Raw genomic sequence first — 115,343 nt, 5'->3', positions numbered from 1 at the left:
CTCTGTTTCCAACGGTTTAAGTCCCTTTTCCAGCATCAACCCCAATGATATCGAGAGCATAGAAGTTCTAAAAGATGCCGATGCAACAGCCATATATGGAAGCCGGGGTGCTAATGGCGTGGTTTTGATCAGCACGAAGAAAGGAAAAGCCGGAGCAACAAAGTTAAACATCCGTCATGGACAGGGATATAGTGACATCGCAAAGAAAATAAAAATGCTATCTACTCAGCAGTACATGGAGCTCAGGGAAGAAGCCTTTAGAAATGATAATATAACCCCATCTTCTACACCCGGTAATGATAGCTATGCACCTGACCTTTTATTATGGGACAAAAACAGATATACTGACCTGAGAAAACTGATCGTGGGACAGGCTGCACAAAGCATGAACACCGCTGCAAATTTAAGCGGCGGCAGCGACAAAACCCAGTTTTTAATCGGAGGAAGCTTTAACAGGGAATCTACGGTCTTTACCGGGGATTCAAGATATAAAAAAGGTACCGTTAATCTTAATATTAACCATCGGGCTCTTAAAGACAGACTTGAAGTCGCCTTTTCTGCCAACTACTCCCTTGAATCCAACCGTCTTTTTAATGGCAATGCGCTATACTATAGTAATCTTCCTCCAAATCTTCCTGAACTCTATAATGCGGATGGATCACTCAATTGGAGCCAGAATGGGGCTTCCTTCTATAATCCAATTGCTTTTACCCGGAAGGAATTTAACTCCTATCGTAAAAACCTGATCACAAGAATGCAGTTATCCTATTCAATTCTTAAAGATCTGAACATTAAAACGGCTTTTGGATATAATGACCTACATGCTGATGAAAGGTCTTACGACCCATTGTCTACCCAAGATCCTTCGGGCGATAATTACGAGGGCTTCGCACTATATTCCTCCAATTCATTTTCAAGTTGGATCATAGAGCCACAGATCGATTATAGTTTTAAAAGAGATAAGAGCAATTTTCATTTTACGCTGGGAGGAAGCTTGCAGAGCACTTTGAATGAAGCGCAGTCAATCAAGGCATCGGGTTATGCCAACGATCTGTTATTAAAATCCCTTGCGGCAGCGACCACCCTGAGCAATCCTTTCAACAGCTATGCACCTTATAAATATGCCGCAGCTTTTGCACGGATCAATTACAACCTGGACAATAAATATCTTCTGAATCTCTCAGGCAGAAGGGATGGATCGAGCCGATTCGGCTCAGACAATAAATGGGGAAATTTTTACGCCGTCGGTGCCGGATGGATCTTTTCAAATGAAAATTTCCTTTCCGGTAAAAAAAGTACCCTCTCATTCGGTAAGCTAAGGACAAGCTACGGAATAACAGGAAATGACCAGATCGGGAATTATCAGTACCTCGATACCTGGTCTACATGGCGGGCCTATCAGGGTAGTACAGCACTCTACCCAAGCAGCTTATTTAATCCCAATTATGGATGGGAGGTCAATAAAAAATATGAAGCGGCACTGGAAACAGCATGGTTTAAGGAAAGGATATTCTTTAATCTGGCCTTTTTTCTCAACCGCAGTGATAATCAACTTGTACAGTATATCCTGCCATCCCAGACCGGACATTTCAGTATCAACAGAAATTTCCCGGCCCTGATCGAAAATAAAGGCTGGGAATCTGAACTAACTATTAAGCTTTTTAACAAACAGGATTTTGGATGGGAAACCGCCTTGAATATAACCATCCCTAAAAACAGGCTATTGAGATTTGAAAATCTTGAAACTTCTGCTTACAGCTCGAGATATGTACTCGGAGAATCCCTTAATGTAATTTACCGTTACAAATCAATGGCTGTGAACCCTGAAACCGGGATTTATGATTTTCAGGATACTAATGGCGATGGGAATCTGAATAATTCCGATTATATAGTTTTAGGATCACTGGATCCAAAGTTTTACGGTGGCTGGTCGAATACCCTTCGATATAAGGGATTTTCTTTAAACACCTTTTTCCAGTTTAAAAAACAGACCGGAACAACCATCCTTAATGCCATCTACTCAAATTCGCAGAGCTTTCCGGGCATGATGTTCAATCAGCCGGACATTGTCATTGATAGATGGCAGAAGCCGGGAGATATAAGCACAATTCAAAAAATATCTGCATCAACATCGAGTGAGGCTTACGGCGTCGCGAACAATTATCTTATGCAATCCGATGCAGTTCTGGGTGATGCGTCTTTTATAAGACTAAAAAACCTTGAACTTTCCTATAATCTACCAGCCACGATAATACGGAAAATTGGAGCCCAAAACTGTACGCTGTTCTTTCAGGGACAAAACCTTTGGACGATAACAGGTTATAAGGGCTGGGATCCCGAAACACAGGGAAATATTTTGGCAATACCTCCCTTACGGTCTTTTACATTAGGGTTTACATTAAATTATTAACCGCATTACTTATGAAAAAGATAATACAACATTTTATAGCATATTCCCGTAGAGGTCTTACTAAGAAAGTATGGATCATTTGTATAATCTCAGCTTTGGGCTCTGTAACCTCCTGTAGCAAATTTCTTGATGTAGGGCAGCCGCAAGATCGGATTGTCGCCGAAGATGTTTTCAGCGACAGTGAGAAAGCCACTTCTGCTGTACTGGGGATCTATTCACAGTTTATGGGAACTTCATTATGGTATTCATCAGGTGGTATAACGATATTTACGGGGCTCAGTGCCGATGAGTTTTACAATACCAACACCACCAACTCTTCCTACAATGAGCTCAGGACGAATTCTTTGACCTCCAAAAATTCTGTACTGGATTTTAATATATGGGACAGGGCATATAAGAATATTTACCAGTCCAATATCTGCATCGAAAAATTGCGCGCAGCGCAGCAGCTTCCTGCGGGTGTCAGAAATCAGCTCTTGGGAGAATCACTCTTTACAAGAGCATTCATATATTTCTATCTGGTGAATATTTTCGGGGATGTTCCTTTGATCATCTCCACCGATTATGAGCTCAATACCGTAAAAGCGAGGGACAGCTCTGCCGATATTTACGCGCAGATCATTAAGGACCTTCTGGAGGCTGAAAAGTTGATGGCGGATGCCTATGTGACCGCTAACAGGGTACGTCCTAATCTTAAAACCGTTCAGGCACTTTTATCCAGGGTTTATCTCTATTCCGAGCAGTGGGATTTAGTCATTTCAAAATCCAATGAAGTGATACAGTCGGGTATATATTCGCTTGATCCGCTTAACAGGGTATTTTCAATAGAAGGAAATGAAACTATCTGGCAGCTAATGCCCGTTCAGCCTTCCTGGAATACCACCGAAGCACGCCAGCTATTGCCCCTGAGTACATCTGCTTCTGCGCTCGGACAGCTGGCACTGACCGATCATCTGATCAGCAGTTTTGAAACAGGTGATCTTCGTAAAAGTAATTTTATTCTGAACAAAACAGTGAATTCAACCCTGTACAGCTTTGCCCAAAAATACAAAGCGGTCGCCATAGGTACGGTTTCGGAGTATTATAAAGTTTTCAGGCTCGCAGAACAGTACCTGATCCGGGCAGAAGCATACGCCAGAAAAAATAATGTTGAGGCTGCACTAGCTGATATCAACACCATCCGGGCCAGGGCTGGTCTATCCGATATGACCGGAAATTCACAAGATATCGCTGCTATCATAGAAAAAGAGCGCAGAGCGGAATTATTTGCTGAGTGGGGACACCGCTGGTTTGATTTGAAAAGGACAGGACGTGCATTAGAGGTGTTAAAAGACAAACAGCCGGATATTGCTGGCACAGATCTCCTTTACCCTGTTCCCAATTCAGTAATTCTTTCAAATCCATTTATCACACAAAATCAAGGTTATGAATAATTTAAATTTTTTATATAAAATTTTTATGTTGCTGTATATAGCAGCATTATCTCTTACCGGAGCAAAAGCTCAGGTGTATGGTATCGGTGATACGGTTGAACCTTTTAATGCAAAGTATCTGGTCAACTGGAAACAGGACGAGTTTGCTTATAAAAAAGGGAAAGCCCTTATACTCGATTTCTGGGCTACATGGTGCTCCCCATGTATTGCCCAGTTTCCCAAAACAGATTCCCTAAAAAATAAATTTTCAGAAGATCTGGAAATTATGGCCGTGACAAGTGATAAAAATGCTGTGGTCAGCAAATTTCTAACAACCTATGAAAAGAATTTCGGCATCAAGGTCGCTTCCGTGACAGATGATCAGCTGCTGAAAAGATATTTTCCCCATCGGCAGATTCCCCATTATGTATGGATCAATAAAGAAGGGGTCGTAGCAGCTATAACAACACCGGAACATCTCAATGAAGAAAATGTCCGCAAGCTTATCGCAGGGGATAAATTATCGCTTCCTCTTAAAAATGAACAGGAAGATGTTGCCACCTATAAGGTGCTCAGTCCCCTTATCCAGATTGATGAAAGCCGGGGTTTTCCAGCACTAAAATCATACTACTACCTCGGAAACTTTCAAAAAGGAACGCAGTCGTTTAGTACTACTCCGTTCTTTGACAAAACAACCAACACAAACAGAATCAGAGCCATTAATCTATCTCTTTCAGGGCTCTATAAATTGGCATGCATTGGATTAGAAGATTTTCATACTAGCAGGGTTATTTATGAAGGAATTGCAGAGCATAAAAAAGATCATATCATAAAGAAAAATTATTTTTCCTATGACCAGATTATACCAGGGAATAATATTGAAGAAGCTTATGATAAAATGAAAAAGTTTCTTGATTTGGAATTTGGAATACGCTCAGAACTCCAAAACAGAGATATGGAATGTCTTGTTTTAAAAACTGGAAAGGGAATTAAATTATCACCTTTTAATTTAAAAGAAGAAACTATCGAAACAAAGGACTCCACAATTAGGAATAACTTGCCTCTTGAAAATTTGCTCAGTATATGGACATATGGAGATTCACCATTATTTCCCTTAGCCATCGTGGACGAGACAGGACTTGATAAAAGACAAAAATTGAGTATCGCCTTGCCATTAAAAGAAAAAACCGATTTAGAAGGAATGATCGCTGCATTAAAAAAACAGGGACTTATCCTTACCCGGGAATATAGGGAGATGCAGGTTATTGTACTAAGTAAAAAATAAGAATGGAGCTGCAAATTGCAGCTCCATTCTCCTTGTTATGGCTGCGCTTTTTTAGCCTCATAACGAATCGGTCCTACCGGAGCGCCGTTATTTTCACCATCATATCCTCTAGCACAGAGAAAATTATCCCCTGGACATTCAGCTTCCTGCTCGGCAATGGTCTTTTCTCCCAGATAACTGCCACCGGGGCTAAACCAATGCAATTCGGTTTGAGCAGTAAGTAATTCTGCTTTATCAGATTTTGTAAATGCAAAGGCTGCAATGGTGCCGCCAGCGATCATTATCGCTGCAACGGCTGTTTTTAGTGATTTCATTTTGATTGTTTTTGAGGTTACTATTTGGACAGTTTATCTGTCCGTAAAATGAAAGAAAAAGGCATATCCCGTGAGTATGGGCTATGGATTACTTTTTCTGTTCTGAATGGTTAAAGTTTTTTTAATACACCTTTGTAGGATACTGTATTAAAAGTAGTTACTGACTTTGCAGCTTCTACATTTTAACAATCCTATTTCGGGAATCACCAGACCTGGATTTATAATTTGACCGAAATAGTAAGTAGCTATTATGAAAAATTTTAGTCGTATCAAATATAGATTTAAGAAAAGCAATACTCCAAAAGATTGTTGGTACCATTCTAGAAAAATAACGTACTAATTCTAGAAAAGTTACAAGCTGTATTTCTTTAAATCCTTGAATTAACTGTTAAGTCAAATGTATATCTGATCCTAAAGACTTACAAAACATTGCTGCTCATTTTGAACAATTTGCGCATGCTTTTCTTAGAAAAAGAACAAACATTTTTTATTTCCCTTTAAAAAGTTTCATTGACAATCTGTTACGAATGTAGACGAACAAAAACATATGAAGCAAGATTTTGCTGTCTCAGAAAAGCAATTCACACCCCAGCTAAGTGTATTAGTTTTTTTTCACACTGTATTAGTTTCCTTGGACATCTAATAAATATGATAAATCCTAAGAAAGATTTTTAAAAAAAAATAATTATAACATATTGTATTTCAGATATATTAAATTGTAAATCTTGAATAACTCTACTATTGCTTAGATACTGCACATTTTTTTTTCATTTGAAGGTATTTATAAGCTGTCATCTTAACTATGATTTTTTTAAGTTGTAAAAAAAATCAAAAAAGAGGTGTGAATTTGTGAATTGAGACCGTGTAGTATCAGAAGTGTCTACAAAAAATTCGAATATGTCTACAGCTTTATTGCCCAATTTTACCTTTTTTGACCGCTGCACAAAAAAAATCCTTAACATGTGGATGTTAAGGATAAATTATATCGGTTAAAATGCGATAGAAGATTAATATAGAATATTCCTACTATTTGAGCTTACCAATCAATATTTCTATAAGTTTATTCTGTGTATTAAGCGTTTCTGTAATCTGCTGTTGATTCTTCAGAACCTGCTGCATTAACTCAGGAGAAAGCAGATTGATATTGGAAATAATAGAGTTTGAAGAATTTAATACCGTTGAATCACTGATAGTATTGTTATTAAATGTTGAGGGATCATCCTGTAATAATTCTTCGATCTCAATTTCAAAGAGTTCACATATTTTCATTATATGTTCATCAGTTGGCCTGCTTAACCCGGTTTCCCATTTGTGATAGGCTGGTTGAGAAACATTTAGCCTAGCGGCAACTTCATCCTGTGAAAAGCCCTTCTTCCTGCGTAACCTTGCAAGTTTGGTCCCTATCGTAGACATACTTTTAATTTTATGGCTAAGATATTAAAAAATAAATTATAACTGCGGTTATGAAATTCATAACCAATTTATAACCATTTTTTTTAGTGCATTGGTTTTTAAGAAATATTTTCACAAATAAAACCAAATAATTATTTCAGTAGAATTTATTACGACAGCTTTTGACGTTAGCAGTCCCTAAACTTGCAAAATAGAGACAGTTTATATAAAATAAAAAATCAGATATCCGTAAAAACACGGATGTAAAATATAGTGAAACAACCCATATCATTATATCTTACTATGGGGATATATTCGCTGTTAAAAATCTATAAACCAAACAACTATAAAATTATGAGAAAAACGATCTATGGTATGCTTTTTTTGTATACAACTATTCCAATTTTTGCCCAGGAAGTCCTCTGGCAACAAGACATAAAATCATCTACACAGGATTTCTTAAGTCAGGTCACAACGACCATAGACGGGCAGTATTTAATTACCGGAAGCAGCATTCAATCTCGGTCAGGCTCTGGGATATCAGACATTAAACAGAATAACGGCTATGATTTCCATTTAGTAAAACTAAACCAGCAGGGGGAACAGGTCTGGGAAAAATACTTTTCAGGACAGAATCATGATTACCTTGCAGGTTCCGTAGCCACGCAGGATGGCGGATTTCTCGTTTCTGGAACCACATTTTCCAGGAAGGGACAGGACAAAAAGGAAGATTCCAAAGGCGGCTCAGACATCTGGCTGATACGGCTTAATGAATTCGGTGATGAGCTCTGGCAGAAGACGCTCGGAACTTCCCTGGATGATGAGGCCCGCGCCGTTGTCCAGACTACAGATATGGGATTTTTTGTGGCTGGAAACATTCAGAATTCGCCAAACGGCACATCCAAAGATATTTGGATCGTACGATTGGATAAAAACGGCAAAATAATTTCGGAAAACATTTTGAGTGGTGATGGTTTGGATGAGTCTGAGAAGCTCATCCCTACGATGGACGGCGGAGCATTATTGGGAGTATATTCCCGAAGTAATACTACTTATAAAACTGGTGCTCCCGCCCCATCGTCAGCATCGTCTTATGTCAAGAAAACAGAAAACTATGGTGAAGGTGACTACTGGATCATCAAGCTGGATAAAAACGGCAAAGTAGAATGGGAAAAGAACTTCGGTGGAAAAGGAGATGACCATTTAAGAACCCTCTCCTTAACATCAAACGGATATTTAATCGGTGGTGAATCCAGAAGCGCAATCTCCGGTAATAAAACAGTAGAGATAAAGGAAGGAACGGATTTGTGGCTGATTTCCCTTAATAACAAAGGTGAAGAGCTCTGGCAGAAATCCTACAGTTTTGGGAACCGGGATATCCTGATGGGAGCGAGCGTGCTTCATTCCGCAGACGATAAATCTTCAAAAGGAATTCTGTTAGGCGGTTATACCCAAGCCGAGGGTAATTCGACATCTGATGATGAAAAGTTCTGGATGTTGTATTTGGATCAGGATGGTAATGAACAGTGGAGAAAGCATGTGAAAGGAGAATCTGCCAGAAAACAGGAAAGGCTCTCAGACATCAAGCTGAACAGGGACGGTTCTATTGTTCTTGCCGGAACCAGTGCAGAAGAACTGGGAAAAGAAAACTGGAAGATTGTAAAGCTGGGGGATAAACAGTTGGATCAGCTAATTGAGAAACAAGATATCAAAATTTATCCGAATCCTGTCTCTGAGTATGCTTACGTAGAAATTGGCTCCCAATTCGAAGATGCTGAAATTTTATTGTTCGACATGGGTGGTAGACAAATCCAGAATCTAAAAACCAAAAACAAAGTAACCAAGATTAATACTCAGAATTTAATTCAGGGAGTCTATCTGGTGACCATAAAAACAGATACGAATAAAACGGCGAGTGCCAAACTCATCAAAAAATAAAACATAAATCAAATGAAAAAAATCTTAATTCCGGCTGTGCTGCTACTCATAAGCTTTATGAAGGCACAGTCCTCAACTGGTACGACCCTGCCTAAGATCATCCCACCTTCACCAACGGCTTATGCCTTGGGAAATTACGGGAATGTACCGGTAGGACTTTTTACAGGATCCCCAAATATTTCGGTTCCGCTGTTTACTTATCAAACAGGAAATATCAATCTTCCATTAAGCCTTTCCTACTCATCAAATGGTATCAGGGTTGATGAGCTTTCCACCAATGTTGGTTTAGGCTGGAACCTGAATTTTGGAGGGGTTATTACCAGAATGGTAAGAGACAGGGCGGATGAATCATCCACGCATATAAAAACACCGGAACCCATAAGCGGTGCCTACACCAGTGCTGTAACCAATCAATTCTTATTTGCAGTAGGAGCTGGTTCCGACGCTCTGGATACAGAAGCTGATCTGTATTCCTTTAATTTCAATGGCTATTCCGGGAAGTTTTTTTATGACCAGAATAATCAGCCCCATATCGTAGACCAGCAGGCGATAAAAATTGAAAAAACAGGTCAGGGTTTTACATTGACCGTATCTAATGGTGAAAAATATTATTTTACAGAAGAGGAAAGTACGATGTACAGAAGCGTGGGAGGCGGTCATTCAATTCCTTCCGGAGCTGTTACGGCCTGGTATCTTACCAAAATTCAGCACCCTAATGGTGATGAAATCTATCTTAATTATGAGGCTAGCACGCTTTCCGAATATACCACCTCCCAATCCCAAATGTTAAGGATGTCTGTAGGCTATCCGGCAACACAGGCCGGCTGCCAGGGGTCAGGTTATTCAATGGCCCCCTCAACGGGAGCCATCGCGAGCAATACCATGCAGGTATCCGGAAAACGGATTCTTTCCATCAGCAGTAATAACGCGGCAGACGGAACCGTTACTTTTGAATATGAAACGGGTAATTCTGCTCTTGATGTAGATGGGAATGTAAAAATAAAAACAATCAAGCTTTTGGGCAGAAATGGGGAAACTATCGAGAGTGCTTCCTTAGCTTATCTTAATACTGCTAACAAAAGGAACTTTCTCAGCAGTGTTACCTTTAAAGATCCCCAGAAGAAATACAGCTTTGAGTATGATAAACCGCAGGATCTGCCTGAAAGACTTTCCAAAGGACAGGATCACTGGGGATATTTTAACGGTAAAACTTATAATGATAAACTTGTTCCTGCAAACATTCAGGATTATGGACTTTACAAGTATAATTATGGAGGTGCCGATAAAGAGCCTAACCCCACTTACTCAAAACTGGGAATGCTTAAAAAAATTACCTATCCTACCAAAGGCTATACTGAACTGGAATACGAAGGGAATACCTATTGGGGCGAAAAAACCATTTATCCGCCTCTTTTTACCGAATACCTGGATGTTGATACAGACAATCAAACCGATGATAGAACCCTTGAATATACCATTGTATCGGCAGTGGATCAAACCATTACAGTTAGCGCTTCGTTGCATGCGAATTCAATACAGGAGTGCGAAAGTTTTGCTGGTTCAGGGCACTATGCCGGATCAGTTCAGGTTAACCAGGGTCAGATTTATCAATTGACACGGGACGGAATCACAAAACATATTTCTTTTGGTGCCGTGGCCGGGGGAACATATAAGATTAAGTTTAATGCTACTTTTCTGTGCAGCAGTATTAATGGACGGGTTTCCTATTATAAGACCGCCCCACAGACCTTCATGGCCAATCTGGATACCGGAGGGGTAAGGGTGAAATCTACCAAAGATGTTGATCCGGTTTCAGGCGTTCCGGTTTACAAAAGATACCATTACGCCCATAAAGACGATCTTTCCAAATCTTCAGGAGATAAAGGAAACAGGACTTTCTACACCGATCTGGAAAAATGGGAAATTGCCTGTGGTGGCGGGCCGGGTTCAGGTGATCCCGGAAGCTGTACCGGTATCATACAAAATTCCAATATTGTCCTTTCTTCAAGCAGCCTGATGCCGCTTTATGATACAGGAACTATGAGCTGCCTTTATCCTTTTGTAACGATTAGTGAAGGAGGCGACAATTTTGAGAACGGAGGAGAAATGAAAGAATTTACCATCCGCAGAGATGATCCAGGTTCCAATGTATGGGGACCTAATGGAATCAGTAATAATCCCTGGACCAATAAAGGCTGGGATAATGGTACTGAAATCAAATCATTTATCCTTAGAAAAAACTCAGGCTCGTCTGCGTTGGATATTATTCAGGCGAAAGAAAATATCTATGAAAAAAATGATGCGGCCACCTTTGAGCTTAAGAATTTTTCAGGGAAGAAATTATTTGATCCGGCATGTGGAACCCTTCAGCATCCCTACACCTGCACCGCAGCGGACGTGGCTCTGCCCGGTAACAAATGTACCGGAAAGCCGGCGGGATTCTCTGTCAATCTTGAACATTTGGATAACCTCATTGTTAACGAGTACCGCAGCGTTTCCTACTGGCATTATTTAAAATCCCAGAAGACCACGGACTACTTAGATGGAATCCCGGTAAAAACAGAAACGGAATATTTCTATAATAATCCATCTAACTACCAGCTGAGCCGTCAGAAAACCACTTCTTCAGATGGCAGGATTAATGAAACTGCGTACAGCTATGCCCATGAAAAAGCAAACCAGCTGATGATCGGGAAAAATATGGTGGGAATTCCTCTGGAAACCGTAGCAAGCCAGACCATAGGAAGCACTACCAAAATCATATCCAAAACAGAAACGCTTTATCCTGCTTCATTACCTAGTGCGGAAACAGGAAACCTGATCCTGCCACGTTTAGTGAGACTTTATGATATGCCTAACTCTGCGGTAAGCACTGAAATAAAATATGATAAATATGACACCAGCGGAAATATCCTTCAGTACACTGAAAAAACGGGAGCACCTGTAGCATTTGTGTGGGGATACGGAGGTACCCAGCCTATTGCCCAGATAGAGGGTATAACTTATGACCAGCTTTCCGGTTTAGGAATCACCTCTTCCATTGTATCCGCTTCTGATCAGGACGCCTCCAATCCGGATGCTGAACCGGCCTTTATCACCGCCCTGGATACTTTCAGGAACCATGCTGCACTGAAAGGATATAAGGTAACCACCTTTACCTATGATCTGCTGAAAGGAGTAACCAGCATTACCCCTCCATCAGGAATACGGGAATTCTATACCTATGATGTCTATGGAAGACTGAAAGAAATCAGGGAAAACGATAAAAATGGAAATATTCTGAAAGAATACAAATACAACTTCAAACCATAAAAAACGCAACCTATGAAAAAATACTTAATATCAAAAATAATCCTGCTGCTGGGGTTATGTACCGCATCAGGACTCCTGCATGCGCAGTTAACAGGAACCGAAAACTATGTACAGTCCATTAGCTATCTGGATTCTACGAAAATCTCTGATCCATCCAAAAAAAGGATAGAAACCGTCCAATATTTTGACGGACTCGGAAGACCCCGGCAAACTGTAAATGTGAAAGGATCACCACTGGGAAAAGATGTGGTGACGGCTCTTACTTATGATAATTTAGGAAGACAGGCTAGGGAATATTTCCCGGTTCCGCAGAGCGGAACAACAGGTGGAGCGATCTATCCGCAAACTTCCGGGAGTGTTCCTTATCCGGTGGCTGATCCCGGAAATATCTACGCAGGAGAAAAGATCTTTTCCGAGAAGCAGTTTGAGAGCTCTCCCCTAAATAAAATTAAGCAACTGACCCAGCCGGGAAATGCATGGAGTACAAAACCCGTTCAGTACACAGAATCAGCGAACAAGCAAAGTGATAATGTAAAAAAATACGAAACGGTAACTTCGTGGCATGCTGCCAATAAGATCTATACTTCTACGGTTTCTCAGTCCTCTTTTTATTCTGAGGGACAGTTGTATAAAAATACAACAGCTGATGAAGACGGCAATAAAACCATAGAATTTAAAAATTCTAATGGGCAGACTATACTCCTTCGAAAAGTTTTAAGCACAACTGAAAACGCCGATACTTATTATGTGTATAATGAATATGACCAGCTTGCCTACATTATTCCGGCTGGGGCAGCAGGTTCTCCATTAAATACAACCACGCTTGATAATCTCTGCTATCAGTATAAATATGACAGCAGGTACCGCCTTGTAGAAAAAAAGCTTCCCGGAAAAGGATGGGAATATATGATCTATGATAAGCAGGACAGGCTGATCCTTACCCAGGATGCGGTACTTAGAACCACCACGAATAATTTTAATGCAAAAGGCTGGCTTTTTACCAAATACGACCAGTCAGACAGAATTGTATACACCGGATTTTTCAGTAGTACCGCAACAAGGGTGGAACTACAGAAGGCCGTTAATAATATTACGGTTAACGCAGCTAATAATGAATCCCGTTCTGATACGACTCCATTTACAACCCAGGAATTGACCATCTATTATACAAAGAATGCTTTTCCCACAAGTGGAATGACGGTTCTTACCGTTAATTATTATGATACCTATGCACCGGGGCTGGTTTCTGAAATTCCGGTCTCTATCTTGGGACAGAAAGTGTTGAAGCAGCCGGGACAAGGCACCGTAAAAAATACCAACGGCCTTGCGCTTTCATCCTTTGTAAAAAATATCGAAGATGTGGGCTGGGCAAGAAACTATAACTGGTATGATACCAAAGGAAGAGTGATCGGAACGTATTCCATGAATTATCTGGGCGGGCATACCACTACAGAAACAGAGTACGATTTTGGCGGTGCTATAAAGCAAACCATTACAAAACATAAAAGATCAAGAATAGATACAGAATTCCAGATCAAGGAAAGATTTATATATGATGGGCAAAACAGGGTTCTGAAACATTATCATCAGGTGGACACGAACCCGGAAGAACTGCTGGCAGAAAACACCTACAATGAGATCGGACAGCTGATTAATAAAAAAACAGGGAATACTTCAGGAAGTCCACTTGAGTCTATAGATTATGCTTATAATATCCGCGGATGGCAGACCAAAGTAAATGATCCTTCCAATCTGGGATCAAAGCTTTTTGCCTATGAACTGAAATATAATAATCCTCAATATACCAATAAATCTACCGGAAGATTTAACGGGAATATTTCTGAAGTGGACTGGAAGGCATCCGGTGATAAATTAAGAAGATATAATTATAATCATGATGCTTTAGAAAGGCTTAAAACCGGTATCTATTCTGAGCCTAATTCCACCATTCCGCAAAATGATTATTATAATGAAACACTGGCTTATGATATTAACGGGAATATTCTGAGCTTACAGAGAAACAGGCTTGTAGAAAACATGCCTTCCGCCCAGCTGATGGATAACCTGAGTTATAACTATACAGCTGGTAAGCTTAATTCTATTACTGATAATTCAGGGATTTATGGCGGTTATCCGGAAACATCAGGGAACCCATTTACGTATGATGAAAATGGCAATATGAAAAGCCATGTTGATAAGGGAATCTTGCAGATCGATTACAATCATCTTAACCTGCCATCGTATTTAAAATTTGATAAGGAGTATTATTCTCATGATAGCTGGGATATCGCCTACAATGAAAATACAAAGTATATGTATCGGGCGGACGGGGCTAAGGTACAAAAAATCCATACTTTTGGATCAGGGAGGACAAGCATTGAAACCACGAGAAAGACTGAATATTTCGATGGTTTCCAATATGAAGAAGGTGTACTGCAATTTGTTCCGACCTCAGAAGGTTATTATGATTTCGTTCAAAATAAGTATATTTATCAGTATAAAGATGATGTCGGAAACATCAGACTTGCGTATTACAAAGATGCTTCCGGAAACCTTAAAATAGATAGGACGACCAATTTTTACCCGTTTGGGCTGGAATTTGGAGGTGAGCTTAATATTGGCTACTCCATATCTCCAAATTATACTTATTCCACTCAAGGGCAGGAAAAGCAAAGGGATACAGGATGGAGCTCCTACAAATGGAGAAATTATGATCCTGCAATGGCAAGGTTCTTTAATGTAGATCCTCTGGCAGAAGATTATAATACTTGGTCGCCGTATGTTTTTAGCGGAAACAGAGTCGTCGATTCAAGAGAATTAGAAGGACTGGAGCCATTCAGCACCAAAAGAGAACAGGACCTTCCAGGCAACGAAATGGAGTTTGCCGAGATGATTGGTGGAGCTATTAACAGTGTAAGGGCTGCCGTTTCCAATAGTGTCGTAAGAACTGTGAATACTGTAACCAATGATGCAGTAAGAAATAAATATCAGGTAAATAGCCAGGGGCAGCTTGTTTTAGAAATTGGAGTGCCGAAAGAATCCTTTAAAGAAAAAGTAGTAAACGGCTCTTTTGATCTAGCAACTATTGCTATGGCTGCGGCCGGGGGGCCGGAAGGTGTTTTGATGAGCCAAGGGGGCAAAGCACCTATTATAAAAGGAGTTGAGGAAGTAAAAGCTGCCGCTAAAATACCGAGTATTGCGAGCCAACGTCAAGGTGCTGTAAGAAAAGCTTGGAAGGATGAAAAAAAATTAGTTGAAAGTGGAGAAGATGGTACTAGAAGATGGACTGATGCTGAAACAAAAGAGTTAAAAGAAAAAGGAAAAGTTAAAGGATATGTAGGCCACCACATTAATAATGTTAAGCATCATCCTGATAAAGCTGGAGATCCTGCTAATATCGAATTTGTTACTAGGAAAGAACATCTTCAAAGGCATAATGGCAATTTTAAAAATGAAACGACAGGTGATCTAATAAAACGTAAATAAAATTAAAATATGTATAATAAAGAAATCAATGAGCTTATATATAAGTTCTCAAATTTAGGATTAGATAACTCTAGTGATGGGGCCATGATGATAGGAAAAGCACCTCACAAAGGGCCCAAAGGGTGGTTAAATATCATCTATCCAAAATTAAATACTGAGGAAATTAATTTGTTAGAAAAAGAATTGGATACAGTATTACCTAAAGATTATAAAGAATTTTTAATGAAGTACAGTAATGGTGGTAATTTTATGTCTTCTACATTAAGTCTAGATGGTCTAAGAAGGCATATGACACGAGATCCTAAAGCAAATTCGAGGCAGCCATTTTCTATTATTACACCCAATATTCATGAGAGGCCTGAAAATGCAAAGGATAACTATTTTTTTATTGGGGGATATAGATGGGATGGATCTCACTTATATATAGATAAAGAAACCAATCTAGTGCATTGCTGTGAAAGATGGGATGCAACTTCAAAATTTCAGTGGAAATCTTTTGAAGAAATGTTGTTATCTGAATTGAAGCGTTTGTATCAGCTTTTTGATGACAATGGAAAAGAGATAGATGACGACCAATCAACACTTCCTTACTAAGGAGATAATTTCGACAAGAGAAAACGTCAAGCTCCAAATTTTAAAGATTATGCTTCGAAAATAACGCCTTGCAAATTGCAGGGCGTTATATTTTAAATGTAACACTTTTTACTAGCCAGTCTTCAACGATGCTATTTTCCGCAAATCACTTAACAAAAAGTTCGAATTCTGCACTTGTGGGTCTACAAACCATCCTTTTTAAGGGTGGTTTTTCTTTTTAGAACCAAGCCGTTAAAGACCAAAAAGAGCCATCCCATGAATGACTCTTTTAAATTTTGAAGCATTTATTTGCTCCTTGCATACCTTTTCTTCGTCTTCAGAAAATCAATCAACTCTTTCGGTCTGTCGGTCTGAATGATATTGATATTATGTTTAACAAACCATTCATACATATCAGGATTTTCGAGGACCAGATCATCGTTGTGCCCTGCACTTTGCTGCGGCCATAAGGAGTTTACCCAAACGCGGGCTCCTTTTTCCCGGATTTCTTTAAAATTGATCAGATGGCTTTCATCGGAGCCTAATGTCAGTTCAAAACCATACACTTCATAATGGTTCAGATACTCATTTATTTTGGGCCAGCCTTCATTATTAGCCAGCCGTACAATGGGCATGTAATGAATTTCGTTTTTAATGGCTCCATATTTTTCATTAAATTCCTGATACGTTGCAGTTCCTTTAAAAAGCACCTCATCAAGCAGATTTCTTTTCTTCAGAACGGGGTAAACGAGGTCAAAATAATCAAAAGCTTTATCCAGATTAATGAATATCTTTCCCTGCGTCGTATTCAGGATTTCTTCCAGGGTAGGAATCCGCATTTGGGTAGGTACTCCAAGTCCGTCTCTCAGGTAGAATTTTTTAATTTCTTCCAAAGTATAGTCGGAAGGTTTCCCTTTTCCGGTAGTGGTTCTGTCAATGGTATTGTCATGCATTACGATCAGAATACTGTCTTTTGTCAACGCTAAGTCTATTTCTACCATGTTAACACCTTTCTCAATCGCTTTTTTTACGGCCATAACAGAATTTTCAGGAGCTTCCCTCCAATCCGCTCTGTGCGCTACCACCATTATTTTATCAGAAGGAAATTGGGTCAGGGAAATACTGTTCTGCCCTAAAACCATTCCCGAAACCAGTACCCATGCGTACAGCAACCTCTTAATTTTCATATTTTAAGTTTTTTGATTTCAGGTATTCTATCAATTCTTTCGGCCGGTCAGTTTGTATAATATTCGCTCCTTTCCTGATCATCCATCCCCAGTTTTCATCAGGATGATCAATCGCTTTATCATCATCGTGCCCTGCACACAATTCCGGCCATAAGGCATTAATCCAGATCATGGCATGAGACTCGCGGATGAGTTTTAACAATTCGTCTGTTTTTGGGGTATCATCTTTAATAATCACTTCATAAGCTACAGGGCTGAATATTTTAGAAAAGTCTCTGATATATTCTGCAGGGTTAAGGACCTCATCTCTCTTATAAATGCTGTAGTCTTCCGGCCATACCATCGGCATGTAGATGATATGGTCCAGCTTGTTTCCGACTTCCTTTTTCAGTTCGGAGGCTTTTTTATTTCCTTTGAGGATAATCTGCTCTGTGGTTCCTGTTTTCCCGGTAAGCAGCCTTACGTCTTCAATAAAATCCCATCCTTTGTCCAGATTCAGCATGATTCTTTTCCCTTTTATGAGATTCAAGACCTCTTCCAGCGTAGGGACTTTTTCCCGGGTAGGCATTCCTGCTCCGTTTTTAAGAAATAAAAGCTGTATGGCAGCAAGCGGAGTTTCAGAAATCTCTCCTTGCCCCGTTGTGGTACGGTCCAGTTTTTTATCATGTATGACAATTAACTGACCGTCTTTTGTCTTTTGCAGATCTATCTCTACGATATCGACGCCCATTTTTATGGCACCTTCTATAGCTTTAACGGAGTTTTCAGGGTAATTCCGCCAGTCTCCCCGGTGGGCAACGACTAGGATTTTATTTTCAGGAATTCCTTTTTTGAAATAATTGGTTTGTGCAAAGGCCAGCTGGGTGATCAACAGGACCAAACCCAGACTTATTTTTTTTATATTTTGTAAATGATAATGGTTCATTTTTATAGTATTTAAAATTGAAATTAATATCCCGGATTTTGTTTTATAGCAGGATCTGTATTGATTTGTCCTTGAGGAACAGGCATCAGAAGATTATAGTCTTTGATCACGGCTGTATTGTATCCCGGAGTATTCTGAAAGTGAGCCGTCATGACCGATACTGCTTTTCCGGTCCGGACCAGATCAAACCAGCGGTGTCCTTCTCCTATCAGTTCTTTTCTCCTTTCCAAAGCGATTTCATTCAGGAGCTGTTCCTGGCTGGTAAGGCTTACCGGACTTAATCCTGCTCTGATTCTGGTTTTATTTAAATACAGATTGGAGTTGTCGAAATCATTGGCTTTTGCATAACATTCCGCCATTAAAAGATCAACATCTGCCAGACGGAGAACAACCGTATTGCTTCCGCCATCCGCAATAGCATTGGATGTCTTCACCAGTTTTTTACTGTAAGGCACTCCATTGGGCGTCAATCCTACAAAAGCATTTCTCCTGGAATCTCCCGCGCCAAAAACAGCGTACACTTCTTTGGTCGGCAGATTATGTCCTTTTGCCCCGGATACAAATCCTGAAGGGCTGAACATCTGATATGCCTGACTTCCTTCCGTATTTCCGTTCAAACCGGAAGCAAACTGAACATCAAAGATAATTTCGGCATTGTTCTTATTGGCAGGATCAAATATTTTGTTGACATCAGAAAGAAGACTGTATCCCAACGGCTCTATCCTTTGTAAATAAGGTAAGGCTTCTGCGAATTTGTTTCTTGTCATCAAAACTTTCCCCAATATTCCCAGTGCAGCTCCTTTGGTAACTCTTCCCTTTTGAGAAGTCACTGCCGGAAGCATATCCACAGATGCTTTAAGTTCCGTTTCAATAAAATCATAGACGGTTTGAGCAGAAGTTCTTCCCTGTCCGAAATATTCATTGACATCTGTGGTTTCTTTGGTTACTAATGGAACATCTCCGAAAATCCGGACCAAATTGAAGTACATCAAAGCTCTCAGAAATCTCATTTCTCCGGTCCGGGTATTTTTAAGGGTTTGATCCATACTGATTCCTCCTATTCTGTTCAAAACAATATTGGCCTGCTGTATGCCTACATAATGATCTTTCCAGGTGCTTCCGAGTAAAGAATTATTAGGCTGAATGGTAAAAAAATCGAATTCACCGTAAGTAAAACTATCATTGGCCGGAACCTCATCAAAAGTATTATCAGAAGGAATTTCGCCGATAGTCGGCATCGCCAGCTGATATTGGCCGTTATACTGCAATGATGCATAAACAGCATTCACTCCCTCTTCAAGCTGCGCTTCATCCTGATAAAAATTGGCGGTTACTTTTGTGCTTTCGGGTGAAGTATTCAGAAGGTCCGAAGAGCATGACTGCCATAGAAACAGTCCTAATAATGGAATATATATTTTTTTCATGGGTTTAAATGTATTCATGGAAATAGGGGTTTAAAATTTCATATTCATTCCAAAAGAATAGACTTTTGCAATGGGATAATAGCCGCTGTCGTAGCCCTGGGTAAGTATATTATCTGAATTGGCATCCAGATTCTGCCCGCGGTAAGACGTAAAGGTCAGAAGATTATTTCCTACGAAGTACAGCTGTATAGATTTCACTTTTAAAGCGGAAACCAGCTGTTCCGGAAGGTTATAAGCCAATTTTAATGATCTCAGTCTTACATAATCTCCGTTTTTAAAGAAAATATTGGAAGTTCGGGCTTCTTTTCTGTTGTTGGAAAAATTCATGTTAGGCATGGCGTAATTCCCGTTCGGATTGATTACAGGATTGTATCTGTTATCGAAATAATACTGTGAAGGAACTCCAAATCCTTCTCCCGATTCTGAAATGCTCACCATATCTCCGTTGTAGATCTTCCTTCCTAACTCGCTGTATAAAGTAAAATTCAGTTCAAAGTTTTTATATCTGAAAGAATTGGTGAATCCCAGGATATATTTAGGAATTCCTGACCCGAAACTTTTTTTATCATTGGTATCAATTTTCCCGTCTTTATTGAGATCTTCCATAATATAATCTCCTACCATCGTTCCTGAAATATGAGGAGAATTATCTATTTCCGCCTGAGATTTGTACACGCCTAAAATTTGATACCCATACATTTCTGCAATAGACTCTCCTACTTTGGTGATCGCAAAATTATTGGCTCCTGCCACAATCTGGGTTTGCCCTCCCGCTAATGCCAGCACTTTATTCCTGTTCATAGAAAAGCTGAAGTTATTGGAGTATTCAAAACCTTCTCCTATATGAATCGGTTTTAAAGACAACTGTATTTCAAGGCCATTATTTCTGAGTTTTCCGATATTCTGGAGAGAGGTGCTGTATCCTGACTGCTGGGGAACCGGAACATCCAGTAATAAGCCGTCTCTGTTCAGAATGTAGTAATCTGCGGATACATTCAGGTATTTGTTAAAGAGTCCGAAATCAATTCCAAAGTTTTTGGATTCAGATTTTTCCCAGGAAATATTGGGATTGGGAGCCGTGGAAGAACGGTAACCCGGTGCGAGAATACCGCCAAAGACATAATTTTCCTGCGCCATAAGTGAAAGTGCTCCAAAGTTCGGAATCTGATTGTTCCCGTTACTTCCTACACTGAACCTGAATTTCAGAGGATCCAGAAATTTATTTTCAGGGAAGAAACTTTCCTTGCTTATCGTCCAGCCTAATGAAAGAGCATAGAAATCTCCCCATTTCGTATTGACACCGAAACGCGAAGAACCATCTCTTCTGTAAGAGGCCATCAGGCTGTATTTTCCTTCATAGGAATAATTGAATCTCGTAAAATAAGAAATCAATGTCCATTTGTATTGGTCTACATCTACTTTAAAAGAAGTTCCGCCGCCGATATTGGTGATGCTGTTATCCGGAAATCCGGCAGCCAGCGTATTTACTTTATTGGATTCTTCCTGCTGATAAGACTGTCCTGCAATGGCATTGAAGGAATGGCCGCCTATCTTTTTATCATAAGTCAGTAAATTTTCAATCAGATAATTCTTGGTGATGTATTCTGTTCTGCTTGCTGTGGTGACATCCGGAGCAGCGGTTCGGTAGCTTCCCACGGTGGACGGATCAAAGAAATTGTATTCATAGCTTGTGTAATCTCCGCCTGCGGAAACTTTGTATTTAAAATCCTTCAGAAAATTCCATTCTCCAAAGAGATTTCCGAAAGTCTTAAACAGCGAATATCTTCTTTCCGTCATTTCTGCCATAGCCACGGGATTTTCCACCAAAGCACCGTCAGTAGGCGTATTGGCTTTTATCTGCTGAGAAATAAGAAGGTTTCCGTTGGCATCTCTGGGAGCAAAAAAAGGATACATGGTAGTCGCCATCTGCAAAAGGTTGTAGGTACGTCCGCCATTCACCATATCGAACAGGCTTCCCTGTGCATAAGAAGGCGTCATGGAAACACCGAATTTCAGTTTGTCAGTCATATTGGTGACTAAATTGATATTCCCGGAGTATTTTTCGTAATCCGTTCCGATCAGTATTCCTTTTTGGTTCAGGTAACTTCCGGTAAAGGAGTATTTGGTTTTATCGTTCCCGCCCAAAACATTCAAGGAGATATTGCTCATGGGTGCAGGTTTCAGCACTGTTGAGTACCAATCGGTGTCTGTGAGTCCTTTCTCTTTATTTAAATAGGGAGCAAGATAATCTGGAATCAATTCTCTCAGCGTGGCTCCTTTGGATACTCTTGTGGCATTATCATCGGAAGCACTTCTGTTAGCACCTTTAGACAGATAATTGTTGTCTCTGGCCTCTTTCATAAAAGTGGCCATATCGTAAGCATTTACAAACTTTTCGTTATCGCTTCTGGTCTGAATTCCGTAATAAGAATCCAATGTATATTCCAGTTTTCCTTTTTTCCCTTCTTTGGTCTGAATAAGTACAACTCCATTCGCTCCTCTTGATCCATAGATCGCTGTAGACGCTGCATCTTTTAAAATATCAATGGAAGCAATGGAATTGGGATCAATAGAATTAAGGTTGGTCCCTTCCGTTAGAGGAAATCCATCCACCACAATCAGAGGATTGGCACCGGCCGTTAATGTCCCGATACCGCGGATTCTGATATTGGGTGACGCTCCGGGATTGGCATTGGCCTGAGTAATCTGAATTCCTGTAGCCTTTCCTGCAATCATATCTCCGAAGTTCCCGGAAGCGACTCCTTTCAGATCTTTTTCTCCTATGGAAGCGATGGATCCGGAAATATCTTTCTTATTTTGTTTTCCATAGCCTATCAATACCACCTCATCAATCTTCTTTTCTTTGTCAGAAACCGTGTCTTTTCTAGAAATACGGGTTTTATCCTGACTGTTTTTTACCATCGTTTTATCCGCAGTTCTCCTTACTGTAACAATTTTGTTCTGAATACTGAATTCTACCGGATAGTTCTTCTGTAAATAATCCAGTGTTTTTTGCAAGGAATTGTAATCAATCTTTCTGTCATCCACTATAATATCTTCCAGATCAGAAACGGAATAAAACACCTGTGTTTTGGTTGTTTTACTGAGTTTTTCCAAAACTTTCGTGATGGGCAGTTCCGCAGCAGCATAGAAAGAATGTGAAGAAGGCTGTATTCCGTAAGCATAAGACCATTGTGATGTGCACAAAATCCCCAGCACGGCAATACTAATTGCTGTTTTTTTCATAAATTCGCAAATGTTAATTTTTAAACTTTTACCGGTTTTTAAAATTGATTTAATGAGCATCGATACGCCAATATCGATGCTTTTCTATTTTAATATAATTTCTTTTTCATTGATTTTCTCAGGTTTCAGATTGAAGGGAAAGCTTATCACGGAAAGCACTTCATTTAGATTTCCGGTGAATGCTCCGCTTACTTTTTTATTTTTAAACTGAACCGGATAAGATATACGGATGTTGTAGGTATTTTCCAATTGTGCAATCGCTTCAGAGTAGGCAGAACGGTTAAATGTAAAGCTCTTTTGCTTTTCGGGACGGTAATAATGATAATCCGGATTCTTGGGATCATTGAGCCAGATTTCTTCCGGTAGCAGATAAGTGATTGTACTGCCGTGTTCTATTTTCACTTTTCCTTCAAAAAGTTCTACTTTTTTTTGTGAAGATTTCTGATCCAAAAAGAACTGAGTTCCCAAAACCTGAATTGTAAATTCTCCTGCATTAATTCTGAACGGTCTTTCTTTATCTTTAGCCACACTGAATTTCCCCTGTCCTGTAAAAACCATTTTACGGTCTTTATCGCCAAAACTTTTATCCAGAACAAGCTTACTGTAAGGGTTCAGTTCTACCTGAGTTCCGTCCGGCAGCTCAAATGATTTTTTTTGTCCGGATGTTTCATACACCCACGCATGTTCTGCTTCAGCACCGGATCCTAAAACAGTAGTTTTAAAAACAAGAAAAAGAATAAAGAAGGGAACCAATACGGCTGCTATCCAATAGAATTGTTTCACAGACTTTTTTCTCGCAATCTTTCGGTGGATTCCCGTACGGATCTTTCGGTCTGTGATATCGTCTATTGTATTTCCTTCTTCGGAAACTGATCTCCAGTTTTCTTCAAATTCGTCTTCTAAACCCATAAGCTATCTGTTCTCAATTAAGTTTAAGCTTGTTTATCTGTAAATACGTGGAAACAGAAAATCGTAAACCTCTTCTGTTGAGATTTAACAAATAGTTCATATTGGAAATAATTAATGGAGATTGATTTTCAAAAAGCTGATGGCTTTGTTGATGTGTTTGCCAATGGCAACTTTGGATATTTTATTCTCCTCGGCGAGCTGAGAATAGCTGAGGTTTTTAATTTTATTCTGAATAAACAGTTCTTTGGTTTTCTCGGGCAGTTTATCCAACAGGATTTCTATTTTGGAGATATGCTCCTCTGTGTAAAGTTCTTCCGAAGGCTGGTCTTCCGTATCCTGAATGGCATTCTGGTCTGAAGAAACCAGCACCAGTTTATTTTTACGGTAAAAATTAGCGACTTCCTGCTTGCTTGTTTTGAAAATGATGGCTTCGATTGCCGAAGGGTGATCTGTTTTGTGCACATATTTCCATACGTGTACAAAAATATCCTGCACAACATCTTCCACATCCTCATCTCTCTGAATATATTTCTTGACGAAGAAGTAGACTCTATGCTTGTATTCAGAATATATTTTTTCGAATTGCGACATCGTGCGTCTGGTAAAAACAGCTGCACAAAAATATTTATAATTAATTCTTTCCGGATTAAGGATATATTAATTTTTCCGGGGCGGTTATAAAAACATATACCTTTAATTTCAAGAAAGGTGATTCATGGTTTACTAAGAATCCTTGTCAAGGTTTAAAACCTTGACAAGGACAGTTTCCTCAACAAATAATTCAACAAATAAAATGATTTACTGAAAATATCAGACTTAAACACAAAAAATTAGAAGTCAAAAGCATCTGCAGTAGTCTCATTTTGTAATGAAACCCAGAAACTTCTAACTTCTAATCTCTAGCTTCTAACTTCTCAATCTAACGTCCTGCCGGCTGCTGCTGCGTTACACAATGAACCATTCCTCCGTTTTCATATAAGTTTCTCACATCTATCCCCACCACTTTTCTTCCGGGATACTGATCCTGAATGATTTTATTGGCTACTTGATCATTCGGATCTCCATAGTTGGGAACCAAAACAACTTTGTTGGCCACATAATAATTCACGTAAGAGCCTTTCTCATCCAGCTGTTTTCCGTAAGCTGTTTTTACTTTATTCTTAGTCGCAGGAAGGTATACTTTCTTATATTCTTTTCCGTCTACATTCGATGCTGCGTACAGGGTATTGATGTCTTTATCGGTAAGTCCCATTTCAAAAAGACCGTCTTCATCCATCGTAATCATGGTATTATGGTTGATGAATTTCATAAAACCGTCAATATGCATATCCGTAACGTCCAGTCCTGTCACTCCATCCAGCCAGATTACTTTGGAAACGCCATAATATTTTTCGAACATTTCCTCGGCTTCCTGCTGTGTGATTCCTTTCGTTCTTGTAGATCCTCTTTTCTGGCTGATCACTGAACTTTTGCAGGCCATCAGAACGCCGTTTCCGTCTGTTTCCACCGAACCGCCTTCATTCACCATTTCTTCATTCAGATCAATGACTTTAATGCCCAGATCTTCTCCGATGCGCTGAGGGATTTCATCACAATTTTCAAAATCATATTTTTCACCCCAGCCATTAAATCCCCAGTCTTCAATTAAGACACGCCCGTTATTATCTTTCACGAAGATCGGTCCGTTATCACGTACCCAGACATCGTCTGTAGGATACACTTTAAAATCAACGTTTTTCAGCGGAATACCATTTTTTCCTAAAAGGTCTGTAATCCTTTTCTTTTCTGCATTGTCATAAGCAATGATGTGAACTTTCTCCCCGGACTGAAGCTCCCGCGTCATATCTATCCAGGTCTGCTCGATTCTTTTCCGGTATTCCATTCCGTGTTGATAATGGTGAGGCCATTGCAGCCAGGTTCCTTCGTGAGGTGAAGATTCTTCCGGGAAGTGATAAGTCTGTGCCATACAAAATGTCATATTAAGTAAAAGGGTAAGTGCGAATAATTGTTTCATATCATTAAAATTTTTTTCCAATAAATACACCGAAGTTGATATCGGTTTCAAAAGTATTTCCGGTCTGGGAAATATTGCTCCCTATTCCGAACTGAATTTTTTTGCTGTTTTCAATTCCTAAACGGATCACCTGACTGCTCTCCTGATGTTCCTGAAAACTGAAATCAGACTCTACCATCAGCATGCTGTAGAAATTAAGCTTTTCATTCAGTTTAGGCGTATATTCCAGTAAAGTGTAAAGTCCTAACCCCATCTTTCCGGTATCAAAAGAATAGGTAACTGCCGGAAATAAATTGATCCCAAAGTTTCCGCTTTCTTTCACAAAGGCCAATCCCAGTGAGGGCATTACATCTTCATCCGAAATATGAACTCCCGCAGAAGCTCCCCAGTTGCTGCCTATAAAATAATTAAGGCTCTGATAAACGGCAGGACTTACTTTTCTTGTTTCATAATCATAGGAAACGGTTCCCGAAACGAAGTAATTCCATCTGTTTTTAAAATCTTTATCATAAATTCCTAATATTTCAGATTCCTTATTTCCGCCATACGCCTGAATGGAAACCTGAGATTGTGCATAAGTTGAAATTAATACGATAAAGATTAATCCAATTTTTTTCATTCTGTCTTGTTTTTTTAATGGGTTGCAGTATCAATTCTATGATGTAGAATATTTAACTGGTGCAAAATTAGACCATCAAAAAAACAAAACTTGTCCTAAAAAGACATCTTTCAGGAATGCAGCGGAAAAAAAATATACGTGATATTTTCTCCCTTCTCCGAAAGTGCATATTCTTCTATAACATCTGAATTATCCAGCAAAAGATGCGGCTGTGTAAGCCAAAAACGGTAAAAAGACCGGTACGTTTCTAAAATGTGTTCAAAAGGTCCGTGATGGATAAATCTGATGTATTTTCCTCCGAAAATCTCTGTTTTCCGAAACCCTGCCGCTCCGGAAGCTGTCTGTAGGATAGCAGCTCCATATCTGCAGTGGGAACGGTTGGTAATAAGCGGCTGATCGCGAATAATTCCATAGGCAGGAAAAGTATCTCCGTTTTCTTCTTCAATGGTTTTCCACAAATCATTAATCTCCTGATTATTATAATCTTTCGCTTTGATAAATGTGCAGTACACCGAAACCGTATCCTTGTATTTTATCTCATACTGCAGATCGGCAGCTTCACTCTCCAGAAATTCTTTAAAAATTTCCTGCTTCTGATTTCTTGCTTCTGCCGGTGAAATATGATATTGTTTTTTGAATGCTTTCGAAAAAGACTGGATATTAAAATACCCGACTTCCCATGCTATATCGGAAATCTTATCTGCAGTATAAATCAGTTTTTTATAGGATTTTTCCAACCGGAGCCGCTTCTGAAACCCTGAAATGGTCTCATGAAAGATTTTAAAAAAGATTCGTTGAAAGTTCCGGTAGGAATAGTGAGATAGTTGCTCAATTTCAAGGGCCGTGATTTCCCTGTCAAAGTTTTCTTCGATATGATCAACAATTTTCTGTATTTCGCTGAAACTGATCTGCACGACTTTATATTTTGTAAATAGATGGGCTTATGTACTTTAAAGATAAAGCATTTCCGTGTATTACTCAGCACATCGAATAAACAAAATTCATTGAAATTAAAGGTCGAAATTTCCGGTACACAACGACAAAAATTTTTATTTGTAATTGATTTTGTGATTCAGCTCTATGGGATTATTTTCTTCAAGAATAGATTTCTGTGTGTCTCTGATCATCTCGTTCATGTCTTTTTCGTTTCCCTGAGGATCAAAAAATGTAACTTTTCTCCCGGATTTGGAATTCCAGGGATCATTATAATATGATTTTCCAAGCTGATCATATTTCGGCCAATCAATTTGAATTGTTTTTGTCCTTACATCAAACCAATCGCCACCCTTTTTTATTTGTACTAAATTGAATGAATAATCATGTTCTGTATCTTCAATAGAAATAATTAAACCCGGCAATCCGTTGAAAACATACGGACCATCATTAAAAGGTAATTCCGTCGTAAACCAGGCAATCCAGTTTCTTCCGCCATAATTCACCTCTGCTTTTTGAGATTTATACTTTCCTATTGTCTTCTGTTCTGACAGGATTTTCCAATTTAATTTTTCATCAATAGGAAGAAGATAATTGGCATGCAGATAAGTAATAATCTTTTCTACATTATTATTACTGATATCTTTTTTAATGTAAAATTGATTTTCAACGCCTGTTCTGTAGCCTCCATTTTTATTAATCAACTTGAGAGAATCAGCATTTCTAGCCAGCGATTCCCGAAAAATAGATCTGTTATTCTCAAAATCCAAAACCATACGATCCTTAAAAATATCTTCCGGTTTTTCTTTTGCTGATCTGCATTTTGTTTCATAAATAAAACTAAACTTCTGTGAAAAACAGAATGCTGACAGTGATAAAAAGAATATAATAAATTTCAGTTGGTGTTTTGTTTTCATAAGATCTATGGTTAATAAGGCTAAGGCTGAGATTGAGAGGCGTCAATGGTCAATTTTGCTTCGCAAGTGAATTTGAGTGACTCATAAAGTTCCGGGATGCGGGTTCCGTGGTTCGAACTAGCAACTGTCAACTAACAACTCCCCAACTCGAAAAACTCGTATCCCGTACCTCGTATCAACTCCCAGTTTTCTATTTGTTTTTAGGCTTATACAGTCTAAACATCAGAAACAGAAAAGCCAGCCACACCGGAATTAAAATAACCTGAATTTCCATTCCTGTAATACTCATTAATACCAGAATAGCCAGTAAAAACAAAATACATATATAATTCGATATCGGATAAAATATGGAAGGGAATGTGGTTTTTACCCCTGCTCTGTCTTTCTCTCTTCTGAATTTCAAATGGGTATAGCAGATCATCAGCCAATTGATAATTAACGTAGAAACAACTAATGCCATTAAATATTCAAAAGCTTTTTCCGGAACCAGTTTATTGATGATAATACAGATTCCCGCAAAACAGGAAGAGATTAAAATCGCATTGGTAGGAACGCTGTTTTTATTCAGTTTCTTTAAAAATTTGGGAGCATTCCCCTGCTGAGCCAGCCCGAAAAGCATTCTGCTGTTGCTGTACACACTGCTGTTGTAAACCGACAAAGCTGCCGTAAGAACAATAAGGTTAAGGATATTGGCAATTAACACATTGAAGTGTATTGTACTTCCAAAAATATTCAGTGAGAATCCGTTCAGATTCTGAAAAACCATCACAAACGGGCTTGTCCCTTCTGTAATTTCTCTCCACGGGCTCAATGCAAATAAAATAACCAAAGCACCTACGTAGAAAATTAAAATTCTGTAAATCACCTGATTGGTTGCCTTAGGAATTGTTTTTTCAGGATTTTTAGCTTCCGCCGCTGTGATCCCGATTAATTCCAGCCCTCCAAAAGAGAACATGATCATCGCCATTGCAGCAAAAAGTCCGGAATATCCGCTTTCGGTTTTGTTAAACAATCCTTTCGGGAAAAAACCTCCGTCGTTCCATAAATTCTGGATACTCGCCTTATCTCCTCCGGTTCCACTTAATAATAGGTAAATCCCGAACACAATCATCCCGATGATAGCCACCACTTTGATGATGGAAAACCAGAATTCTGTTTCCCCATACACTTTTACAGAAGCCAGGTTGAGCGCATTAATAACGATAAAAAAGAATAAACTGGAAACCCAGAGCGGAATTTCCGGCCACCAGAAATGAATATAATGACCAATAGCCGTCAATTCGGCCATACTTACAAGGATGTAGAGGATCCAGTAATTCCAGCCTGAAGCAAAACCCGGAAAATTTCCCCAATATTTATAGGCAAAATGGCTGAAACTTCCCGAAACCGGTTCCTGAACCACCATTTCACCAAGCTGGCGCATAATAAAGAATGCTATGATTCCCGCTAAAGCATATCCTAGAATAACAGATGGTCCTGCTAAAACCGCTGCGGGACCTATGCCAAGAAACAGTCCTGTTCCTATGGCTCCTCCGAGGGCAATTAATTGAATATGTCTGTTGGTTAATCCTCTTACTAGAGCCCCATCATTGGACTCCGTTTTCTGTTCGCTGCTCATAAAATCAATTATGCCCTAAATATATAAAACTTTAGAGAAATTCTGCTTCTATAAAGCAGACAGAAGATTCAATATATTCAGTTTTAAAGAATTAAAAGCAAAAAAGCAGGGTTTCTTTATAAATATTCCTCCGGAATTGAAATATTATTCTTTTTCATATACTCCAAAAGCGCCTGGTAGCGGTCATCATTCCCGTCTGTTCCGCATTTGTGTGAAATACTGCAGATGTCGGATGGTTTAATTTCCAGAATACCGGAGATCTTGGTGAGGATATCCAGATTGATTTTCACTTTGGAATTTTCGATATCGGAATAGGCTTTTTGGGAAATCCCCATTTCAAAAGCCATATACTCCTGCGTAAGGTCTTTACTTCTACGGATTTTCCTGATATTTTGGCCACATACTTTCATCGTTTTTGTTTTAGTAGTTTTCGGTATAGTTTAGAAGGGTATCTACTAGACTTACACAAAGTTAATAAATACCTTTGGCAAAACATTATACACGTTACATGATATTTATTTTTTCACACCAATCAAGGTCATTACCATCTGATTTCAGAGGATAAATATCACTTCGGTACAACACTATTGGAATTATGGAGACGCAAAAATTCAATTATGACAATAATATTGTCAGAGCATTCCTGTATGCTACTATCGTATTCGGTTTAGTCGGTTTTCTACTGGGACTTTCGGCCGCGCTGATGCTATTTTACCCTGAACTGCCTGAGTTTTTATTCGGGACAGATGACACTACCATACAGAGTTTGAGAAGCGGAAATATTCAGGGATTGATCAATACTCAGGGAGCTATGGGATTCGGAAGGATCAGAATGCTTCACACGAGTGCCGTTATTTTTGCTTTCGTCTGTAATTCCTTCTTCTGCGGTGCTTATTACAGTATGCAGAGGCTTTTAAAAACAAGAATGTACAGCGATACGCTTTCCTGGATTCATTTCTGGAGCTGGCAGCTAATGATCGTTGCCGTAGTCATCACATTCTTAATGGGAATCAATACTTCCAAAGAATATGCAGAGCATGAATGGCCTATTGATATTCTGATCACCTTCTCCTGGGTTATCTTCGGAATCAATATGTTCGGAACCATTGCGAAGAGAAGGGTAAGACACCTTTATGTAGCCATCTGGTTCTACATCGCCACATGGATTGCCGTGGCTATGCTGCATATCTTTAATAATCTTGAAGTTCCTTTATCATTCACAAGCTGGAAATCCTATTCTGTATATTCCGGAGTAAAAGATGCACTTGTACAATGGTGGTACGGTCATAATGCTGTAGCATTCGTGCTTACTACTCCGGTACTTGGTCTGATGTATTATTTCATGCCGAAAGCGGCTCAGCGTCCTGTATTCTCCTATAAATTATCCATTATTCACTTTTGGTCGCTGATTTTCGTATACCTTTGGGCTGGTCCTCACCACCTTCAGTATACGGCGCTTCCGGCATGGGCTCAGGCCGTAGGAACAGGATTCTCCATTATGCTGATTGCTCCTTCATGGGGAGGAATGCTGAACGGTCTTCTTACCCTGAGAGGAGCCTGGGATAAAGTAAGAGAAAACCCGATCCTTAAATTCTTCGTGGTAGCAATTACCTGTTATGGTATGGCCACTTTCGAAGGTCCTTTATTAGCTACCAAATCTTTAAATAAAATAGGACATTACACAGACTGGGTAATCGGGCACGTGCATTTAGGTGCGCTTGGATGGAACGGTTTTATGGCCTTCGGGGTTGTATATTACCTGATCCCGATTATGTGGAGAACCCCGTTATGGTCTAAAAAACTGGCCAACTGGCACTTCTGGCTGGGAACAATGGGAATTATTTTCTATGCCGTTCCGATGTATATTTCAGGATTCACTCAGGGATTGATGTGGAAACAGTTTAATCCGGACGGAACTTTATTGTGGAAAAACTGGCTGGATACGGTGACTGCTATCATTCCTTACTTTAAAATGAGATTCTTAGGAGGGGTTCTTTACCTATCAGGAGCTATTTTAATGGTGATTAATGTGATTAAAACCGTAAGATCAGGTTCATTCCAGAAAAACGTTCCTGCGGAAGCTCCGGCGCTGGCAGATATCGGCACCGCGAGAAAAGAAGGCGAAGGCGTACACCTTTGGCTGGAAAGAACTCCAAAGCTTTTATCCATCTTAGCCTTTATTACAGTAGCCATAGGCGGATTAATAGAAATTGTTCCCACCTTATCTTTAAAACAAAGTGTTCCTACGATTACCGCCGTAAAACCTTATACACCACTTGAACTGGAAGGAAGAGATCTGTATATCCGTGAAGGATGTAACTCCTGCCACTCCCAGATGATCAGACCTTTCCGTGATGAAATTGTAAGATTTGAAGGTAAAAACGGGCAGTATTCCAAAGCCGGAGAGTTTATTTATGACAGACCCTTCTTATGGGGATCTAAAAGAACGGGACCGGATCTTCACAGAGAAGGCGGAAGAAACCCTGATTCATGGCACTTCAAACATATGTACAACCCAAGAATTACATCTGCAGGTTCCATTATGCCGCGTTTCCCATGGCTGATCACGAATAAGCTGGACCGTACTCAAATGGTGGATAAGATGAAGTTAATGAAAAATTATTTCGATGTTCCTTATTCCAAAGCGGAAATAGATTCTGCGGGAAAATGGGCCGACAATCAGTCTAAAGCTATTGTACAGAGAATTTATTCTGAAGCTACGGATGTGAAAGATCAGATGGAAAAAGAAAAAACGGCCAAAGGAGCATCTTATGTGCCTCTTGAACAAAGAGAAATTGTCGCTATGATTGCTTATCTGCAAAGATTAGGAACCGATATAAAAACCACCCAGATCCAGACCGCAAGTGCTGAGTAACCCTTAAAATTGTACTGCAATGAAAAAGAGAACCCCAATTTCAATATATATCGCAACAACGATAGGCTTAACGATCATGGCGTTTGAAATGTTCGCCGGAGATTCAGGTTATTTTTCCTCTCCTTTTTTCTGGGCGCTTATTGTCATCGCTGTCATCCTTCTTCTGATCATGAACTCTATCGGAGATCTGGTGGAAAACGAAAGCTTCAGCAGATTATCAGAAGAAGAAAAGAAAGCATATTTAGCTGAAAAAAATATTCCCTATTATCAGAAACTGTGGAATTCTGCATTTAAAAAGCAATCCGCCACTGAAGAAAAAGATATTCTGATAGATCATGGTTTTGACGGAATTACAGAGCTTGACAATTCGCTACCGAAATGGTGGATAGGCCTTTTCTGGTTCGGGTGTATATTCTGTGTCGTTTATCTTACCGCATTTGCCTTCACGGAATACGCTCATCCCGAAGCTGAATATGACAAGGAAGTGAAAACCATGCTGGCTTCCATTGCAGAGTATGAAAAAAATGCACCACAGATTGATTTGGAAACGGCAAAATACAGTGCAGATAATATCGCAGAAGGCCAGGAACTTTTCAAAACCAACTGCGTAACCTGTCACGGGGATGCCGGAAAAGGAGGTATCGGACCCAACCTTACCGATACCCACTGGATCAATATCAAGGAAAAAAGTCTGTTTAAAAATGTTTTCTGGATGCTTGAAAACGGTTCACCGAACAATCCTACGATGCGCCCATTCATCAAAGACGGAACCATTACCGGAAGAGATGCTGAGAAAATTGCAGCGTATATCTACCACATCAATCAGGAAACGTCTCCTATCACTCAGGCGCAGGGCGGTGCTGCTCCTCAGGGTGAGGAAGTGAAATGGGAAAACGGAAACAATTAATCAAAGTCCCGAATAAGATATTTAAGTTTTTAATGTGGGGAAGTTTGAAGCTGGAAGAACAAAGTTATTGAGGTCTGAAAGCAAAATGACACCATCATTTTATTGATTTTTTTAAAGACCGGATCATCGAATTTTAAAATAACTTTTTTTAAAATGAATGTCCAAAAATTAACTTCCAGCTTCCCTCTTCCAATCTTAATCTATTAAATGTCATCAGTTAACAAAAAATTATTATCTCCATATATTCCTGGCCCCCTTTGAAATACTAACATTTGAATTTCATTTTTGCTAAACCTTTTCAACATTTAAAAATGATATAAAGGGGGCTTTTTTAAAGACAAAAAAATCCACACCTTGGTTGTCTTTATCAACTGATTCACTTGACTACTACTAAACTAAATTCCATATTTGGACAGCCAAGGCAGGATTTTTGCACTTGCAATAGGATACCACAACAAAGAGCTAATAAAATAGTATTCTTATCTTTGTTACAAACCTGATCGCATTTGAAACTGAAAATCAACAAAAGAAAACTTTTAAGGCGTATTGTAATAACCTTTATTTCAATATTGGTTTTTCTTACCCTTCTGATACTGAGTCTGAGGCTTCCTGCCGTTCAAAATTTCATCAAAGACAAACTGGTTGTATATCTTGAAAAAAAAATCAAGACCAAAGTAAGCCTGCAAAGGGTGTATATAGGATTTCCCAACAGTCTTGTGATGGAGAATCTTTATCTCAAAGGTCAGGATGTAGACACGCTTCTCGCTGTTAAAAAGCTGGATGTGGGTCTCAATATGATGAAGCTCATCAGTTCCACTGCCGATATTACGTCTATAGATCTGGAAGGTGCCCGCGCCAATGTGGTACGGAAACCGAACGGAACTTTCAACTTCGATTATATCATTAATGCTTTTGCGACCAGTGACAAGGAGGAAAGTCCTTCGAAGCCTTTCATTATTTCTCTGGATAAAATCAATTTAAAGGATATTGGGGTAACCTTCAATGATCAACAGTCCAAAAACGATATTCAACTTTATTTCAAATCATTTGATACAAGGGTTAAAACTTTTGATCTCAATAAAAATACGTATGCCGTTAATGATATCAATCTCGACGGACTGAAATTGAAATTAAAACAGGACCTTATTGAAGAGGTTTCTAAAAAAGTAGAGAAAAAGGTAGATTCACTGAACGATAAAAAGCCGATGAATATTGGCCTCAGAGGAATCAAACTGACGAATTTCAATATTGATTACGGCGACGACAATACCAAAACGTTTGCTAAAGTTCTGTTTAAAGAACTAAGTACTAAGGTGAACAAACTGGATCTTGAAAATAATTCCTACAATATTTCCAATGTCATCCTTTCAGGAGCAGATATCAATGCAAACCTTTATCTTCCTGCTCAAAATGCGAATCCGAAAGACCAAAAAGAACCTGAAGTTTCTAAGGTTTCGGACAAAGATAAAGCGATGAAAGTTCTTCTCGGAAAACTGGTTCTGAATGATGTGAAAGCAGTGTACAACAACACGGCGATTGCCCCAACGAAACAAGGCATGGATTTCAACCACATGAATTTTTCTAAAATGAACGTGGAAGTAAGAAGCTTCAAAATGGAGAATAATACGTTTGCCGGAACGGTAAATTCAGCAGAAATTCAGGAAGGAAGAGGTCTGGATATCCAGAAATTCAATACTGATTTTGTCTATACGGAAAAACAGGCTTACCTGAAAGATCTCTATCTTCAGACTCCAAAAACATTGATCCGTGATGAAGTGATTTTAAATTATGACTCTCTTGATCAGCTGACATCCAATCCGGGTGCTGTAAAAATTTCAGCCAACATCAAAGATTCCAAAATTGGATTCGCAGATATCCTGAATATTGTTCCTACTTTGCGAAATACAGCTCCATTCAACAAATATCCGAATGCTATACTGAATGTTAATGCCAATGTTCAGGGAATCGTCAACGATTTGTTGATCAAAGATCTTAAAGTTTCAGGGCTGGACCAGCTTAGAGTAGCTGCATCCGGAAGAGTCAAAAATGCAATGAAACCTGAGAATCTTTATTATGATCTGAGAATAGGAGAATTTTCGGCAGAAGCTAAAACTGTGTACAATCTGGTTCCGAAAAACACCATTCCATCCAATATTTCCCTGCCTTCTCATTTCAGTATCAAAGGAAGTGCAAAGGGAACTACGAAAGTGGTAAAGACGGACCTTAACCTGTACTCTACTCTTGGAAATGCTGCCATTGTAGCCGATGTGGACATGAGCAGAAAAAACCGTGAGCTGTACGATGTAAAAGCCAATCTACAGGCCATCCAGGTAGGAAAGATCATTAAAAATAAAGATATCGGGGCCATTACCGCACAGATTTCTGCAAAAGGCGAAAGTTTTGATTTCAAAAATGCAAAAGCGGATCTGAAAGGTCATGTGGCGTCCGCAGTATATAAAGGATACCGTTACCAGAATATGGATTTGACGGGTACAATTAATAAGGGTGTTTACAACATCGTTCTCAATTCAAAGGATCCGAATGCCAGTCTGAATTTAATCGCTTCGGGAGTTTACAACGAAAAAAATCCAACCATAAAAATCAATGGTGAGGTGATCAAACTTGATGTGAATAAACTTGGATTCTATGAAAAACCAATGATTATCGCAGGAAAGATCGACGGAGATTTTTCAAGCCTTGATCCGGATGCCCTGAACGGTTATTTAAACCTTAAAAATTTCGCGTTCTCGGATACCAAAGAGGTTTATCCGGTACAGGAAGTGAATCTGAAAGCGTCTTCTACACAGGATTCCACACAGATTATTTTCAATTCTCAGATTGCGGATGTCTCTTTAAAAGGAAAATATAAACTGACTCAGATTTTTGGCGCATTAACACAGACAATCAATCAGTATTACCAGTTCCAGAAACCTGCCAAAGGTGAGAAAATTGATCCGGGACAGTTTTTTACGTTTAATGCCAAGATTAAAAATGATGATCTGATCAGAAAATTTGTTCCAGAGCTGAAAACTTTTGAAACCATTAATTTAGCAGGAAATTATGATGCGGATTCTCAAAAAATTGAAATAGACGGGCAGATTCCGCAATTGCTATATGGAGAAAATTCGTTGGAAAATGTAGCTTTAAAAGTGACCAATGAAAACCAGGCGCTGCAATATAGTCTTAATGCAGCAGCTTTAAAAAGTTCCAGCTTCACACTGAAAAAAATCGCTGTGAGCGGAGATGTTGCAGACAATACGATTCATTATAATATTACCACAAAAGACGACAAAGATGCGACGCAGTTCCTTATTGCGGGGAATGCAAAATCGCTGAATGATATTACAGAAATTTCCCTAAATCCGAACGGATTAAAACTGAATTATTCGGATTGGAATGTTGCTGAAAACAATAAAATTCAGATCAGCAATAAAGGAATTTTAGCAGATCAGTTTATCTTAACCAATGGAGGAAGTGAAATTTCGCTTCAGTCGGAGACCGAAAACCCGGCCAGCCCATTGAATGTTTCACTGAAAGATTTTAAAATTGAAACCATTACGGAACTGATCAAGAAAGATACGGTTCTGGCAAGAGGAACCATCAACGGGACTGCCCAGCTTCGGGATGTCACGAAAAACATGACTTTCACTTCGGATCTGAATATCACGGATCTGATTGTATATGGAAGTCCGGCCGGAAATCTTGCCGTTAAAGTCAATAATACATCACCGAATATTTTAAATGCCGATGTCGCCCTTTCCGGCAACAATAATGATGTAAAAATCCTCGGAGATTATAATACTTCGTCAAGCACATTTGATCTGAATATGGCGATCAATAAGCTGCAGATGAAGACGCTTCAGGGCTTTTCGATGAATGCCATCACCAATACGGAGGGTTATCTCTCCGGAAATCTGAAGATTACCGGAAATACAGATAAACCGAATATTTTAGGTAAAGTAAAACTGAATGATGCAGGACTGGAAATAGCAAAAACAGGGAGTGATTTCAGAAAACTGAATGACGAAATTGATTTCACCAGTCGAGGGATCGAGTTCAACCGATTTAAAATCAACGACAAAGACGGAAACGCCCTTGTGATCAATGGTCAGGTTCTTACCCAGACGTACAGGGATTTTGCATTTAATCTTGATGTGAATGCCAAAGATTTCAAAGTGGTGAATTCGGAGAAATCCAATGATGCCATGATGTACGGGGTTCTTGCTATTGATGCAGGACTTCATATCCGCGGAAACCTGGATCTTCCGAAAGTTGACGGCAGATTGGCTGTTTCAGATGATACCGATTTCACCTTTGTTCTTCCTCAATCCAGCCCTTCTCTACAGGAAAGAGACGGAATTGTGGAATTTATTGATCAGGATCAGGTTGTCCTGAATAAAACTATTAAAGCGGATTCCCTGAAAGCACAAAGCCGTATCAAGGGAATGGATGTAAGCGTAAATATTGAGGTAAGCAAGGAAGCAAAAATGTCCATCGTTATTGATAAAGCAAACGGAGATTTTGTAAAACTTCAGGGTGAAGCGGAACTTACCGGAGGCATCGATCCGTCCGGAAAAACAACGCTTGTAGGAGTGTATGAAGTGGAAAAAGGATCTTATGAGCTTTCCGTAAGTGTTCTGAAGCGTAAATTTGATATTCAGAAAGGCAGTACCATTACCTGGACCGGAGAACCTACGGCGGCCATCATGGATATTACGGCCATTTATAAAACGGAAGCTCCACCTATTGATCTCGTTGAACAGCAGGTAAGCAGTGACGGAGCAGGTTCCAGCACGCTCAATCAGTTTAAACAGAGAATTCCTTTCAATACTTTATTAAAAATGAAAGGTGAGCTTCTAAAGCCACAGATCAGTTTTGATATTACTACCGATGAGAAAAACAATTCCGTATCTTCTACGGTAACCGATATTGTGAATCAAAAGCTTTCCCAGCTGAGAACTCAGGAATCGGAAATGAATAAACAGGTTTTTGCTCTTCTGCTGCTGAACCGTTTTATTGGGGAAAACCCGTTTGAATCCGGTGCGGGAATGTCGGCTGAAACTATGGCAAGACAGAGTGTGAGCAAGATTCTTTCCCAACAGCTGAACAACCTGGCTGCCGGTTTAATCAAAGGGGTTGATATAGATTTGGGGCTTGATTCTTCTGAAGATTATTCAACCGGGCAAAAAAATACAAGAACGGATCTGAATGTAGGGGTGAGTAAAAAACTGCTGAATGACCGTCTGAAAGTTTCCGTAGGAAGTAATTTTGCTTTGGAAGGGGAAGCGCGTCAAAATGAAAACACAACCAATATTGCCGGAAATGTCACTGTAGATTACAGCCTGTCAAGAGACGGCAGATATATGGTAAGGGCTTACCGTAAGGATGAATATCAGGTTGCTCTTCAAGGGCAGATCATTGAGACCGGGATTGGATTTATCATTACTCTGGACTATGATAAATTCCGTGAGATTTTTCAAAAATCCAAGAAAGAAAAACGCAAAAAAGAAAACAAAAATAACCAAGTGGTAGAATTTAAATAATGAAAAGCAGACTTAATATATACTGTAAATATGTGTTCGCTTCGGGGCTTACCGCAGCTACTCTTTCCTGCAGCAATACGAAATTTCTGAAAGAAGGCCAGATGCTTTACACCGGAGGGGAAGTAAAGATTGAAAACGACAGTCTTTCGAAAAAGGAAAAAAAGGAACTCCAAACTGCTTTGGAAGAAAACCTGGTTCCTAAACCTAATTCTTCAATCTTAGGTCTGCGTCCGAAATTATATTTTTACAACATCGCCAAAGAGCCTAAAAAAGACAAGGGCTTCAATTACTGGCTAAAATATAAAGTAGGTGAAAAACCTGTGTTATTAGGAGATGTAGACCGTGAGTTCAACAGAAAAATCATTGAAAACTATTCTGAAAACAAAGGATATTTTAATGCCAAAGCCACTTACGATACAGTTTCCAGAAATAAAAAGGCACAGGTCATTTATACTTTAAAACCGGGTGCAAGATATTTAGTCAACAATGTGAAGTTTCAGCAGGATTCTTCGCTTATCAATAAAGAAATTCAAAACTTAACGCCTAAAACTCTTCTTAAATCCGGGAGGCCTTTTGATCTTGATGTGATTAAAAACGAAAGAGAACGTATTGATAATGGGCTGAAAGAAAGAGGTTTTTACTACTTCAGTCCTGATAATATTATTGTTCAGGCAGACAGTACGGTAAGCAAAAATCATCAGGTGGAGCTGAACGTAAAATTAAAAGATGACACTCCAGATCTGGCCACGCAACAGTTCAGTATAGACAAGGTCATTGTATTTCCCAATTACAATATTCAGGATGTAAAAAATGGTAAATACAGTGTTCCCATGAACCCGGATTCACTGTCTAAATATGCCTATGATGATATTTACGTCATTGATCCGCAACATAAATTCAAACCCAAGATTTTTGACAGGGCTTTGTATTTTAAAAAGGGAGATCTTTATAACCGTTCGAATCACAATCTTACGCTTAACCGCCTAATCAGTCTGGGGGTTTTTAAATTTGTAAAAAACGAATTCATCGTTTCGGATTCATTAAAGCATCAGTTTGATACTTATTATTTACTGACACCGAGACAAATTCAGTCGCTGAGACTGGAAGCATTAGGCCGAACCAACTCTGCGAATTATGCGGGAAGTGAATTGAATCTGAACTGGACCCACAGAAATTTCTTCAAGGGTGCTGAACAGTTTAAAGCTTCTGTTTACGGAGCATTTGATTTTCAGATGGGAGGTCAGGAAAATGCTCAGAATCTTTTCCGAGCGGGAACTAATGTACAGCTTTCGATACCGAGAATTGTGGCTCCTTTCCGTTTTAATTCTTCAAGTGCTTTTGTACCGAGAACGAATATCAATGTGGGATTTGAGTTCCAGAACCGTACCCAATATTATACACTTAATACATTCAGTGCATCATTTGGTTATTTATGGAAGGAAAATGTAAGAAAGGAGCATGACCTGAAGGTATTGGATGTGACATTAGTCTCTCCGGCTAAAGTTACCGCTTTGTATGATTCAATATCCGCCAACAGTGATGCTATGCAGAGAGTGGTTCAGAAACAGCTTATTTTCGGACCTACGTATTCTTATACTTATACGAATACTATGCTGTCTAAACCAACCACAATTTATTATAAGGGAACTTTAGATTTAGCGGGAAATATTACAGGTCTGGTAACAGGAGCTAATGTTGAAAAAGGAAAAGAGAAAAAGATTTTCGGAATCCCTTTCAGCCAATATGCTAAAATAGAAAATGATTTCAGGCTTTATCATAAGTTTACAGAAAAAACATCTCTAGCCACACGATTTATAGCGGGAATAGCTTATCCTTACGGTAATTCAGAAAATATTCCTTTCTCCAAGCAGTTCTTTTCGGGAGGAAGTAACAGTATCAGAGCATTCCGTGCCAGAACATTGGGCCCCGGAAGCTTTGATCCGAGAACGATTAAATCCGGATACTATTTTGACCAGTCCGGAGATATTAAACTGGAACTTAATGCCGAATACCGCGCCAATCTCTATAAATTTTTAAATGTTGCCGTCTTTGCAGATGCCGGAAATGTCTGGCTGATTAATGAAGATGCGCAAAGACCGGGAGCCCAATTTTCCAAAGAATTTTTAAGCGAGGTTGCAGTGGGAGCCGGAGTAGGTCTGAGACTTGATTTTTCTATCCTGATTTTAAGACTGGATCTGGCAATGCCTTTAAGGGTTCCTTATTATGAAAAAGGAGACCGATGGACATTTGACCGGATTAATTTTGGGGATTCAAGCTGGAGAAAAGATAATTTAATTTTAAATATAGCCATCGGATATCCTTTCTAATGGGTTAAAATGTTTCTTTTGTTTCAAGACAAAAGAAGATTTAGATAAAAAAGAATTGCTGAATTGATATTATCTCGCGCAGATTTTGGTGATGACGCGGATTTTTTTAACCACAGATTTCACACATGAGCACAGATGATTATGGTTAATGAACTGTACGTATTTCCAGTAGGAATTTCAGTGTAAATTATTGAAATAAATATTCACTTAAATAAAACGCAAACATCCGTTATGATCAACAATATAAAATTTTTCTGGGAAGTTCTTAAAGATACCTTCACTGAATGGAACAATTCTTCCGCATCAAAAGATTCGGCGAGTCTGGCGTATTATGCGATCTTTTCTATTCCGGGATTATTGATTATTATTATCTGGATTGCGGGGAATTTCTTCGGTGAAGAAGCGATCCGGGGTGAAATCAGCAATCAGATCAGTGGTCTGATGGGCCAGGATGTTGCTAAAAGTATTGAGGGAATGATTGCCGGTGCACTCATTGACAAGCAAAATATCTTTATGAAAATAGTAGGAATAGGATCTCTGGTTTTTGGTTCTACTACCCTATTTTTCCAGTTGCAGCATACTTTAAATACTCTTTGGGACGTGGAAGCTTCTCCTAAAAAGGCTTTAGTGAAATTTCTTTTAGACAGGGCCAATTCATTGGGAATGATTCTTATTCTTGGTTTTTTACTGATGATCACGATGGTTTTATCTTCGATGATCAGTTTATTCAACAACTGGATCACGAGTTATTTTGGTCTTGAAACGTATATGTTGGTAGAGTTTGTGAATTTTGCAATCGGCTTTGGATTGGTTATGCTTTTATTTGCCTTGATGTTCAAAGTGCTTCCTGATGTAAAGATCAGTTGGAAACCTGTATGGAAGGGTGCTTTACTGACTACTATTTTATTTACTCTGGGGAAATTTTTACTGAGTCTGTATTTTGGAAATTTCAAGCCTACTTCAGCTTTTGGAACAGCAGGAACTGTAATTTTAATTATGATGTGGATTAATTACTCCTGTATGCTGATCTTTTTCGGAGCTGAATTTACGAAAGTGTACAATTACAAAAAAGGCTACAAAGTTGTTCTTTCCAAGCATGCGAAATGGAGTGCTGCGAAGCTGTACAGGGATAGTAAGTTGGGAGAGGGTTAGAGTTTCGAGGTGCGGGTTACGAGGTGTGAGGTGCGGGTTGTTAGGTCCTGTAATATTGGTGGTTGTTTATCATGAATACATTTCACATTTCACATTATAAAAAAATAGCCTCCCAAGATATCAGGAGGCTTCATTTTTTACATTCTGTTTACGGTTCCTATTCCCAGTAATTTTAATGATTTTTGTATTGTTTTTGCTGTTATATCTGATAGATTCAAACGGAATTGCGTTACATTTTTATCTTCCTGATTCAGGATAGGATTACTCTGGTAGAAAGAATTGTACGTTTTAACCAAGTCATACACGTAATTCGCAACAAGTGCAGGGCTCAATGCTTCCGCAGATCTTGCAACTACTGCTTTGAAATTTGCCAGCTGCATGATCAGGTCTTTTTCAGATTGGCTTAATTCAATCTCTGTAATTTCCTTTTGCTCGAAATTGGCTTTAGCCAGTAAGGATTGAATACGTGCAAATGTATATTGAATGAAAGGACCTGTATTTCCATTAAAATCAATACTTTCTTCAGGATTAAAGAGCATCTTTTTCTTTGGATCCACTTTCAGCATAAAATATTTCAATGCTCCCATTCCTACGCTTTCATAATTGGTATTCTTTTCCTCTTCAGTAAAGTTTTCCAGCTTCCCTAATTCCTCAGATTTAGACTTGGCAATATCGTGCATTTCCTGCATCAGATCATCAGCATCTACAACGGTTCCTTCACGGGATTTCATTTTTCCGTTTGGAAGTTCTACCATTCCATATGAAAGGTGGAACAATTGATCTGCCCAAGAATAGCCTAATTTTTTCAGAATTTTAAATAAAACCTGGAAATGATAATCCTGTTCGTTTCCTACGGTATAAATTAATTTCTGAATATTATTTTGTTTGAAACGCTCCACAGCGGTCCCTAAATCCTGCGTCATATACACCGAAGTTCCGTCTGAACGAAGCAGAAGTTTCTGATCCAGTCCTTCATCTGTAAGGTCGCACCAAACAGAACCGTCTTCTTTCTGGTAAAGAATACCTTTGTCAAGTCCTTCCTGGATCAAATCTTTTCCAAGAATATAGGTATTGCTTTCGTACTGCACCTGATCAAAATCTACTCCCAGTCTTTGGTATGTTTTATTGAAACCTTCGTAAACCCATGAGTTCATTTCGTTCCAAAGATCTCTTACTTTCTTTTCACCGTTTTCCCAGTCTAAAAGCATTTTCTGAGCTTCTTTAATCAATGGAGCCTCTTTTTTAGCCTGTTCCTCTTCTACACCCTGGGCTACAAGTTCTGCAATTTCTTTTTTGTAGTTTTTATCGAATTCCACATAGTAATTCCCTACAAACTTATCTCCTTTTGTATTGGTTGTATCCGGTGTTTCTCCATGTCCGAATTTTTCCCAGGCCAACATAGATTTACAGATATGGATTCCTCTGTCGTTAATTACCTGGGTTTTAATCACATCATAACCTGCTTCCTTCAAGATTTGTGCTACAGAAAATCCTAACAAATTATTTCTAACATGTCCTAAGTGAAGTGGCTTGTTTGTATTGGGTGAAGAATATTCCACCATTACTGTGGCATTCTTCTTTTCAATGTTGTCAAAATCGTTGCTCACGGATATGAAGTTATCCACAAACAGCTGATTTTTTACTTTAACATTCAGGAAGCCTTTTACTACATTGAAGCTTTCAAACATTTCAAACTGTTCTGTTAAAGCTCCCCCTAATTCCACGCCAATAGTTTCCGGATTTTTCTTCAGTTGTTTTACCAATGGAAATGTAACAATGGTAAAATCGCCTTCAAACTCCGTTTTATTTTCCTGAACTTCCAGATTGATGTCTTTTAACTGAAATATGTTTAAAATAACCTCTGAAAGTTTCTTCTCTATACTATCTTTAATATTCATGTCTATATATTGCTTTTTTTAAAGCTTTGTGCAAAAGCTTTATTTCATCTCTGAATTTTGAGTTACAAATATACGGAAATAAAAAAACCGCCCGAAGGCGGTTTTTGATATGAATGCATATTCTTAGTTAATGTCCCAGAATATTTTTGTAGTCAGTTTGTCACCTCCAATTGCGGCACTTGCAGCAGAATTGTTAGTTCCATTCGTTGTAGATTCCGCAGGAGGATATTGAAGTCTCACAGGAACTTTACCTCCGGCGTTCGGAATTGCTGTAGTAGGAGCAATTAATTGTGGGTAATCTAATCTTCTGTAGAAATTCCAAGAAGTTACTGCCTGATTATACATTGCTACCCAAGCCTGCTCGCCGATTGATTTTTTCCAATTTGCAGCATTGTATGGATGAGCTACTAAATAGGCAGCTGCATCAGAAGCCATTCCCCAATCAGTAAAAGAAGAGGTAACTGCATCGTTATATAAAGTAGCAGGAGCTCCCCCAATTCCCCATCTTGCAGCGGCTTCAGCAAGATAAAATTTCACTTCCGTGTAGCTTAAAAGTACTCCCGGAGTAGTAGCATCTCTGGTGAAAACTCCAGGTTTTGAAAAGCTGGCAAAAGCTCCAGGTGAACCAATTACCTGGCCAACATATTGCCCATTGATAGGTCCTCTGTAATACACACTAATTCTTGGATCTGCCGTAGTATTCATATAGTCTACCAATGTTTTTCCTGCAATAAAGTCATTTCTGGAAGTCACTTCCTGATAAATAGGGTTTTCATTAGGTGAAGAATCCAGATACTGAAACTTACAGTCATCACCTGATGAAGCCATTAATCCACCTGCGATTGCTTGATTAACCGTGGTCTGTGCTAAGCCAGGATTTACATCTGCCAAAGCCATTCCTAATTTAAGCAATAATGAATTACCAAATTTTTTCCACTGCCCTACATCTCCTTTGTAGAATATATCTCCGCTTCCAAAAGCATCCGAACCAGCAGATAAATTATTTATATCAACACTTAATCTTGAAATAAGTGATGCATAAATATCTGATGCTTTATCATATTTAGGAAGTGGATAAGCTTCGATATCTAAAGCCTGCGTATAAGGTACATCACCATAGGTATCTACTATGACCTGAAATGTATAAACCTGCATTATATCAATCACTGCCAATTGATTTTTCTTTATACCCGGCCAGGTAGCAGTTTCCTGAAAAGTTGGAACATATGCTTCGATCGTTCTTCTTGCCTGATCTAAATTCTTTAATGTATTCACATAAGTATCCGTCCAGACATTATTAGATACGTTCCTATTTGTAAAGTCATAATTACTTTCGTTTACATAAATAGTTTCCTGCCAATACTGCATGGTCAGCCTAAAGTTATTTTCATTAACATTGGGCGTGGTCATATAATCACTTAATTCTTTCTGTGCATATGTTATCAATGCTTCCGGTGTGGTATTATATGTTGCATGCTGATCGGTGTTTACATCATCACTTGTTGAACATCCTACGAACAACATAGCGACTAACGATGTTAATATATATTTTTTCATATTTTCTTAAAAATTAATTTTCACATTAAACGATATGTTTCTTGTAGTTGGAAGTGGCCCAGACTGGTACCCCTGAATGTTTCCTGCAGATAAACCTGCCTCCGGATCTGAATAAGGAAGATTCTTATGGATGATCCAAAGGTTATTACCAATTAAGCTCATTGACATTCCCTGTATAAATTTAGAATTAAAGAAATCTTTGTTAAATTTATATGTTATTGCTACTTCTCTAAGCTTTACGAAACTTGCATCATAAACATAAGCAGCTCCCGGAAGATCTGTTCCTAAAACCTGGCTGGATCTTGATCTATCTAATCTGATTGTATTCGGAATATAGCTTCCCGGATTATTAGGGTCCTGCATTACTCCCGGCATAATTACACCTCCACCGTTTGGCAAAGTATTTCTTATTGGGTTACCCAAATCATTCATTCCTACTGAGTCAGGATAAAGACCTGTTCCATAACCATAGAATTGGTCAAGAGAATATACTTTTCCACCTTGTCTCCAGTCAATTAAGAAGCTTAATGATAGATTTTTATAATTGATGGTATTATTCAATCCGGCACTCCATCTGGACTGGAAGCTTCCTTGGTTGTAAGTTGCTTTGTCTGTTACCAGATAAGCTCCGTTTGGCCCTACAATCTTTTGTCCATTCGAATCATAAACAAAATCGGAGGTCCAAAGGGTACCATAATCTCCATTTAGAGGAGCATTCACACTGGCTCCTCCCTGAAGTCTACCAATTGAAATATTTTCAATCCCCGGACTTAATGCTGTAACTTTAGTCCATGGATTAGACCAGTTTAGATTAAGATCCCAAGAAAAATTAGTTGTTTTGATAGGAGTTATGTTAACAGCTACTTCAAATCCTTCCGTTGTCAGCTCACCAGCATTCTGAGTTTTTGCACCCGCTCCTGTAGCAAACGAAACTGGTAATGCCAGAATTTGATCATAAGCTTTATTCTGGAACCAAGATACATCAAAACCTAAACGATTGTTGAACATTTTTGCTTCGATACCAAGCTCCACATTTTTAAGTCCCTGAGATCTAAGATCAAAGTTTCTAAGCACAGCATTGTAAGCATATACCGGAATATCTCCGTATGAAGGTTGTGAAAAATAACGATTCATCAATTGATCTGCATTGGTATCAGATCCTACCTGAGAATATCCGGCACGTACTTTTCCAAAATTCAACCAGCTAGCTTTAACCAAATTAGAGAAAACGATACTTCCTGATATTGAAGGATACCAATAAACAGCATTATTACTTGGTAATGCAGTAGATTGATCCCTTCTGATAGTACCTTCTAGATAATAAGTATTTTTATATCCTAATGAAACCTGAGCAAAAGTACCATATAGATATTTTGATACATCGGATATCAATGGTCTTGCAGGATTAGACTTAGAATTGGCAATAGTATATATTCCAGGAGTATACAATCCTCCGGATGTTGACTGTTGATTAGAAAAAGCTTTCTGAACATTCACGTTCCCTCCTAATAGGGCGCTTACGTTAAAATCCTCAGTTATATCCTTTTTATAAGTAGCAATAAGGTCATAGTTCGTTTCGCTAAACTTATAATTACTTAAAGCATATCCTGATGGTTGAACCACAGTATTTAAACCAAAATTATTTCCTACATAAGATCCCACCGCTTTTCTGTCTTCAGTCATCATGGTATATCCATCTGTACCCATTCTGAATAATAGATTGAATTCTTTGCTTACATCATAGTTTAAGCTAAAGTTTCCTGCAAATCTATCTCTTGAGTCATTCTGATAGTTTTCATATCTCTGGAAATAAGGGTTGTCCCAAAATGCAGGTGTTAAATCATCAGATCCATTGATATTCCATGTATAATTTTTCTTGTAAGCATTATACAGATACTGCAAATCTTTAATATCTACGTTGGTTGCCCACCATTGTCTGAAATTAGTCATAATGTTATCATTATAACCGGTACTGTTTCTACCTTTAGTTTTTTGGGTAACGTAGTTAGCATAGAAGTTTGCCGTTAGTTTATCAGTAAGCTTGTAAGAGGCGTTACCACTAAAGTTATTTTTCATTAGTGAACTATTCGGCATGATATCAGAAGCGTTCGTATTGGTATAACTTAAACGGTATGTAGCAACATCATTACCACCACTAAAAGCTAAACTGTTTACATATGTGGACCCTACATCAAAAAACTTAATCGGGCCATTTTTTGCCATTTGCCAAGGAGTTCTTTGTCCTTCAGTTGGTGATCCCGGAGTAAAAGCCCCATATTGCCACACCATTGACCCATCGTAAGGTGAACCATATGATGCGTCATTTCCGAAATCAACGACCTGGCTTCCATCTAAAGTACCCGCAAAACTGGTTCCTCTGTATCCTTGACCATACTGTGTCTGATATTTAGGGAAAGTTGATCTGTCAACACTTGACATTGTAATAGAGCTAGAAAACTCCATTCCTATACCTTCTTTATTCTTTTTTCCTTTCTTAGTTGTAATGATAATAACCCCATTTTGAGCTCTTGATCCATAAAGAGCTGTTGCAGCTGCTCCTTTAAGAACGTTAAGAGTTTCTATATCATTAGGGTTTATATCAGATATGGCACTACCATAGTCATAACCGCCACCTCCGGTATTTTGGGAAGCAGTATTGATATTATTATTTAGAATTGGGATTCCATCAACGACAAAAAGCGCTTGGTTATTACCTAGTAGAGATTTAAATCCTCTCATTACAACATTAACAGATCCGCCAAAGTTGGTACTTTGTTTAATTTCCAACCCCGCTACTTTACCGGATAAGTTATTCAGGAAGTTGGTGGTAGGGTTTTTATTAACAGCATCCCCTTTTACTTCCTGGGTTGCATAACCAAGAGATCTCTTCTCTCTTTTAATTCCGAGTGCAGTTACTACTACTCCCTCAATTTCTTTTGTTTTTACTGTATCATTCTTTTCCTGTGCATTGGCAATGGCAACAGACGAAGATAATACCAAAACAAGCAGACTTGTTGTTAGTTTCTTCATATCAAATTTTAATTTTGTGACTCTACAAATTTGTAAAACTTTCTTAAAATCACAAAACAAAATCATAAAAAAATATCAAATATTCAATAATCATTAAATAAATCAATTCAAAAACTATTAAATTAAGTTAAAACAAAAACTTTTAACAAAATCAAAACATTAATGCAATATTTTTATTCGGAATAAAACAATAGCTTTTTCATTGATAATAACTATATGTAACATTATGAAAACAAACACATAAAACACTGATAAACAATACTATAAATCAATTCTATATGATGAGTAAATATGTATTCCCACAAAACTATATGTTAAGCATATTATTTCACAGATCAATAAAACCTCGTAAAATTCAATAAATTACGCTTTAAACCATAATAGATTAGAAATTCTATATCCATTTCTATTTCCTAACTTTTCATGGTAACAAAGAGCAATTTTAAAATCAAAATACAATAAATAGCTTGCTAACAAAAAAAGCCCGGATCAACCGGACTTTCTAAAATGTGAGATTCTTTTTACTGATCCCACCAAACTTTTGAAGTATTTTTATCTTCTGTTGGAGACAGTCCCTGAACTCCTTTCAGGTAGTTGGAGTTATTGAAATTCACTTCTTCCAAAGGATATCGCATTCTTCGGGGAATCACACCTCCGTTGACAGCACTTGGAGCGGGCAATAATGCAGGATATCCGGTTCTTCGGAACTCCGTCCAGGAATCAAACCCGTTCATGAATAAAGCAACCCACTTTTCTTCTCCAATCACTCTTTCCGCACCGGATGTTGCTATATCTGCCACCCTGGCCGCTGCATATGCCGCTGCATTCGGAGATATCTTGTTTCCTCCAAAAGGGTTTGCTCCTGCATCATAAGCATTGTTATTCAACACATAATGGCTATCCAAAGTATTATAATTCAGGACAATTCCCTGGGTTAGCATAGCGGCAACAGGCTCTGTTGTCCAGCCTTTTGATGCCGCTTCAGCTCTGTTTAAGTAGGTATATCCTGCCGTCATCAGATTCATTGCTGAACTGTTGCTTCTAAACTTCAGATTCACCGTAGATGTTCCGGAAGTACTATATCCTGCAGCAGCCAAGTCTGTAGAGTTATATCCGTAAGGCAATCCTACTGCAGCCATCGTACCACGACTTGCATATAATGTTAACCGTGTATCAGAAGTATGATTGGATGTTTTATTAAAAGTATTAGCAGATCCTTTTAAAGATTCTACCAATTCACGGGAGATTCTGTAGTCCGCTGCTCTAAAAGCGGAAAAAGGATTCGGATACGAGTTTGCCGGCGAAATGGTAAACCATGCTTCATTTTCTAAAGTTTCAATGACCCCTGCAGAATTGGCAAGAGCCGCTTTAAATTCTGTGGCAGCATATCCGGTTGCGGAAGGAAATTTTTTAGAAAGCTGCAATGTTGCCTGAAGAAGTATTGAATTGGCCAGTTTTTTCCACTTATCCAGATTTCCATAATACAGAATATCTCCGGTAGGGGATTTCGATTCTATATTCAGCATATCCCTTCCACTTTTCAGATCAGCTATAATTCCTTCATAAATGGCTTGTTGTTTATCATATTTAGGAAGAAACAAATCATTTGACATGGCTTGTGTAGCCTCAGAAAACGGAGCATCGCCATAAGCGTCTGCCACTCTTTTCATGATAATCGCTCTGAAAATTTTAGAAACCCCGATCATATTTTCTGCGCTACCTTCTTTTAATATTTCAGGTGATGGATTGGCGGAATAGGCAGCAATAATTGCATTTAAATTATTAATCTGATTGGCATAATACCTTCCCCATGCGCCCGGTGTATCTCCATAAGTCTGTTCAGTAGTATAAACCACCTGAGACTGGTATTGTGTATAGAGAATAGGCATCATCTGATAAGCATTACTGGCGTCTCCACCATTCTGTCCAAAATTCATGATCGCTCCCGATAATAAAGCTTTGTAAGTAGCCGTGTAAATACCATATTGATCTTTGTTAAAATCATCAGAATAATTTTCGTTATTACAGGAAGCCAAAGCAGCTATCATCCATGAAGAAAGAAATAATTGACGAAATGTATTTAAATATTGTTTTTTCATTTTTTATATTTTAAAAATTAATCTTTACATTAACCCCAAAACCTCTTGTAGAAGGAAGCTGTCCGTCTTCACCAAAACTCTGGGAAAGTTCTGAAGGATCAAAACGATGTTTATTATCCTTTGAGACAGCAATTAGCCACGGATTTCTGGCGGTCACTCCCACCGAAATATTGGAGATCCCTGTTTTGGTAAAAATAGATTTTGGAAGCTGGTAGTTTAATGCAATTTCTCTCAATTTGATGTAGCTTGCCGAGTGAATAAATGGTTCTGCAATTCTGTTCGCATGGAATTGTGTAAAATAATCGTGGGCTTCTACATATCTGTCCACAGGCTTTCCGGCTGTATCTACGCCTATCACACGAACACCTCCTCCATCTTTTACCGCATCTCTTACATTATGCCCTCTGTCATTCATTGCAGCGGTCTCTTCCAATAGCCCGCTGGAGCTCCCCCATCTTTCCGACAATGAGAAAAATTTGCCTCCTTTCTGAAAATCAATGGTAAAGCTTAAACTTAAACCTTTATATGAAAAAGTATTATAAAAGCCACCTGTAAATTCTGGAAGTATGCTTCCGAAAGCCTGGTTGGGCTCATATTCATACAGTCCTTTGCTGTTAATCACTGCATTCCCCGATGCATCTCTTTTAATAGCAGTACCATAAAGCTGCCCCCATTCCAATCCTTCTTTCTGAAGTATAGAAATATAACCAAATGCATTGGCGTCACCATACTGAATAGATTCCAGATTATCATTTACCTGTAGAACAGTGGATTTATTTTTTGCCCAGTTGACCGAAGTAGTCCAGCTAAAACCACTTTCAGATCTGAAAACCTCTCCGCTAAGGACCAGCTCTATTCCTTTTCTTGCAGAGCTGGCAGAATTAATCAGGATATCAAGAGCGCCACTGGATGAAGGCAGCGTTACAGGGATAGGTTCATCTTTTCTTACTTCGTCATAATAGGTTGCACCTAATGACAGTCTGTTTTTAAAAAATTTAAGATCCACCCCAAACTCTTTGTTTTCATTGATGGCAGGTTTCAAGTTTTTACTAATAATTCTTGTAGGATGCCATGCTGTCTGATATTGATTTGTTCCGACGGAGAGCGCCTGTTTTCCATTTCTGAATTCAGGATTTGTAAAGGTAGCGGACAAGTCGGCAGGGATCTGAGCAATACCGGCTCTCAATTTAAAATAGGTTAAAATATCATTTTTGGTTAACAGATTGTGTAAAAGTAAACTCATTCCCAGAGAGTAGCTCACAAATGAATTATCACTATTCAGATAAGCTGAATTAATATCATTTCTTACGGAACCATCTACAAAATAAGTATCCTTGAACCCCACTGATGCAGATGCGTATAAAGATTTATACTGCTGTTTGTAAGCATAAGGATCCGCTATAATAGGAATATTGGTGTTTCTAAAATCGTAGACGTCAGGCGTCAGTAAATATTGAGTTGTACCTGTTACGTCCATAAGCTGTGAGTTTCCGGTCCAGTTTCTGTTGGTGATATTACCTCCTCCGAAAAGGGAAATATCAAAATCACTTATTTTTTTCTGATAACTCAAACGGCCTTCATACTGGTCTTCAGTATATTGAGAATCCTGAACCCCAAAACCATTAAGCAACGTTAAATATCCTCCAGCCGGATCAGATCCTGTTCCTGATCCATTTTTAGACAATGAATAAGGCATAAAGTATCTGTTGATGGATTTGTTCTGTGTTCTGGAAAATGAAACCCTGGCAGTAAGATCATTAGTTATTTTATAAGAAGGAGCTACTGAAAGCAGGAGCGTATTCCGGTCTGTATAGTTTTTATAGTTTTTCATCCATGTATACGGATTGATCCAGAAAGCGGGTTTGGCAGTAAAAGTAGTTGGTGAATAATCATCAGGCCCCCACCAGTTCCAATTGGCATGATAACCAGCCGGTGTTAAAAGATTTTGTAGTTCTTTCAGTTTTTTAGTGTCTAAATCCCTACCAAACCACTGATTAAATGAACCAGAGGTCTGATTTGAATAACCATCGTCAAAATCACCATTTACACGGCCATCAGAAAAATTAACAACAGCATCTATGTTAAGCTTATCACTGAACTTATAATTCCCATTAAGATTAAAATAGTTGCGTTTTAAAGATGTATAGGGAGTAATTCCATTTTGATTCAGATTGGTAAAGGATAACCTTGCGGTAACGGCATCTGAACCTCCGGCAACCGAGACGGAGTTTTTAAAAGTCATGGCTTTGTCGTAAAAATCACGTACGTTGTTGGGATGTGCTTCATACTTGGCTGTTTTCCCAAAATACGGGCTGTCTTTCCACCAGGCATACCATGGAATGTAATCTTTACCATCAATTTTTGGTCCCCAGGATTCATCAGCGTAATTATTATCATCTCCCAAATATCTTTTCCCATCAAATATGGCCCATTCTGCAGGCATCGTATCCGGTTTAAAGACAAAAGTTTTAAAAGAATCATCACCGCCATACCCTTGCCCATACAAGTTCTGGTATTTCATAGTTCTGGCTACCACGTCTACAGTAGTTGTAGAATTCAGCTCTACACTGAGTTTACTTTTACTTCCTTTTTTGGAAGTCAACACAATCACCCCGTATTGTGCTCTTACTCCATACAGTGAAGTTGCGTTAGGTCCTTTTAGTACGTTCACAGATTCAACAATATCCATGTCTATTGTATTGGGATCCATTATTACTCCATCCAATACATAAATAGGATCTGCGTCACTCAGGAGGCTTACCGCTCCTCTAAGCCTTAATTTACCGGTTTCTCCCAGTTTGGACCCGGCCTGGCCATTCAACTGAACCCCTGCCACTTTCCCTACAATAGAGTTTTTAACATCTACATTCTGAGTAAGGTTCAGATCTTTGGCTTTTACAGTCTGATTGGCATAGGACAGGGATTTCTCATCTCTTTTAATCCCTAATGCAGTCACAACAATTCCTTCAATTTCCTTTGTATCAGCCGTATCAATCTTCTTTTTTTCCTGTGCATTGACAACCGTTATCGCCGATGTCAATACCACAATAAAAACACTTGTTTTGATTTTCTTCATATCAAATAAATTTTTCAAACAAATTTTGAAAAACTTTATCACAAACACAAAGAAATTTAAAAATAATAACTAACCATAAATTAATAAATTAAAAATATATCATAAATTACAATAAAATAGATTTAATTATGAATTTTTAACAAAACAAATTTAGTTATTGCTATTTTTTTTCTGATGGCAATATTATTTAATAATAACAATAAAAATAATACATAATGCACTTATAATCAATAATATAAATACAATTAAGAAATAAGCCATCACTTAACTTTCTTTATTTCCACTAGAATGACTTTTACTTCAAAATGAAAATAAAAGGGTATAAAAACAAAAAAACCGCCCGAAGGCGGTATAATATGAATGTTAATACGATGTGATTAATTTACATCCCAGAATAGTTTTGTTGTTGCTTTATCACCACCAATCTTAGCTGCAGCAGCATTTACGTTGGCACCGTTCAGAACATATTCCTGGTCAGAGTATGGCATTCTGTATGGCACAGATGATAAGTTAGATTTTGGAGGATTCACCAATACAGGGTTATCCAAACGTCTGGTAAAATTCCAGCTGGCAAATCCTTTATTGAACATAGCTATCCAGGCCTGTACTCCGATTGACTGCTTCCAGTTAGCTGGATTATAAGGGTTAGCAAGCAGATAAGCATCAGTAGTTAGATCGCTTACTCCGTTTTCCCTCATTGAAACTTTAACAGCAGCATTATAAAGATTTACTGCAGTATCTCCAACAGAATAGTTTCTTGCAGCAGCCTCAGCTTTAAGGAATGTAACTTCTGCCAAGCTTAATAAATTAGATGCTGTAGTTGCAGATCTGAAATAAGGGCCTAACTGGGAAAATTTGGTATAAGGATCATTCAATTCTCCGAAAACACCTCCTTTATAGCCACCTTCAAATTGTGTAAACCAGATACTCATTCTTGGATCTGATAAATTTTTCATTGTATTAATGACTAATTCACTAGGTAAAAAGTCATTTCTATTGGAAGCCACCAAGTTGTCAAATACAGGGCTTGAGAATGTATTTCCATCGTAACCAAACTTATACGCTTCAGCTTCTGAAGAAATAACCCCTCCCAAAACCGCTGATTCCACCGTAGCTTTTGCTAATGCTGGATCAACGTCGGCTAAATTCATTCCTAATCTTAGTTTAATGGAATTAGCAAATTTGATCCATTTTGTCATATCACCAGAGTAAACAAAATCTCCGGAAGTAAGTCCAGACACAGGTGCATATCCTTTAACCGTAGGTTTTATAGTGGCAATAACATCATTAATTCTTTTGATCAAATCAATATAAATTGTTTTAGCATCATCATACTTTGGAGTCAAAATTTCATCTGGTTTGAAGGTTTCACTGTATGGAATATCCCCATAAGTATCTACCAGGTTTTCCCAAATAAAAATTTCTTCAATTTCTAATGTTGCTAATTTATTAGTTCTGATATCTTCAGCTTCAACTTCATTTTTAAGATTGGTTTTTGCTTGTCTCAGATTATTAATACTGTAGACATACATTCTGTTAAAATGATTTCTAGGCTGATTTCTGGTAATCAGGTTATACTGAGTTTCATCCGGATACTGAGTTTCCGCCCATTGCTGTGTAAAGAATCTGTAATTATTGAAATTCACACTTGGGTTATCCATATAATAAGATGATTGATACATAGCTGTAGCCAACAGATTCTCAGATGGAAGAACTGACGGATGTTTAGGATCATCGTTAAGAGAGGTTAAATCACTTTGACATGAACTTAAAGCTAACCCCATACACGCAGACACCAAACTGATTTTTATAATATTTTTCATTTTTAAAGTAATTTAGAATTTAAATGTTACGTTAACACCAACATCTCTCGTAGTTGGCATGGAACCAATTGACCAACCATAGGAGTTAAGTCCTCCGCCTACCATTGCTTCAGGATCGGCATATGGTAAATTTTTATGAATAATCCACAAATTTCTACCCACAATAGAAATTTTAGCATCATAAATTTTAGTTCCTGCCAATAAAGACTTAGGAAGCATATATCCAATACTTGCCTCTCTCAGCTTAATAAAAGAACCATCATAAACAAATTCTCTTGCAGGCTGCGTTTTATATCCCATAGCACCATTATTATCAGCAAAAGGTGACAATCCGATATTGTTTGGGCTGCCATCAGGGAAAACTCCGGACAGAACAATAGGCTTGTCTCTGTAATCTCCTTCAGCTGTTTCTTTGTACAAACCTGAAGACAGACCATAGTACATATCTGTAGAGAATATATCTCCTCCTTTACGCATATCGATTAGGAAGCTAAAAGAGAACCCTTTATAATTAATACTGTTTCTTATTCCTCCAATCCAGTCTGGTGTAGTATTACCAATTATCTGGTTACCATTCTGTAAGTATTTACCTGTTTTAGGATCAATAACTTTCTCACCATTAAGGTAAGTATAATCAGCTCCAACAAGGGTACCCCAAGCTTCACCAACTCTTGCATTTAATGAAACTCCTCCCTGAAAGCTGTTCAACAATAGGTTGGTGATTCCAGGATAAAGACTTTTTACCTCATTCTGATTCTTAGACCAGTTTACATCAATGTTCCATGAAAAATCTTTTGATTTTATCGGAACCAAACCAAGCTGTACTTCAAAACCTGTATTATCAATTCTACCGGCATTGATCACTTTACCTGTATATCCTACACCGGAAGAAACCGGAAGAGCAATAATCTGATCTATTGTCTTTGTCTTATAGTAAGCAAAATCAACAGTAATTCTGTCTCTTAGGAAGTGAGCTTCAGTTCCTACTTCAAATTCTTTTGATCTTTGTGGTTTTAAATCAGGATTAGACTGGTTTAAAATAGGGTTATATACTCCTATACCTGATAGAATCCCAGCAGATCTGTAATTATTAGCCAGTTGATAAGGATCTGCTGTACCTCCAACCTCTGCATAGTTAGCTCTTAATTTCCAGAAATTCATCCAGTTTTTAGTGTCCAGAATTTCAGACATAATTAAAGCTCCTGTGATGGAAGGATAATTATAGACATTATGTGATGCTGGTAATGTTGAACTCTGGTCTATTCTCCAGGTTCCATCTAAATAAAATTTCTTAAAGAAATCGAATGAAGCTGTGATATATCCGGAATTGGTTTGTGTTATAGATTCGATTTCATCTGATGCTAAAGGTGCCTTTCTAGAGTTTGATAATGCATAAATACCGGCAACTACTAATCCTCCTTCAGTTGAAGCATATACAGAATTAACGTAATTTCTACGGATATTTCCTCCCAATACTCCGGAAACATTAATATCATCCGTAATATCAAATTTATAGTTGGCCATTAAGTCGTAATTGACTTCAGTTCTTAATACATCACGTCTTGCATACCCTGAACCAATTGAGTTATTTGACTGTCCGAAGGCCTGTGGCAAAGATCCAACAGCTAATCTGTTTTCAGCTAAAAGATTGGATCTGTCATAAGAAACCTTACCGGTAACAGATACATTATTCAACAGGTCGTAAGTTAATTGCCCATAAGTAAAACTTCTGTATCTTTTATCTGAAGTATAGTTCTGATACGCCTGGAAGTATGGGTTGTTCCAATAAGCAGGCGCTCCGTTAGCCGCAGTTTTTCTATTCCATGTAACATTCCCATAATTATTGACTGCACTGGCAATAGCAGGATCAACATTAGCAAAATAGGCTCTTTCCAGATCCTTAACATCTACGTTGGTTTGCCACCACTGTCTGAAACCTGTTACGGTATTATTAGAATATCCTGTGATACTTCTACCTGTAGTTTCCTGCAAAGTCATTGTAGAATAGAAAGAAGAATGCAACTTAGGAGTCAGATCATAATTCACCTTTAAAGAGAAATTATTTCTGGTAAGCTCAGAATTAGGCATCAGACCATCAGACATCATATTTTCATAGGTGAAACTGATATTTTTTCCTTTTTGCCCTTTTTCTAAAGTTATACTATTGGTAAATGTAGTAGGATTATTAAAAAATTCAATAGGCCCATTTTTAGCAGCGACCCAAGGGGTTGCTTGTTTGTAGTTTCGTGAAGTCGGATCAAAAGAATCCCACTGATAAACTAACAAATTAGGATCGAATTTTGGTCCCCATGATGCATCAGCTCCGAAGTTGGCATTATTTAAGCCATCACCTGCCTGCGTTCCAAATTTTTGAGCATACCCTGCACCATATCTTGTTTGATATTCCGGGAAAGTAGATTTATCAATAAAACCAACCTGCATGGCAGAAGAGAAAGTAACTCCCCAAGATCCATCATCTTTTCCTTTTCCATTTTTAGTTGTGATCACAATAACCCCATTCAGACCTCTTTCTCCATATAAAGCCGATGCCGCTGCTCCTTTCAGAACGTTGATAGACTCGATATCTTCCTGATTGATGTCTGATAATGCGTTACCATAATCCACATTTTTCTCCTGCGTATACGTATTGTTTACAGGCGATCCATCAATAACGATTAATGGGTTTCCTCCTCCAAGTGTTTTCACCCCTCTGATGAGTAGGTTGGCGGAACCTCCGAAATTGTTATTGGTTGTAACATTAAGACCGGCAACTTTACCGGATAACTGTGATGCGATATTACCTGTATTTGTAGTACCGTCAGAAAGAGCACTTGCTTTAATTTCCTGGGAAGCATATCCAAGAGACTTCTTCTCTCTCTTGATTCCAAGTGCAGTAACTACTACCCCTTCAATTTCCTTTGTTTTCAAGGTGTCTTTCTTTTCCTGCGCATGAGCCACAGCAATGGAAGAAGACAACACTAAGACAAGCAGACCTGCCGTTAATTTCTTCATATCAAATTTTATTTTTTATACCTCTACAAAATTGTAAAACTTTATTAAAAGCACAAAAAAAATCTTAAGATAACGTTAAAATTAAATTAAATTATTAAATTAAGTTAAAAATAATCGTTAAAATAAGTTAAATACAATAAATTAAAAACAAGATAATTTTTTTTAACAATAATTATTTTTCATAAAATATTGTGACTTTTAATGGAAAAATGACACATAAAAAGGGCCTTTAATACATTATTAACAAACTGATAACCAATAATGTAAATCACATTTAAATGAAAAAAAAAACTCACTTTTCACGGAATAAACAATGCGATGCATAATACTTATTTATTCATAAAAATTTCATTTTGAGTTAATAAAATAAAAAAACCGCCCGAAGGCGGTAATAAAATATATTAAAACTTGTTTTGATTATTTCAACCAGAATGGTGCATATTGGCTTGTCTTGCTATACATTTCAGTTAAAGCAGGATTAGGCACATTGGCTCCGTTAGCAATATACTCAGACTGTGGATACATTAATCTCACAGGTCTGTTACTGAAAGAAGCACCAATTGGCATTGGCGTAACAGGGAATCCTGTTTTTGTATAACCAATATAAGTTTCCAGTGGGTTAATGTTAGTTAAAGCAATCCATTTCTGATATTGGATACATTCTAGCTTATTAGCAGTAGCTGTCCACCCGATACCCGGTTTGGTTGCAATACCAGCCATATAAGTAGCTAAAGTTGTAGCTCCCGTAGTAGGCACAGCTAAGAAAGTGAATGAAGCAGCAATTCCTTCATCAAATCTAGCCTGTCCACCTAAACCACTCATTGCAGGGTAAACAACTGCTGCTTCAGCCTGTAAGAATTTAGATTCAGCAGCAGACATGATAATACCATTCTGAGCAGATCCGGCAGCTAAAGCAATATAAAACATAGCTGGACCTAATGTTGTAAAATCACCTTCTGTAAAAGTTCCCTCTTTTGGAGCACCTTGTACAAGTCCTCTAAAAGCTGCAGGAAGTGAAGGAGTTGAAGCTCCAGCAGCTGCAATACCATTATTTCTATACATTCTGCTTCTTCTTCCATCAACCACACCAGTAGTCCTAGAAGAAAGCCCACCTAGATCATCAAGGATATGCTTGGTTGCAAAATATAATCTATAATTCGCACTCAATTCACCTGAATCTACATCTCTAAGCCCAAAATTACGATATAAAGGGTTCTGAGAATTAGCATTTGAAGAAGAATATCCTGGATTAATAGTAACATCTGACGTAAGATAAGTAGCCGTAGTTGTAGGCATTGTAGCTAACTCTTGAGTTACCATAGTTTTAATACCAGCGTCAGTACACATAGATAGCCTTGTCAGAAGTTTAAGTTTTACAGTATAGGCCATTTGTAACCATTTTACCATATCCCCTTGCATGATAGGATCCTGAGAGTTGTTTCCAACAGCCGTTGATGGAAGTGTCGCTCCAGCATTCATAGAAGCAATTGCTAAATTAACTTCTGCTACAAGAGCTTTATAGATATCAGCACCTTTATCATATTTTGGAGTAAGATTTGCCTGTCTTCTGAATGCTTCAGAATAAGGAGCATCATTATACAAATCGACAATTGTCTGCATATAGAATGCTTTCATTACTCTAGCAATAGCTATATATCCTCCATATTTATTTGTTGTGTCCGGATAGTCAATTATAGATTGGTAATTTGAAACCCCTCTATAATAATTATCCCAAATTCCATTATAAAAAGTAGAGGTTGCCTGCATTTTCATTTCCTCATCCAAAGGTGCAGCATAAAAATAATGATTTCCAACCCAGGCATTCATCATCGTATTCCCCAGTCTGTTCGCAAGCCCACCTTGAGTTCTGTAAACTACTGTTTCAGCAGCAGATAAACGTTCAGCCGGCGTAATTTGATTTTCGTAAGCGTTATTTTCATTTTTGTTAACATCAAGATAGTCTGTACTACAAGAAGTTGCAGTAACCATCAGGAAAGATGCCGCTATGATAGTTTTTAAACCTATATTTTTCATTTTGATCTATTAAAAATTAATTGTTGTTGTTACACCAATAGTCTTTATTGCAGGATACTGATTGACTCCTGTAACACCTTGGTTGTTATTAGAACCTATAGAAGTTTCCGGGTCTGCATATCCTTTATTTTCTTTTGCATATTTATAGAAAAGGTTTCTTCCGAATACACCAATGGTGAAATTGGTTACTCCAAGCGCTTCTCTTGCACTCTTACCAAATGAATAGCTAACACCAAGCTCTCTTACTTTGAAAGCAGTAGCATCAAGAACAAAGTTTTCAGCAATATTACCGTATACCTGTCCGTAATAAGTAGGAAGTCCATTATAATCGTCCCCTCCGGATTTAATATCTGTATTCGGTACATATTGTCCGCTGGCAGCATCTAAGTAAACAGAATTTGGAATAATATATCCTCCCTGTGTTCTGTCAAATGATGCAGACTGCTCCAGGTGTCCACTAAATGACATTCCCTGCATAGCCCCTGCATAAAACACTCCTCCTTTTCTGTAGTCCATTGTTGCAAAAGCACTCCAGTTTTTGTAACGTATGTTTGTACTGAAATTGATTGTATAGTCAGGTGTAACTTTACCTAGCTTAATGAAGTTATTAGTAACGAAAGGGTTACCATTTTCAGGGTTTACAATAATTCTACCCTGATCATCTCTCATATAGCCCGTTCCCATCAATTGAGGGAAGTCTTCTCCTTTGATAGCATATACCCCAATATTTCCACCTTCGTAAATAGGTACATTAGCTTGCCCCTCGTTAAGAGCTGTAATCCTCTGCTGAACTTTACCAAAAGCAACTCTAGCATCCCAGCTGAAATCACCTCCTTTAAATGGATCAATTCCTAATGAAATCTCATATCCTCTGTTTCTTAAATCTCCAATGTTACTGATTTTTGAAGAAATCCCGGAAGCACTTGAAGCAATCTGGTTAGAGATCAGATCAGAAACATCACTTTGATAAACGTTCACGTCTAATGTTAAAGCATCTTTGAAGAAACCAAGACCTAAGTTAAGTTCTTTGGAATTTGTAAATTCAGGTAAAACTCCGGAAATATTTGAAGGGTTAGGGTTATTAACAAAACTTAAATTTCCATTGAAAGGATATCCTGTTCCCAGAACTACAGTTTGTTCGATTGCAGAAACTGAAACCGGGTCATTTCCAATTCTTGCCCAAGAGCCTTTAATCACAAATCTGCTGAATGTATCACTCTCTAAACCGTCAAATGCTTTCAATGGTAAGAAAGAGAAACCTGCAGATGGGAAGAAATAAGAATACTTAGCACGTAAAGCCTCATCTGAATTCAACAGTTTAGAAGACCATTCCTGACGACCAGTGATGTTAAAGTGTAAGTAATCTTTATAGGCAATATCTATATCAGCAAATACACCCATTTTTCTATCTAAAAATCTGTCATTATTTAAATTGTAAGGTGTACTTGGATTTGCTAGGTTCCATATTTGATAAATACCTGGTAGCTTAATTCCTGTACCACCGGCAGAAGTAGTTTTGATATAGGTTTCCTGTACGTTATACCCTAAAGTACCATTCAACCCAAAATCTCCCCATTTGTAATCAAAATTCAATTTAACATCATCATAAATATATCTTCTGTTGCTATTATTTTGAGAAATAGATGAAGTTTGTGCAGAAGGGGCAACAGGAGCATAATTATATCCGTTCGTACCATTCACCCAACCGTCATTCCAGTTTAATACATCAGATGTAGTTAACTGTAATGAACCTGTGTTTTGAAGACTGATATGATCGTTAAATTTATAAGAAACAGATAAAGTACCATTAATTAAATTAGTTCTGGTATTGTTTCTTTCATGCTTCATAGTCCAATATGGGCTGGCATAATACATGTTCCATCCCCAAGGCGTATCTGTTCTATTTCTAAAATCTACAATAGGAATTTCAGTTGAAGCTTGTAAAAGATTACGGTAAAGTCCAGGGTTTGTAGTACTTGTAGACTGCGAAGAGTATGAAAGTGATCCATCAACATCCCATCTGTCTTTTCTAAACCCTCCTTTAAACATTGCAAAAGTCTTCTTATAAGTATCGTCTTTTACAATAAATTCTTTATCAACCCTGTTAAGAGATAATGCAGCATAAGCTGTTTCACTACCTGTAGAAATTGTCACAGAGTTATCATATGTTGTACCTGTAGTAAAGAATTCTTTAACGTTATTTTTAGACCTAGGAGCATAAGGACCATAGATAGCAGCAGCTGCATCGTCTGCAGGAATATCTCCATCCGGGTTAATTGCAATTCCACCACCATTTACATCATAACCTGGTAAACCAATTGCTACATTTTGTCCTGCATAAGCAGGGTCAGAATAAGCAGGCCCCCAAGCACCATTCTCAACGTGTACTCTGTCTCCATACCATCCTTGTCCATATTTATCCTGACGGTAAGGAACGAAAGCCACATTATCAAAACTTATGTTACTATTTACAGTAATATTAACTTTTTTACTTCCTAAACCTTTTTTAGTTGTAACAATAAGGGCTCCATTCAAACCTGCAGGTCCATAAACCGCAGCTCCCTGGGTACCTAACATAATTGTTACCCCATCAATCATGTTAGATGGCATTTGCTGATAAACAGAAAGACTGGAAATAACCCCATCAATTACCACCAATGGAGAAGTACTTCCATTAATAGTTCTAGCTCCTCTTAATTTAATATCATAAGTACCATTAACACTAGAGTTCGTATTATTAATCTGCATGTTGGGTGCTTTTGCCGCCAAAGCCTGAATTGCATTTGGGCTACCTGCCTGCATCAATTGCTTACTATCAAGTAACACAACAGGGTTGGTCTGAGCATCAAGAGTTTTTTTCTTGTTTAGAACACCAGTAATTATTACCTCACCGATTTTCTGCGTTTTAGTGGAATCCCCTTCTGTCTGCTGTGCATTTACCACACCAAAAGAAGATGTAAGAACCACTAGCAAAACGCTTGTTGTTAATTTCTTCATGTTTAAATTGATTATTTTTTTATTGATTGCAAATATGTGAAACTTTCTTAAAATCACCAAATAATTCGTTAAAAATATTTAAATCCATGAAAAATACAATATAAAAAATCACAATATTTAAAAATCTAACACCAAAAAACCAATACTACTAAAAATCACGCAAAGCCCCTAAATTAAACATAATTCACTCATTGCCTCTAAATGAAGCAATATATACAATCAATAATCAATACATATGAAAAACATACACAAACAACCAAAATGCAATTTTTACTAATTTTACATCTTATTTATGATAGGATATAAACAAACTCATGGATTTATTAAAAAAATGGACAGACCATTACATTGAAGCCGGATGCGATGAAGTAGGAAGAGGTTGCCTTTGTGGTCCGGTAGTGGCTGCGGCAGTTATTTTGGATGACAATTTTCAGCAAAACCTTGTCAATGATTCCAAAAAGTTAACATTCAAAACAAGAATGGAGCTCGACAGTTATATTAAAGACAATGTAAAGAACTACGCCATTGCAGAGCTTCCTCCTTCATTCATTGATGAACACAATATTCTCAATGCAAGTATTCATGCCATGCATCGTGCATTGGATCAATTAACCATAACCCCAGAGCTTATTTTAGTAGACGGAAACAAATTTCATCCTTACAATTTTATACCTCATCAGTGTATCATTAAAGGAGATTCAAAAGTATTGTCTATTGCTGCAGCTTCCATTCTTGCGAAAAATTACCGGGATAGACTAATGATAGAACTTCACGAAGAACACCCCGAATACTGCTGGAATACCAACTTCGGATATGCTACAAAAGCTCATCAGCAAGCCTTAATAAAGTATGGGCCCACAAAACATCACAGACAGTCGTTTAGACTGAAATATGATTAATCAGGATATCATCATTTTCTGAAAGAATTCAATACAAAAAAAGAGAAGCAGATGACTGCTTCTCTTTTTATATGATAAGTAACTTATTGTTTTACTTCTTTTTGTTTTTCTGGCTTTCCTGATATTTCTGCTGCTCCTGAGCTTTCTCCATCATTTCTCTCATTCTCTTCTGGAACTTACCTTCAGCTTTCGGCTTTTCTTTATTGGCCTGAATCTGTGCATGAATTTTCTTTTCATCCAATATCACATATTTAATAACAAGGATAATTAAAATGTTAATCGCGTTGGATACAAAATAATACCAAGACAGACCTGATGCAGAGGTATTTAGGAAGAACAGGAATGTAATCGGGAAGATATACATCAACACTTTCATATTTGGCATTCCTTCCTGCTGTGGCTGCTGCATATTTCCTGAGGTCATTACTGTATAGATTAAGATAACAATAGTACAAGCTAATGCAAAAACACTTAAATGATCTCCTAAGAAAGGAATCTTAAACGGAAGTTTAATTAAATCATCATAAGCGGTCAAATCTTTTGCAAACCAGAATCCTTTCCCTCTCAGATCAATAAAGTTCGGGAAGAAACGGAATAAGGCATAGAAAATCGGAATCTGAACAAGTGCCGGAAGACATCCCGCCATTTGATTCACTCCTGCTTTTCGGTAGATTTCCATAGTAGCCTGCTGCTTCTTCATAGGATCAGCATCTTTCAGCTTAGCGTTTACTTCGTCAATTTCAGGACGAATTACTTTCATCATCGCACTTAATTTATGCTGTTTGTACATAATCGGCGATAAGATCAGTTTTACAATGATGGTCATTAAGAAAATCACCCAACCTGCGGTAAGTCCCCATTCTGCAATGATATTATACATTGGCATAAAGAATCCACGGTTCATCCATCCGATGAAAGACCATCCCAACGGAAGGATTTCATCAAAGTTTTTATCATAAGATTTCAACAGAGGTAAGTCAAGCGGCATAAAATACCAGGTAAAATCCTGATTCAGCTCACTTCCCGTCATCTGTACAAATCCTTCAAAATTAAGTTTCTTCAGATATTCTCCTTCTTCAATGGCTTCCTGGTTTCCTTTACTCTGTGTAAAACCGTTTTTAGCTTCAATCACGGAAGAGAAAAACTGCTGTTTTACACCAATCCAGTTAAGGGTTTCTTTTTCCTCATTCATTTCTGTTCTTCCGTCATAATCATAATCTTTATAATTATTGAAAGCATATGAGAATTCTGAGTGAGACTGTTCCTGTGCTCTACCTTTCTCCAGATTTCTTACACTGTAATCCCAGATAAAGTCTGCTTTATTGTCGGAAGTAACCGCAGCAAGGCCTTTTGTTCTTACTTTAAAATCAAGGGTGTATTTTGGAAGGAGAGTATAAATAAACTCAATAACAGCACCATTATAGTTAGCCGTCATCGTTAGTGTATTTCCATTAGCAGCAGGTGTAAAAACTAAGTCTTTAGTATTGATTACTTTTCCTGTCTTATCCTTAAACTGAAAACCATAGTTGGAGTTCTTTTTATCAATCAGATAAAGCGGAAGATCTGCATTGTCTGTTTTATGATTGTATGCTTTATATTCTGAAAGCTGTACTTTAGAAACCTGGCCGCCTAAGCTTGAGAATTCCAAATTCAGTTCTTTGCTATTCAAACGGGCTGTCTGAATGGCTCCAGGAGTTACATTTGGATTGATATTGCTTGCCTGAGTCTGTTTTACAGCATTTTTTACCTGCTCGATTTTCTGTTCCTGAGCTTTTAACTGCTCTTCTTTCGACTGTTTGTTCTGGAAATAGAACATAAACCCGAAAAGAACCAAACATAAAACCGCAAAACTGATCATTTGACTTTTATCGATTCCGTTGTTTTGTTGCATTTTATTTTTATATTAAAATTTTAAATTTAACGAAGTACCATCAAGTGCTACTTTTTGAGCTGACAAAAATACTGTTTTTTTATCAAAACTCTATGCATTACCATGTTACTATATAATAAACTCAAGCTGAGAATAATCAGCCTGAGTTTATGATAAGACGTTTATAGTATATTATTACCTTATTTCTTTTCGCAAGCCTTAATAAAAGCTCTGAACAGAGGATGCGGCGTTGCTACTGTACTTTTATATTCAGGGTGGTACTGTACTCCCACATAGAATGGGTGATCAGGCAGTTCCAAAGCTTCTACCAAGCCTGTTTCCGGATTGGTACCTGTTGCCAGGAAACCGTTCTTTTCAAATTCCTGAAGATAATCACTGTTGAATTCATAACGGTGACGGTGTCTTTCGGAAATATTTTTGCTTCCATAGATTTCAGAAAGCTTTGAACCGTTTTTCAAAGAACATTTCCATGCTCCAAGACGCATGGTACCTCCTTTGTCTACAATATTTTTCTGTTCCTCCATTAAAGAGATTACAGGATCAGGGGTTGCGGTATCAAACTCCATTGAATTCGCTTTGGTATGTCCAAGAACATTTCTTGCAAATTCAATCGTCATGATCTGCATTCCTAAACAGATTCCCAACATCGGAATTTTATTCTCTCTTGCATATTGCGCTGTAAGAACTTTTCCCTCAATTCCACGATCTCCGAATCCCGGAGCTACAAGAATTCCGTTCACTCCTTTCAGAGTCTCTTTGATATTCTCTGCTGTGATGTCTCCACTGTAAACCCATCTTACTTTTACTTCTGTTTCAAGATCAGCTCCGGCATGTTTGAATGCTTCTGCAATAGAAATATAAGAATCCTGAAGAGAGATATATTTTCCTACTAAAGCTATTTCTACCGTTCTTTTAGGGTTCTGGAATTTTTTAAGGAAGCTTTTCCATTCTTTAATGTCTGCTTCTTTATCACTTTTAAGATCCAAACCTTTTAAAACAACATCATCAAAATTCTGCTTCTGAAGATAGATTGGAACTTCATAAATGGTTTCAAGATCTTTACATTCAATCACATTATCCAAAGGAACATTACAGAACTGAGCCAGTTTTGCTCTCTGATCCTTAGGAATTTTATGTTCTGTTCTGCATACCAGGACATCTGCCATGATTCCGCTTTCCATCAACTGACGAACAGAATGCTGTGAAGGTTTTGTTTTCAATTCACCACTTGAAGCCAGATAAGGCAGTAAGGTAAGGTGAATCACCATAGAATTTTTCTCACCAAGCTCCCATTTCAGCTGGCGTACCGTTTCAATATAAGGAAGAGATTCGATGTCGCCTACAGTTCCTCCGATCTCAGTAATAATGATATCGTAGTTCTGCTTGGAAAGCATTTTGATTCTTCTTTTAATCTCGTTGGTGATATGAGGAATTACCTGAACTGTTTTTCCTAAGAAGTCTCCTTTTCTTTCTTTTTCAATAACGGTTTGGTAGATTTTCCCTGTGGTAACGTTGTTGTTTTGGGAAGTAGGAGCATCCAAATAACGCTCGTAGTGGCCTAAATCCAGATCCGTTTCTGCGCCATCTTCGGTTACATAACATTCTCCGTGCTCATAAGGATTCAGGGTTCCCGGGTCGATGTTGATATAAGGATCCAGTTTTTGGATCGTTACGTTAAAACCACGTGATTTTAACAAAAGTCCCAGAGAAGCAGACACGATTCCTTTTCCCAAAGATGAAGTTACACCTCCTGTCACAAAGATGTACTTTGTATTCTTTTTACTCATTAGATTAGGTTTGTGCAAAGTTATGGGAAAAAGAGATACAAAGCAATTTTTTACATTTTGAAAATAAGAAAACCCTTCAGAATCAATTCTTAATTCCGCTTATTTTTTTTATCTATATTTGATAAACACAATGACAAAAAGCCATAACCATCATGATTTCTGTATATAAATTAAAACCAAAATTTCAGCAGCTGCTTACTCCTGTCTTATTATTTCTGCACAGAAAAAATATTACAGCCAATCAGATCACGGTAAGTTCTATAGTATTGTCTGTGGTTATTGGTGTATTATTCTGGAATGCAGACTTGTCGAAATGGTTCTTTTTAAGCCTTCCCATCGGACTGCTTGTAAGAATGGCTTTGAATGCCCTGGACGGTATGATGGCAAGAAAGTTTAACCAAACCAGTACATTAGGAGAAGTTTTAAATGAGGTAGGTGATATTGTTTCGGATGTCATCATTTTTTTTCCACTGCTGAAATTTCAGCCGGAAAGTGTATATCTGATCGTGGGTTTTATTATTTTAAGTGTGATTAATGAATTCGCAGGCCTGATTGGAAAAGTCGTAGGAAAAGAGCGTCGATACGATGGGCCAATGGGAAAAAGTGACCGTGCTTTAATTCTCGGCATCTACGGACTCGCTGTATTTTTTGGAGCCAATATTTCCGGAATTTCATCCTATATTTTTATCCTTCTCATTATTCTGTTAACCATCAGTACCTATATCCGATTAAAGAAATCACTGAATGAAGCCTGAAGATAATAAATTTGCGGACGTTCCTTTAAGAGTAAAAACATGGATCTACATCATCATTGTTTTTGCACTCGGAATCTCACATCCTCTTGCTATGAAGCTTTTTGTTTCATGGATAAGTTTTCAGTGTTTTTTTGAGTTTTTAAGAATGTACCAAAACAGTTCAAACCGGGTTATTCCTTCTCTATTGGTTGGAATCATGCAGTTTTTTCTACTGTATTTTCTTCCTATTGAAAGGTATTTCGTGTACAGCTCTGTTGTAGCTGTAATGGTTTTGCTTTCTTTTTTCCTCTTAAAAACATCTTTACAACAGCTTACCGGAATTTTCATAGCGTTATTGGTTTGTCTTTTTGCTTTTCCTCATCTATCTTTTATCAGAGAAACAGCGTCCGGCCTGAACGCTGTTATTTTTCTTGTTGTGATAACCGAACTTAACGATGTTTTTCAATATCTGATGGGCAAGTTTTTCGGAAAACATAAAATCACGCCCAAAATAAGTCCCAACAAAACTTTGGAAGGATTTATCGGCGGAGTTTTCCTGACTGTGCTGCTGAGCAATATTCTCGGATTTTTTCTATTGAACACTTGCATTCTCATCAATACCGTATTGGGATTTATTCTGGGAATTTCAGGATTTTTTGGCGATGTTTTTATGTCTTATTTAAAAAGAAAGGCAGGCATCAAAGACACGGGAAATCTTCTTCCGGGACATGGCGGACTTCTGGACCGGATGGACAGCCTGATCTTCAATGCACCTGTTTTTTTCTGGATGTGTCTTCTGCTTATAAATAATTAGGATATGAACGGGAAATTTGAAAAAGCAGTTCTTTTTTCAGGAGGCGGAACCAGACTAATGATTTATCTGGGCATATTTGCTGCTCTTGAAGAACTGGATATGAAACCCGATGTACTTATTGCTTCATGCGGTGGCGCTTTTGCTGCTACCATAATCAATGCTTTCCCGGATAATTTCTCGAGAAAAGAATACCTGAAATCTGAAGAATATTTCAAGTTTGTTTCGGGAACCACTTTGACAAAACATAAAAAGCTGTCTGAGATCGGGCTGTTTTCATTAAAAAAATTAATGGATAAAAGATATGCACCGTTTATCGAAAATATCTTCGATAGGTATCTTGTCGAAATGCCTCAGGATTTATCTGAAGTTTTTCCTTCATTAAAAAATGCTCAGTTTTCACAGCAAATTCCCACCGTAATCATCGGGTCAGAAATACTATTCCACTCTAAAGAAGCCGGACAGAGAAGGAATAACAGAAAGCTGTATAAAAAAATCATTTTCACAGATCCAGAGACCGCGGAAAAAATACATCCTGAAAACATCATTATTCCATCCGAAAATCTCAGAAACAGTGCTATCAAAGAACTTTCTGCCCTAAAAACTGATATTTCTCTCCTGGAAAGTACCCGGATTTCAGTGTCGGATATGTTTTATGTAGAGCCTGCTTTCTATCAGGGGAAACATTTTGCAGGCGGTGTTGTAGATCTTGTTCCCGTAGAACTGGTCAAGCATCTTGCCGATATTATTATTACGGAAAAAAAACAACCTTATACTCCGGTTGAAGAAGCGCTTATCCGTTCTGTATTTGGCTTCAGTGGCAACAAAAGACTCTCAGAGATCGAAAAAATTCCGGCGGATTTCCAGATTGATACCACCACAATTAAAAATATGCTGAAAGGACATTATCTTAAAAAAAGTATCAACTGGCTGAAGATGGAAATTAATTTTTCCTTCCCGGCAACTTATCAACAGTTTGCAGAAGATATGGAAATGCAGTGGAAATATGGTTTTGATCAGACTCTGAAAGCAATTCGCGGATGATTTTTTTTGCGAAATAGATTTTGGCTAAAGCCGATTGATTTTGTTGTTATTTTCAGTAAACGGGCTGAAGCCCGTTCCTATTGAATATTTTAATTCTTTTTTCACCACAGATTTCTCAGATGTACACGGATGATTGCGTGTAACATTTGTGTTGTTTAAACCACCTCTCCAGTGGAAGGAAATGTTTGTGGGATAAATAGCTATTGGGGTTGTAGCTAGCTATCTTAAACTTAGTTGCATTAAAAATCTTTGATTTTTTTAGAACTTATGTGAACTTTTTATACATGAATTTTTCATCTTAAAAAATAAAGTATTGAAAGCTTTTGTGCCTTTTGTGGTTGATATTTTTTGACCACAGATTTCACGGATGCACACATATGATTGTGGGTATATATTCGGGAAATTGATCCGGGAAAATTGTGTGAGTTGTGTAATTGATAAAAAATTCATCCAATTCATCAACTTTCAGTTTTAAAATCTATTTTTACATCCAACTAAAATCACAACGATCTCATGAATGTTTTTATAGCAGGCGGAACTTCGGGAATGGGTTATGCTCTTGCCCTGCATTATCTTAAAAAAGGATATGATGTAGGCATCTGTGGGAGAAATCCGGAAAAAGTCCCGGAAAACTGTCCGGAAAATTTAAATATATTTCAGGCCGATGTTTCTGAACCGGCTTCTATTGATACGGCGGTACAGTTTTTTCTAAAAGGTGGAAAGTCTCTTGATATTTTCATCAACTGTGCGGGAAGCTATGCTGAAGATGTTGCCGGAAAGATTTCCTACGAAGAAGCTGAAGAAATGCTGCAAACCAATGTTTTGGGAACCGTGAACTGTTTTGAAACGGCCAGAAAAGCCATGAGAAAACAAAATAAAGGCAGCATAGCCGTGATTGCTTCTGTTTCCGGAATTCTGGAATATGAAAAATCGAGTCTTTATACTAAAACAAAACGGTCTGTGATCCAGATGGCAGACGCTTACCGCCGTGCTCTGAAACCGTTTGGGATTTCAGTAACAGCCATTGCTCCGGGCTATGTAGACACGGAGAAATTAAGACAACTCAACAATCATGATCTCGGAAAGAAACCATTTTTGACGGATGTTGAGACTGCCGTCGCTATTATTTCCACAGCGATTGAGAAACAGGAAAAGCTCGTTATTTTCCCGGTAAAAATGAAATGGCTGATGAAATCACTCTCATTGCTTCCTTCTTCTTTATTAAATATGATTATGTTCAGAAAAGCCCGATGGATGAAAGACGACCCCAACTAAAACAGCAGATTTTTGCTTTTGTTTCCAGTGCACTTGTATTCATGATTGTCTACAATTTTGCGGCATGGTATGCTTCGGAGGTGGAAAAGGTTCCGTCTTTTGTATTTGATTTTGAAAAATATATTCCGTTTTTACCCTGGAGCATTATTCCTTATATGACCAGTGGTATTTTTTTCTGCTCCGTTTTTTTTCTGTGTAAAAATCAGGAGCAGCTTAAAGTATTGACCAAAAGAATGCTTTTCGTTACCGTAGCGGCAGGCTTTTTTTTCATTTTATTTCCGTTAAAGTTCTCCTTACCGAAACCTCAGGTCAATGCCTCAATTCTGAACGTCTCTTTTTATTTTCTGAAATTATTTGATTCTCCTTTCAATCAGTCTCCTTCGCTGCATATTGCTTATGCTTTTATCTTCTGGACCCTATTCAGAGAACTGAAAAGATTCAGGACCCTTTTTATGCTGTGGCTGATCATGCTGGGTATTTCTACATTGACGACTTACCAACACCATTTCATTGATATTCTTTCGGGAACCATTCTCGCCCATATCAGTTTTATTATTTTTCCTTACCGAAAAAATGATTTCCGATATAGAAATTTCCAAGTGGCCAATTTTTACTTTTTATCCGGATGGATTCTAGTTTCAGCGGCCTTGCTTCTGGATAAGTTCTCCGGTCATCTGTGGCTGATTGTATTATGGCTGGCTGCAATATCAATGATTATAGGATATCATTATCAGAAAAACAGAATTCACTTTTTAAAAAACAACAACGGCAAAATTTCATTGGGACGAAAAGTATTTTATGCTCCTTATCTGATAATTTATTGGATGTTCTGGAAATTCCTCCGGAAGAATAAAAAACCTCTGGAAATAGCCCCTCGTATTTACATTTCATCAAGACCCGGCCGTGAAGATCTTCATTTTTTTAAAATCAATCCGGATACCCTGGTTTATGATCTTTCAGCCGAAATGGAGGAAATACCAGACTTAAAAAATAAGTCATTGTATCGTTCAGTTCCTTTTCTGGACATCGGTACTTTTGATGTGAATGAAACGCGCCAACTTGTTGCAGAGATCACAGAAAGCTACAGCAATCTTCCAATGGAGGGAAAAATATTCATTCATTGTACCATGGGCTTTACAAGAAGCTCAGTCATAGGTATTCTGGTAATGAAAAATATTCTATCTTTACCTGTAGACGAAGCAGTAACCATGATGACGGGCATTCATAAAAATGCAGTAATTCATCCTTATCTAAAGGATTTTTTGAAAAAAATTTAAACTATGAACAGCGGACATTTTAAAAGTTTTGACGGGAATACCATTTTCTACCGTGAGTGGAACTACCAGCCCCAGCAGAAGAGTATCATTATGATTCATCGCGGGCATGAACATTCGGAGAGGCTGAATGATATTGCACAGTCTTCACTTTTTTCAAACTACACTATTTTTGCATTTGACCTTCGCGGACACGGACATACGGAAACCGGAACTTCTTCCATTTTTATGGACTATGTAAGGGATCTTGATTCTTTTTCTAAATTTCTGGGAACAAAATACGAGGTGAAAATTCAGGACATTTTCGTTTTGGCGAATAGCATCGGAGGAGTTGTAGCTTCAGCTTGGGCCCATGATTTTGCTCCGGATATTGCCGGAATGGCGCTTTTGGCGCCTGCTTTTAAAATCAATCTGATTGTTCCGCTGGCCAATGAAATGATTACGCTTGGAACGAAGCTGAAGAAAGGACTCATCATTAAAAGCTATGTAAAATCTAAAATGCTTACCCACGATCCGGAGCAGCAGAAAGCTTACGATACAGATCCGCTGATTACAAGATCTATTGACGCTGAACTTCTTATCGACCTTGCAAAAGCGGGAAAACGTCTGGTAGAAGATGCTGCAGCTATTGACACTCCGACTCTTATTCTCGCTGCCGAGAAAGATCACGTGGTTTTCAATAAGGACCAGAAAATGTTTTACGACAGGCTTGATACGGATCTTAAAAAATATGAAGTACTGCCCGGCTTTTTTCATGGAATTCTCTTTGATACAGGAAAAGAAGAGGTGTATGCGAAGGTTGCAGATTTTGCCGGAAAATGTTTCAGCAGAACCCATAAGACGGCCAATCTTCATCCTGACCGTTTTTCTGTAAAGGAATACGAAGATCTTCAGAATAATGTGGGCAACAATCTGAATTTTAAATTTCAGAAATTTTCGCTTAAAAATATTGGAAAGATAAGCAACGGAATGGCTATCGGCCTGAAATACGGTTTCGATTCGGGGGCTTCTCTCCATTATGTGTACCAGAACCAGCCAAAAGGTAAACTGGGTTTTGGAAAAATGATGGATAAAAATTATCTGAATGCCATCGGCTGGAAAGGAATCCGTATCAGGAAACAACATTTGATTCAGCTTCTGGAACAGAATATCCAAAGCCTGAAACAGGAAGGCAGAAAAATTAAAATCCTTGATATTGCAGGAGGAACAGGCAATTATTTATTCGATATCAAAGAAAAATATCCTGAAGCAGAAATTGTAATCAATGAATTTGTAAAAGCAAATATTGAAATAGGTGAAAAAGTAATTCAGGACAAAAATTATCAAAATATCCGTTTTACAAACTTTGACTGTTTTGATCCTGAAACGTATAAAAAGATTAATTTCGAACCTAATATCACCATTATTTCAGGAATTCTGGAGCTTTTCGGAGATAATGAAATGGCAGCCAAAGCCATTAAGGGAGCTGCATCTGTTTCCGAAAAAAATTCCTTTATCATTTACACGGGACAGCCGTGGCATCCGCAGCTGAAAATGATTGCTTATGTACTGAACAATCATCAGAATAAAGACTGGATCATGAGAAGAAGATCACAAAAGGAGCTCGACAGGGTGATGAAATACAGCGGTATCCGCAAGGACACTATGCTGATTGATGATTTCGGCATTTTCACTGTTTCTTCGGGAGGTGTTAATTTTTAAATGGAAGGTGGAAGTTATTGAGACCGAAGGTGTAATTGCAGGACCGTTTTATCTGTTAAGAGTAGTATAAAATAAAAAAGGTTTTCCTGTTATGAGGAAAACCTTTTTCAATCAAATGATGTATGGAAATTATTGTTTTACGACTTCAAAATACAGGCTCACTTCTACATCTTTAGCGACTCCAGCACCTGTTGGATCGTACTTGATTCCGTAGTCTAGACGGTTAATCGTAAATTTCGTCTGAAAGCCCATTACTTCTTTACCCTGCTGGTTTTTAGCCACTCCTCCAAATGTTACGGGAATGCTGATTTCTTTTACTGTTTCCTTAATTTTCAGGGTTCCTTTCAGTATATATGAATTGTTTTTATCCTTCGTAATGGAAGTGCTGTGAAAACTCATGGCCGGATAATTATCTGCATCAAAGAAATCGGCACTTTTAAGGTGCTTGTCTCTCATCTCAACTCCTGTGTTGATGGAGTTTACTTCTACCCCAAAATCGAAAACAGCATGATCCAGATTGGCTCCTTCCGTGGTTATTCTTCCTTTAAACTGATCAAATCTACCCTGTACAAAGTTGATTCCCATATGTTTGACATTAAAATTAACCGATGAGTGCATGGGATCAGCAGCCCACTCGGTTTGTGCAAAACCAAAAACGCTTAACAGCGTAAAAACGACAGATAAAAGTATTTTTTTCATTGTAATTTAATTATAACCAGGTAAATATAAGATATATCATTGATCTCGCTCTTGATGTATGTTATTTTTTAATTTTAGATGAGATTATTTTAGAATAAATTACATCAAAAAGACAGATTACAAGAAATATAATTATTGAATTGAGGTACAGCATCATATCCAGCAAATGGTCGTCTGTAGGTTGGGTAAAATAAGTAAAGGGATTGATTTTGGACCATAAAAGCATCAGGAGATAAAGAATTTCAAATAACAGGGCTACTTTCCAAACGGCATTATAGCTTTTCTGAAAAATCAATATCGTAATAAAACTTACCACACATATGATCAGGCAACCAATAAATATAGCAAAACCATGCAGGGTATGGCTTGATGGCGGAAGGCCTATCAATTTTACAGATTCACCAACCAGGCCCGCATTGAGAAAGGTCATGATACCGAATATCAGAATACTTTTTAAGATAAGATTTTTCATCTCTGAAAATTAATTAAAATTCTAAAAGGAGATTCATTTTTTTTAACTTCGCAGTATGGCAAAACTGAAAACAGCATATTTCTGTCAAAACTGCGGAACCCAATACTCCCAATGGATGGGGCAATGTAAAAACTGTGGAGAATGGAATACCCTTGTGGAGGAAGTGGTTGAGAAAACCTCATCCAAAACGCCTCCTTTTTCAAAATCGAAACAGCATGTCATCAACATTATTGAAGTAGAGACCAGCGAAGAACCGAGAATAAAAACGCCTTCCGAAGAACTAAACCGTGTTCTGGGCGGCGGTATTGTCCTGGGATCCGTCACTTTGATCGGTGGTGAACCCGGAATCGGAAAGTCTACACTTTTGCTGCAGCTGGCTTTAAAAATGAAGAAAAAGATCTTCTATGTCTCTGGGGAGGAAAGTGCTTCGCAGATTAAGATGAGAGCAGACCGATTAACGGATGTTCAGAACCCGAACTGTTTTCTTTTTACCGAAACTTCACTGGAAAAAATTCTTCACGAAGCCAAAAAACTGGAACCGGATTTTATGATCATAGATTCTATCCAGACCTTACAATCACAGCTGATTGAAAGCTCACCCGGAACTGTTTCCCAGATCAGGGAATGCTCGAATGAGATCATCAAATATGCAAAGGAAAACAATACGCCTGTATTTTTGGTAGGCCATATCACCAAAGATGGTCAGATTGCCGGGCCGAAAGTACTGGAACATATGGTGGATGTGGTCTTGAATTTCGATGGAGACAGGAATCATCTTTTCAGACTCCTCAGAGCCAATAAAAATCGTTTCGGATCTACTTCCGAGATTGGAATTTACGAGATGGTTTCTCAGGGATTAAAAGAAATCCGGAATCCGTCTGAAATTCTGATTACAAAGAAATTTGAAGAGCTTTCCGGAAATTCGGTAGCGGTAACGCTGGAAGGAAACCGACCGATGTTGCTGGAAATTCAGGCTTTGGTAAGTACCGCTGTTTATGGAACTCCGCAGCGAAGTTCTACCGGATTTGATGCCAAAAGACTGAATATGCTTCTGGCTGTCCTGGAAAAACGTGCGGGTTTTCAGCTTGGGGCTAAAGATGTATTTTTGAATATAACGGGAGGAATCAAGACGGATGACCCTGCGCTGGATCTTGCGGTAGTGGCTTCTATTCTTTCTTCCAACGAAGATATTGCGATTTCCGAGCATTTCTGTTTTGCAGGGGAGATAGGATTAAGCGGCGAAATACGCCCCATAGCTCAGGTGGAACAGAGAATTACAGAGGCTGAAAAATTAGGCTACGAAAAAATATTTGTCTCGAATCTGAACAAAATCCCGAAAAGAAAATTCGGAATTAAGATTGAGGAAGTAAGCAAAATTGAAGATTTCCACGAAAGGATCTTTTAAAAGTATTCCCTATGCCGCTTGAAAATATTCAAAAATTTGTTCTTGTACTGCTCTACGGTGGTCTTACCCTTCTTTCATTCACGGTATTGATCAATCCGATGAGGGTGAACAGAAGAGCCAATTTATTTTTCGGGCTGTTTCTTTTGTTGTGGTCAAGTTATTGGATTTTGGATATTTTAAAACTCTGTATGCTTCCTGCGGGTCCTTTACTGGCATCTGTGGTCTATTCCGTACAGATATTTACGCCTATTCTTCTGTTTTTCAGCGTTATATTTTTCATTAATCCTAATTACCGTTTTAAAAAGCGGGATCTGGTGTGCTTTATCGTTCCGGTGATTTACTGGATATTATTGTTTAATGCGGAGAAACATCCTGCTATTTACAACGCTGTGCTGCTTATAGATGTGGCTCACAATCTACCTTATATCGCTCTTATTTATTTTAAGATCAGAAAGCACCAGAAAAGGATTGAAATTATTTCTTCCAATACGGAAAACATAGATTTGCAGTGGCTGATCAAATTAAGCTTTCTCCTTTTTGTAACCATCATTATTACAGTAGGCTATGAGTTGTTTAATGCTTTCGTCTACAAAATGCACCAGCATCTGGTGATGGATCTTCTGTTTTTATTTATTGTGTACAGCACGCTTTATTATGTGCTCCGGCAAAAGGAAATCTATCCGGTGGATAAAAAACAGCGTGACGAATTACTATCTATTGAGTTGGAAGGCGATCAGGAAGAAACCGAAAGAAAAAAACTGATTCCCGACCATGAGCTGGAAGGTTTAAAATTAAAGCTCATTAATTTAATGGAAAACGAGAAACCCTATCTGGATGGGGACCTTAATTTACTCAAGCTCTCGGATCTTCTTCAGATTAATGCTCATCAGCTGTCTTATCTTCTCAACAGCGGCCTGCATGAAAATTTTTTCCATTTTGTGAATAAATACAGAATAGAACATGCTAAAAAAATGCTTACGGATGATTCCTATAAAAAACTGTCTATGGTAGGTATTGCCTTTGAATCGGGTTTTAATTCCAAAACGGCTTTTAATACGATTTTCAAAAAAATGACTGATAAGACCCCTTCTGAATTCAGGAAAGGACAGTCGGGCGGATCGGTATAATTTTGATATTAAAAAGTTTCAGACATTCTCTTGATCGTATAGTCAAGATTGATTATTTTCACTAAAGAATTTAAAATTATGAATAAAAGTATTCATGCCTACTATGATCATCTTGCAGAAACCTATGAAGAGGACCGATTTGGAAACTCTTACGGAAAGTATATTGACAGGTAGGAGAAATCTTTTTTAAATTCTTTTTTCAAGGATAAGAACTACACTAAAGTCCTGGATCTGGGATGCGGAACAGGCAGACTCCTTGAATTTGCAACGCATGGGGTGGATTTCAGTGAAAAAATGCTCCGCATTGCCTCAGAAAAACATCCCGAAAAAATAACGGCTGTGGGTGAAATTTCAAACATCCCTTTTGATATTAAATTCGGCTGTATCTTTTGTTTTCATGTGATTATGCATCAGACCAAAGAAGAAACAGAGAACTTTCTCAAAGAATGTTTCCGGAAATTAGATAATCAAGGTTTTTTAATTTTTGATTATCCAACAAAAACCAGAAGAAAAGTGGTATCTCCTCAGGAAGACTGGCATGCAGGCAACAGTTTTAATATTGAAGAAATTTCACTTTTAACCCAAAATCAATGGAATCTTAGAAGTACTACAGGAATTTTACTGTTTCCTGTTCACAGACTCCCTAAAAAATTAAGGCTTTTTTTCTGCCCTTCGATATTCTGCTGTGCCGTACATTTCTTAAAAAGTGGGCTTCCTATCACATTGTAGTACTGGAAAAGAAATGAAACAGGTTATAAAAAAACTGCTACCGGATTCTGTGAAGCTGCATATCAGATTGCTGCAACGCCGTTTTGATGAAAGGAAATCTGGTCATCATTATTCGTCAGGCTATGCTGAAAAAAGAATCGGCAATCATTTCTTTGAGCTTAAACAGACTATTAAAAAGGGGGAATTTAATGAAAATAAAATCCACAATCTGAAAGTGGTCAGCGATAAGATTCATCATCTGGTTATTCAGCCGGGTGAAGTATTTTCTTTCTGGAAATTAATAGGAAAACCTACTGAAAGCAATCATTTCAAAGAGGGCCGGAATCTTATTAACAATCATATCTCCAGCGGATACGGAGGCGGAATCTGCCAGTTTTCATCCATCCTGTATTATGCTGCTCTGCAAACCGGACTGACGATCATTGAAAGGTATCCCCATTCTATCGATATTTATCAGGAGCATGAGCGTTTCACTCCTCTGGGTTCTGACTGTACGGTGGTTTACGGATACAAAGATCTGCAGATGCAAAACCCTTTTCCTTACCCGGTGCAATTGCAAAGCTTTGTGAATGATGATGAGCTTCATCTTGGTTTGGTTTTTCCGGAAAAGATCACTTTGCACCCCATTAGTTTTCAATATGAACAGACCGAAAAAGGAGTTTGGGTGGAAACCTTTGCCGACGACCGGTTTCTGTGTAAAAATTTTTATATTCGTTTATGAATTATTTAGCCCATTCTTTTCTTACATTTTCGGACGGACAGATCGTAGGACAGTTTCTTGAAGATTTTATCCGGAACAAAGACCGCTACTCTTTCCCGAAAGATATTCAGGATGGCATTACACTGCACAGGGCTGTGGATACCTTCACGGATTCTCATCCGGCTATTCATGAGGCTAAAAAAGTGTTTTCTCCTCTGGTGAGGCTTTATGCGGGTGCTTTTGTGGATGTTGCCATGGATTATTTTGTGGCCACCGATCTTTCCCTGCATTCTCTGGCCGGGTGGAAAGCTCATTCATTAAGGGTTTACAGCGTTCTTAACGAGCATGAAGAGTGGCTTCCTGAAAATTTCAAAAAAATGCTGGCTAAAATGGAGGAAGATGACTGGCTCTACAATTACCGCGAAGACTGGGGCATACAATTCAGTATGCGGAATGTTCTGAACAAAGCCAGGTATCTGGAACCAGGGATCCCCGTTTACGAAGCATTCCTTAACAATAAACCTTTTCTTCAGGAATGTTATGATGGCTTTTTTCCTGATCTGCGGGCTCATGCTCAGGAAATTAATGCTCAACTGCAGTTGGAAAACGGATCGGGTAATCAATTTACGGGATAAAACAGAGGTGCATTTCCGGAATTTCTGTTATCAATTGATCTTTTAACAGCTTCATAACTTTTTTCTTTACGCTTTTTTTGCTATTTCACCCGTTCAATAAAAAAACACTCACATTACTGCAAGTGTTCACTATTTATGTTTAAAGGTTTGCCTTCCCGGCCAATTGATTATTATACGGAACCTATTTCCTTATTTTAAGTAGAAAAAGTATCTTACTTAGTATCATAAAACCCAGACTGAACTATTCAGTCCAGGTTTTCATTAGAAATAACTATATTAAAAAATTACATCAAATATGGAATCTACAACACTTCACATGTCTGAAAAAAGGTGGCTTGTGAGAATGAATCATTGTAAATTCTCGTTATTTCATAACGGAAGTGTTTCCCTGAAACCATATCAAAAATCCTCATCTCTACAAGCATATACTTAGTGTCTGATCCGAATATAACGGGAAGATCTGTGAAAGTATTAGTGGCTGTTCCATTTAGATTTCCTGCTGTAGCCTGTCCCGGTTGATTGCCCGGCAGCCAGGATAATGTAACTATTGCTGCATAAGATCTTGTTCCCGAGCCTGTAAATCTGATTTGAGGTCTAGATGCATTACCGTTTGGACTCGCTACCGGGATTATTTTAAATTCAAAGTCCCCCACATTAAAAGTATTGGTGGGTTGTGTATTATCAATACTTTGTGCAGGAGCTTTATAATTGATACTTGATGCATTCGTCCACACAGGCGCTGCACCAGGCCCGGCTGAGGTAAGTACCTGTCCCGCTGTTCCGGCGCTTCCGGCTGTGGTAGCATTTCCGCCTACATTCAGTTCATTGGTAAACTGGACTGGCCCATTAACATGAAGCTTTTTCTGAGGAGTACCGGTTCCTATCCCCACATTGCCATTTCCTTTGATTCGCATCAATTCATTGGAGTTTGAAGCTGAGCCATCACCAGCAAAAAATCCATGATCGGAACCAACATTATCCACCTGATAACGCAATAAACCATAATTAATCCCAAGACCAAAATACTGAGTATCATTATTAGCAGCCTCGTAAAGTACGATTTTACGGTTGGCAACAGTATTTCCCAACTGTAACTGTGCATGAGGAGCAACAGTTCCTACTCCTACCATGTTATTGGCAGCATCTACTGAAAATGTATTTCCGTCTACAGAGAATGCATTGACAGAAGTTCCGTTGAAAGCCAATGTATTAGCTCCCTGAGTAACCGTTCTGTTTCCGGTAAGGGTTCCGTCCGTATTATAAATATTGGTACTTGCTGCATTTGCAATAGTCGTCCATGTAGGAGCAGCTCCGGCTCCGGCGGATGTAAGAACCTGTCCCGCTGTTCCTGCACTTCCGACTGTGGTAGCGTTCCCCCCTACATTTAATTCACCCGTAAACTGAGCATCTCCATTCACATGAAGTTTCTTTTGCGGAGTAGCTGTTCCTATTCCAACATTTCCGGTTCCTTTGATTCGCATCAGCTCATTGGATGCTCCGGCTCCATTAGCTGCAAAAAAGCCATGATCCGTACCAGAGCCATCAACCTGGTAACGCAATAAACCTCCATTAATTCCGAAACCTAAATATTGATGGTCATTATTAGCCTGCTCATAAAGGACTATTTTTCGGTTAGCAACGCTGTTATCTAACTGCAGCAGAGCATGGGGAGTATTCGTTCCTATTCCGATCCTGTTATTGGCTGCATCTACAGAAAATGTGTTCCCATCTACGGAGAAAGCATTGACAGAAGTTCCGTTGAAAGCCAATGTATTAGCTCCTTGAGTAACCGTTCTGTTTCCGGTAAGGGTTCCGTCCGTATTATAGATATTAGTACTTGCTGCATTCGCAATAGTCGTCCATGTAGGAGCAGCTCCGGCTCCCGCGGATGTAAGGACTTGTCCCGCTGTTCCGGCACTTCCGGCTGTGGTAGCATTCCCGCCTACATTCAGTTCATTGGTAAACTGGACAGCCCCATTAACATGTAGCTTTTTCTGAGGAGTACCGGTTCCTATTCCTACATTGCCATTTCCTTTGATTCTCATCAGCTCAATGGAAGCATCTGTTCCATTTCCGGCAAAAAAACCATGATCTGCACCAGGGTTACCAACCTGATAACGGAATAAAAAGTCATTAATCCCCAATCCATAGTATTGGTGGTCATTATCAGCGGATTCATGAAGCACTATTTTCCGATTAACAATGCTGTTATCTAACTGCAGCAGAGCATGGGGAGTATTCGTTCCTATTCCGATCCTGTTATTGGCTGCATCTACGGAAAATGTGTTTCCATCTACGGAGAAAGCATTGACAGCAGTTCCGTTAAAAGCCAATGTATTAGCTCCCTGAGTTACCGTTCTGTTGCCTGTAAGGGTTCCATCCGTATTATAGAGGTTAACTGAAGAGGAAGCAGAGGTATTCAATTTTGCCCATACGGTACCATCATAATAATAGTATCCTATTGCATCAATGTTGATGGCTGTTCCGGTTTGTGTTCCGGTAGCCACGCTGTTAACATATACTAATGTTGAACTTGTTACTCCGGTCATATTTTGTGCTCTTTCACGGTCTATCCTCGGAATAAGAAGTCCCTCAGGAGATTTTGTGGTTCCTGTTGGGTTTTTAGCAGTAATATCAAAAGTAGCTGCAGGTGTGGGGGTATTTATTCCCACCTGAGCATTCGCTTGTTGTGTAAATGCTGATATAGCAATTACCATAGGTAAAATAATTTTTCTCATACGTCAAGAAATGTTTTTAATGTGTTTTTATGAGTCTAAAAAATTTGTGTTTTGGATTTGATTCCGAGGCAAAATTAGTTTTCCAAAGTAGAGAATGTAAAATATTAATGTTAACTGATTGTTAGCTGCATGTCTGTTTTTTGAAAAAAAAGTGTTAAGCTTATTTTCCATAAACCACTAATAAACAATACTTTAATAATTTCCAACCTGTTAACTCCCCTAAACAAAATATCACCCATATGGGAATGATAATTCAGTGATATTTTTCAAAGAAAATTTCCGGATCAATTAATATTATTTCAATATTGTGTAAAAAAAATATACTCGTATTGGTATTAAAAAAAATAGGATCCCTGCATTTTTTATTCAAAAGCGAATTGTACAAATTCAACAAATGCCACTTTAAATAGGAAATAAATCAATCATTCACCCGTATAACAACAATATATTTTATTATTTAAATCAACATAGCTTTCTTATTTAAATCATTAAAAAAATATTCCTTAATAAACAGCCTATCATTATTATAAAATATCCTATTTATTAATAAAATTTTTAACTTACTTCATTCGATCGTATACGTTTATTTTTTTTCATACAATTGATATCAGTTAGTTCCATTTTCTGTATCAAAGAAAGCAGATAAGCAGAAAATTTTTATGATTCATGGGCCTCTAATCTTTTTATTGATTTACAACATCAAAAAAACACTCACATTGCTGTAAGTGTTTCGTATTTTCGTTTATAAAATCTGCCTTCCCTGTTTAGGATAAAAAGGGAACATTTTCATCCAACAGTTTGAAAAGACGGATTACTTTTTGTGTATTTCTTTAAGCTCAGCTTTTAAAGCATCTATTTCTACCTGCTGCTTTTTAATCATATCCTGCTGCTGCTGAACGGCTTTGGTAAGTACTACTGTCATTTCTGCATAGTTTACTCCCAAAGTTTTCATTTCATCGTTGGCAGTGGTTACCAGTTCCGGCATAGCCGCTTTAATTTCCTGCGCTACAAAACCTACTTTTTTGTCTTTGCTGAGTGCTTCATCCTTGTAACGGTAATTGATGGTACGAAGTGCTAAGATTTCTTTCAGCCCATAGCTGTTATCCACAATATCTTTTTTAATTCTGATATCTGAAGGAGTAATGGTTCCGGAAGCTAAAATATTCCCTATAACGTGTAGCCTTTGTGAAGGAGAAGCAGTACCTATTCCCACATTTCCATTTCCTTTGATTCTCACCAGCTCATTGGATGCTCCTGCTCCATTAGCTGCAAAAAAAACATGATCCGTACCAGGGCCATCAACCTGGTAACGCAATAAACCGCCATTAATTCCGAAACCAAAATATTGATGGTCATTATTAGCTTGTTCATAAAGTACAATCTTTCGGTTAGCAACACTGTTATCTAACTGCAGCAGAGCATGAGGTGTACTTGTCCCTATTCCCACATTTCCAGTTCCTTTGATTCTCATCAGCTCACTGGATGCTCCTGTTCCATTAGCTGCAAAAAAACCATGATCCGTACCAGGGCTATCAACCTGGTAGCGCAATAAACCACCATTAACTCCGAAGCCTAAATATTGATGGTCATTATTAGCCTGTTCAAAAAGCACAATCTTTCGGTTAGCAACACTGTTATCTAAATGCAGAAGAGCATGAGGAGCAGTTGTTCCTATTCCTATCATATTATTGGCAGCATCTACGGAAAATGTGCTACCATCCACGGAGAATGCATTGACAGCATTTCCGTTGAAAGCCAACGTATTAGCCCCTTGAGTTACCACTCTGTTTCCGGTAAGCGTCCCATTTGTATTGTAAATATTATCAGAAGCACTGCTGCCTCCAATTTTTTTCCACAAAGTTCCATCAAAGAAATAGTATCCTGTAGAGGCTATTTCAACTGTTTGTGCTGAACTGGGGCCAGTTCCCGCCGTGACTTCTGTAACATAAACAATGGCACCTGTCTGACTGCCTGAATAGGTACCTGCTGTTTTGGCTGTAAGCTGCTGGAGCGTTACTCTTGGAGCAATAATACCGTCTTTTGCTACTGCAGAAGCTCCATTTCCAGCTACATCCAGTGTTGATTGAGGTTTATCCGTGTTAATCCCTACTTGCCCAAAAGCAAAAGATCCTGAAATCATCAGGACTAACAAAGGGTAATGTCTTCTTTTCATAATTCATTGTATTTGTAGTATTTTAAACTATTGAAGCATCCTGTACTGTGTGTTGATCATTTTCCAGAACACCCTGAACAAATATATAAACTCAATAACAAAAAGCTATTAAAAATAAAATAACACTACAAATAATAACAATTAACTAAATATAAATTATAAAATAGCATGATACAATATACAATCAATAATATTTAAAAATTATTATAATTTACTTTTTTAAATTAAAAAAGTTTTAATCAAATTTCCACAAATACAATTATATTTATTTAAGCAATCAATTATTATTCGATTAAAAAAAAACAAATCAATATCAATATTTCATTAAACAGAATTTTAAAATAAAATCTTCTTATAAAAAAATGTCACAAATAAATAATACATCTTTATTATAAGATATAAGATTATTAACAAAAATTTTAATTTGCCTTATTCAACTGTAAAAGTTTATTTTATTTTTTGAAAAATGGACGCCCGGGAGTTCTTTTAGCTACATTTTCTGCATATAAAAGAGAGTATTACCTATTCCAAGCTTAGAAGAAAGAATATTTATTAACTGGATAAAGTCTTGAAATTATATCCAGGCATTGACTTTATCGTATTCTTTACAACTGGAAAAAGGAAAGGCGTAACTATCATAAAAAAGCACCTACAGGGAACGTAAGTGCTTTTAACAATTTGTGTTTATTAGAATCAGTATCTCATTTCAGGCTATCTAGATTTCATATCCTATTTCATCCGATAAAGATATCGTTACATTTGTTGCAATACCTACCTAATCAGAAATTTGACCATTATTTTTCCAAAATCTTATTACAGACTATTTCAAAATCAATTGTTCCGCCTTATTAAATTCAAAAGAATTCAAATTTCAACCAGATTGCAGCCTTGATTAAAAATTTTCATTAAAAAATGATTTAATAAAAAAATAATTAAATCCCGATAAACCTACACAAATATAATTTTTTTCAAACAAAAAACAAATATTATAAGCGTTAATTAATGAAATATTAATTATATATAATTTATTTCTATTAAAAATTTATTTTTGTTATTAATTAACTATTAAATCCAATTTTAAAAGAGATACAATTTAAAATTATTAATCAATAATTAGTGATTTAATATTCGATATAAAAAAAGAAACAAAATAGCAGAAAAATGATGACTAAAACTGTCGATAAAGATAGCGATTGGGGTAAGTCAATTTCTCACTTTTCCGGTCTCCGTTTACAATCATATGAACAATATTGATCTGATCATCAAAGAGATTATACAGAAAGCTTACCGCAGCTTCCAGTTTTTTGGGACTGCCCACGGTTTCCGATTCCAGAAAGACATTCACCGACTCACTGTCTTCTTCATACCCAACATAATTGATCTTTAAAAATTTACCATCCGCTTTTAATTTTAAATATTCGGCGCAATACTTCTCCAAAGCTTCATTGATTTTAGCTTTATACTTTTCATCGTTAAAGTGGAATGAACTTCCGTACTTTTTCCCCAAACCGTTTTCCAAGTCATCCAGAAAGAATCTTCCGGTGACTTCAAATGATTTTGACTTTGCATTATAATTGATTTCTACAGAGCCCACATGATAGGGATGCACTTCTTCCGTTTTTGTAAAACTCTGAAATACAAATACGACCGCAAAAAGAAAAGTAAATAGAAACCTAGCCTGCATTGATTTTATTTTAAAACAAATATAAAAAAAGCAGCAGTTATATAACCGCTGCTTATGATAAAGAAGTGAATTAAGAAAAGACCGGCTTAATCTTTAACCACTTTTTTCGTTATTTTGGTTGTATCATTCAAGGTAATTGTAAATACGTACACTCCTTTTACAAACGCTGAAACATCAATTTTATTGGCAGAGGTAGTAACATCTGCTGTTTTGATCAGTTTCCCGGAAGCATCATAAATGGCCACTGAAGCCTTAGCATATTTTCCAAGAATAATATTGACGTAGTCTTTTGCCGGATTTGGCGTAACAGCTACTTCTGAAATAAGCTTAACATCTGCCGTTCCTAGAACAGTAGCATTTGTTTTTGCAAAGTACCCTCCGAAACCTGTCGTCTGAAAACTTACTTCCCAATACTGATATGTTTCGTTCCAAACAAAATCAGCTACATCCGGGTTTATTACTGTGGCTGTACTTCCAAAAGAAGCCGTAGTCCCGGTATTTGCGGCACTGCTTCCAGCATATTTTTCAATCACAAGATTCGCTTTATTGGCATTATCTGTACTGGAGGTAGGTAGTTTTACAGTATTTGTAAGATTATAAGCATCAAAATCTGCCTGCTTGAAATATAAAGTCACCTTTCCGGTTGCTGCGGCAGCATTCGCGGCAGGATTGATTTCGTATCTTCTTGCTACATAATTGGGCTGGGCATTATCAACCCATACTTTTGACGTAACATCACCTGTCACTGTACTGGCAGCTTCTTTCTCTACTCTTGCAATCAGCTGGCAGGCGTTGGTAAAATAGTTATTTCCTCCGGATACCGTTGATGTTTTGGTTTGATTGGATGTGGCCAGGTTTTTCACTTCTGCTACATTTTCATAAATGGTTGCTCTCATTTTAAGATCGAAGGTTCTGACATTCCAGGTAGTTCCGTTGGCTGAAGTTTTGCTTCGTCCGCTTGCGGAAATCGATTCATTTTTCATAGAAATCCTTCCACTCAGTCCGTTAATGACAATGTAAAAATCCTTTCCTGTCACCATCTGCACATTGAGTCCGGAAAGATCTACATAATTCCAAGTAAATCTCTGAATATCATTTACCCAGGAAGAAACGGTTTTAGTGGCAATAATATCCCCCGGATCACCATTGGCATTTACTTTTCTGATCTGAATATCAACAGCCATATCACTTGGAATAGTGGATGTTCCCGTTAAAAATGAAAAGCCTCCTAATTTACCTGTTAACGTGGGTGTATACCGAACCGCCAAAGCTGTATTATCAAAGAAATTATTATTTTCCGTATTCGCAACAATATAAGGTTCATCATAGGTAACCGTTTCAAAATTAGATGCTACGCAGCCCAATTCTGTGGTAACTGCTTTATAAATATCCAGTTTCCCGTGTCCCCATCTTGCATTGGGAGTATTTCCGGTTGCGCCGTCTTTTCTTGCATTGGTCGTAAGACGGCTCTTTACCTCCGCTGCCGTTAATGCCGGATTGGCCTGTAGCAATAAACCTACAGCGCCTGCTACACCGGGTGAAGACATGCTTGTCCCTTGATTTTTAACGTAAAAATTAGTTCCGTTGATAATATCTGTTGCCGACGGAGCTGAATTGCTTGATCTTGAAGAAATCACATTCTGTCCTGAGCCTGCAATATCCGGCTTCTGAAAACCATCAACTCTCGGTCCCTGTGCGCTGAATGAAGATATTGATTCCTGAGGAGTAAGGGTATAGTACCCCCCTGAAGCAGTGTACCAGCTTGCCCTTCCCATGTAAGAAGCAACAGTAATCGCGTTGGAAGCATTACCCGGAGTTCCCACCACATATTCGTTATCTCCGTTTTGCAAAGTTGCGGTAATCCCTGTTCCTTTGCTATATAGCCAGCCATGAGTCGTAATGGCCTGCGCTCCGTTGTTGGTAATTTCTAAAGTATATAAGCCCTGGCAATCGGCTACAGATCCCGTATTTCTATTGATCACCAGCTGCACATAACGCTTATTGTTATCTGTACTCCAATAATTGTACATGGTTGCCGTAAAACCTCCACCCAAGATACTATGAGCTGTGTTTGTGCTTATGTTCTGTGTATATTGCTGTCCGTCAGGAGTTGTTAATCTGGCAGTAACTGCTGTATTATCATTAGCATACATCAGAAACGAAAATACGGAAGAAGCAGAAGTATTGCTGTTGACATTGAATGAATAGATCTGTGCAGCATTGGGTTCAATAGCCACCTGCCTGTGAAGATTCGCCCCATAATCATTTCCGGCAGAGATCACCACTACTCTTCCCGGTCCCGATGTTGTAAAGTTATTAACAGCTACTTCATGAGAAGCAGTACCATCGTGCGCACTTCCCTGCCCACCGATACTCATGTTCACAACAATCGGTTTGTTCAGTGCGGTAGCTACGTTCTGGAAATAGGTAAGTGCATTAATGGTATTGGTCGTAGGAAAAGAACCGTTTCCCCCTTTTACAAAAACAATATCTGCATCAGAAGAAAAACCTTTATGCCTTTTATCTGCAAATGCAGCCCCGTTTCCTGCTGCAGTACCTGCTACGTGGGTTCCATGACCGTTGGTATCATTCTCACGGACAAAACCTGCCGGAGTACCATCCAACTCATCTTCAATCTGGGCTCTGGTATATTCCACCCCGGTTGCAAATCCTGCAGGAGGAGCTTCAGTACCCTGTGCGGTAATTGTCTGATCCCAGATGGAAACAATTCTGCTTTTCGTCTGATCCAAAGCATTTCTAAAATCAGGGTGCTTCCAGTCTATTCCGGTATCATAAACACCTACTAAAATTCCGGCGCCATTATAGGCTGTATTGTTGAAAACACCATCCTGCAGAAGACTGGCTCCGGACTGGGCTCTGCTCACATCATTATGAAGTTCATCAAAAGCAGGAGCCATTACAGAAGTTACGTAAGGGAGCTGCATCAGCTTTTCAATATCATCAAGACTTACCAATGCGGTAGCAAAATTCGGTAACTGACTTTGTACAAGGAAGCCGTCGGATTTAAGCTTTTCCGGATTCTTAGTATAAATAATACATGAATACATGGTTTGGGCACCTTTGGAGGTAACAACCAAATGCTTGTCCAGCTTCATGCCATCATATTCCAGATCCTTTATCGTATTTCCTTTTAATACATTCTCTTTATTTTTAAGTAAAATATCAAAACGGGAGTCTAATTTCTGTACCTGTCCGTAAAAAGCATAGGAGTACAATCCCAAAAAAGCAGCAGTAGCATTCCTCAGAAACTTCGATCCTCCGTTTGGAATGTTTACTTTTGTAAGAAGTAGTTTTTTAAAATCCATATTTTAAGTTTTTTTAACATTACAAGTATACAATATTTATTTTATAAACAATCCCCGCAAAGCATCAATAATATTCATAAAACCAATTGTAAAATAAAAAATAATTCACTTTATAGCATTTAAAAATAAAAATATCTTAAATAATGTATTTAGAAAATAAATAAAATTCACAATAAGAATCAATAAATAAAAAATTATTAACCATTAAAGAAAATTTAATACAATTCATATGCAGGATTTCATATTCTATCTCAATCTTGGCTGGGAGCACATTATTTCTCTGGATGCCCTGGATCATCAGCTTTTCGTTCTGGCTCTTATTGCCGTTTACTCTTACAGCGACTGGAAAAAGGTTCTTATTCTTGTTACCGCATTTACCATCGGACATTCCATTACGCTTGCATTAAGTATTCTGGATATTTTCAGAGTTTCTTCTGCATGGGTAGAATTTTTAATTCCGTTGACAATCGTACTGACTTCACTGGATAATATTCTGATGAAAAATAAAAAACAGACGCTAATGCGGGCCAATTATTATCTGGCTCTGGTCTTCGGACTTATTCACGGAATGGGGTTTGCGAACACCGCAAGAGTGATGATCGCCAAAAGCCAGAGCATTGCCGTTCCTTTATTAGGGTTTAATATCGGGCTGGAACTGGGACAGATTGTTATTGTTGCCGCCATTCTGATCGTATTATTTATAGCGCTGAATCTTTTTAAAGTCAATAAAAAAGACTGGATTCTTTTTGTCTCTTCAGGGGTGTTTGCTTTGTCTTTAAAAATGACTTTGGAGAGAATTCCTTTTTAACCTTGAAACATTTTCAATTTTTAAACTACTTATTATTATCTTTGATAATTATTAAATCATTCGGTAATGAAATTAAAAGCAGTCCTATTTTCATTTTCTGTATTGGCATATACAGGCTTCACCGCACAAAATATTCAGAATAACCCCGGCAGTAACCACGGGAACAGATTCGAACAGCTTGGGACCATTCTCCCGACACCCAATATTTACAGAACAGCTTCCGGAGCTCCCGGACACGGATACTGGCAAAACAGAGCTGATTATGATATCACGGCTTATCTTGATGAAGACAAGAGAAATCTGAAAGGTTCGGAAACGATTACCTATTACAATAATTCTCCTGATGATCTGGATTATATCTGGCTTCAGCTGGACGAAAATGAGCAGTCTAATGTAAAAAATGCTGGTTTTGATTTCCCTTCGACACTTCCCGCTTATTCTACCGACCAGCAGCTGAAGGCAACTGAGCTCCCGGAAAAAGACAACGGCTATGGCGTTAATCTGGAAAAGGTAACCGATGCTTCCGGCAATCCGATGAAGTATACGGTGAACAAAACCATGATGCGTATAGATCTGCCTAAGGTTTTAAAGAAAGGAGAAAAACTGGTTTTCAAAGTAGACTGGAATTATAATATCCCGAACAGAATAAAAATGGGTGGCCGCGGCGGCTATGAAAATTTTGCTGAAGACGGAAATGATCTGTACACCATGACCCAATGGTATCCAAGAATGTGTGTATACAGTGATTTCCACGGATGGCAGAACCACCAGTTCACAGGACGTGGCGAATTTGCTCTGGTATTCGGAAATTTTAAAGTTTCCATGAATGTTCCTGCAGATCACATGGTAGGCGGAACCGGGGAATGTAAGAATTATGAGCAGGTTTTAACCTCTGATCAGATGGCCAGATACCGAAAGGCTGAAACTGCTTCCGAGCCTGTTGAAATTGTAACGCTGGATGAAGCGAAAAAGGCTGAAAAAAATCATTCGAAACAGAGGAAAACATGGGTATTTTCCGCTAATGATGTAAGAGATTTTGCCTGGACCTCATCCAGAAAATTCATCTGGGACGGAATGGGCGTTACGATTCCTGAAAACAATAATAAGGTAATGGCAATGAGTTTCTATCCAAAAGAAGCTTACGGTCTTTACAGAAAGTTTTCTACAAAAGCTGTAGCCCATACCATCAAAACCTATTCTGAATTTACCGTTCCTTATCCGTATCCTGTAGCGCAGTCTGTAGAGGCAGCGAACGGAATGGAATATCCTATGATCTGTTTCAATTTCGGAAGAACTGAAAAGGACGGAACGTATTCCGAGGGAACCAAGAACGGAATGATAGGCGTTATTATTCATGAAGTAGGACACAACTTCTTCCCGATGATCATTAATTCCGATGAAAGACAATGGAGCTGGATGGATGAAGGTCTGAATACTTTTACAGAATATCTTACCGAAGAAAAATGGGATAATAAATTTCCATCGAAAAGAGGTCCGGCATGGACGATCACAGATTACATGAAGCTTCCTAAAGATCAGCTGGAGCCGATCATGAGTAATTCTGAAAACATTATTCAGTTTGGCCCGAATGCTTATTCCAAACCTGCAACCGGATTGAATATTCTCCGTGAAACCATCATGGGCAGAGAACTTTTCGATAAAGCATTTAAAACATACGCCAAAAGATGGGCATTCAAGCATCCTGAACCTGCCGATTTCTTCCGTACAATGGAAGATGCCAGCGGTGAGGATCTGGACTGGTTCTGGAGAGGATGGTTCTACGGAACAGATCCTGTAGATATTGCAATAGATAAAGTAACGGTAGCAGCTCCGGATCTCAATACTCCTCCGAGAGATGCCAGAGAAGTTAAATATAAAGTGGAAAAACCGCTTCAGAATAGCTTTGAAGATATTTCGAAAATCAGAAACAAAGAGGACAAGAATATCACATTCTATGTAGATAAGGATAAAGATCTTCAGGATTTCTATTACCGATATGACAGAGGTCTGGAAAAGGTAGATTCAGAGAAGGAATATACTGTGAAAAATGAAGCCGGAGCTGCTCTGGATGCTAAGGATAAGGAGAAATTCAAAAACCTTACCGGCTACCAGATCGATTTTGTGAATAAAGGAGGATTGGTAATGCCAATCATTCTTGAATTCACTTTTGAAGACGGATCGAAACTGTATGATAAATCTTCTGCACAGATATGGAGACAGAATGAGCAGAAAATTTCAAAGACTTATTATTTCGATAAAAAGATCAAGTCTATCCAACTGGATCCAATGAGAGAAACTGCGGATATCGACACTTCCAATAATTTGTGGAGCAGTGCAGGTGCAGACAGTCAGCCTTCAAAATTCCAGTTGTTTAAACAGAAACAGGGAGGCGGTCCGGTAAGAGGAGGCGCCAACGGAAAGGTAAATCCGATGCAGGCCGCAGGAAAGAAATCATAAAAAATAAAAAAAGGTTGTTTCATATTTGAGACAACCTTTTTTATTTGAGCATGACAAGCCGTTGTAATGATTGGGCTAAAGCCCACCTCTATTGAATTTTTAAATACAGCCTTCAAAGATTTCTTTGTGATCTGTATGATCTGTCAGAGAATTTTTAAATACAAAAAAACTGCGTAATCTGTATGATTCGCCAGAGCGGGCTAAAGCCCACCCCTATTGAATTTTCAAATAAATCCTTTAAAATCTATCTGTAATCTGTGATTCGCCAGAGCGAGCTAAAGCCCGCCCCAATCCAATTTCCATAATATCAAAACATAGATTTAATCATTAAAAATCTGCGTAATCCGCCTGATCTGCGAGAGCTCTTTTCAAATAAGAAGAATCAATTCAGATAGGCTTTCAAAGAGTTTTTATAGGTTCTTCCCAGCGGGAGTTTTTCCCCGTCTTTAAGGTATACATGTGCGGAATCGTAAGAACCGATATGAGACGATAAAACAATATAAGACTTATGAATTCTTATAAAACCAAAGTTCTGATATTTCTCTTCAAAATTAGACATCCGCTCAAGAATCATGTACTTTTTCAGAGGGGTAACCAGGATGATGTACTCTCCGAATCCCTGTATCCAGCGTACATCGTCCAGCAGAACTTTATGCATCACGTAATTGGATTTAAACATGATAAAGTCTTCTTTCTTCTGAAGCTCCGCAGAGTTTTTAAACTGCAGGAAATCTTTTGCCTTATGAATAGCCTTCCGGAATGTTTCAAAATCTACAGGTTTTACAAGATAGTGCACAACATCCAGCTCGAAAGCTTTTACGGCATATTGGGTTTCCAAAGTAAGGAATATGCACAAAGGTTGATAAGGTAATTGATGTAAGAGTTCAATTCCGTTGATATAGGGCATATTGATATCGAGGATAACAAGGTCTACCCTATTTTCCCGGAGATATTCCAGTGCTTCTTCCGGATTCTGAAATACTTTAAGCAACTCAACATCTTCTATCTGCTCACAATATTTCTGAATCAGCTGGAGCGCCGGGTATTCATCATCTACACTTACGATCGTCAGATTAGCCATTACAATTTAATTTTTAAAACAGTCTGATAATTATTGTCTTCTGCAGGCTGGGAGATAAAAATAAATTTTCCTGCATAATTTTTCTCCAGGATATTCATTACCGCTTCATTTCCCAATCCGCTGTCGTTCATATTCCCGACAAGATTTTTTCTATTTGCTACTGAATTTCTGATTTCAAATACAATTTCCCCGTCCTGTATCTGATACCTCATATGGATATAACTGTCTGCTTCTATTCCCACGGCAGAATGCTTCAGGGCATTTTCAAATAAAGTAAGACATACAGAGGGCGGAACATCAATTAATTCCAAAGTTTCTTCATTGTGGATATCAAGACTGATGTTCAGTACATTATTATATTTTAATTGATATAATCCGATAAGGGATTTTATAGATGAAAACTCCTGAGCCATGCTTATTTTTTCTTTCCCGGTATCATAAATCACATACTGAAGCAGTTTACTGAGCTGCAAAATAGACTCCGATGTATTTTCCGATGGCTGGAAGCTTTTAGAATAAATATTATTGAGGGTATTCAGCAGGAAATGAGGATTCATTTTAGATTTAAGCAAATCGAGATACAGCTGCTCTTTTTCTTCGCCCAGATCTTTAAAGTCCTGTTCGATAAGAAATTTATCTTTTGTGATTCCCAGAAAAGAAGCTACGAGAATAACGATTCCCTGAGTAGTATACACATTATATAAAAACTTGGTATTGGAAAGGGCTTCGTTAAAAGTCATATTAAAGACTGTAGGTTCCAGCAAAATTCTAAAAAGGCTGGAAACGAGAAAACTGATCAGGGCATAGAGAATGAATTCAGGATATTTATTGGAAAGATAAAATTCCGGGACCAGATAAAAATAAACTAGACTGTAAATTCCTACATTGAAAATCAGAACGGATAAAACACTCCAGATGAGTTCCGGAACATCCAAAAAGTAGTTTTCGGTGAAAAAAATGATCACTGCAAAGACCAAAAAGAAGAAAATATGCTGAAACTTCAGTAAAAGCCCCCAATGATAATCCATGAGCCTTTTCAGGATTCCTGCACTAAACAAAACCCTGAAAACCAATAGTATAAGTACAATATTGATTACTAAAAACATCTAAAAAATCCAAATTTCAATCTTTCAAATATACCATCTTTTTCAGCCTGTCCTGCAGTTTACTGATAAAAACTGTCATTGATTGAAAAATAAATCCGCGGCTGGTTCTTATAAATATATTTGAAACATCGGGATATTAATTAAACATTACATGAAAATTAAATACAGATTAATAATCATTTTTCTGCTGGGCATGGTCCGGCTGGTAGATGCGCAAAGCCGCGACAATTATAATATGTGGTTCCAGTATCTGATGTCTGCAAGACTTACTGATAAAAGCACATTAACTGCGCTTTCCCAGTACCGTTCTTTTGACCTTGCATATGATACAAGACTGTTTCTGGTTTCTGCCTACTTAGATTACGAAGTAGCCAATGACGTAAAACCCGCCGCCGGATTTATGTTTTTGGTATTGGATTCCTATAAGTCTGATAATTCTAAAAAAGAGCGGTATGAGAAAAGACCTTTCCAACAGGTGACGCTGGGAGGTAATATCGGGAGAACTTCCGTTTCGCACCGTTTCCGTGTGGAAGAACGTTTCATCAGCAACCCGAACGAATTTATCGTGAGGCTCCGTTACCTTATTTCCCTGAGAATTCCTTTTAACAGAGCAGGTGAAAAAGAAAAACTATACGGCATTCTGAAAAATGAATTAAGAATGAATGTGGTGAAAGAAGATCCTTTTGACAGCAACCGTTTAACGGCAGGACTAGGAATAAAGGTGGGAAAAAACTCAGCCATTGAAGTGGCCTTTATCAATCAGCTGGAAACCGGATCTACGAGTAATTACGGTTACATAGGCTACAGAAACAGCTTCGACTGGAGAAAGAAAAACAAAAATTAATAATTATAAATCAAATCATCTATGCTTACTTTCCTTGGATTCCTCATGATCCTGATCTTCATGGTCCTGATCATGAACAAAAAAATGACTCCGCTTACCGCTTTGGTCATCGTACCTGTAACGATTGCTCTTTTTGCGGGTTTTGGTCCTGAACTGGGAGAAATGATGAAAAACGGGGTAAAAGAAATCGCGCTCACTGGAGTGATGCTGATCTTTGCCATCCTTTATTTCAGTTTAATGATCGACACGGGGCTTTTTGAGCCGCTGGTCAATATTATATTAAAAGCCGTTGGGGACAATCCCATCAAAACAACTATAGGAACAGCCATTCTTACGGCATTGGTATCTCTGGACGGCGACGGTTCTTCCACTTATTTAATTGTGGTTGCTGCTATGCTTCCCCTTTACAAAAAACAGGGGATGAATCCGCTGGTTCTTACCTGTATTATCATGCTGGCAGGCCAGATTATGAATATTCTTCCGTGGGGAGGCCCTACGGCGAGGGTAATGAGTTCCCTGAAACTGGGACACACCGAGATTTTTGTTCCTATGATTCCTATTATGGCCATCGGCATCCTTTGGGTGATATTTGTGGCTTATATTTTAGGAAGAAGAGAAAAGATAAGAATTGCCAAACATGGAAAATACAACAACTACAACAGCAATGACATCATTGGCGAAGTGGATCCGAAGCTGAGACGCCCGAAACTGATCCTGATCAATCTGGCTCTTACCATCACCCTTTTGGTGGTTATGATTCTGGATATAGTGCCTTTGGGAATTGCTTTTATGATTGCCTTCTGTATTGCTTCCATTATCAATTATCCTAAATTAAAAGACCAGCAGAAAATTATTTCCAAGCACGCAGGAAATGCTTTATCTGTAGCGGGAATGATCTTCGGTGCAGGAATTTTCACGGGAATTCTTAATGGTTCGGGTATTATGCAGGCTATGGGAAACAGTATGATCGAAATTGTTCCTAAAAGCTGGGGCGGTTATATGAATGTGATTACGGCTCTGTTCAGTATTCCGCTTACTTTCTTTCTCTCTAATGATGCTTATTATTTCGGAATATTGCCTATTATTGTTGCCACTGGGCATCAGCTGGGAATTTCACCTGAAATATTGGGAAGAGCGAGTCTTATCGGTCAGGGATCACATCTTCTGAGCCCTTTGGTTCCGTCTACGTATCTTTTGGTAGCGCTGGCCGGTGTGGAATTTTCAGACCATTTGAAATATACTTTAAAATGGGCACTGGGATCTTCTATTGTGATGCTGATCGCGGCATTGATTCTGGGTGTCATTTAACCTGGATTTGTTTAAAGGAAAGAAGCTGGAAGAGGGAGGATGGAAGTTTTTATTGGACGCAGTTTTAAAATTAATAGGAAGATTTAAAGATTAATAGAAACCGCCCGGAAGTTGTATTTTCCTCTTTAAGAACCTCCATCTTCCCTCTTCCATCATCCCTAACCGATTATTTTATTTCAGATATAAAAAAAACAACGGATCTTTGTACGGACAGCATATTTTTTTCAGATGAACCTTTTTGAAACAAAGAAAACATTCACAGGAAGATATTTAAAAAATCTCACTTTATATGTATTTGCCGCAATTCTCGGCGGAGTACTGACGGGCCATTATGCGCCGGATATCAGTATTCATCTGGGAGTTGTAAGCCGTTATTTTTTCCTTGTTCTGGAAATGCTGATCCTTCCGATTATTTTTATGGCCATCATGTATGGAATCTGTCAGCTCTCCGGAATCCGGAATGCAAGCAGTATTGTCTGGAAAACCATTCTGTATTTTCTCATCATCAGCTCTGTAGCGATTATTTTAGGATTTATTTTCGGCATTGCGGTGAGGCCGGGAGCTCATACCGGAATCGATACCACAAGAATCAGCAGATCTCTTCCCAGAACATTTGAGATTAATGATGACACTTTATCCGGCAATCTTTATCTGAACAGACATGGGATTTTTCTTCTTGTTTCCATTGCAGCCGGAATCTTTATGAATCTTTCGGGAGCAAGAGAAAAGTTTCTGAATCTGTTAGACCGGGCCATCAAAGCCTTTTATATGGTGATTAAGTATCTCTATATTATTCTTCCTGTCATTATCTTCTGTAATATTGCGTACGGAGTGGCTGTGTATGGGATCAATACGCTTCTTCCGCTCAGTAAAGTGGTGGCCACCGTTTATCTGGCCGATATTGTTTTTATATTCGGAGTTTTAGGGCTTGTTGCCTATCTGTTTAAAATCCGGCTTTGGAAATTTTTACTTGATTTAAAGGAAGAAATCATCCTGGTGATTACCACATCCTCCTCCAAAACAGCATTTCCACTGATCTTTGAAAAAATGGAGTCCGAAGGCTACAGCCGAAAAATTTTAAGATTTGTAATTCCTTTGGGCTATAATTTCAATCTTTCCGGGGCATGTATCTACATTTCCGTGACATGCTGCTTTCTCATTCAGTTTTATAATATTTCATTAACAGTCAGTGATTATCTCTGGCTTTTCGTGATTATTACCTTTACTTCAAAAACAGCATCCGGCGTTCCGGGATCAGGATTTCTGGCGCTTATCTTTACGCTGAACAGGTTTGGGAAGATTCCGTTAACGGATATTGCCCTTCTTTACAGTGTAGACCGCTTTATGAATGAAGCGAGATCAGTCACCAATTTTATCAGTATTGCGATTTCCGGAGCAGTGATTTCGAAGATGGATCAGAATCAAAAAATAAGAACTGAGGTTTTAGATTAGGATAAAATAAGGCTAAGGCTGAGATTAAGGTTGAAATTGAGAAGAATAAATGGTCAATTTGGTAAATAAATTGTCATTTACCACTCATTGCCCGTTCCTTACAATCAGGGCTGTAACTTTTTGAAAATCAGAAGCACTTATTAATAAAAAAAAATCATGAAATCATTTCTTATCCTTTTATTAGTAAGCAGCACTCATCTGTTTTCTCAACAACTGCTTACCCCATCCAACATCACTATTGATTCTAAACTGATCAAAGATGAAACCTCAGAAGCAGTCTGGTATGCTGATAATGCAGGAACAAAAATTGAAGTAGGAAGCATCACGACTGAGCTTAAAAAATTAAACAAAACGGATCTTCTCATCAGAACTACCGTTAAGTTAAAACAGGCTCCCGATGCCAAGTGGACGGATTCTACCATCGTAAAGACCGCCAATTTCGAACCTGTTTATCATTCTTCGTTCAATATGATGAGGGATATGGTTCTTAAATCTGGTAAAACCAATGTAACCGGATATTATCTGGACAAAAAATCTCAGAAAAAAAACAATATAGACATTCCGGCAACCCATTATTTCGACAGCAGCAGCTATCCGATGATGCTCAGATTTTCTCCGCTTAAAGAAAATTACATGGCCGACCTTTCCATTTTCGATTATAATCCGAATGCAAAGCAGGGCCTTATCAAAGCTTATATCCTGGAAGTGAAGAAAACAGATTACGAAGGAAAAAAAGTCTGGGCCGTAAAAACAACGGATGATATCAGTGACAAGACTTCCTTCGTTACTTATTATATTGATTCCGAAAGCCGAAAAATTCTGAAACAGGATATGGATCTCGGCGGAAGAAAAATGACACTGGAAACCATCAAATAAAAAAGGTCAAAAGTTTATTATTATGGTCATTTTTTTCTTTTTCGATCCGGAACAGCAACAACAAGTACTTTCCGCCCAATCACTACAAATCGATTGTTAAAAAACTGATTATCAAATTACAAACAACGTAAATAAATCTACATACAGTGTATTATATATGTAAATTTATTTTTATCTTTGAATCATACTCATCACCAAATCGTCAAAATCCTGATTGACTTTAAATGTTCAGGAACGTACAACAAATTAAAATATTAACTTATGAAAAATGCAAAATCATTGAGCAGAGAAGCACAGAAGACCATCGTTGGAGGTGCTGCGAGACTTGTTTGTTGCGAACGCGACAATCAGGGAAAATGTACTTTATGGATCGGGCCGGGACAACACTGCCCATAATTCATCGAAAAATTAGAATTAAATACCAAAGCCGGAATCTTCCGGCTTTACTTTTTTCATTTTTCTGCCATATTTTCACACTGCAAAATAAAACTCTGCCATTTCATCCACCCATTCCTGATGGCATACATTTAGAGAATTACATTGGAGAAATAATTAAAAATAAAATATATTATGTCAGTAAACTTTAAACCATTAGCAGACAGAGTTCTTATCGAGCCTATCGCTGCAGAAACTAAAACAGCTTCAGGTATTATTATTCCGGACACTGCGAAGGAAAAGCCGCAGGAAGGTACTGTAGTAGCAGTAGGTCCAGGAAAAAAAGATGAGCCTACAACTGTTCAGGTAGGTGACAAAGTTCTTTATGGAAAATATTCAGGTTCTGAATTAAAATTAGACGGGAAGGATTTCTTAATCGTTAAGGAAGGAGATCTTTTAGGTGTTATTGGATAGAAAGCAGTAGGCATCAGGCTATAAGCAATAGGCAATGAGAGACTACAAAAGATATGATACCTGGAAAATTGCCCATGAATTGGTAAAAGAAATATACACCATCTCTGAAAGTTTTCCAAAATCAGAACTCTTTGGTTTGACTTCTCAAATAAGAAGAGCATCAGTCTCCATTCCCACAAATATTGCAGAAGGCTGCGGAAGATCAACGGACAAAGAATTTGCACGATTTTTAGAAATAAGTATAGGTTCCACAAATGAAACTGAATATTTACTCTTCCTTTCCTGCGATTTAGGTTTCACTTCCGAAGACAAATTATTAAGCCTTAATCCAAAACTGAATTTAATCAGACAAAAACTCATACAACTTAGAAAAAAATTATTAAATAATAATTAACAGCTTCAAGGCAAAAGCTTACTGCTTAAAGCCTAAAGCTTAAAGCTTAACATTATGGCAAAAGAAATAAAATTCGATATTGAATCAAGAGACGCTTTAAAAAGAGGGGTTGATGCATTGGCTAATGCAGTAAAAGTAACTTTAGGACCAAAAGGAAGAAACGTAGTGATTGAAAAATCTTTCGGAGCTCCTCACGTAACTAAGGACGGTGTTTCTGTTGCAAAAGAAATCGAACTTGAAGACAGAGTAGAAAATATGGGTGCGCAAATGGTAAAAGAAGTGGCATCCAAAACTAATGATATCGCAGGAGACGGTACTACTACCGCTACTGTATTGGCACAGGCTATCGTAAGAGAAGGTCTTAAAAACGTAGCAGCAGGTGCAAACCCAATGGATTTGAAAAGAGGTATCGACAAAGCAGTAACTGCAGTGGTTGAAAACCTTAAATCTCAATCCAAAACTGTTGGAGATTCTACAGAAATGGTGAAGCAGGTAGCTTCAGTTTCTGCGAACAACGACGAAACTATCGGATCTCTTATTGCTGAAGCTTTCGGGAAAGTAGGTAAAGAAGGGGTAATCACTGTAGAAGAAGCTAAAGGTATCGATACAACAGTAGATGTTGTAGAAGGTATGCAGTTCGACAGAGGGTACCAGTCTCCGTACTTCGTAACGAACCCTGAGAAAATGGTAGCTGAAGTAGAAAACCCTTATATCCTTTTAGTAGAAAAGAAAATTTCTTCTATGAAAGAATTGCTTCCGGTTCTTGAGCCAATTGCACAGGGTGGAAAATCTCTATTGATTATTTCTGAAGAAGTGGAAGGTGAAGCTTTGGCAACTTTAGTGGTAAACAAATTAAGAGGTTCCCTTAAAATTGCTGCTGTAAAAGCTCCGGGATTCGGAGACAGAAGAAAAGCAATGTTGGAAGATATCGCTATCTTAACAGGTGGACAGGTTATTTCTGAGGAGCAAGGTTTCACTATGGAAAACATCTCTTTAGACATGCTTGGAACTGCTGAGAAAGTAACTATCGATAAAGATAACACAACGATCGTAAACGGTGGTGGTGATGAAGCTAAAATCAAAGGAAGAGTAGCTCAGATCAAAGCTCAGATGGAAACAACTACTTCTGACTACGACAGAGAAAAACTTCAGGAAAGACTGGCTAAGTTAGCTGGTGGTGTAGCTGTACTTTACGTAGGAGCTGCTTCTGAAGTAGAAATGAAGGAGAAAAAAGACAGAGTGGATGATGCGCTTCACGCTACAAGAGCTGCTGTTGAAGAAGGTATCGTTGCAGGTGGTGGTGTTGCTTTAGTAAGAGCCATTTCTGCTTTGGAAAACCTTAGCGGAGTTAATTCTGACGAAACTACAGGGATCAAAATCGTGAAAAGAGCGATTGAAGAGCCATTAAGACAAATCGTTGCTAATGCAGGTGGTGAAGGTTCTGTAATCGTAGCGAAAGTAGCTGAAGGACAAGGTGACTTCGGATACAACGCTAAAACTGACGAGTATGTAAACATGCTTGAAGCAGGAATTATTGACCCTACGAAAGTAACAAGAGTTGCCCTTGAAAATGCAGCTTCTGTTTCCGGAATGCTTCTTACTACTGAATGTGTAATCACTGAAGTAAAGAGTGCTGAACCTGCTATGCCAATGGGTGGTGGAATGCCGGGAATGATGTAACAGCGAGTCGCTGAGACCATTTAATATATAAACCGCTCTGCTTTTGCAGGGCGGTTTTTTGTTGTGTATTTTGATTAATTACTCTGCAATAAGTAATAAATAGTATATTGGCAAATCAAAACAATTTATAAATTTGCAAACCTTATAAATTATTAAAGTCGTTTAGTAAAAACGAAATTCCATATAAAATATCAAAAATAAATACAGGGAAATAAGCTGAACAGACACCCCCACAACAGTAGTAAGCATTCAATGAAAATTAAAACTATGACCAGACAATTAAAGCTGGCAATTGTACTACTAGTAACAGTTGCAAGCATGGGTGTAAATGCCCAAAAGAAAACAACTCCAAAATCTACCAAACCATCCACTGAAAACAAAACCGCAAAACCCACCAAACAGGAAACCATGGATTGGATTGGTGGAAAAATGAAAGAAAATTTAGCCGGGACATTAGGCGATTTTAGACACTTTGTTTCTTACAGCAATGGCATTTTTGTTTATAAGAAGGAGGCTAAAATGAACGAATGGTATTTTACAACAATCGACTTAAACACAGTTAAGGGAATGAATAATGAGTATTCAAAAGATTTTTATGTAACTGGGAAAAAATTAGTCAATACCGTATTGGAAGGAAAAGAGTATGGTACCGAAAAAGATTTCTTATCCATTAGCGGACCTAACTATGATGACTATTCTGCTCCATTTAGTTTTACAGCTGACCAAGCTTTAGTTGAAAGATTGAAAAAAGCCTTCGCTACATTAATTGAATACAATTCAACACAAAAAGGAGCCGACGAAAAGTTTTAATTTTAAAGAATATATTTCGAAAATGCAGCTTCTGTTTCCGGAATGCTTCTTACCACTTAGTGCGTAATCACTGAAGTGAAGAAGGATGAGCCAGCTATGCCAATGGGAGGTGGAATGCCGGGAATGATGTAACAGCGGGTCGCTGAGACCATTTAATATATAAACCGTTCTATTTTTATAGGGCGGTTTTTTTGTTCAGAATAGTCAAACAGTGAGTCAAGAAAGGTTGCTGAAAGTATCATTCAACAGCCATTTCATGCAATTGATAATTTTGCAATGAATTCATATTTATGTTTCGAAATAAGCATTATCTTTGGCCAAAAATATAATCTATTGAAGTTAATAACTGTATGAAGCGGTGGCACGTTGTGCACTACCTTCATAAACGATCATCATTTTGAAGCTATTTTGAAAACGACAACAATAAAAATAAAATAATAAACAAATTAAAATCATGACTTTTACTAAAACAATTTTTACATTGTTACTTACACTTTTATCATTAACAACCGCTTTTGGGCAAGCGTCTAAACATAAGACTAAAATCTTATTAATCGGGACCATTCACTTCGAAACACCTCATTTAGATAAGTATGAATTAAAGACTGACGATTTTTTAGCTCCGAAAAGACAAAAGGAACTGGAAGAACTCACCGAAATTTTAAAACGAACCAATGCTGATAAAGTGATGATAGAAAAACCATTGAAGCAGCAAAAGCAAATTGACAGTCTGTATAATGCTTATTCCCAAAACAAGTATAAATTAACCGTTTCTGAACGAGAGCAAATTGGTTTTAGATTGGCTAAAAAATTAAATTTAAAACACATCAATTGTGTAGATATTTTTTACGGAATGAAACGTGACAGTTTGGTTTCTGCTACTGCTAAAGAAAAAAATCAGGAATATATATTAAATGAATTAGGTGGTATCGCGAAAAACTTTTTGGGTGAAATAGATCGTGTAACCAAACAAAATTCAATAACCGAAATCCTAAAGTATATCAATACAAAAGAACTTTTACAGAAAAATCTGTCAATATACTTAAAATATTATGCAAAAATTGGCGCCGGAGAAAACTACATTGGTGCGGAAGCAGTTTCTGAATGGTATTTGAGGAATTTAGCCATTTATTCTAATATCATTACTCAAATAGATCCCAAAGACAAGTACATTGTTCTCCTATTTGGACAAGGACATATTCCTATCTTAAAACACCTGCTGCAAAATAATGACGACTTTGAAGTGGTTGAAGTAAGTAGCGTATTAAAATAGGCTGCTGCCAAAAGCTAAGCTTCTGTTTCCGGGATCTTCTTACTATTGAATGTGTCATCACTGAAGTGAAGAAGGATGAGCCAGCTATGCCAATGGGTGGTGGAATGCCGGGAATGATGTAGCCAGTGCTAATGCTTTAAATATATAAACCGTTCTGCTTTTGTGGGGCGGTTTTTTTGTTTGGAATATGGTTTTCCGTAAGGAAATAGTATATTTATATTCTATATTTAACAAATGGATAACCAAAAGCAAAACAACATTCGCACAATTGTATATTGGTGCAATGCGTAAATTTGGATGACACAGCAATTATAAACAGACATACAAAAGACAATGGATATAACAAAAAAACTAATTATCAGGCCAGAGACAGTAGAAACAATTTTTGACTATTACCAAAAAGAACAATTATTGGTAAATAGACGTTATCAGCGTAAACTTGTTTGGACAATTGAAGAAAAAGAAAAATTCATTGACTCAATTTCACTTAACTATCCTGTTCCACTTTTTTTAGTTGCTGAAATTTCCTATAAAGGGAATACTATTCTTGAAATAATAGATGGTATGCAAAGACTAAATGCAATCACATCCTTTATTGAAGGTGAATTCTCTTATGAAGGCAAATATTTTGATTTGGAAACAATTGCAAATACAAAATATTTACTTGACAAAGGACTATTAACGCAAAAGACACCAAAGTTAAGTAGAGAACTTTGTAAGAATATCGCAAGTTACCAATTACCTCTATCTGTATCAATTTTTAAAGAAGAAACCGCAATTGACGATATTTTTAAACGAATTAATTCAAATGGAAAACATCTATCAAGTCAAGAATTGAGACAAGCTGGTTCAATTAATTCATTCGGTAAACTAGTCAGACAATTGTCTGAAAGTGTTCGTGGTGATGTTTCTCACACTGAAAGACTTACACTAAACAATATGAAGAAAATTTCTATTAATAACAAAAGTTTAGGTTATGGAATTGATATGGGTGGAATTTTTTGGCGTAAACACAATCTTATTACAAATGAAAATATAAGAGAATCAAGAGATGAAGAACTATTAGCACATTTACTTAGTGCAATTTTAATTGAGCCAAGACCTGCTGCAACATCAAAAAACCTTGATAATTTTTATGGCGAGAATTTAATAATCGAACAAACGATAAAAAAATTAGGCGAATCATATATTGTTAAAATGTTTGAGTCAGTATTTGAAGAGTTTCGTAAGACATTTGAAGCCACAAGAAGTTCATTTTTTAGGGTTTTATTTAAGAGACAGACATCTTATGTTAATCGTTCGTTTCAAGTTTTTTTCTTAGCCTTTTATGACTTGCTAGTAAAAGAACAGCTAAAAATTACTAGCTACTCTGACTTATGTAAATCTCTTGAAGGTGCTGGTGATAAATATTTAACTTCTAATGCAGAGTTCTATAATTTATCTCAACAGCGTGAGCAAGGAGTCGAGGTTGTTAAAGGATTAATTCGGAAATATTTTATTAAAAGAAGTGAAAGTGACCCAGCTTTAAATAACGGTGTTTTAAAACTAGAAAACATACTAGAAAGTTCTCATACAGAAAATACTTGTTATGACTTTAAAATTGGTTTTCATAAAATGCACAATGATAGTGGATTTGACGATGGCTGTTTTGATAAAATTTTAAAAACTTTGACAGCAATCGCAAATATAAGCAAAGATAGTATTGGTTATGTTATTATCGGTGTTGCAGACAAAAAAGCAGATAGTGACTTCCACGAGAAATACTACAAATCTAAATCTGTTATTTTTAAAGAGTTTTTAGTTACTGGAGTTCAGGAAGAAGTTAAAAAATATAAGAATCACGAAGAATATCGAACTGTTATAGAAAACAAAATAAAACACTCGAAAATTACTCCATCAAAATATATTGACCAAATACTTCGTAACATAGACTACTTCAATTACTACGACAAATCAATCCTTATTTTCAAAATTGAAACAGATGGTGAACCTGTAAAATTTGGAGACAATTATTATGAAAGACAAGGAACAAGCACGATACAAATTCCACGTGATAAAGAAGTAAGTCTATGGCAAAGAATGTTAAAATAGCTGTTGCTAACACGGGTTTTGCATTAGGCAGGTTAACGTACGAACTTGGAGCTTCGTGCTCCGAAACCTGCCTACGTAAAGCCCTTGAATGTTACCTGATAGGTTAATAAAGAAAAATCCCGACTCCCGTCGGGGTTTCTAATCAATTTTAAAATCCAATAAATCTTTAGGCGATACATTTAGACCTCTAGCCAAATCAATTAATGTAGTAAATGCAAAATTTCTCTTCCCATTTTCTATATCGCTTACTGGGTAAGTCTTCAAAAAAGGTAAGTCTTCAAAATATCTTTATGTTCATCTGGCTAAAAGCATTTTAGAAAATTCTTTTTCAACTTTTTCCTATCTTTAAACCACGCTATTCAATTAAAGAGATTTAAATAAAAATAAATACTAATATCATTGAAAAAGTTATTAATTCTTTCATTTTTAGGTTCAATACTAGCTCACGCACAGACACTTCATTTTAAAAATCTCGCCAATATGTCTGCAGGCAGAGGGGCCACAGCCAGTGTAATCGTGAATGATCATATATATGTGAGCAATGGGTATCAGGAAAAAGCAAGTGATGCAAGGTATGTTGAGAAATATAATATTACCAGTAATAGCTGGAGTATTCTCAATTCTAGTCTGCTTCCCAAAAGATTTGCTAATTCGGAGACTTACAACAATAAAATTTATATTTTTAACGGTTGGGGAAACAGCCATCTTGAAATTGTAGACCTTGCCACCAATACACTAACGAAGGGAGCTGTTAATCGTTCCTATACGGGAAATTCAGGTTCAGCCATCCATAATGGCAGAATATATGTATTTGGCGGCAGCGGATTAAACGGAGCCGCAACCACCGTATTTTCCAATAAATTCCAGTACTATGATATTGCTTCAAATACCTGGAATCCATTACCAGATATGCCCACAGCCAGAGAAGCAAAAGGCAAAATTGTTAATGATAAGCTTTATGTAATTGGTGGTTTTAACGGGACCCCATCCCGTCTGATCAATGTTTACGATCTCAATACTAATCGTTGGGTCGATAAGTACACGATGCCTGTTGGCATATCCGGGCACTCATTAGCTGTATCCGATAATAAGATTTTTATTGTAGGTGGTTTTAATAATCAAAGTTTCCTGGCCTATTTTGATACAACCACCAATAAATTACATCAGCTATCATCCAATATGATTCCCAGGAGACACGCTGCAGCGGAAGTATACAACAATAAATTATACATCATCGGTGGAAGTACAACGTCTCTCACCAGCTCAGCCATTAAAAGCATACAAGTGGCAGATATTAGCGAAAACATACTTTCTGCAAATGGCAGACAATGAAGATCAAATATCTCCTCTATTCCCCACTATGCAAAGTCTCCCGACTTTAATCCAGTGGTGGGATAATACTGTATTCATCAATTCAATAAATATATTATAATCTGTAGATTTGGAGATTGTAAAAACTATAAGCCACTATTATGAATGTACAATCAAATATGAGATTATTATTTTTATTTTCTGTTTTTACGATAATTTTAAGTTGTAAAACAAATGATTCATTTGGTCTGAAAAAAATGAATAAAAATGAGCGGAATAATTTTATTTCCTCAAATTTAAAAACTAAAACCGGGGTTGATTTAGGTAATTTTATTTATCAATTACAGGAATCTAAAATAAGATTAAAGCCTTTTGAACCACTTTTAATTGAAAAACTAAGAGGATCAGAATACGTTTACGATATTAATATACTGACCAATTTATTAATTGAAGACATAGAGAATAAACCCGAAATTGAACAAGTACTAAATTCAAAAATTAAAATTTGGGACACTCGAAATTGGTCTGGCAAATTTTGGTCCTTAATTCAAGAGTATCATTTAAACATTGAAAAACCCAACTATTATACTATAGAGGCTAATTCTTTAAAAAAATACGATGTAATGGAGTTTATGAAAACCAAGATTGCAACTTCTGAATTAGGAAATGATCCTCTACTAATGGTCAATTGGGAAATTATTAACTATGAGAAAGGAAAACTAATAGAAACTTTAAACAAATTGGATATTACACAAATCGATTACACTCCAAAAAGTAAATCAGTTAGTATATATGGAAAGAGAGGGATTGATGGAATTTTGAATGTTACAGCTTACTAATTCCCCCGCTGGCGCTGGCATCCTTCTCGTACCCAATTAATTCAAAACAACTCAGTAATTTTAAATAATACAAAAACCGCTAAAAAATAAGCATCATGGAATTTGAAATTAAGTATGAAAGTTATTTTGAAAATGAAATAGATTTAGATTTCATCAATTCCGCGGAAAGATATTTAAAAGTGTATTATAAAAATGGATGTATAAAAAAGAAAGAAGAGTATTTCAATGAAAAAATAACTCATCTAATTTATTATTTAGACGAAACCGAAAACCCTGAGAATGTTTTAAAGGAAAACTTTGAAATTTCTTCTATTGAAATAATTGAGTCAGAAAAAATGGGAGAATACTTTAAACAAACCCATAAAGATTACCATAATGGAATTAAAGATGAAAATGATGGGATTTCAGTTATTGACAAAAATAACCGTGAAATTTATTACAGCTCAATCATTGGTGGAGAGGAAGAAACCAATAAATATTTTTATAATAAACAGGGTAAAAAATTATATACATTTTGGTATTACAACAAAGGTACAGTGAGCAGTATAGATACGTTAAATCCAAAACATTTTGGTTATATCAATGATTTTAAACAATCTTTTACTGCTGAAGAATTTATGAAACTCCCTGATGTTAATTGGGAAAATATGAAATATTATCATGGCGCCGAACCCATAATACCTGAATAACAACTTCAGAACAAGCGCTTGAAAAGAAATTTAATATTTAAAGTAATAACAGGTTCCGAGGTTCATACCCTCGCCAGGCATAGAAACACTGAAGGCAACCTTAACAGACTTACATGGACAAAGAAACAGCAAATTATATCAGAAATTATTTCAGTAATTTAATGACAGACGATGAGAAGCTGGCATTGAAATATCAGATCTATACTTATAAAACAGAGGGCAACCCAACAATGAGAAAAATGATGGTTGACAGAGGTTGGATCAGTGAACAGCCTGACATAAAAGAGTATCTCAAAGACGGATATGAAGAATTTGAATTCAATGTTGCCCAACGAATAATGCAGGAAACACCTGAAAAAGTTTTTCTGAACTATTGTCCTAAATGTAACAGGCTGGCAAGAACACCCTACGCAAGACAATGCAGATATTGCGGAAATAATTGGCACAACTTAACTGTGGCACAGTTTAAACTTGAAAACTCCATTCAAATAACAGACAGATATTTTTTTCTACTTGGCCAAATAACAAAAGGAGAAATTGCACAAGGACAATTTATGGACTTAACCATGTTGGGATTGAACAAAAAACCAAAAATTGAAGCCATTGAATTTGCCCTAAAAAGGCAAGACGGAAATATATGTGAAGACATTGCACTTGGAACCAATGAATTAACAGAAGAAGACAAAAAATACTTGAAAACTATGGGCTCTTACACAACGCCATTTGATATAATTAACGAACGCTAAAACGACTACTGCTAACACGGATCCTGTAATATTGGGGTGAAATTGCAATACTCAACATCAGTGATGAAACCGTTTTTATATTTCGATTTCACACCCGAGCGTAAAACCTCAAACTTTAGTTATAATTCCAACAAAACCTACCATAAAAACATATCCTAAAAAATGAGAAACCTTACGATCCTTTTAATCTTCATTTTCACATCTTCTCTCCTATTCGCTCAAAATCAAAGATTTTCCTATGAATATTCTTTTAAAATAGATTCTTTACACAAAGAAAACGTAGACAAAGAAATGATGAACCTTGACATTACAAAAGAGGGATCCAATTTCTACAGCGCCCAGTTGATCATCAGAGATTCCCTTTTTAAAGCACAATTTGAAAAAGGAAAAGCTTCACACACGTATGTCTTTGATATGAGAAAAATTAAACAGCCAAAAGTGAATTTCCGGGTTTCGAAGAAGTATCCCAATTTAGAAACGGTTTATCATACGTCTCTCAATGCCACTAACGTCGCTTTAAAAGAAGAACACAAAATGAACTGGACTATTCTTCCTGAAACAAAAAGTATAGAAGGTTTTAAAGTTCAGAAAGCAACCACCACTTTTGGCGGAAGAAACTGGATAGCCTGGTTCACGAATGATATTCAGATACAGGACGGACCTTATAAATTCTGTGGGCTTCCCGGATTGATTTTAAATGTCGGAGACGATAAAGGGGATCATATTTTCAATCTGGTAGGAAGTAAAAAACTCAATGATGAACCTTCATTGATGGATTCAGACATGAAAGAAGTTTTTCTTACCAATGAAAGATTCAATAAACTCTGGAATGAGTATAAAAAAGATCCTGCCAAAAATATAAAAACCATTCATAGCTCTTCAGAAATGTCGGATACCATCTTTTCCGATGCAGATGGAAAGCCGTTAACAAAAAAGGATCTCATTAAAGGAAAAGAAAAGCGAGCGGAGGAAACTTTAAAAAAGGTTAATAATTTTATTGAAAGGGAATTGTATAAATGAAAATGATCTCTTAATAAAATATTTCGAAATCCGAAAAACCTCGGAGAACAGATGATTACTAGCTTCAATTTGTGCATTTCTACACTATAAACTATATTTGAAAAATTTTTCATAAAAAAAACTAACAACTATTGAATTCTTAAATTAAAACCATGAAAACTATTCGTTTATTTTTACTCCTATCATTACTTTCTTTTAGTTTTGGTAACGCTCAGCTTTCGGCTTACATTAATGGCAAGGAAATAAAACCCGGTTCTACCATTTCCAAAAATGATCTGCCCAACTTACAGGTGAGTTTTAAAAAGCCTAAAGATGTAGGTCTGATATCCGGATTCTGCAAATTGTATGTGGAATTCGCTAATACAAAAAACACTTATATCAATCATTGGGCAATTCACAAAGATGGATATGTAGCAATAGAAGACTTCCTGAAAACCAGTGCTCAAAAGAAATTAAATGTTTTTGGGGAAGGTGGATTCGGAACAAACGGAAATAACCTACAATGGATTCTTGATCAGGCCAATGGTCTCGAAGCACAAAAAAGCATCCGGGTAGAGGTAGGATTAATGGTGAAGCAGGAAATAGGCTACAAGGAATATGGTCCTAAAGTACAGCTTTTAGAGCCCATTTTCTTTAATGTTCCGGTCTGGGAAACTAAGGATTTGTTTCTTCCCTATTTAGATTTAAAAATAGATAAAACCAATATTCCCGGTGATATAGACTTAGAACAAAACGGCAGATTAGGGGATAAAGAAACAGAATTAGGATATGTCCTTAAAGATAAAAATCTTGTATTCTACAGTATATATGCACTGGACAGCCGCGACTATCCCGGCCTCAATCCAAAAGAATTGGCCAATGATTTTATTCACGAAGGGGTTATAGTTGCTAATAGAGGATATAAAGTAAACTTTAAAGATTATGACTCTAACAAATATAAGTTCCCGTGGAATGATATAAATGGGTTAAAAAATTCTACAATGAATGCATTCAGATTGCCAAAACTAAATTACAGAGTGAATAAAGAAGCTAAAAGCATGGATCTGATGACCTTATATAAACCGGTAGAATTTAATAAAATGAAAGGATATTGGTTTGGGGATGATGTTCAGTTTAATAATGAGCGTACAGGAACAGAGAAAGATTGGTCAACACATGGCAAATTCGGAATTTATATTCTCAATCATCCTACCGATCCTAATTTAACATTAGTCATTTCCAGTAGGATTTATGACAACGAAAGATCTGCTGAAGAAATAGATTCTTTCCTGAAAACGATCATCTCAAGCATCAAGCAATAAATTTAAAATCCCGGACTCATAAGTTCGGGATTTTGTTTTGTTTACTTAGTTTTGTTTTCTTTACGTACTAAAAAACCGGACCATTACATCAATACCAAACAATGAAATATAAAATTTTACTGATCACATTATTAAGCTTTGTTTTCACTTTTGGACAAACAGCCACAGAATATTTTGACAGCGGAAAATCAAAACAGGGAAACAACGATTTTGAAGAAGCAATAAAAGACTACAGTAAAGCCATTGAAATGGACCCTACATTCGCTGAAGTTTATTATGTCAGAGCTTCTCTACTGTTCGATAATGACAGATATAAAGAAGCCATAACAGACTTAAACAAAGCTATTTCGTTAAAGCCAAATCCTATAGAACTCTATATGGCAGCATTAATATTAAGAGGAAAAACTCATCTTGCCATTAACAATAAAAAAATGGCCTGCCATGATTTTACTGAAGCAAGAGAACTGGGTGCACCAGTCGATGAGGAATATTTACAGTTATGCGGGTATCAGGAAAAGAAAAGCGAACATGTTTTTGTGAAAATACCTGACATAGAAAACTGGAAAATAACCGAAGAAGTTTATGAAAATAATCAACTTATAACTTTAGTGGCTCATATGAAAAAGCCTTCAGAATATTTAAGTTTAGCTTCAAATCCAGATCTTAAAAATGTTGATTTAATACAAGCGATGAATGAGGTATACAAAACAGCAAAAAGTAAATCAAAGGATGCCGTGCTAAGCTTCATCGAAAAAGATGTAAAAGCAAAAGAACCATGGATCATGTATTCAATACAAAATGCCATCAATGAAAAATGCAATTGTAAAGTATCACAGGTCTGGTATCTGACGCAAGGTGAGAATAGTTTTCATTCCTGCTTCATATCCATCAAAAATGATTTATTCACCAATGAGAAAAAGGAAGAATTTATAAAGATCTTTAAAACAGCAAAAGTAATCTATAAGTAAAAAATACTTTTGGCCCGGTCATTCTGTTTTACATACCAGTTTTCTTTATTTTTACAATCACAAAAGTGAACAAAACATGCAGAAAATAGAAA

The 115,343-nt window shown here is 37.7% G+C and carries 79 protein-coding genes (2 of these 79 running past the window's edge); 45 read left to right on the top strand and 34 right to left on the bottom strand.

Annotated elements, in window-relative coordinates:
* The 3 genes in view from ACM46_RS20895 to ACM46_RS20885 are tightly spaced (at most 11 nt apart) and all read left to right on the top strand, a layout consistent with a single transcriptional unit that may run on beyond the window.
* Positions 1-2,410: the 3' portion of a SusC/RagA family TonB-linked outer membrane protein gene (locus tag ACM46_RS20895; protein WP_048508601.1), read on the top strand. The gene continues 851 nt to the left of window position 1, outside the view; only the last 2,410 of its 3,261 coding nucleotides appear in the window; its start codon lies off the left edge, out of view; its stop codon occupies positions 2,408-2,410.
* Positions 2,411-2,421: 11 nt separating this feature from the next.
* Positions 2,422-3,843, top strand: a complete 1,422-nt coding sequence (locus ACM46_RS20890) for a RagB/SusD family nutrient uptake outer membrane protein (protein WP_083997489.1) — start codon at positions 2,422-2,424, stop codon at positions 3,841-3,843.
* Positions 3,836-5,107, top strand: coding sequence for a TlpA family protein disulfide reductase (locus ACM46_RS20885; RefSeq protein ID WP_048508599.1), 1,272 nt, complete (start codon positions 3,836-3,838; stop codon positions 5,105-5,107). Before ACM46_RS20890 ends, ACM46_RS20885 begins: the two co-directional genes overlap by 8 nt.
* Before the next feature lie 35 nt (positions 5,108-5,142).
* Here ACM46_RS20885 and ACM46_RS20880 read toward each other — a convergent pair whose 3' ends face one another.
* Both ACM46_RS20880 and ACM46_RS20875 read right to left on the bottom strand, forming a co-directional pair.
* The gene (locus ACM46_RS20880) at positions 5,143-5,421 is read right to left on the bottom strand and encodes a hypothetical protein (RefSeq protein ID WP_048508598.1); all 279 of its coding nucleotides are present in this window, start codon (positions 5,419-5,421) and stop codon (positions 5,143-5,145) included.
* 1,026 nt (positions 5,422-6,447) lie between these two features.
* On the bottom strand, positions 6,448-6,834 hold the full coding sequence (locus ACM46_RS20875; protein ID WP_048508597.1) for a helix-turn-helix domain-containing protein: 387 nt from the start codon (positions 6,832-6,834) through the stop codon (positions 6,448-6,450).
* 333 nt (positions 6,835-7,167) lie between these two features.
* Here ACM46_RS20875 and ACM46_RS20870 point away from each other — a divergent pair, with 333 nt between their 5' ends.
* From ACM46_RS20870 to ACM46_RS20855, 4 genes are read left to right on the top strand one after another with little or no spacing between them, the layout of a single operon-like run.
* Positions 7,168-8,751, top strand: a complete 1,584-nt coding sequence (locus ACM46_RS20870) for a T9SS type A sorting domain-containing protein (protein WP_048508656.1) — start codon at positions 7,168-7,170, stop codon at positions 8,749-8,751.
* Positions 8,752-8,763: 12 nt separating this feature from the next.
* A complete protein-coding gene (locus ACM46_RS20865) occupies positions 8,764-12,063 on the top strand; it encodes a hypothetical protein (protein WP_048508596.1) in 3,300 nt (1,099 codons plus the stop codon).
* A gap of 12 nt (positions 12,064-12,075) precedes the next feature.
* On the top strand, positions 12,076-15,549 hold the full coding sequence (locus ACM46_RS23570) for a DUF6443 domain-containing protein (RefSeq protein ID WP_048508595.1): 3,474 nt from the start codon (positions 12,076-12,078) through the stop codon (positions 15,547-15,549).
* Positions 15,550-15,558: 9 nt separating this feature from the next.
* The gene (locus ACM46_RS20855) at positions 15,559-16,143 is read left to right on the top strand and encodes an SMI1/KNR4 family protein (RefSeq protein ID WP_048508594.1); all 585 of its coding nucleotides are present in this window, start codon (positions 15,559-15,561) and stop codon (positions 16,141-16,143) included.
* A 284-nt stretch (positions 16,144-16,427) separates the two neighbouring features.
* On the opposite strand, the gene ACM46_RS20850 is transcribed toward ACM46_RS20855, so the two are convergent.
* The 12 genes from ACM46_RS20850 to ACM46_RS20795 all read right to left on the bottom strand — a co-directional run bounded on the left by ACM46_RS20850 (position 16,428) and on the right by ACM46_RS20795 (position 30,324).
* Positions 16,428-17,309 (bottom strand): glycerophosphodiester phosphodiesterase family protein, encoded by an 882-nt coding sequence (locus ACM46_RS20850; RefSeq protein ID WP_048508593.1) that lies wholly within the window; start codon positions 17,307-17,309, stop codon positions 16,428-16,430.
* Positions 17,299-18,234 carry a glycerophosphodiester phosphodiesterase family protein gene (locus ACM46_RS20845; protein WP_048508592.1) on the bottom strand — a complete coding sequence of 312 codons (936 nt, stop codon included), beginning with the start codon at positions 18,232-18,234 and terminating at the stop codon, positions 17,299-17,301. Before ACM46_RS20845 ends, ACM46_RS20850 begins: the two co-directional genes overlap by 11 nt.
* 23 nt (positions 18,235-18,257) lie before the next feature.
* Positions 18,258-19,658, bottom strand: a complete 1,401-nt coding sequence (locus ACM46_RS20840; protein ID WP_048508655.1) for a RagB/SusD family nutrient uptake outer membrane protein — start codon at positions 19,656-19,658, stop codon at positions 18,258-18,260.
* 30 nt (positions 19,659-19,688) lie between these two features.
* On the bottom strand, positions 19,689-22,904 hold the full coding sequence (locus ACM46_RS20835; protein ID WP_048508591.1) for a SusC/RagA family TonB-linked outer membrane protein: 3,216 nt from the start codon (positions 22,902-22,904) through the stop codon (positions 19,689-19,691).
* An 84-nt stretch (positions 22,905-22,988) separates the two neighbouring features.
* Positions 22,989-23,813 carry a FecR family protein gene (locus ACM46_RS20830; RefSeq protein WP_048508590.1) on the bottom strand — a complete coding sequence of 275 codons (825 nt, stop codon included), beginning with the start codon at positions 23,811-23,813 and terminating at the stop codon, positions 22,989-22,991.
* A gap of 111 nt (positions 23,814-23,924) precedes the next feature.
* Positions 23,925-24,404, bottom strand: coding sequence for an RNA polymerase sigma factor (locus ACM46_RS20825; RefSeq protein ID WP_048508589.1), 480 nt, complete (start codon positions 24,402-24,404; stop codon positions 23,925-23,927).
* A 328-nt stretch (positions 24,405-24,732) separates the two neighbouring features.
* The gene (locus ACM46_RS20820; RefSeq protein ID WP_048508654.1) at positions 24,733-25,827 is read right to left on the bottom strand and encodes an agmatine deiminase family protein; all 1,095 of its coding nucleotides are present in this window, start codon (positions 25,825-25,827) and stop codon (positions 24,733-24,735) included.
* 4 nt (positions 25,828-25,831) lie between these two features.
* Positions 25,832-26,446 carry a hypothetical protein gene (locus ACM46_RS20815; protein WP_048508588.1) on the bottom strand — a complete coding sequence of 205 codons (615 nt, stop codon included), beginning with the start codon at positions 26,444-26,446 and terminating at the stop codon, positions 25,832-25,834.
* Positions 26,447-26,556: 110 nt separating this feature from the next.
* The gene (locus tag ACM46_RS20810) at positions 26,557-27,360 is read right to left on the bottom strand and encodes an AraC family transcriptional regulator (RefSeq protein ID WP_048508587.1); all 804 of its coding nucleotides are present in this window, start codon (positions 27,358-27,360) and stop codon (positions 26,557-26,559) included.
* 135 nt (positions 27,361-27,495) lie between these two features.
* Positions 27,496-28,296 carry a GLPGLI family protein gene (locus tag ACM46_RS20805; RefSeq protein WP_048508586.1) on the bottom strand — a complete coding sequence of 267 codons (801 nt, stop codon included), beginning with the start codon at positions 28,294-28,296 and terminating at the stop codon, positions 27,496-27,498.
* A 190-nt stretch (positions 28,297-28,486) separates the two neighbouring features.
* Positions 28,487-29,914, bottom strand: coding sequence for an amino acid permease (locus ACM46_RS20800; RefSeq protein ID WP_048508585.1), 1,428 nt, complete (start codon positions 29,912-29,914; stop codon positions 28,487-28,489).
* A 116-nt stretch (positions 29,915-30,030) separates the two neighbouring features.
* Positions 30,031-30,324, bottom strand: a complete 294-nt coding sequence (locus ACM46_RS20795) for a helix-turn-helix domain-containing protein (protein WP_048508584.1) — start codon at positions 30,322-30,324, stop codon at positions 30,031-30,033.
* Between the two features lie 185 nt (positions 30,325-30,509).
* Here ACM46_RS20795 and ccoN point away from each other — a divergent pair, with 185 nt between their 5' ends.
* The 5 genes from ccoN to ACM46_RS20770 all read left to right on the top strand — a co-directional run bounded on the left by ccoN (position 30,510) and on the right by ACM46_RS20770 (position 42,718).
* Positions 30,510-32,789, top strand: a complete 2,280-nt coding sequence (gene ccoN / locus ACM46_RS20790; protein ID WP_048508583.1) for a cytochrome-c oxidase, cbb3-type subunit I — start codon at positions 30,510-30,512, stop codon at positions 32,787-32,789.
* Positions 32,790-32,808: 19 nt separating this feature from the next.
* Entirely contained in the window at positions 32,809-33,696 is an 888-nt protein-coding gene (locus tag ACM46_RS20785; RefSeq protein ID WP_048508582.1) for a c-type cytochrome, read from the top strand.
* A 506-nt stretch (positions 33,697-34,202) separates the two neighbouring features.
* Complete coding sequence (locus ACM46_RS20780) at positions 34,203-39,239, top strand: translocation/assembly module TamB domain-containing protein (protein WP_083997487.1); 5,037 nt, start codon at positions 34,203-34,205, stop codon at positions 39,237-39,239.
* Positions 39,239-41,566 (top strand): translocation and assembly module lipoprotein TamL, encoded by a 2,328-nt coding sequence (gene tamL / locus ACM46_RS20775; RefSeq protein ID WP_048508581.1) that lies wholly within the window; start codon positions 39,239-39,241, stop codon positions 41,564-41,566. Before ACM46_RS20780 ends, tamL begins: the two co-directional genes overlap by 1 nt.
* 231 nt (positions 41,567-41,797) lie before the next feature.
* Positions 41,798-42,718 carry a YihY/virulence factor BrkB family protein gene (locus ACM46_RS20770; protein ID WP_048508580.1) on the top strand — a complete coding sequence of 307 codons (921 nt, stop codon included), beginning with the start codon at positions 41,798-41,800 and terminating at the stop codon, positions 42,716-42,718.
* A gap of 137 nt (positions 42,719-42,855) precedes the next feature.
* Here the strand turns inward: ACM46_RS20770 and argS are convergent, their stop codons facing one another.
* The 9 genes from argS to ACM46_RS20725 all read right to left on the bottom strand — a co-directional run bounded on the left by argS (position 42,856) and on the right by ACM46_RS20725 (position 64,244).
* A complete protein-coding gene (gene argS, locus ACM46_RS20765) occupies positions 42,856-44,616 on the bottom strand; it encodes an arginine--tRNA ligase (RefSeq protein ID WP_048508579.1) in 1,761 nt (586 codons plus the stop codon).
* A gap of 123 nt (positions 44,617-44,739) precedes the next feature.
* Positions 44,740-46,173, bottom strand: a complete 1,434-nt coding sequence (locus tag ACM46_RS20760; protein WP_048508578.1) for a SusD/RagB family nutrient-binding outer membrane lipoprotein — start codon at positions 46,171-46,173, stop codon at positions 44,740-44,742.
* 6 nt (positions 46,174-46,179) lie between these two features.
* Positions 46,180-49,203 carry a SusC/RagA family TonB-linked outer membrane protein gene (locus ACM46_RS20755; protein WP_048508577.1) on the bottom strand — a complete coding sequence of 1,008 codons (3,024 nt, stop codon included), beginning with the start codon at positions 49,201-49,203 and terminating at the stop codon, positions 46,180-46,182.
* 521 nt (positions 49,204-49,724) lie between these two features.
* On the bottom strand, positions 49,725-51,302 hold the full coding sequence (locus ACM46_RS20750) for a SusD/RagB family nutrient-binding outer membrane lipoprotein (RefSeq protein ID WP_048508576.1): 1,578 nt from the start codon (positions 51,300-51,302) through the stop codon (positions 49,725-49,727).
* 10 nt (positions 51,303-51,312) lie between these two features.
* Entirely contained in the window at positions 51,313-54,378 is a 3,066-nt protein-coding gene (locus tag ACM46_RS20745; protein ID WP_048508575.1) for a SusC/RagA family TonB-linked outer membrane protein, read from the bottom strand.
* A 377-nt stretch (positions 54,379-54,755) separates the two neighbouring features.
* Positions 54,756-56,201 (bottom strand): SusD/RagB family nutrient-binding outer membrane lipoprotein, encoded by a 1,446-nt coding sequence (locus ACM46_RS20740; RefSeq protein ID WP_048508574.1) that lies wholly within the window; start codon positions 56,199-56,201, stop codon positions 54,756-54,758.
* Positions 56,202-56,213: 12 nt separating this feature from the next.
* Entirely contained in the window at positions 56,214-59,213 is a 3,000-nt protein-coding gene (locus tag ACM46_RS20735) for a SusC/RagA family TonB-linked outer membrane protein (protein ID WP_048508573.1), read from the bottom strand.
* Positions 59,214-59,630: 417 nt separating this feature from the next.
* Positions 59,631-61,247, bottom strand: coding sequence for a SusD/RagB family nutrient-binding outer membrane lipoprotein (locus tag ACM46_RS20730; protein WP_048508572.1), 1,617 nt, complete (start codon positions 61,245-61,247; stop codon positions 59,631-59,633).
* Between the two features lie 9 nt (positions 61,248-61,256).
* Positions 61,257-64,244: a TonB-dependent receptor domain-containing protein gene (locus ACM46_RS20725; RefSeq protein ID WP_048508571.1), complete on the bottom strand. Its 2,988-nt coding sequence runs from the start codon at positions 64,242-64,244 to the stop codon at positions 61,257-61,259.
* 314 nt (positions 64,245-64,558) lie between these two features.
* On the opposite strand from ACM46_RS20725, the gene ACM46_RS20720 reads away from it, so the two are divergent.
* The gene (locus tag ACM46_RS20720; RefSeq protein ID WP_048508570.1) at positions 64,559-65,143 is read left to right on the top strand and encodes a ribonuclease HII; all 585 of its coding nucleotides are present in this window, start codon (positions 64,559-64,561) and stop codon (positions 65,141-65,143) included.
* A gap of 91 nt (positions 65,144-65,234) precedes the next feature.
* Here the strand turns inward: ACM46_RS20720 and yidC are convergent, their stop codons facing one another.
* Positions 65,235-67,034 carry a membrane protein insertase YidC gene (gene yidC / locus ACM46_RS20715; protein WP_048508569.1) on the bottom strand — a complete coding sequence of 600 codons (1,800 nt, stop codon included), beginning with the start codon at positions 67,032-67,034 and terminating at the stop codon, positions 65,235-65,237.
* A gap of 179 nt (positions 67,035-67,213) precedes the next feature.
* A complete protein-coding gene (locus tag ACM46_RS20710) occupies positions 67,214-68,821 on the bottom strand; it encodes a CTP synthase (protein ID WP_048508568.1) in 1,608 nt (535 codons plus the stop codon).
* Positions 68,822-68,973: 152 nt separating this feature from the next.
* Here ACM46_RS20710 and ACM46_RS20705 point away from each other — a divergent pair, with 152 nt between their 5' ends.
* From ACM46_RS20705 to ACM46_RS20680, 6 genes are all read left to right on the top strand, one after another.
* Positions 68,974-69,576 carry a CDP-alcohol phosphatidyltransferase family protein gene (locus ACM46_RS20705; protein WP_048508567.1) on the top strand — a complete coding sequence of 201 codons (603 nt, stop codon included), beginning with the start codon at positions 68,974-68,976 and terminating at the stop codon, positions 69,574-69,576.
* Entirely contained in the window at positions 69,566-70,369 is an 804-nt protein-coding gene (locus tag ACM46_RS20700; protein ID WP_048508566.1) for a phosphatidate cytidylyltransferase, read from the top strand. Before ACM46_RS20705 ends, ACM46_RS20700 begins: the two co-directional genes overlap by 11 nt.
* Positions 70,370-70,372: 3 nt before the next feature.
* Positions 70,373-71,410, top strand: a complete 1,038-nt coding sequence (locus ACM46_RS20695; RefSeq protein ID WP_048508565.1) for a patatin-like phospholipase family protein — start codon at positions 70,373-70,375, stop codon at positions 71,408-71,410.
* 513 nt (positions 71,411-71,923) lie between these two features.
* Positions 71,924-72,685: an SDR family NAD(P)-dependent oxidoreductase gene (locus ACM46_RS20690; protein ID WP_048508564.1), complete on the top strand. Its 762-nt coding sequence runs from the start codon at positions 71,924-71,926 to the stop codon at positions 72,683-72,685.
* The gene (locus ACM46_RS20685) at positions 72,592-73,962 is read left to right on the top strand and encodes a phosphatase PAP2/dual specificity phosphatase family protein (protein ID WP_083997486.1); all 1,371 of its coding nucleotides are present in this window, start codon (positions 72,592-72,594) and stop codon (positions 73,960-73,962) included. The genes ACM46_RS20690 and ACM46_RS20685 overlap by 94 nt, the downstream gene beginning before the upstream one ends.
* 3 nt (positions 73,963-73,965) lie before the next feature.
* Entirely contained in the window at positions 73,966-75,660 is a 1,695-nt protein-coding gene (locus ACM46_RS20680; protein ID WP_048508562.1) for a bifunctional alpha/beta hydrolase/class I SAM-dependent methyltransferase, read from the top strand.
* 129 nt (positions 75,661-75,789) lie between these two features.
* Here the strand turns inward: ACM46_RS20680 and ACM46_RS20675 are convergent, their stop codons facing one another.
* Entirely contained in the window at positions 75,790-76,359 is a 570-nt protein-coding gene (locus tag ACM46_RS20675) for a YceI family protein (protein WP_048508561.1), read from the bottom strand.
* Between the two features lie 61 nt (positions 76,360-76,420).
* Entirely contained in the window at positions 76,421-76,831 is a 411-nt protein-coding gene (locus ACM46_RS20670; RefSeq protein WP_048508560.1) for a hypothetical protein, read from the bottom strand.
* 55 nt (positions 76,832-76,886) lie between these two features.
* On the opposite strand from ACM46_RS20670, the gene radA reads away from it, so the two are divergent.
* From radA to ACM46_RS20645, 5 genes are all read left to right on the top strand, one after another.
* Positions 76,887-78,236, top strand: a complete 1,350-nt coding sequence (radA, locus tag ACM46_RS20665) for a DNA repair protein RadA (protein WP_048508559.1) — start codon at positions 76,887-76,889, stop codon at positions 78,234-78,236.
* An 11-nt stretch (positions 78,237-78,247) separates the two neighbouring features.
* Positions 78,248-79,363, top strand: a complete 1,116-nt coding sequence (locus ACM46_RS20660; protein WP_048508558.1) for an AraC family transcriptional regulator — start codon at positions 78,248-78,250, stop codon at positions 79,361-79,363.
* 225 nt (positions 79,364-79,588) lie between these two features.
* The gene (locus tag ACM46_RS20655) at positions 79,589-80,092 is read left to right on the top strand and encodes a class I SAM-dependent methyltransferase (RefSeq protein ID WP_338152003.1); all 504 of its coding nucleotides are present in this window, start codon (positions 79,589-79,591) and stop codon (positions 80,090-80,092) included.
* Positions 80,093-80,105: 13 nt separating this feature from the next.
* A complete protein-coding gene (locus ACM46_RS20650; protein ID WP_048508557.1) occupies positions 80,106-80,813 on the top strand; it encodes a VanW family protein in 708 nt (235 codons plus the stop codon).
* Positions 80,810-81,427: an acyl carrier protein phosphodiesterase gene (locus ACM46_RS20645; RefSeq protein WP_048508556.1), complete on the top strand. Its 618-nt coding sequence runs from the start codon at positions 80,810-80,812 to the stop codon at positions 81,425-81,427. The genes ACM46_RS20650 and ACM46_RS20645 overlap by 4 nt, the downstream gene beginning before the upstream one ends.
* 302 nt (positions 81,428-81,729) lie before the next feature.
* Here the strand turns inward: ACM46_RS20645 and ACM46_RS20640 are convergent, their stop codons facing one another.
* The 4 genes from ACM46_RS20640 to ACM46_RS20625 all read right to left on the bottom strand — a co-directional run bounded on the left by ACM46_RS20640 (position 81,730) and on the right by ACM46_RS20625 (position 91,348).
* On the bottom strand, positions 81,730-84,165 hold the full coding sequence (locus ACM46_RS20640; RefSeq protein WP_131707641.1) for a beta strand repeat-containing protein: 2,436 nt from the start codon (positions 84,163-84,165) through the stop codon (positions 81,730-81,732).
* Positions 84,166-84,976: 811 nt separating this feature from the next.
* Positions 84,977-86,338, bottom strand: coding sequence for a tail fiber domain-containing protein (locus tag ACM46_RS20635; RefSeq protein ID WP_083997485.1), 1,362 nt, complete (start codon positions 86,336-86,338; stop codon positions 84,977-84,979).
* A 1,168-nt stretch (positions 86,339-87,506) separates the two neighbouring features.
* Complete coding sequence (locus ACM46_RS20630) at positions 87,507-88,022, bottom strand: DUF6702 family protein (protein ID WP_048508553.1); 516 nt, start codon at positions 88,020-88,022, stop codon at positions 87,507-87,509.
* Between the two features lie 86 nt (positions 88,023-88,108).
* A complete protein-coding gene (locus ACM46_RS20625) occupies positions 88,109-91,348 on the bottom strand; it encodes a S8/S53 family peptidase (protein ID WP_048508552.1) in 3,240 nt (1,079 codons plus the stop codon).
* 229 nt (positions 91,349-91,577) lie between these two features.
* Between ACM46_RS20625 and ACM46_RS20620 the strand changes: the two genes are divergently transcribed.
* The gene (locus tag ACM46_RS20620; protein WP_048508551.1) at positions 91,578-92,156 is read left to right on the top strand and encodes a HupE/UreJ family protein; all 579 of its coding nucleotides are present in this window, start codon (positions 91,578-91,580) and stop codon (positions 92,154-92,156) included.
* A 66-nt stretch (positions 92,157-92,222) separates the two neighbouring features.
* On the top strand, positions 92,223-94,613 hold the full coding sequence (locus ACM46_RS20615) for a M1 family metallopeptidase (protein ID WP_048508550.1): 2,391 nt from the start codon (positions 92,223-92,225) through the stop codon (positions 94,611-94,613).
* Positions 94,614-94,995: 382 nt separating this feature from the next.
* Here ACM46_RS20615 and ACM46_RS20610 read toward each other — a convergent pair whose 3' ends face one another.
* Together ACM46_RS20610 and ACM46_RS20605 are read right to left on the bottom strand one after the other, a co-directional pair.
* On the bottom strand, positions 94,996-95,694 hold the full coding sequence (locus ACM46_RS20610) for a LytR/AlgR family response regulator transcription factor (RefSeq protein ID WP_048508549.1): 699 nt from the start codon (positions 95,692-95,694) through the stop codon (positions 94,996-94,998).
* Positions 95,694-96,800, bottom strand: a complete 1,107-nt coding sequence (locus tag ACM46_RS20605) for a sensor histidine kinase (protein ID WP_241486066.1) — start codon at positions 96,798-96,800, stop codon at positions 95,694-95,696. Before ACM46_RS20605 ends, ACM46_RS20610 begins: the two co-directional genes overlap by 1 nt.
* Positions 96,801-96,951: 151 nt before the next feature.
* Between ACM46_RS20605 and ACM46_RS20600 the strand changes: the two genes are divergently transcribed.
* From ACM46_RS20600 to ACM46_RS20555, 11 genes are all read left to right on the top strand, one after another.
* On the top strand, positions 96,952-97,644 hold the full coding sequence (locus ACM46_RS20600; RefSeq protein ID WP_048508548.1) for a DUF2490 domain-containing protein: 693 nt from the start codon (positions 96,952-96,954) through the stop codon (positions 97,642-97,644).
* Positions 97,645-97,665: 21 nt separating this feature from the next.
* Positions 97,666-98,952: a CitMHS family transporter gene (locus ACM46_RS20595; RefSeq protein ID WP_048508547.1), complete on the top strand. Its 1,287-nt coding sequence runs from the start codon at positions 97,666-97,668 to the stop codon at positions 98,950-98,952.
* A gap of 228 nt (positions 98,953-99,180) precedes the next feature.
* Positions 99,181-100,404, top strand: a complete 1,224-nt coding sequence (locus ACM46_RS20590; RefSeq protein WP_048508546.1) for a dicarboxylate/amino acid:cation symporter — start codon at positions 99,181-99,183, stop codon at positions 100,402-100,404.
* A gap of 156 nt (positions 100,405-100,560) precedes the next feature.
* A complete protein-coding gene (locus ACM46_RS20585; RefSeq protein ID WP_048508545.1) occupies positions 100,561-101,280 on the top strand; it encodes a DUF3108 domain-containing protein in 720 nt (239 codons plus the stop codon).
* 261 nt (positions 101,281-101,541) lie between these two features.
* Complete coding sequence (locus ACM46_RS23810) at positions 101,542-101,676, top strand: hypothetical protein (RefSeq protein WP_277619862.1); 135 nt, start codon at positions 101,542-101,544, stop codon at positions 101,674-101,676.
* Between the two features lie 174 nt (positions 101,677-101,850).
* A complete protein-coding gene (locus ACM46_RS20580; RefSeq protein ID WP_034723531.1) occupies positions 101,851-102,129 on the top strand; it encodes a co-chaperone GroES in 279 nt (92 codons plus the stop codon).
* A gap of 34 nt (positions 102,130-102,163) precedes the next feature.
* Positions 102,164-102,523, top strand: coding sequence for a four helix bundle protein (locus ACM46_RS20575; protein WP_048508544.1), 360 nt, complete (start codon positions 102,164-102,166; stop codon positions 102,521-102,523).
* A 54-nt stretch (positions 102,524-102,577) separates the two neighbouring features.
* Positions 102,578-104,203, top strand: coding sequence for a chaperonin GroEL (gene groL, locus ACM46_RS20570; RefSeq protein WP_048508543.1), 1,626 nt, complete (start codon positions 102,578-102,580; stop codon positions 104,201-104,203).
* Between the two features lie 267 nt (positions 104,204-104,470).
* Positions 104,471-105,013 (top strand): hypothetical protein, encoded by a 543-nt coding sequence (locus ACM46_RS20565; RefSeq protein ID WP_131707640.1) that lies wholly within the window; start codon positions 104,471-104,473, stop codon positions 105,011-105,013.
* A 454-nt stretch (positions 105,014-105,467) separates the two neighbouring features.
* On the top strand, positions 105,468-106,286 hold the full coding sequence (locus ACM46_RS20560; protein WP_048508541.1) for a DUF5694 domain-containing protein: 819 nt from the start codon (positions 105,468-105,470) through the stop codon (positions 106,284-106,286).
* A 333-nt stretch (positions 106,287-106,619) separates the two neighbouring features.
* On the top strand, positions 106,620-108,377 hold the full coding sequence (locus ACM46_RS20555; protein ID WP_048508540.1) for a GmrSD restriction endonuclease domain-containing protein: 1,758 nt from the start codon (positions 106,620-106,622) through the stop codon (positions 108,375-108,377).
* Between the two features lie 138 nt (positions 108,378-108,515).
* Here the strand turns inward: ACM46_RS20555 and ACM46_RS23150 are convergent, their stop codons facing one another.
* A complete protein-coding gene (locus ACM46_RS23150) occupies positions 108,516-108,641 on the bottom strand; it encodes a helix-turn-helix domain-containing protein (RefSeq protein WP_117614457.1) in 126 nt (41 codons plus the stop codon).
* Between the two features lie 135 nt (positions 108,642-108,776).
* Between ACM46_RS23150 and ACM46_RS20550 the strand changes: the two genes are divergently transcribed.
* The 8 genes from ACM46_RS20550 to ACM46_RS20515 all read left to right on the top strand — a co-directional run.
* Complete coding sequence (locus tag ACM46_RS20550) at positions 108,777-109,709, top strand: Kelch repeat-containing protein (RefSeq protein WP_131707639.1); 933 nt, start codon at positions 108,777-108,779, stop codon at positions 109,707-109,709.
* Between the two features lie 140 nt (positions 109,710-109,849).
* Positions 109,850-110,527: a hypothetical protein gene (locus ACM46_RS20545; RefSeq protein ID WP_048508538.1), complete on the top strand. Its 678-nt coding sequence runs from the start codon at positions 109,850-109,852 to the stop codon at positions 110,525-110,527.
* A gap of 95 nt (positions 110,528-110,622) precedes the next feature.
* Positions 110,623-111,216, top strand: coding sequence for a hypothetical protein (locus ACM46_RS20540; protein ID WP_048508537.1), 594 nt, complete (start codon positions 110,623-110,625; stop codon positions 111,214-111,216).
* Positions 111,217-111,329: 113 nt separating this feature from the next.
* Positions 111,330-111,962: a hypothetical protein gene (locus tag ACM46_RS23565; protein ID WP_185116208.1), complete on the top strand. Its 633-nt coding sequence runs from the start codon at positions 111,330-111,332 to the stop codon at positions 111,960-111,962.
* Positions 111,963-112,124: 162 nt separating this feature from the next.
* Positions 112,125-112,982, top strand: a complete 858-nt coding sequence (locus ACM46_RS20530; RefSeq protein WP_048508536.1) for a GLPGLI family protein — start codon at positions 112,125-112,127, stop codon at positions 112,980-112,982.
* A gap of 152 nt (positions 112,983-113,134) precedes the next feature.
* Entirely contained in the window at positions 113,135-114,283 is a 1,149-nt protein-coding gene (locus ACM46_RS20525) for a hypothetical protein (RefSeq protein ID WP_048508535.1), read from the top strand.
* Positions 114,284-114,384: 101 nt separating this feature from the next.
* A complete protein-coding gene (locus ACM46_RS20520; protein ID WP_048508534.1) occupies positions 114,385-115,251 on the top strand; it encodes a tetratricopeptide repeat protein in 867 nt (288 codons plus the stop codon).
* 76 nt (positions 115,252-115,327) lie between these two features.
* Positions 115,328-115,343, top strand: the start of a protein-coding gene (locus ACM46_RS20515; protein ID WP_048508533.1) for a hypothetical protein. 572 nt of this gene lie beyond the right edge of the window; the window shows 16 of its 588 coding nt (coding positions 1-16); the start codon lies at positions 115,328-115,330; its stop codon lies beyond the right edge, outside the window.

The organism is Chryseobacterium angstadtii (genome assembly GCF_001045465.1).
Classification (GTDB): domain Bacteria; phylum Bacteroidota; class Bacteroidia; order Flavobacteriales; family Weeksellaceae; genus Chryseobacterium; species Chryseobacterium angstadtii.
This window is presented reverse-complemented; position numbering and strand designations above follow the sequence as displayed.

Excerpts from the sequence above, each read along its gene's own strand:
- ACM46_RS20890 (WP_083997489.1), top strand. The coding sequence starts at position 2,422 with ATGAAAAAGATAATACAACATTTTATAGCATATTCCCGTAGAGGTCTT.
- ACM46_RS20885 (WP_048508599.1), top strand. The coding sequence starts at position 3,836 with ATGAATAATTTAAATTTTTTATATAAAATTTTTATGTTGCTGTATATA.
- ACM46_RS20880 (WP_048508598.1), bottom strand. The coding sequence starts at position 5,421 with ATGAAATCACTAAAAACAGCCGTTGCAGCGATAATGATCGCTGGCGGC.
- ACM46_RS20875 (WP_048508597.1), bottom strand. The coding sequence starts at position 6,834 with ATGTCTACGATAGGGACCAAACTTGCAAGGTTACGCAGGAAGAAGGGC.
- ACM46_RS20870 (WP_048508656.1), top strand. The coding sequence starts at position 7,168 with ATGAGAAAAACGATCTATGGTATGCTTTTTTTGTATACAACTATTCCA.
- ACM46_RS20865 (WP_048508596.1), top strand. The coding sequence starts at position 8,764 with ATGAAAAAAATCTTAATTCCGGCTGTGCTGCTACTCATAAGCTTTATG.
- ACM46_RS23570 (WP_048508595.1), top strand. The coding sequence starts at position 12,076 with ATGAAAAAATACTTAATATCAAAAATAATCCTGCTGCTGGGGTTATGT.
- ACM46_RS20855 (WP_048508594.1), top strand. The coding sequence starts at position 15,559 with ATGTATAATAAAGAAATCAATGAGCTTATATATAAGTTCTCAAATTTA.
- ACM46_RS20850 (WP_048508593.1), bottom strand. The coding sequence starts at position 17,309 with ATGAAAATTAAGAGGTTGCTGTACGCATGGGTACTGGTTTCGGGAATG.
- ACM46_RS20845 (WP_048508592.1), bottom strand. The coding sequence starts at position 18,234 with ATGAACCATTATCATTTACAAAATATAAAAAAAATAAGTCTGGGTTTG.
- ACM46_RS20840 (WP_048508655.1), bottom strand. The coding sequence starts at position 19,658 with ATGAAAAAAATATATATTCCATTATTAGGACTGTTTCTATGGCAGTCA.
- ACM46_RS20835 (WP_048508591.1), bottom strand. The coding sequence starts at position 22,904 with ATGAAAAAAACAGCAATTAGTATTGCCGTGCTGGGGATTTTGTGCACA.
- ACM46_RS20830 (WP_048508590.1), bottom strand. The coding sequence starts at position 23,813 with ATGGGTTTAGAAGACGAATTTGAAGAAAACTGGAGATCAGTTTCCGAA.
- ACM46_RS20825 (WP_048508589.1), bottom strand. The coding sequence starts at position 24,404 with ATGTCGCAATTCGAAAAAATATATTCTGAATACAAGCATAGAGTCTAC.
- ACM46_RS20820 (WP_048508654.1), bottom strand. The coding sequence starts at position 25,827 with ATGAAACAATTATTCGCACTTACCCTTTTACTTAATATGACATTTTGT.
- ACM46_RS20815 (WP_048508588.1), bottom strand. The coding sequence starts at position 26,446 with ATGAAAAAAATTGGATTAATCTTTATCGTATTAATTTCAACTTATGCA.
- ACM46_RS20805 (WP_048508586.1), bottom strand. The coding sequence starts at position 28,296 with ATGAAAACAAAACACCAACTGAAATTTATTATATTCTTTTTATCACTG.
- ACM46_RS20800 (WP_048508585.1), bottom strand. The coding sequence starts at position 29,914 with ATGAGCAGCGAACAGAAAACGGAGTCCAATGATGGGGCTCTAGTAAGA.
- ACM46_RS20795 (WP_048508584.1), bottom strand. The coding sequence starts at position 30,324 with ATGAAAGTATGTGGCCAAAATATCAGGAAAATCCGTAGAAGTAAAGAC.
- ccoN (WP_048508583.1), top strand. The coding sequence starts at position 30,510 with ATGGAGACGCAAAAATTCAATTATGACAATAATATTGTCAGAGCATTC.
- ACM46_RS20785 (WP_048508582.1), top strand. The coding sequence starts at position 32,809 with ATGAAAAAGAGAACCCCAATTTCAATATATATCGCAACAACGATAGGC.
- tamL (WP_048508581.1), top strand. The coding sequence starts at position 39,239 with ATGAAAAGCAGACTTAATATATACTGTAAATATGTGTTCGCTTCGGGG.
- ACM46_RS20770 (WP_048508580.1), top strand. The coding sequence starts at position 41,798 with ATGATCAACAATATAAAATTTTTCTGGGAAGTTCTTAAAGATACCTTC.
- argS (WP_048508579.1), bottom strand. The coding sequence starts at position 44,616 with ATGAATATTAAAGATAGTATAGAGAAGAAACTTTCAGAGGTTATTTTA.
- ACM46_RS20760 (WP_048508578.1), bottom strand. The coding sequence starts at position 46,173 with ATGAAAAAATATATATTAACATCGTTAGTCGCTATGTTGTTCGTAGGA.
- ACM46_RS20755 (WP_048508577.1), bottom strand. The coding sequence starts at position 49,203 with ATGAAGAAACTAACAACAAGTCTGCTTGTTTTGGTATTATCTTCGTCT.
- ACM46_RS20750 (WP_048508576.1), bottom strand. The coding sequence starts at position 51,302 with ATGAAAAAACAATATTTAAATACATTTCGTCAATTATTTCTTTCTTCA.
- ACM46_RS20745 (WP_048508575.1), bottom strand. The coding sequence starts at position 54,378 with ATGAAGAAAATCAAAACAAGTGTTTTTATTGTGGTATTGACATCGGCG.
- ACM46_RS20740 (WP_048508574.1), bottom strand. The coding sequence starts at position 56,201 with ATGAAAAATATTATAAAAATCAGTTTGGTGTCTGCGTGTATGGGGTTA.
- ACM46_RS20735 (WP_048508573.1), bottom strand. The coding sequence starts at position 59,213 with ATGAAGAAATTAACGGCAGGTCTGCTTGTCTTAGTGTTGTCTTCTTCC.
- ACM46_RS20730 (WP_048508572.1), bottom strand. The coding sequence starts at position 61,247 with ATGAAAAATATAGGTTTAAAAACTATCATAGCGGCATCTTTCCTGATG.
- ACM46_RS20725 (WP_048508571.1), bottom strand. The coding sequence starts at position 64,244 with ATGAAGAAATTAACAACAAGCGTTTTGCTAGTGGTTCTTACATCTTCT.
- ACM46_RS20720 (WP_048508570.1), top strand. The coding sequence starts at position 64,559 with ATGGATTTATTAAAAAAATGGACAGACCATTACATTGAAGCCGGATGC.
- yidC (WP_048508569.1), bottom strand. The coding sequence starts at position 67,034 with ATGCAACAAAACAACGGAATCGATAAAAGTCAAATGATCAGTTTTGCG.
- ACM46_RS20710 (WP_048508568.1), bottom strand. The coding sequence starts at position 68,821 with ATGAGTAAAAAGAATACAAAGTACATCTTTGTGACAGGAGGTGTAACT.
- ACM46_RS20705 (WP_048508567.1), top strand. The coding sequence starts at position 68,974 with ATGATTTCTGTATATAAATTAAAACCAAAATTTCAGCAGCTGCTTACT.
- ACM46_RS20700 (WP_048508566.1), top strand. The coding sequence starts at position 69,566 with ATGAAGCCTGAAGATAATAAATTTGCGGACGTTCCTTTAAGAGTAAAA.
- ACM46_RS20695 (WP_048508565.1), top strand. The coding sequence starts at position 70,373 with ATGAACGGGAAATTTGAAAAAGCAGTTCTTTTTTCAGGAGGCGGAACC.
- ACM46_RS20690 (WP_048508564.1), top strand. The coding sequence starts at position 71,924 with ATGAATGTTTTTATAGCAGGCGGAACTTCGGGAATGGGTTATGCTCTT.
- ACM46_RS20685 (WP_083997486.1), top strand. The coding sequence starts at position 72,592 with ATGGCTGATGAAATCACTCTCATTGCTTCCTTCTTCTTTATTAAATAT.
- ACM46_RS20680 (WP_048508562.1), top strand. The coding sequence starts at position 73,966 with ATGAACAGCGGACATTTTAAAAGTTTTGACGGGAATACCATTTTCTAC.
- ACM46_RS20675 (WP_048508561.1), bottom strand. The coding sequence starts at position 76,359 with ATGAAAAAAATACTTTTATCTGTCGTTTTTACGCTGTTAAGCGTTTTT.
- ACM46_RS20670 (WP_048508560.1), bottom strand. The coding sequence starts at position 76,831 with ATGAAAAATCTTATCTTAAAAAGTATTCTGATATTCGGTATCATGACC.
- radA (WP_048508559.1), top strand. The coding sequence starts at position 76,887 with ATGGCAAAACTGAAAACAGCATATTTCTGTCAAAACTGCGGAACCCAA.
- ACM46_RS20660 (WP_048508558.1), top strand. The coding sequence starts at position 78,248 with ATGCCGCTTGAAAATATTCAAAAATTTGTTCTTGTACTGCTCTACGGT.
- ACM46_RS20650 (WP_048508557.1), top strand. The coding sequence starts at position 80,106 with ATGAAACAGGTTATAAAAAAACTGCTACCGGATTCTGTGAAGCTGCAT.
- ACM46_RS20645 (WP_048508556.1), top strand. The coding sequence starts at position 80,810 with ATGAATTATTTAGCCCATTCTTTTCTTACATTTTCGGACGGACAGATC.
- ACM46_RS20640 (WP_131707641.1), bottom strand. The coding sequence starts at position 84,165 with ATGAGAAAAATTATTTTACCTATGGTAATTGCTATATCAGCATTTACA.
- ACM46_RS20635 (WP_083997485.1), bottom strand. The coding sequence starts at position 86,338 with ATGAAAAGAAGACATTACCCTTTGTTAGTCCTGATGATTTCAGGATCT.
- ACM46_RS20630 (WP_048508553.1), bottom strand. The coding sequence starts at position 88,022 with ATGCAGGCTAGGTTTCTATTTACTTTTCTTTTTGCGGTCGTATTTGTA.
- ACM46_RS20625 (WP_048508552.1), bottom strand. The coding sequence starts at position 91,348 with ATGGATTTTAAAAAACTACTTCTTACAAAAGTAAACATTCCAAACGGA.
- ACM46_RS20620 (WP_048508551.1), top strand. The coding sequence starts at position 91,578 with ATGCAGGATTTCATATTCTATCTCAATCTTGGCTGGGAGCACATTATT.
- ACM46_RS20615 (WP_048508550.1), top strand. The coding sequence starts at position 92,223 with ATGAAATTAAAAGCAGTCCTATTTTCATTTTCTGTATTGGCATATACA.
- ACM46_RS20610 (WP_048508549.1), bottom strand. The coding sequence starts at position 95,694 with ATGGCTAATCTGACGATCGTAAGTGTAGATGATGAATACCCGGCGCTC.
- ACM46_RS20605 (WP_241486066.1), bottom strand. The coding sequence starts at position 96,800 with ATGTTTTTAGTAATCAATATTGTACTTATACTATTGGTTTTCAGGGTT.
- ACM46_RS20600 (WP_048508548.1), top strand. The coding sequence starts at position 96,952 with ATGAAAATTAAATACAGATTAATAATCATTTTTCTGCTGGGCATGGTC.
- ACM46_RS20595 (WP_048508547.1), top strand. The coding sequence starts at position 97,666 with ATGCTTACTTTCCTTGGATTCCTCATGATCCTGATCTTCATGGTCCTG.
- ACM46_RS20590 (WP_048508546.1), top strand. The coding sequence starts at position 99,181 with ATGAACCTTTTTGAAACAAAGAAAACATTCACAGGAAGATATTTAAAA.
- ACM46_RS20585 (WP_048508545.1), top strand. The coding sequence starts at position 100,561 with ATGAAATCATTTCTTATCCTTTTATTAGTAAGCAGCACTCATCTGTTT.
- ACM46_RS23810 (WP_277619862.1), top strand. The coding sequence starts at position 101,542 with ATGAAAAATGCAAAATCATTGAGCAGAGAAGCACAGAAGACCATCGTT.
- ACM46_RS20580 (WP_034723531.1), top strand. The coding sequence starts at position 101,851 with ATGTCAGTAAACTTTAAACCATTAGCAGACAGAGTTCTTATCGAGCCT.
- ACM46_RS20575 (WP_048508544.1), top strand. The coding sequence starts at position 102,164 with ATGAGAGACTACAAAAGATATGATACCTGGAAAATTGCCCATGAATTG.
- groL (WP_048508543.1), top strand. The coding sequence starts at position 102,578 with ATGGCAAAAGAAATAAAATTCGATATTGAATCAAGAGACGCTTTAAAA.
- ACM46_RS20565 (WP_131707640.1), top strand. The coding sequence starts at position 104,471 with ATGACCAGACAATTAAAGCTGGCAATTGTACTACTAGTAACAGTTGCA.
- ACM46_RS20560 (WP_048508541.1), top strand. The coding sequence starts at position 105,468 with ATGACTTTTACTAAAACAATTTTTACATTGTTACTTACACTTTTATCA.
- ACM46_RS20555 (WP_048508540.1), top strand. The coding sequence starts at position 106,620 with ATGGATATAACAAAAAAACTAATTATCAGGCCAGAGACAGTAGAAACA.
- ACM46_RS20545 (WP_048508538.1), top strand. The coding sequence starts at position 109,850 with ATGAATGTACAATCAAATATGAGATTATTATTTTTATTTTCTGTTTTT.
- ACM46_RS20540 (WP_048508537.1), top strand. The coding sequence starts at position 110,623 with ATGGAATTTGAAATTAAGTATGAAAGTTATTTTGAAAATGAAATAGAT.
- ACM46_RS23565 (WP_185116208.1), top strand. The coding sequence starts at position 111,330 with ATGGACAAAGAAACAGCAAATTATATCAGAAATTATTTCAGTAATTTA.
- ACM46_RS20530 (WP_048508536.1), top strand. The coding sequence starts at position 112,125 with ATGAGAAACCTTACGATCCTTTTAATCTTCATTTTCACATCTTCTCTC.
- ACM46_RS20525 (WP_048508535.1), top strand. The coding sequence starts at position 113,135 with ATGAAAACTATTCGTTTATTTTTACTCCTATCATTACTTTCTTTTAGT.
- ACM46_RS20520 (WP_048508534.1), top strand. The coding sequence starts at position 114,385 with ATGAAATATAAAATTTTACTGATCACATTATTAAGCTTTGTTTTCACT.